The 115,343-nt window shown below is 44.8% G+C and carries 119 protein-coding genes and 1 pseudogene (1 of these 120 running past the window's edge); 51 read left to right on the top strand and 69 right to left on the bottom strand.

Annotated elements, in window-relative coordinates; all coding sequences use genetic code 11:
* From R7Z41_RS10250 to R7Z41_RS10265, 4 genes and pseudogenes are all read right to left on the bottom strand, one after another.
* A pseudogene (locus tag R7Z41_RS10250) lies at nt 1-192 on the bottom strand (hypothetical protein); the annotation flags it as partial.
* Between the two features lie 71 nt (nt 193-263).
* Entirely contained in the window at nt 264-1,403 is a 1,140-nt protein-coding gene (locus R7Z41_RS10255; protein WP_005394321.1) for a flagellin, read from the bottom strand.
* Nucleotides 1,404-1,545: 142 nt separating this feature from the next.
* A complete protein-coding gene (locus R7Z41_RS10260) occupies nt 1,546-2,448 on the bottom strand; it encodes a Dyp-type peroxidase (protein WP_005394322.1) in 903 nt (300 codons plus the stop codon).
* 46 nt (nt 2,449-2,494) lie between these two features.
* On the bottom strand, nt 2,495-2,980 hold the full coding sequence (locus R7Z41_RS10265) for a DUF2919 domain-containing protein (RefSeq protein ID WP_025768263.1): 486 nt from the start codon (nt 2,978-2,980) through the stop codon (nt 2,495-2,497).
* 143 nt (nt 2,981-3,123) lie between these two features.
* Between R7Z41_RS10265 and R7Z41_RS10270 the strand changes: the two genes are divergently transcribed.
* Both R7Z41_RS10270 and R7Z41_RS10275 read left to right on the top strand, forming a co-directional pair.
* Entirely contained in the window at nt 3,124-3,477 is a 354-nt protein-coding gene (locus R7Z41_RS10270; RefSeq protein ID WP_005380437.1) for a DUF2956 domain-containing protein, read from the top strand.
* Nucleotides 3,478-3,480: 3 nt separating this feature from the next.
* Complete coding sequence (locus R7Z41_RS10275; protein ID WP_005380435.1) at nt 3,481-3,813, top strand: DUF4156 domain-containing protein; 333 nt, start codon at nt 3,481-3,483, stop codon at nt 3,811-3,813.
* A gap of 34 nt (nt 3,814-3,847) precedes the next feature.
* Here R7Z41_RS10275 and R7Z41_RS10280 read toward each other — a convergent pair whose 3' ends face one another.
* Nucleotides 3,848-4,135, bottom strand: coding sequence for a helix-turn-helix domain-containing protein (locus R7Z41_RS10280; protein ID WP_005380433.1), 288 nt, complete (start codon nt 4,133-4,135; stop codon nt 3,848-3,850).
* Nucleotides 4,136-4,426: 291 nt separating this feature from the next.
* Here R7Z41_RS10280 and R7Z41_RS10285 point away from each other — a divergent pair, with 291 nt between their 5' ends.
* The 4 genes from R7Z41_RS10285 to R7Z41_RS10300 are packed head-to-tail and all read left to right on the top strand — an operon-like array spanning nt 4,427 to nt 6,845.
* A complete protein-coding gene (locus R7Z41_RS10285; RefSeq protein WP_005380431.1) occupies nt 4,427-4,777 on the top strand; it encodes an ArsC family reductase in 351 nt (116 codons plus the stop codon).
* An 18-nt stretch (nt 4,778-4,795) separates the two neighbouring features.
* Nucleotides 4,796-5,932 carry a succinyl-diaminopimelate desuccinylase gene (dapE, locus tag R7Z41_RS10290; protein ID WP_005394330.1) on the top strand — a complete coding sequence of 379 codons (1,137 nt, stop codon included), beginning with the start codon at nt 4,796-4,798 and terminating at the stop codon, nt 5,930-5,932.
* Between the two features lie 14 nt (nt 5,933-5,946).
* On the top strand, nt 5,947-6,645 hold the full coding sequence (locus R7Z41_RS10295; protein WP_031780393.1) for a M15 family metallopeptidase: 699 nt from the start codon (nt 5,947-5,949) through the stop codon (nt 6,643-6,645).
* Nucleotides 6,642-6,845, top strand: coding sequence for a DUF2897 family protein (locus R7Z41_RS10300; RefSeq protein WP_005380425.1), 204 nt, complete (start codon nt 6,642-6,644; stop codon nt 6,843-6,845). Before R7Z41_RS10295 ends, R7Z41_RS10300 begins: the two co-directional genes overlap by 4 nt.
* 106 nt (nt 6,846-6,951) lie before the next feature.
* On the opposite strand, the gene bamC is transcribed toward R7Z41_RS10300, so the two are convergent.
* Nucleotides 6,952-7,971 (bottom strand): outer membrane protein assembly factor BamC, encoded by a 1,020-nt coding sequence (gene bamC / locus R7Z41_RS10305; RefSeq protein ID WP_005380424.1) that lies wholly within the window; start codon nt 7,969-7,971, stop codon nt 6,952-6,954.
* 80 nt (nt 7,972-8,051) lie between these two features.
* On the bottom strand, nt 8,052-8,930 hold the full coding sequence (dapA, locus tag R7Z41_RS10310; RefSeq protein ID WP_005380422.1) for a 4-hydroxy-tetrahydrodipicolinate synthase: 879 nt from the start codon (nt 8,928-8,930) through the stop codon (nt 8,052-8,054).
* 476 nt (nt 8,931-9,406) lie between these two features.
* Between dapA and R7Z41_RS10315 the strand changes: the two genes are divergently transcribed.
* The gene (locus R7Z41_RS10315; protein ID WP_005380420.1) at nt 9,407-9,949 is read left to right on the top strand and encodes a glycine cleavage system protein R; all 543 of its coding nucleotides are present in this window, start codon (nt 9,407-9,409) and stop codon (nt 9,947-9,949) included.
* A 16-nt stretch (nt 9,950-9,965) separates the two neighbouring features.
* Complete coding sequence (gene bcp / locus R7Z41_RS10320; RefSeq protein ID WP_005380418.1) at nt 9,966-10,436, top strand: thioredoxin-dependent thiol peroxidase; 471 nt, start codon at nt 9,966-9,968, stop codon at nt 10,434-10,436.
* Nucleotides 10,437-10,513: 77 nt separating this feature from the next.
* On the opposite strand, the gene R7Z41_RS10325 is transcribed toward bcp, so the two are convergent.
* Both R7Z41_RS10325 and R7Z41_RS10330 read right to left on the bottom strand, forming a co-directional pair.
* Complete coding sequence (locus tag R7Z41_RS10325) at nt 10,514-11,587, bottom strand: AI-2E family transporter (RefSeq protein WP_005394335.1); 1,074 nt, start codon at nt 11,585-11,587, stop codon at nt 10,514-10,516.
* A 1-nt stretch (nt 11,588) separates the two neighbouring features.
* Nucleotides 11,589-11,825 carry a sulfurtransferase TusA family protein gene (locus R7Z41_RS10330; protein ID WP_005380414.1) on the bottom strand — a complete coding sequence of 79 codons (237 nt, stop codon included), beginning with the start codon at nt 11,823-11,825 and terminating at the stop codon, nt 11,589-11,591.
* Between the two features lie 257 nt (nt 11,826-12,082).
* Here R7Z41_RS10330 and R7Z41_RS10335 point away from each other — a divergent pair, with 257 nt between their 5' ends.
* The 4 genes from R7Z41_RS10335 to R7Z41_RS10350 are packed head-to-tail and all read left to right on the top strand — an operon-like array spanning nt 12,083 to nt 14,934.
* Nucleotides 12,083-13,534, top strand: a complete 1,452-nt coding sequence (locus R7Z41_RS10335) for a tetratricopeptide repeat protein (protein WP_225477685.1) — start codon at nt 12,083-12,085, stop codon at nt 13,532-13,534.
* A gap of 16 nt (nt 13,535-13,550) precedes the next feature.
* Complete coding sequence (gene arsC, locus R7Z41_RS10340; protein WP_005380410.1) at nt 13,551-13,901, top strand: arsenate reductase (glutaredoxin); 351 nt, start codon at nt 13,551-13,553, stop codon at nt 13,899-13,901.
* Complete coding sequence (gene wrbA / locus R7Z41_RS10345) at nt 13,902-14,471, top strand: NAD(P)H:quinone oxidoreductase (protein WP_005380409.1); 570 nt, start codon at nt 13,902-13,904, stop codon at nt 14,469-14,471.
* Nucleotides 14,472-14,493: 22 nt separating this feature from the next.
* Nucleotides 14,494-14,934, top strand: coding sequence for a DUF2069 domain-containing protein (locus tag R7Z41_RS10350; protein WP_005380407.1), 441 nt, complete (start codon nt 14,494-14,496; stop codon nt 14,932-14,934).
* Nucleotides 14,935-15,074: 140 nt separating this feature from the next.
* On the opposite strand, the gene R7Z41_RS10355 is transcribed toward R7Z41_RS10350, so the two are convergent.
* On the bottom strand, nt 15,075-16,283 hold the full coding sequence (locus R7Z41_RS10355; RefSeq protein WP_005380405.1) for a DUF2066 domain-containing protein: 1,209 nt from the start codon (nt 16,281-16,283) through the stop codon (nt 15,075-15,077).
* A 365-nt stretch (nt 16,284-16,648) separates the two neighbouring features.
* Here R7Z41_RS10355 and R7Z41_RS10360 point away from each other — a divergent pair, with 365 nt between their 5' ends.
* Nucleotides 16,649-17,902 carry a uracil-xanthine permease family protein gene (locus tag R7Z41_RS10360; RefSeq protein ID WP_005394341.1) on the top strand — a complete coding sequence of 418 codons (1,254 nt, stop codon included), beginning with the start codon at nt 16,649-16,651 and terminating at the stop codon, nt 17,900-17,902.
* A gap of 116 nt (nt 17,903-18,018) precedes the next feature.
* Here R7Z41_RS10360 and upp read toward each other — a convergent pair whose 3' ends face one another.
* The gene (gene upp, locus R7Z41_RS10365; protein ID WP_005380401.1) at nt 18,019-18,645 is read right to left on the bottom strand and encodes a uracil phosphoribosyltransferase; all 627 of its coding nucleotides are present in this window, start codon (nt 18,643-18,645) and stop codon (nt 18,019-18,021) included.
* Between the two features lie 179 nt (nt 18,646-18,824).
* Here upp and purM point away from each other — a divergent pair, with 179 nt between their 5' ends.
* Nucleotides 18,825-19,865: a phosphoribosylformylglycinamidine cyclo-ligase gene (gene purM, locus R7Z41_RS10370; protein ID WP_005394345.1), complete on the top strand. Its 1,041-nt coding sequence runs from the start codon at nt 18,825-18,827 to the stop codon at nt 19,863-19,865.
* Between the two features lie 151 nt (nt 19,866-20,016).
* On the top strand, nt 20,017-20,673 hold the full coding sequence (gene purN, locus R7Z41_RS10375) for a phosphoribosylglycinamide formyltransferase (protein ID WP_005394347.1): 657 nt from the start codon (nt 20,017-20,019) through the stop codon (nt 20,671-20,673).
* Between the two features lie 389 nt (nt 20,674-21,062).
* Here purN and R7Z41_RS10380 read toward each other — a convergent pair whose 3' ends face one another.
* Complete coding sequence (locus R7Z41_RS10380) at nt 21,063-21,908, bottom strand: class II glutamine amidotransferase (protein WP_005380394.1); 846 nt, start codon at nt 21,906-21,908, stop codon at nt 21,063-21,065.
* Nucleotides 21,909-21,958: 50 nt separating this feature from the next.
* The gene (gene lpcA / locus R7Z41_RS10385) at nt 21,959-22,534 is read right to left on the bottom strand and encodes a D-sedoheptulose 7-phosphate isomerase (RefSeq protein ID WP_005380392.1); all 576 of its coding nucleotides are present in this window, start codon (nt 22,532-22,534) and stop codon (nt 21,959-21,961) included.
* A 376-nt stretch (nt 22,535-22,910) separates the two neighbouring features.
* Between lpcA and fadE the strand changes: the two genes are divergently transcribed.
* Entirely contained in the window at nt 22,911-25,355 is a 2,445-nt protein-coding gene (fadE, locus tag R7Z41_RS10390; RefSeq protein ID WP_005385392.1) for an acyl-CoA dehydrogenase FadE, read from the top strand.
* 202 nt (nt 25,356-25,557) lie between these two features.
* Nucleotides 25,558-27,333: a SulP family inorganic anion transporter gene (locus tag R7Z41_RS10395; protein WP_005391826.1), complete on the top strand. Its 1,776-nt coding sequence runs from the start codon at nt 25,558-25,560 to the stop codon at nt 27,331-27,333.
* Between the two features lie 73 nt (nt 27,334-27,406).
* On the opposite strand, the gene R7Z41_RS10400 is transcribed toward R7Z41_RS10395, so the two are convergent.
* From R7Z41_RS10400 to dnaQ, 5 genes are all read right to left on the bottom strand, one after another.
* Nucleotides 27,407-27,817: a GNAT family N-acetyltransferase gene (locus R7Z41_RS10400; RefSeq protein WP_005391824.1), complete on the bottom strand. Its 411-nt coding sequence runs from the start codon at nt 27,815-27,817 to the stop codon at nt 27,407-27,409.
* 84 nt (nt 27,818-27,901) lie between these two features.
* On the bottom strand, nt 27,902-28,294 hold the full coding sequence (locus R7Z41_RS10405; RefSeq protein ID WP_031780223.1) for a DUF1353 domain-containing protein: 393 nt from the start codon (nt 28,292-28,294) through the stop codon (nt 27,902-27,904).
* Between the two features lie 191 nt (nt 28,295-28,485).
* Complete coding sequence (locus R7Z41_RS10410; protein WP_031780222.1) at nt 28,486-29,016, bottom strand: hypothetical protein; 531 nt, start codon at nt 29,014-29,016, stop codon at nt 28,486-28,488.
* 223 nt (nt 29,017-29,239) lie between these two features.
* Complete coding sequence (locus tag R7Z41_RS10415; protein ID WP_005391822.1) at nt 29,240-30,490, bottom strand: TIGR03503 family protein; 1,251 nt, start codon at nt 30,488-30,490, stop codon at nt 29,240-29,242.
* Between the two features lie 8 nt (nt 30,491-30,498).
* The gene (gene dnaQ / locus R7Z41_RS10420) at nt 30,499-31,221 is read right to left on the bottom strand and encodes a DNA polymerase III subunit epsilon (RefSeq protein ID WP_005391821.1); all 723 of its coding nucleotides are present in this window, start codon (nt 31,219-31,221) and stop codon (nt 30,499-30,501) included.
* A gap of 59 nt (nt 31,222-31,280) precedes the next feature.
* On the opposite strand from dnaQ, the gene rnhA reads away from it, so the two are divergent.
* Nucleotides 31,281-31,745 (top strand): ribonuclease HI, encoded by a 465-nt coding sequence (rnhA, locus tag R7Z41_RS10425; RefSeq protein ID WP_005380384.1) that lies wholly within the window; start codon nt 31,281-31,283, stop codon nt 31,743-31,745.
* Here rnhA and R7Z41_RS10430 read toward each other — a convergent pair.
* Complete coding sequence (locus tag R7Z41_RS10430; protein WP_005391820.1) at nt 31,742-32,488, bottom strand: class I SAM-dependent methyltransferase; 747 nt, start codon at nt 32,486-32,488, stop codon at nt 31,742-31,744. The two genes, rnhA and R7Z41_RS10430, sit on opposite strands and share 4 nt — an antisense overlap.
* A 37-nt stretch (nt 32,489-32,525) precedes the next feature.
* Between R7Z41_RS10430 and gloB the strand changes: the two genes are divergently transcribed.
* The 3 genes from gloB to R7Z41_RS10445 all read left to right on the top strand — a co-directional run bounded on the left by gloB (nt 32,526) and on the right by R7Z41_RS10445 (nt 35,805).
* Nucleotides 32,526-33,284 (top strand): hydroxyacylglutathione hydrolase, encoded by a 759-nt coding sequence (gene gloB / locus R7Z41_RS10435; protein ID WP_005380380.1) that lies wholly within the window; start codon nt 32,526-32,528, stop codon nt 33,282-33,284.
* A gap of 254 nt (nt 33,285-33,538) precedes the next feature.
* Complete coding sequence (locus R7Z41_RS10440) at nt 33,539-35,122, top strand: LysM peptidoglycan-binding domain-containing protein (protein ID WP_005391819.1); 1,584 nt, start codon at nt 33,539-33,541, stop codon at nt 35,120-35,122.
* Nucleotides 35,119-35,805 carry a YIP1 family protein gene (locus R7Z41_RS10445; protein WP_005380375.1) on the top strand — a complete coding sequence of 229 codons (687 nt, stop codon included), beginning with the start codon at nt 35,119-35,121 and terminating at the stop codon, nt 35,803-35,805. The genes R7Z41_RS10440 and R7Z41_RS10445 overlap by 4 nt, the downstream gene beginning before the upstream one ends.
* 1 nt (nt 35,806) lies before the next feature.
* Here R7Z41_RS10445 and R7Z41_RS10450 read toward each other — a convergent pair whose 3' ends face one another.
* The 21 genes from R7Z41_RS10450 to rpsB all read right to left on the bottom strand — a co-directional run bounded on the left by R7Z41_RS10450 (nt 35,807) and on the right by rpsB (nt 58,646).
* Nucleotides 35,807-36,652 (bottom strand): endonuclease/exonuclease/phosphatase family protein, encoded by an 846-nt coding sequence (locus R7Z41_RS10450; protein ID WP_005391818.1) that lies wholly within the window; start codon nt 36,650-36,652, stop codon nt 35,807-35,809.
* 140 nt (nt 36,653-36,792) lie between these two features.
* Nucleotides 36,793-37,131, bottom strand: coding sequence for a nitrogen regulatory protein P-II (glnB, locus tag R7Z41_RS10455; RefSeq protein ID WP_005380372.1), 339 nt, complete (start codon nt 37,129-37,131; stop codon nt 36,793-36,795).
* Between the two features lie 187 nt (nt 37,132-37,318).
* Nucleotides 37,319-37,633, bottom strand: a complete 315-nt coding sequence (locus R7Z41_RS10460) for a c-type cytochrome (protein WP_005391816.1) — start codon at nt 37,631-37,633, stop codon at nt 37,319-37,321.
* Nucleotides 37,634-37,703: 70 nt separating this feature from the next.
* Complete coding sequence (gene tilS, locus R7Z41_RS10465; protein ID WP_005391814.1) at nt 37,704-39,014, bottom strand: tRNA lysidine(34) synthetase TilS; 1,311 nt, start codon at nt 39,012-39,014, stop codon at nt 37,704-37,706.
* A 107-nt stretch (nt 39,015-39,121) separates the two neighbouring features.
* Nucleotides 39,122-40,081, bottom strand: coding sequence for an acetyl-CoA carboxylase carboxyl transferase subunit alpha (gene accA, locus R7Z41_RS10470; RefSeq protein WP_005380365.1), 960 nt, complete (start codon nt 40,079-40,081; stop codon nt 39,122-39,124).
* 46 nt (nt 40,082-40,127) lie between these two features.
* Nucleotides 40,128-43,607, bottom strand: a complete 3,480-nt coding sequence (dnaE, locus tag R7Z41_RS10475) for a DNA polymerase III subunit alpha (protein WP_005391811.1) — start codon at nt 43,605-43,607, stop codon at nt 40,128-40,130.
* A gap of 81 nt (nt 43,608-43,688) precedes the next feature.
* Complete coding sequence (gene rnhB / locus R7Z41_RS10480; protein ID WP_005380361.1) at nt 43,689-44,324, bottom strand: ribonuclease HII; 636 nt, start codon at nt 44,322-44,324, stop codon at nt 43,689-43,691.
* 9 nt (nt 44,325-44,333) lie between these two features.
* Nucleotides 44,334-45,473, bottom strand: a complete 1,140-nt coding sequence (gene lpxB / locus R7Z41_RS10485) for a lipid-A-disaccharide synthase (RefSeq protein ID WP_005391809.1) — start codon at nt 45,471-45,473, stop codon at nt 44,334-44,336.
* A gap of 119 nt (nt 45,474-45,592) precedes the next feature.
* Entirely contained in the window at nt 45,593-46,381 is a 789-nt protein-coding gene (gene lpxA, locus R7Z41_RS10490) for an acyl-ACP--UDP-N-acetylglucosamine O-acyltransferase (RefSeq protein WP_005380357.1), read from the bottom strand.
* Nucleotide 46,382: 1 nt separating this feature from the next.
* On the bottom strand, nt 46,383-46,835 hold the full coding sequence (fabZ, locus tag R7Z41_RS10495) for a 3-hydroxyacyl-ACP dehydratase FabZ (protein ID WP_005380349.1): 453 nt from the start codon (nt 46,833-46,835) through the stop codon (nt 46,383-46,385).
* Nucleotides 46,836-47,067: 232 nt separating this feature from the next.
* Nucleotides 47,068-48,099: a UDP-3-O-(3-hydroxymyristoyl)glucosamine N-acyltransferase gene (lpxD, locus tag R7Z41_RS10500; RefSeq protein ID WP_005380347.1), complete on the bottom strand. Its 1,032-nt coding sequence runs from the start codon at nt 48,097-48,099 to the stop codon at nt 47,068-47,070.
* A gap of 6 nt (nt 48,100-48,105) precedes the next feature.
* Nucleotides 48,106-48,615, bottom strand: coding sequence for an OmpH family outer membrane protein (locus R7Z41_RS10505; protein WP_005391804.1), 510 nt, complete (start codon nt 48,613-48,615; stop codon nt 48,106-48,108).
* A 13-nt stretch (nt 48,616-48,628) separates the two neighbouring features.
* Complete coding sequence (gene bamA / locus R7Z41_RS10510) at nt 48,629-51,043, bottom strand: outer membrane protein assembly factor BamA (RefSeq protein WP_005380335.1); 2,415 nt, start codon at nt 51,041-51,043, stop codon at nt 48,629-48,631.
* Nucleotides 51,044-51,087: 44 nt separating this feature from the next.
* Nucleotides 51,088-52,446 (bottom strand): sigma E protease regulator RseP, encoded by a 1,359-nt coding sequence (rseP, locus tag R7Z41_RS10515; RefSeq protein WP_005380334.1) that lies wholly within the window; start codon nt 52,444-52,446, stop codon nt 51,088-51,090.
* On the bottom strand, nt 52,446-53,651 hold the full coding sequence (gene ispC / locus R7Z41_RS10520) for a 1-deoxy-D-xylulose-5-phosphate reductoisomerase (protein ID WP_005380333.1): 1,206 nt from the start codon (nt 53,649-53,651) through the stop codon (nt 52,446-52,448). The genes rseP and ispC overlap by 1 nt, the downstream gene beginning before the upstream one ends.
* 50 nt (nt 53,652-53,701) lie before the next feature.
* A complete protein-coding gene (locus R7Z41_RS10525) occupies nt 53,702-54,544 on the bottom strand; it encodes a phosphatidate cytidylyltransferase (protein WP_031779042.1) in 843 nt (280 codons plus the stop codon).
* 12 nt (nt 54,545-54,556) lie between these two features.
* On the bottom strand, nt 54,557-55,312 hold the full coding sequence (locus R7Z41_RS10530; protein WP_005380331.1) for an isoprenyl transferase: 756 nt from the start codon (nt 55,310-55,312) through the stop codon (nt 54,557-54,559).
* A gap of 96 nt (nt 55,313-55,408) precedes the next feature.
* A complete protein-coding gene (frr, locus tag R7Z41_RS10535) occupies nt 55,409-55,966 on the bottom strand; it encodes a ribosome recycling factor (protein ID WP_005380330.1) in 558 nt (185 codons plus the stop codon).
* 100 nt (nt 55,967-56,066) lie between these two features.
* Nucleotides 56,067-56,792, bottom strand: coding sequence for a UMP kinase (gene pyrH / locus R7Z41_RS10540; RefSeq protein WP_005380329.1), 726 nt, complete (start codon nt 56,790-56,792; stop codon nt 56,067-56,069).
* Between the two features lie 147 nt (nt 56,793-56,939).
* A complete protein-coding gene (tsf, locus tag R7Z41_RS10545) occupies nt 56,940-57,785 on the bottom strand; it encodes a translation elongation factor Ts (RefSeq protein ID WP_005380328.1) in 846 nt (281 codons plus the stop codon).
* 132 nt (nt 57,786-57,917) lie between these two features.
* Complete coding sequence (gene rpsB / locus R7Z41_RS10550) at nt 57,918-58,646, bottom strand: 30S ribosomal protein S2 (protein WP_005380327.1); 729 nt, start codon at nt 58,644-58,646, stop codon at nt 57,918-57,920.
* Nucleotides 58,647-59,030: 384 nt separating this feature from the next.
* On the opposite strand from rpsB, the gene map reads away from it, so the two are divergent.
* The 3 genes from map to R7Z41_RS10565 all read left to right on the top strand — a co-directional run bounded on the left by map (nt 59,031) and on the right by R7Z41_RS10565 (nt 63,168).
* Nucleotides 59,031-59,909 carry a type I methionyl aminopeptidase gene (gene map, locus R7Z41_RS10555; protein WP_005380326.1) on the top strand — a complete coding sequence of 293 codons (879 nt, stop codon included), beginning with the start codon at nt 59,031-59,033 and terminating at the stop codon, nt 59,907-59,909.
* Nucleotides 59,910-60,017: 108 nt separating this feature from the next.
* Nucleotides 60,018-62,642: a bifunctional uridylyltransferase/uridylyl-removing protein GlnD gene (gene glnD / locus R7Z41_RS10560; RefSeq protein WP_005391794.1), complete on the top strand. Its 2,625-nt coding sequence runs from the start codon at nt 60,018-60,020 to the stop codon at nt 62,640-62,642.
* A 142-nt stretch (nt 62,643-62,784) separates the two neighbouring features.
* On the top strand, nt 62,785-63,168 hold the full coding sequence (locus R7Z41_RS10565) for a DUF3461 family protein (RefSeq protein ID WP_005380322.1): 384 nt from the start codon (nt 62,785-62,787) through the stop codon (nt 63,166-63,168).
* Between the two features lie 67 nt (nt 63,169-63,235).
* Here R7Z41_RS10565 and truC read toward each other — a convergent pair whose 3' ends face one another.
* Both truC and R7Z41_RS10575 read right to left on the bottom strand, forming a co-directional pair.
* A complete protein-coding gene (gene truC, locus R7Z41_RS10570) occupies nt 63,236-64,018 on the bottom strand; it encodes a tRNA pseudouridine(65) synthase TruC (RefSeq protein WP_005391793.1) in 783 nt (260 codons plus the stop codon).
* Nucleotides 64,019-64,022: 4 nt separating this feature from the next.
* A complete protein-coding gene (locus R7Z41_RS10575; protein WP_005391784.1) occupies nt 64,023-64,337 on the bottom strand; it encodes a YqcC family protein in 315 nt (104 codons plus the stop codon).
* 76 nt (nt 64,338-64,413) lie between these two features.
* On the opposite strand from R7Z41_RS10575, the gene R7Z41_RS10580 reads away from it, so the two are divergent.
* Nucleotides 64,414-65,451 carry a DUF3549 family protein gene (locus R7Z41_RS10580; protein ID WP_005391782.1) on the top strand — a complete coding sequence of 346 codons (1,038 nt, stop codon included), beginning with the start codon at nt 64,414-64,416 and terminating at the stop codon, nt 65,449-65,451.
* 13 nt (nt 65,452-65,464) lie between these two features.
* The gene (locus R7Z41_RS10585) at nt 65,465-65,764 is read left to right on the top strand and encodes a DUF3301 domain-containing protein (protein ID WP_005380315.1); all 300 of its coding nucleotides are present in this window, start codon (nt 65,465-65,467) and stop codon (nt 65,762-65,764) included.
* Here R7Z41_RS10585 and R7Z41_RS10590 read toward each other — a convergent pair.
* Complete coding sequence (locus tag R7Z41_RS10590) at nt 65,724-66,209, bottom strand: GNAT family N-acetyltransferase (RefSeq protein ID WP_005385338.1); 486 nt, start codon at nt 66,207-66,209, stop codon at nt 65,724-65,726. The two genes, R7Z41_RS10585 and R7Z41_RS10590, sit on opposite strands and share 41 nt — an antisense overlap.
* A 956-nt stretch (nt 66,210-67,165) precedes the next feature.
* On the opposite strand from R7Z41_RS10590, the gene R7Z41_RS10595 reads away from it, so the two are divergent.
* From R7Z41_RS10595 to R7Z41_RS10630, 8 genes are all read left to right on the top strand, one after another.
* On the top strand, nt 67,166-67,459 hold the full coding sequence (locus tag R7Z41_RS10595; protein ID WP_005391777.1) for a hypothetical protein: 294 nt from the start codon (nt 67,166-67,168) through the stop codon (nt 67,457-67,459).
* Nucleotides 67,456-67,905 (top strand): YaiI/YqxD family protein, encoded by a 450-nt coding sequence (locus R7Z41_RS10600; protein WP_005380310.1) that lies wholly within the window; start codon nt 67,456-67,458, stop codon nt 67,903-67,905. The genes R7Z41_RS10595 and R7Z41_RS10600 overlap by 4 nt, the downstream gene beginning before the upstream one ends.
* A gap of 194 nt (nt 67,906-68,099) precedes the next feature.
* Nucleotides 68,100-69,089: a ketoacyl-ACP synthase III gene (locus tag R7Z41_RS10605; RefSeq protein WP_005391775.1), complete on the top strand. Its 990-nt coding sequence runs from the start codon at nt 68,100-68,102 to the stop codon at nt 69,087-69,089.
* Entirely contained in the window at nt 69,086-70,072 is a 987-nt protein-coding gene (locus tag R7Z41_RS10610) for an NAD-dependent epimerase/dehydratase family protein (protein WP_005391773.1), read from the top strand. Before R7Z41_RS10605 ends, R7Z41_RS10610 begins: the two co-directional genes overlap by 4 nt.
* Complete coding sequence (locus R7Z41_RS10615) at nt 70,041-70,904, top strand: MBL fold metallo-hydrolase (RefSeq protein ID WP_005391771.1); 864 nt, start codon at nt 70,041-70,043, stop codon at nt 70,902-70,904. The genes R7Z41_RS10610 and R7Z41_RS10615 overlap by 32 nt, the downstream gene beginning before the upstream one ends.
* Nucleotides 70,892-72,160 carry a F390 synthetase-related protein gene (locus R7Z41_RS10620; protein WP_005385329.1) on the top strand — a complete coding sequence of 423 codons (1,269 nt, stop codon included), beginning with the start codon at nt 70,892-70,894 and terminating at the stop codon, nt 72,158-72,160. The genes R7Z41_RS10615 and R7Z41_RS10620 overlap by 13 nt, the downstream gene beginning before the upstream one ends.
* Nucleotides 72,148-73,260: an ATP-grasp domain-containing protein gene (locus tag R7Z41_RS10625; protein ID WP_005391767.1), complete on the top strand. Its 1,113-nt coding sequence runs from the start codon at nt 72,148-72,150 to the stop codon at nt 73,258-73,260. The genes R7Z41_RS10620 and R7Z41_RS10625 overlap by 13 nt, the downstream gene beginning before the upstream one ends.
* Nucleotides 73,257-74,330 carry a hypothetical protein gene (locus R7Z41_RS10630; protein WP_005391766.1) on the top strand — a complete coding sequence of 358 codons (1,074 nt, stop codon included), beginning with the start codon at nt 73,257-73,259 and terminating at the stop codon, nt 74,328-74,330. Before R7Z41_RS10625 ends, R7Z41_RS10630 begins: the two co-directional genes overlap by 4 nt.
* Before the next feature lie 104 nt (nt 74,331-74,434).
* Here the strand turns inward: R7Z41_RS10630 and R7Z41_RS10635 are convergent, their stop codons facing one another.
* From R7Z41_RS10635 to R7Z41_RS10645, 3 genes are all read right to left on the bottom strand, one after another.
* Nucleotides 74,435-76,021 (bottom strand): AbgT family transporter, encoded by a 1,587-nt coding sequence (locus R7Z41_RS10635; protein ID WP_005380301.1) that lies wholly within the window; start codon nt 76,019-76,021, stop codon nt 74,435-74,437.
* Between the two features lie 229 nt (nt 76,022-76,250).
* Nucleotides 76,251-76,376 (bottom strand): type B 50S ribosomal protein L36, encoded by a 126-nt coding sequence (gene ykgO / locus R7Z41_RS10640; RefSeq protein WP_005380299.1) that lies wholly within the window; start codon nt 76,374-76,376, stop codon nt 76,251-76,253.
* A gap of 3 nt (nt 76,377-76,379) precedes the next feature.
* Nucleotides 76,380-76,640: a type B 50S ribosomal protein L31 gene (locus R7Z41_RS10645; protein ID WP_005380295.1), complete on the bottom strand. Its 261-nt coding sequence runs from the start codon at nt 76,638-76,640 to the stop codon at nt 76,380-76,382.
* 123 nt (nt 76,641-76,763) lie between these two features.
* Here R7Z41_RS10645 and tsaA point away from each other — a divergent pair, with 123 nt between their 5' ends.
* From tsaA to R7Z41_RS10670, 5 genes are all read left to right on the top strand, one after another.
* On the top strand, nt 76,764-77,459 hold the full coding sequence (gene tsaA / locus R7Z41_RS10650; protein ID WP_005380294.1) for a tRNA (N6-threonylcarbamoyladenosine(37)-N6)-methyltransferase TrmO: 696 nt from the start codon (nt 76,764-76,766) through the stop codon (nt 77,457-77,459).
* Nucleotides 77,460-77,570: 111 nt separating this feature from the next.
* Nucleotides 77,571-79,286 (top strand): proline--tRNA ligase, encoded by a 1,716-nt coding sequence (locus R7Z41_RS10655; protein ID WP_170890493.1) that lies wholly within the window; start codon nt 77,571-77,573, stop codon nt 79,284-79,286.
* Between the two features lie 178 nt (nt 79,287-79,464).
* Nucleotides 79,465-80,133 carry a tellurite resistance TerB family protein gene (locus tag R7Z41_RS10660; protein ID WP_017820764.1) on the top strand — a complete coding sequence of 223 codons (669 nt, stop codon included), beginning with the start codon at nt 79,465-79,467 and terminating at the stop codon, nt 80,131-80,133.
* A gap of 111 nt (nt 80,134-80,244) precedes the next feature.
* On the top strand, nt 80,245-80,451 hold the full coding sequence (locus tag R7Z41_RS10665; RefSeq protein ID WP_005391765.1) for a YaeP family protein: 207 nt from the start codon (nt 80,245-80,247) through the stop codon (nt 80,449-80,451).
* Nucleotides 80,451-80,642: a DUF4250 domain-containing protein gene (locus R7Z41_RS10670; RefSeq protein ID WP_005380289.1), complete on the top strand. Its 192-nt coding sequence runs from the start codon at nt 80,451-80,453 to the stop codon at nt 80,640-80,642. Before R7Z41_RS10665 ends, R7Z41_RS10670 begins: the two co-directional genes overlap by 1 nt.
* A gap of 104 nt (nt 80,643-80,746) precedes the next feature.
* Here R7Z41_RS10670 and R7Z41_RS10675 read toward each other — a convergent pair whose 3' ends face one another.
* Nucleotides 80,747-82,111 carry a sodium-dependent transporter gene (locus R7Z41_RS10675; protein WP_033905531.1) on the bottom strand — a complete coding sequence of 455 codons (1,365 nt, stop codon included), beginning with the start codon at nt 82,109-82,111 and terminating at the stop codon, nt 80,747-80,749.
* A 378-nt stretch (nt 82,112-82,489) separates the two neighbouring features.
* On the opposite strand from R7Z41_RS10675, the gene R7Z41_RS10680 reads away from it, so the two are divergent.
* The gene (locus R7Z41_RS10680) at nt 82,490-85,036 is read left to right on the top strand and encodes an Ig-like domain-containing protein (protein WP_053304077.1); all 2,547 of its coding nucleotides are present in this window, start codon (nt 82,490-82,492) and stop codon (nt 85,034-85,036) included.
* A 90-nt stretch (nt 85,037-85,126) separates the two neighbouring features.
* Here the strand turns inward: R7Z41_RS10680 and R7Z41_RS10685 are convergent, their stop codons facing one another.
* Together R7Z41_RS10685 and R7Z41_RS10690 are read right to left on the bottom strand one after the other, a co-directional pair.
* Nucleotides 85,127-85,870, bottom strand: coding sequence for a YggN family protein (locus tag R7Z41_RS10685; protein WP_005380283.1), 744 nt, complete (start codon nt 85,868-85,870; stop codon nt 85,127-85,129).
* Nucleotides 85,871-85,931: 61 nt separating this feature from the next.
* A complete protein-coding gene (locus R7Z41_RS10690; RefSeq protein ID WP_005380280.1) occupies nt 85,932-86,411 on the bottom strand; it encodes a GreA/GreB family elongation factor in 480 nt (159 codons plus the stop codon).
* Between the two features lie 76 nt (nt 86,412-86,487).
* Here R7Z41_RS10690 and R7Z41_RS10695 point away from each other — a divergent pair, with 76 nt between their 5' ends.
* On the top strand, nt 86,488-88,413 hold the full coding sequence (locus tag R7Z41_RS10695; RefSeq protein ID WP_225477688.1) for an ATP-dependent DNA helicase RecQ: 1,926 nt from the start codon (nt 86,488-86,490) through the stop codon (nt 88,411-88,413).
* Here the strand turns inward: R7Z41_RS10695 and dinB are convergent.
* Together dinB and R7Z41_RS10705 are read right to left on the bottom strand one after the other, a co-directional pair.
* Nucleotides 88,410-89,474, bottom strand: a complete 1,065-nt coding sequence (dinB, locus tag R7Z41_RS10700; protein WP_025768236.1) for a DNA polymerase IV — start codon at nt 89,472-89,474, stop codon at nt 88,410-88,412. The two genes, R7Z41_RS10695 and dinB, sit on opposite strands and share 4 nt — an antisense overlap.
* Nucleotides 89,475-89,550: 76 nt before the next feature.
* On the bottom strand, nt 89,551-89,784 hold the full coding sequence (locus R7Z41_RS10705; protein ID WP_005380277.1) for a DUF2789 domain-containing protein: 234 nt from the start codon (nt 89,782-89,784) through the stop codon (nt 89,551-89,553).
* Nucleotides 89,785-89,971: 187 nt separating this feature from the next.
* Here R7Z41_RS10705 and R7Z41_RS10710 point away from each other — a divergent pair, with 187 nt between their 5' ends.
* The gene (locus tag R7Z41_RS10710; protein WP_005380276.1) at nt 89,972-91,189 is read left to right on the top strand and encodes a response regulator; all 1,218 of its coding nucleotides are present in this window, start codon (nt 89,972-89,974) and stop codon (nt 91,187-91,189) included.
* A 158-nt stretch (nt 91,190-91,347) separates the two neighbouring features.
* Here R7Z41_RS10710 and nqrM read toward each other — a convergent pair whose 3' ends face one another.
* The 9 genes from nqrM to bolA all read right to left on the bottom strand — a co-directional run bounded on the left by nqrM (nt 91,348) and on the right by bolA (nt 99,389).
* Nucleotides 91,348-91,581 carry a (Na+)-NQR maturation NqrM gene (gene nqrM, locus R7Z41_RS10715; protein WP_005380273.1) on the bottom strand — a complete coding sequence of 78 codons (234 nt, stop codon included), beginning with the start codon at nt 91,579-91,581 and terminating at the stop codon, nt 91,348-91,350.
* 22 nt (nt 91,582-91,603) lie between these two features.
* Nucleotides 91,604-92,608 carry an FAD:protein FMN transferase gene (locus R7Z41_RS10720; protein ID WP_005380272.1) on the bottom strand — a complete coding sequence of 335 codons (1,005 nt, stop codon included), beginning with the start codon at nt 92,606-92,608 and terminating at the stop codon, nt 91,604-91,606.
* 155 nt (nt 92,609-92,763) lie between these two features.
* On the bottom strand, nt 92,764-93,987 hold the full coding sequence (gene nqrF / locus R7Z41_RS10725; RefSeq protein ID WP_005380271.1) for an NADH:ubiquinone reductase (Na(+)-transporting) subunit F: 1,224 nt from the start codon (nt 93,985-93,987) through the stop codon (nt 92,764-92,766).
* A gap of 33 nt (nt 93,988-94,020) precedes the next feature.
* Complete coding sequence (nqrE, locus tag R7Z41_RS10730) at nt 94,021-94,617, bottom strand: NADH:ubiquinone reductase (Na(+)-transporting) subunit E (RefSeq protein WP_005380270.1); 597 nt, start codon at nt 94,615-94,617, stop codon at nt 94,021-94,023.
* A gap of 7 nt (nt 94,618-94,624) precedes the next feature.
* Nucleotides 94,625-95,257 carry an NADH:ubiquinone reductase (Na(+)-transporting) subunit D gene (locus R7Z41_RS10735; RefSeq protein ID WP_005380269.1) on the bottom strand — a complete coding sequence of 211 codons (633 nt, stop codon included), beginning with the start codon at nt 95,255-95,257 and terminating at the stop codon, nt 94,625-94,627.
* A complete protein-coding gene (locus R7Z41_RS10740) occupies nt 95,257-96,027 on the bottom strand; it encodes a Na(+)-translocating NADH-quinone reductase subunit C (RefSeq protein WP_005380267.1) in 771 nt (256 codons plus the stop codon). The genes R7Z41_RS10735 and R7Z41_RS10740 overlap by 1 nt, the downstream gene beginning before the upstream one ends.
* Nucleotides 96,017-97,261 carry an NADH:ubiquinone reductase (Na(+)-transporting) subunit B gene (locus R7Z41_RS10745; RefSeq protein ID WP_005380265.1) on the bottom strand — a complete coding sequence of 415 codons (1,245 nt, stop codon included), beginning with the start codon at nt 97,259-97,261 and terminating at the stop codon, nt 96,017-96,019. The genes R7Z41_RS10740 and R7Z41_RS10745 overlap by 11 nt, the downstream gene beginning before the upstream one ends.
* A 5-nt stretch (nt 97,262-97,266) precedes the next feature.
* Nucleotides 97,267-98,607: a Na(+)-translocating NADH-quinone reductase subunit A gene (locus R7Z41_RS10750; RefSeq protein ID WP_005380264.1), complete on the bottom strand. Its 1,341-nt coding sequence runs from the start codon at nt 98,605-98,607 to the stop codon at nt 97,267-97,269.
* Nucleotides 98,608-99,080: 473 nt separating this feature from the next.
* Nucleotides 99,081-99,389: a transcriptional regulator BolA gene (gene bolA, locus R7Z41_RS10755; protein ID WP_005380262.1), complete on the bottom strand. Its 309-nt coding sequence runs from the start codon at nt 99,387-99,389 to the stop codon at nt 99,081-99,083.
* 243 nt (nt 99,390-99,632) lie between these two features.
* Between bolA and R7Z41_RS10760 the strand changes: the two genes are divergently transcribed.
* The 4 genes from R7Z41_RS10760 (at nt 99,633) to R7Z41_RS10775 (ending at nt 103,358) form a co-directional block, all read left to right on the top strand.
* Nucleotides 99,633-100,787 carry a methyltransferase gene (locus R7Z41_RS10760; RefSeq protein WP_158156795.1) on the top strand — a complete coding sequence of 385 codons (1,155 nt, stop codon included), beginning with the start codon at nt 99,633-99,635 and terminating at the stop codon, nt 100,785-100,787.
* A gap of 32 nt (nt 100,788-100,819) precedes the next feature.
* Complete coding sequence (locus tag R7Z41_RS10765) at nt 100,820-101,389, top strand: YajG family lipoprotein (protein ID WP_005380259.1); 570 nt, start codon at nt 100,820-100,822, stop codon at nt 101,387-101,389.
* Nucleotides 101,389-101,934: a peptidylprolyl isomerase gene (locus tag R7Z41_RS10770; RefSeq protein ID WP_005380258.1), complete on the top strand. Its 546-nt coding sequence runs from the start codon at nt 101,389-101,391 to the stop codon at nt 101,932-101,934. Before R7Z41_RS10765 ends, R7Z41_RS10770 begins: the two co-directional genes overlap by 1 nt.
* Before the next feature lie 71 nt (nt 101,935-102,005).
* Nucleotides 102,006-103,358 carry an AmpG family muropeptide MFS transporter gene (locus tag R7Z41_RS10775; RefSeq protein WP_005380257.1) on the top strand — a complete coding sequence of 451 codons (1,353 nt, stop codon included), beginning with the start codon at nt 102,006-102,008 and terminating at the stop codon, nt 103,356-103,358.
* A gap of 63 nt (nt 103,359-103,421) precedes the next feature.
* On the opposite strand, the gene R7Z41_RS10780 is transcribed toward R7Z41_RS10775, so the two are convergent.
* Genes R7Z41_RS10780 through R7Z41_RS10795 form a run of 4 tightly spaced genes read right to left on the bottom strand, consistent with a single transcriptional unit; the run spans nt 103,422 to nt 106,658 of the window.
* Entirely contained in the window at nt 103,422-104,081 is a 660-nt protein-coding gene (locus R7Z41_RS10780; protein ID WP_005380256.1) for a ChrR family anti-sigma-E factor, read from the bottom strand.
* Nucleotides 104,078-104,662, bottom strand: coding sequence for an RNA polymerase sigma factor (locus R7Z41_RS10785; RefSeq protein WP_017636022.1), 585 nt, complete (start codon nt 104,660-104,662; stop codon nt 104,078-104,080). Before R7Z41_RS10785 ends, R7Z41_RS10780 begins: the two co-directional genes overlap by 4 nt.
* 44 nt (nt 104,663-104,706) lie before the next feature.
* Complete coding sequence (locus R7Z41_RS10790; RefSeq protein WP_225477690.1) at nt 104,707-106,065, bottom strand: DUF4397 domain-containing protein; 1,359 nt, start codon at nt 106,063-106,065, stop codon at nt 104,707-104,709.
* Nucleotides 106,062-106,658 (bottom strand): LON peptidase substrate-binding domain-containing protein, encoded by a 597-nt coding sequence (locus R7Z41_RS10795; RefSeq protein ID WP_017636020.1) that lies wholly within the window; start codon nt 106,656-106,658, stop codon nt 106,062-106,064. Before R7Z41_RS10795 ends, R7Z41_RS10790 begins: the two co-directional genes overlap by 4 nt.
* A gap of 323 nt (nt 106,659-106,981) precedes the next feature.
* Between R7Z41_RS10795 and R7Z41_RS10800 the strand changes: the two genes are divergently transcribed.
* The 4 genes from R7Z41_RS10800 (at nt 106,982) to csdA (ending at nt 110,633) form a co-directional block, all read left to right on the top strand.
* Nucleotides 106,982-107,827: an outer membrane protein OmpK gene (locus tag R7Z41_RS10800; RefSeq protein WP_005391741.1), complete on the top strand. Its 846-nt coding sequence runs from the start codon at nt 106,982-106,984 to the stop codon at nt 107,825-107,827.
* Nucleotides 107,828-107,935: 108 nt separating this feature from the next.
* Complete coding sequence (panE, locus tag R7Z41_RS10805; RefSeq protein WP_054865702.1) at nt 107,936-108,826, top strand: 2-dehydropantoate 2-reductase; 891 nt, start codon at nt 107,936-107,938, stop codon at nt 108,824-108,826.
* Nucleotides 108,823-109,422 (top strand): DJ-1 family glyoxalase III, encoded by a 600-nt coding sequence (locus R7Z41_RS10810; RefSeq protein ID WP_170890494.1) that lies wholly within the window; start codon nt 108,823-108,825, stop codon nt 109,420-109,422. Before panE ends, R7Z41_RS10810 begins: the two co-directional genes overlap by 4 nt.
* A complete protein-coding gene (csdA, locus tag R7Z41_RS10815) occupies nt 109,422-110,633 on the top strand; it encodes a cysteine desulfurase CsdA (RefSeq protein WP_170890495.1) in 1,212 nt (403 codons plus the stop codon). Before R7Z41_RS10810 ends, csdA begins: the two co-directional genes overlap by 1 nt.
* A gap of 33 nt (nt 110,634-110,666) precedes the next feature.
* Here the strand turns inward: csdA and R7Z41_RS10820 are convergent, their stop codons facing one another.
* The 5 genes from R7Z41_RS10820 to R7Z41_RS10840 all read right to left on the bottom strand — a co-directional run bounded on the left by R7Z41_RS10820 (nt 110,667) and on the right by R7Z41_RS10840 (nt 115,086).
* Nucleotides 110,667-111,587, bottom strand: coding sequence for a GGDEF domain-containing protein (locus R7Z41_RS10820; RefSeq protein WP_318136362.1), 921 nt, complete (start codon nt 111,585-111,587; stop codon nt 110,667-110,669).
* A gap of 309 nt (nt 111,588-111,896) precedes the next feature.
* Nucleotides 111,897-112,325: a cysteine desulfurase sulfur acceptor subunit CsdE gene (gene csdE / locus R7Z41_RS10825; protein ID WP_005391725.1), complete on the bottom strand. Its 429-nt coding sequence runs from the start codon at nt 112,323-112,325 to the stop codon at nt 111,897-111,899.
* Between the two features lie 19 nt (nt 112,326-112,344).
* On the bottom strand, nt 112,345-113,154 hold the full coding sequence (tcdA, locus tag R7Z41_RS10830; protein WP_225477692.1) for a tRNA cyclic N6-threonylcarbamoyladenosine(37) synthase TcdA: 810 nt from the start codon (nt 113,152-113,154) through the stop codon (nt 112,345-112,347).
* 99 nt (nt 113,155-113,253) lie between these two features.
* Nucleotides 113,254-114,357: a murein transglycosylase A gene (mltA, locus tag R7Z41_RS10835; RefSeq protein WP_005391723.1), complete on the bottom strand. Its 1,104-nt coding sequence runs from the start codon at nt 114,355-114,357 to the stop codon at nt 113,254-113,256.
* A 273-nt stretch (nt 114,358-114,630) separates the two neighbouring features.
* Entirely contained in the window at nt 114,631-115,086 is a 456-nt protein-coding gene (locus R7Z41_RS10840; RefSeq protein ID WP_005380234.1) for a DUF2850 domain-containing protein, read from the bottom strand.
* Between the two features lie 162 nt (nt 115,087-115,248).
* Here R7Z41_RS10840 and argA point away from each other — a divergent pair, with 162 nt between their 5' ends.
* Nucleotides 115,249-115,343, top strand: the start of a protein-coding gene (argA, locus tag R7Z41_RS10845; RefSeq protein WP_005391719.1) for an amino-acid N-acetyltransferase. 1,243 nt of this gene lie beyond the right edge of the window; 95 of the gene's 1,338 nt are visible here — the first part of the coding sequence; the start codon lies at nt 115,249-115,251; the stop codon falls past the right edge of the window.

The following is a 115,343-nucleotide window of genomic DNA, read 5'->3' on the forward strand; positions in this document are numbered from 1 at the left end:
TGGTGATTTCTCCAATTGATTTTCCGGTGTAGCGGTTTCCGACGTCTCGGAAAACCAAGTAGTTCTCTCAAAGTTACTTTTATTAACGGCGCATGCCCTGTTTTCTTTAGAGAAAATTTTGGATTTTTTTGAAAATAATTCGTTTGGAGGGGTAATCGTGACAAAGCGGATAAAAAAGCAAAAAACTTTCATTTTTCGCTAAAGCTTCTTTTCGAATTGTCGATACAGACAGGTTTTACGTTAAATTCGGGCAAGGCCGTTCATCAGCCAAGTAAAGTTAATGCTAGGTTGGGCGCTTGTTTTGCTTGTGCAAGAATAGAAGTACTGACCTGCTGCAAAATCTGCTGCTTCACCATTTGCGTGGTTTCTTTCGCGTAGTCAGTGTCTTGGATACGACTGTTGGAAGCGGCTAAGTTTTCGTGGATGTTATCGAGATTATTGATCGCGTGATTAAAGCGGTTTTGATACGCGCCTAACTCCGCACGACTGCCATCTACCGTTTTCAAAGCATCATCTAAAATTCCGACCGCCATCTGAGCGCCACCGACCGTGCTAATATCAATACTATCTACCGTTCTATTTACGGTGACATACTTGCCAAGTTCTAACTCATCAGCCAGGCCACCACTGAAGGTTGGTCCAGGGTATTTTATGGCGTCCTTGTGGGACATGAGTAACTGCAGTTGCCCCTCCTCATTAACAGACGCTTTCACTTTATCGGTTTGCCCATTAATGTAAGTCGCGAGTTCTTCTATATCGTCGCCAGCTTTAGCTTCAATACGGATCTCCTGCTCTTCAAAATTGTTATCACGGTAGCTGATAACAATTTCATTATTTCCGTTTTGAACCGTCCAATCTGAACTGACTCTTTGATATGAGCTCATTGAAAAGCTACCTAAAGATTCCGGCTGCATGGTCCGCAGGCCAATTTGTACCGCTTCACCAGCCGTTGCTCCGATTTGAAAAGACGATGTACCGAATGTGCCATTCAGCAATTTACGTCCACCAAAAGATGTGGTTTCTGCAATACGACTTAACTCATCATTTAAAGCAGACACTTCTTCTTGCAGTGCAGTGCGCTCCGCTTTGCTGTTTGAACCATTGGCTGACTGTAGCGACAAATCACGCATACGTTGCATGATATTGGTCACCTCATTCATCGCGCCTTCCGCAGTTTGCATGATGGAAATGCCGTCATTCGCGTTGCGAACCGCAACATCTAAACCACGCATTTGCGATTGCAAGCGCTTGGAGATTTGCAGACCCGCAGCGTCATCCTTTGCGCTGTTAATACGCTTCCCTGAAGACAAACGCTCCATGGATTGGTTCAGCATGTCAGTTGCACTGGTCAAGTGACGCTGTGCGACAAGTGCTGCAACATTGGTATTAACGGTGATCGCCACGAATAAAGAGTCCTAAAATTAAGGCTTTGAGTACTTATCGACCAAGTAACAGAAAAGTTTAGTGTTTTTTGAAAAGAGATTGGAATAGAAATAGAAAACAAAAGCCCTCCATTGGAGGGCTTAAGAAATAAAGTCTGACAACTTACTTGATGGCTAGCTCTGCGAGCATTTCTTGCGAAGGCGCGAAGAAGTACGCACCAGTTACCGCTGTTGTGAAACGAAGCATTTGGTCTGTTTTACCATCTGTCACGCCGTACATACTTTCTAGCATCACTTTAATGTTATGAAGTGTATTGCAGTAAGAAATAAACAGCAGGCCATGAGGCCCTGTCACCGTCCCGTATGGTAAGCTGTGGCGAACAATCTTCAAACCTTTACCTTCTTCTTTGATATCAACTCGACCAACGTGTGATGCAGCAGGAACGTCTTCTAGCTCGATAGAGTCTGGCTTGGTACGACCAATCACTTTTTCTTGCGCTTTGACATTCAATCGATTCCAAGCGGCAAGGTTATGTTCAAAGCGCTGAGCCATAACATAACTGCCTCCAGCAAATGGGCCCTCTTTTACTAGAGCCACATCAGCGCGAGCCTCCCCTTTCGGGTTTTCTGTGCCATCAATGAAGTCTGTCATATCACGAGCATCAAGGTAACGGTACCCATATGTTTCGTCCACAATGGTGACATCTTGTGCCGTCTCTTCTAGGAACTTACGCAACACGTAAAAATGCAAGTCGTGACGAGTCGAGTGACAGTGAATCAGTACATCGACATCCGATGCAGGCGCTACGATGTCCCCTTCGCCAAGTTGAGTAAAATCAATAAGCTCTTCTGGCGCGTCTACATTAAGGTGTTCCCAAAACGATTTTGTGAATGCGATAGAAAGCGTCAGCGCTGCACCCGGCTGGGTAATGTTTAACTCTTCCACCAACTTTGGCAGTGCTTTCAGTTTTTCTAATACGTTTTCACGGTTTTGGTTCACTTTGAGTTGAGTGTACAGTGCAAATGGCCCGGCTTCTGGCACGATCGCCGTTTGAGCTTGTGACATTGAGGTTTCCTCTATTACTTTGCCCCAGAGTGGGAAGTTATTGTTTTTAATTCTTTGAATGCTGCTGTTCATCGTGCGCCAATTGTGGCACATGAAAACAGTCTTTTACCCATCTTCCATTTAGAAGATAGATCATAAACCAAGCTAATAAGGTAATGGTAAGGGCGTTTGCCCAATTAAACACTCCATGTTCTAGGTACACATGATACATGGTCTGAGCAAGTTGAATACCGCACAAGATCAAAGTGATCTCGCGACCATAGCGAGTAATTCTGTTTACCCATCCTCTGTCGGGATGACGAAGCCCCATTAACCACATAAGAAGCAAACTTGGAATGCCCATCGCCAAACCTAAATACAACGTACTTGAATCTGGGTAAACAATAGCGAGTAGCTTGCTGCCACTATCACGACTTACACCAGCCATGGCAAACACCACCCATGAACGCACAAGAAACATCCATCCCACCCATAAAATGATCGGCGCCTTTAAAAATCCATGAGCGTCATATTGGTCAAACGAATAGCGCACAACATCTTCTTCTTTATGTGATAAAACGCCACTTTAACCTATCGTTTCAGAGTTGCAAGCCAACAAAGATGAGAACTGAAGTTCATTTCAGCACCTTACACAGGTAAACTAAACAAAGATTTACAGCGACGTTGATGAGAAACATGAAAAAAAGAACTCCAGCCACCCCTGTGCCTTCTCAAGAAACACAAGCCGAAGCGATGAGAATTGCTAAATCCACGCAAAAGCCCGGCCAAACCAAAGAGCAAACCAAGCTCATCGCTCAAGGTATCGAAAAAGGCATCGCGCAATATAAGAAACAACAAAAAGAGCGCAACCGCCAAGCCGATAAAGCGAAGAAAAAACAGCAACGTGAAAAACAACGTCAGCATGAAGAGATTATCGAACAAGACAATATCACCGACGATGCGCCAAACCATTCATCAAGCAAACTGCCTTGGACACTACTTGTCCTGAGCTGGATTGGCTTTGCTGCTTACATAGTATTGGGGAAATAACTAATGAAACGCCTGTTACTTGGACTTTTTGTCGTGCTTCTAACGGGTTGCACGATGCCTTCTCACCTTACTCATGCTCAAAGTCAAGATGTTCATATTCGCATTGACGCGCAATTCGACCCTGAGCGATGCGAATACAAAGGCGAAGTCACCGGAAGTGAAGGCCATTGGTATAACTACATTTTCATGACTAATGACGCGATGATGCAAGGCGCGATGAACGATTTAAAAAACAATGCAGCGGCTATCGATGCGGACACCGTTTTTATGGTTTCCCCACAAGATTTTATCACTTCATTTAGCGTGCTGGGTTCCGCCTACCGCTGCAATGGATGAGGCCTGAATATGAAAAAAGCCAGCAATTGCTGGCTTATGCACGAAATCCAAGACTGCTAGCGATATCTCTCTCCCGCTCTAGAACCCATTGGCTATCAAAAGGCCCCCAATCTGAAAGTTGATAATAGCCGTCATTATGACGTCGGCCATCTTGAACGAATATGAGTTCAATGCCGATCCCAGGTAACGCCTTGAGTACATCTTGAATAGTACGACGAGGCCACCCCGTTTTTTCGATCAACTTTGGCACATTCGGCCTTTCTAGGTTTTCCACCAACAAGGCCAAATATAGCCGCCTTGCAAAAACAGGACTCAATTCCATTGACACCTCCTAAAATTGTGCTGATTCATTATTTCGTTTTTGCTCAGCGAGGTGTTGCGTTTGATCAATAACTCGACTTTTCCATTTGATTTAGACGAATTTTTATTCGATTTATAGCGCATTCATCGTAAATAAGTTATGTGACATTAGTTATCTCAATCTATCTGAAAATATTTTCCACCGCATTTTGTCAGTTTGATTGCTTCTTGATAGGATGCTTTAACAGCCCAATTCACTTAAGTGCGTCTTAACCGCGCCAGTGAAAAATAGAACAAAGAAAAAGGAAACACTATGTCGATTACCATGTTTGGTATTCCCAACTGCGATACGATCAAAAAAGCCAAGAAATGGTTAGAAGCCGAGGATATAGCTTACGACTTCCATGACTACCGTAAGCAAGGCATTGATGCAGAAATGGTAAGTGAATTTTGTCGCGCTTTAGGTTGGGAACAGGTGCTCAATAAACGTGGCACAACCTACCGCCAATTAGCGCAAGAGCAGAAAGACACACTTAACGAGGAAAACGCCATCGCTCTTTTGGTAGAAAACCCTGCGATGATTAAACGCCCAATTTTAAAAGTGAATGATCAACTTCATATCGGTTTTAAAGCTGATCAATACGCTAGCATTTTCAACTCTTAAATAAAGGAATACTCAAGGATGACAGACAGTCCAGTATTGGCACTTGCTAAAGATCTGATCAGTAGACAGTCCGAAACGCCGGAAGACGCAGGTTGTCAGGATTTGATGATCGAGCGCTTAAAAGCACTCGGGTTTGAAATTGAAGTGATGGTATTTGAAGACACCACGAACTTCTGGGCTCGACGTGGTTCAGAAGCGCCGCTATTTGCGTTTGCTGGCCACACCGATGTGGTACCAGCTGGCAAATTGGAACACTGGAATACACATCCGTTTGAACCGACCATTATTGATGGTTACTTGCATGGCCGCGGCGCAGCTGACATGAAAGGGTCGCTAGCTGCTATGGTCGTTGCTGTCGAACGCTTCATTGAAGAAAACCCAGACCACAAAGGCTCAATTGGCTTTTTGATTACGTCAGATGAAGAAGGGCCATTTATCAATGGTACCGTTCGCGTTGTAGAAACGTTGATGGAACGTGGTGAGAACATCGATATGTGTATTGTTGGTGAACCATCCAGCACCGACGTGGTTGGCGATGTAGTGAAAAATGGACGCCGTGGATCCATCACTGGTGATTTAACGGTAAAAGGAACACAAGGTCACGTGGCCTACCCTCACCTAGCCAGCAATCCAGTGCACGAGTCTCTACTCGCGATTCATGAACTCGCGACGACAGAATGGGATAAAGGGAATGATTACTTCCCACCGACTAGTTTCCAGATCCCGAATGTATCGGCTGGCACTGGTGCGTCTAACGTTATTCCTGGCGAGTTCCATGTTCAGTTCAACCTACGTTTTAGTACTGAGCTTAACAATGACGCAATTGTTCAGCGTGTTACCGAAACATTGGACAAGCATGAGCTGGACTACGACCTAAAATGGACATTCAACGGAGACCCATTCCTGACCGATACAGGCGCACTGCTAGACGCGGTTGTAGCTGCTGTGGCCGAAGTCAATGATACGAAGCCAGAGCTACTTACAACTGGCGGTACTTCTGATGGTCGTTTTATTGCTCGAATGGGAGGTCAAGTCGTAGAGTTAGGCCCTGTTAACGCTACGATTCATAAAGTGAACGAGTGTGTGAAAGTCGACGATCTTGAAAAGTTGACGGACATGTACGAAAACACGTTGAAACACCTATTGGCGAAGTAATCAGCGAGAACACAATGACATCAGAGCAACTCACCGGAATCACTGATTCCCATCTTCAATCCACACTAGTGGGGCAAAAGGCATTTATGCTTCACCCTAAAGTAGTCAATGACTTATTGAAGATGATTAATGCCGCAACCGAAGCAGGTTTCAAAATGGAAATCGCCAGTGGTTTTCGTGACTTTAATCGCCAAAAAGCCATCTGGAACGGGAAGTTTTCTGGTGAGTTGCCAATTCTCGACATCAACTCCCGCCCTTTGAATAAAGCAGAGTTAAATGACGAAGAGAAATTGATGGCCATTTTGCGCTGGTCGGCATTGCCCGGAGGAAGTCGTCATCATTGGGGTTGTGATTTTGATGTCTATGCGCGCAATTTATTGCCTGCTGACACCAAACTCAAGTTGGAACCTTGGGAGTATCTTGAAGGCCACCAGCAGGCGTTCTACCAATGGTTAAAAGCCAACCTTGGTCGGTTCGGTTTCTTCTTTCCTTATCAGCATGATTTAGGTGGCGTTTCGATTGAGCCTTGGCACATTAGTCACCGCGCTGTCGGGCAGCAATGCCTCGAGCAGTTGACGCTTGATGTACTCAGAAGCCAGTTGATTAAACAAAATCAGACCGACAACATTGCAGGGATTGACGTCATACTGAATAATTTGGATAACGTCGTTGCCAAATTTATTCACAATATCACGCCGCCGGAGGCTCTATGATAGAAATACTAACCAATCCTTGGGTCATTATTATTGTAGTGCTGAGCGTGGTCATTGGTAATATTGCCGCACTCAAATATACCGCAAAAATGAAGTTTGGTCAGATGGATAAAAGCCGTAAGAACGATTTAGATAAGCTGAACACATTGGATAAACAGCGCTACGCTGAAGAAGATAAAAACAAAAACGAGCCTCGTTAGTTACTCACCAGCTTCATCTCGACACATTTAATCTAAACATCAAAAAAGGGACCACTAGGTCCCTTTTCTATCATTAAGTAAACACGCCGCGTTAAGCTCGCTTTGTTTACTGCTTCACTGTTGCAGCCAATACAGGCGCTAGTGATTTCAAAAACTCTTCTTCTACTGGCTTGCCAGAGGAGTCGGTGATATTGATAGACGTACGGTTGCCTAAATCACCAAGTAAGAATGTGTACTTACCAGCGGCTAACTCCACTGGTTTAACGCCGATATCGTTCCAGAATTCATCATCCGGAGACGCATATTTCGCAGTGATTGTGCCCTGAGACTGGCTACGCTCTTCAATCTTAAAGCCCATCTTAGGTAGAATATTAGGCAGACGCTGCCAAAGCATGTTGTATTGCGCACGCGCGATAATCACTGGAAGTCCGCTGCGGTCTTTACCCATTGTGATTGGGATCTGTTTAACCAACTCTTGCGCTTTACGCTGTGCTTCTTCACGCACTTCTTGATCGTAGCGAGCGGTGACCAAGTTCGTCATGAACACATTGTAGCGCTCACGGTTGGTCGCCGTTACTTCTTTCACTTGATTGCCTTCACGCCAGTCAATAAGGCTAACCTTAAAGCCGTGTCGACCATTTGCTTCAGCGCGTACGATTTCATATCGGCTGCCAATTTCTAGCTCTTCATCTGGCGAATCCCAAGTCACCCATCCTGTCTCGATGCGAGAGTCTGTTTGGCTTTCAACTGGAATCTCGTTAGCCGCGACCATGTTTTGCACCGTTTGCCAAACTTTATCTAGTTCATCTTTACGAAGTAGCCAAAGTGTCACTTCACCATCACTACTGCGGTCTAGACGTGCACCGGGAATAAGCTCTAGGACTTGTTGAGGTGGACGAATGTCGACATCTTTACCTACACCACCAGCGTAGTTACCCTGAGGGATCTCGTAGTTAGGGTAAAACTGAGGCTGTGCACCCTGTGGGACATTCCACTCACCCAAATTTGGGGAGTTCAAATACTCGAAGTCATCTTTTGCTTGACGACGTTGATTGGCACCACCTGAACAGGCAGTCAATACGAATACAGCTAATGAACTTAACACTAACTGGCTTGAAAGCTTCATCTATACTCCTAAAACACCGAGGGCGCTTTGGCCCCCAGTATGAACTTCAATCCTAGTAACTCAATCTTAATAGCTCAATCTTAATAAATATGGGCGTCTGTTAGCGCCTGCTCGACGATCGGCTGCGATTTTTCAGAAAGCGTAGTTAAAGGAAGACGCAAACCACCTTCTTCAATCAAACCAAGCTTTTGCGCTGCCCATTTTACTGGGATAGGGCTTGCTTCGATGAAAAGGTTTTTGTGTAGAGTCATCAAGCGTTGGTTAATCGCTTCTGCTTCTTCGTACTTACCTTCACTTGCCAAATGGAACATGTCTGCCATGTCTTTAGCTGCAATATTGTTCGTTACCGAGATAACACCATTGCCGCCAAGTTTCACAAAATCCAGCCCTGTCGCATCATCGCCACTTAGTAAGATAAAATCTTCGCCACAAAGTTCACGATGAATTGCAATTCGTTCCAAATCGCCCGTTGCATCTTTTAGAGCCACGATATTATCAAGCTTTGACAAGCGTGCCACTGTTTCTGGCTGCATATCAACAGCAGTACGGCCTGGTACGTTGTACAAAATTAGAGGCACATCACTCGCTTCGGCAATTGCCTTGTAATGTAAAAACAAACCCTCTTGAGTTGGTTTGTTGTAATACGGTGTCACACTCAGGAAGCCAGCAATACCAGAATCAGCCAGTAATTTGCTAAATGTTACTGCCTCATGGGTTGCATTTGCACCCGTGCCAGCAATCACAGGGATGCGACCGTCGGCAAACTCAACAGTTTTATTAACGACCTTCACATGCTCTTCAATGGTCAGTGTCGCTGACTCACCTGTTGTGCCTACTGCCACAATACCGTCTGTACCCGCTTCAACGTGGTACTCTACTAGCTTTTGCAGACCGTCAAAGTCTACTTCGCCATCTGCTTTGAATGGCGTAATCAGCGCTACGATACTTCCTGAAAACATGTTTATCTCCCTCATTTAACTCTTTCTGCATGGTACTGTAATGCGATTGAAAAACACAAGAGCGTAAACTCGCTTACAAAGTACAAATGAATGAATAATTATCAGTTGTTAGAGGTCTAGCAACTTAATTGCTCTATTTGGTTTGATTAACGGCAATATTGATAATCGTGTTGGGCTTTCGAGTGACTTTAGAATCTATCAGTGATTTGGAAAATACTGAAGAGCACAAGCAAGGAAAATATACTCTTTGGTCTTGTTAGCCGAGTCAGATCTAAGTGAATAAAACGGCCAGACAATAGGCAAGCACATCATGCAAACGTTTTGTTTATCCTATAGCCTGCATTTACTGTTTATTTCCCACCACTCCCCTCAAGCTCCGACTGCTTTTTTATGGACTAAAAAAGAACTGGCTCGATATTTCTTCGCAATATCTGTGCTAACATCTCTCTATTGAAGAAAGGACAAGAAGCTCATTTATGAAGCAACATCTGGTACTTACAGCAGTTGGAACGGACCGTCCAGGCATTTGTAACCAAGTCGTACAGCTCGTTACTCAAGCTGGTTGTAACATAGTCGATAGCCGTATCGCTATCTTTGGCAGCGAATTTACGCTGATCATGCTCCTGACTGGGAACGCCAGCAGCGTGACTCGAGTTGAAACGCAATTGCCCCTGCTTGGCCAAGAACATGACCTTATTACGATCATGAAACGCACAGCGGCGCACGAACTGCTCGATAACAGCTACACCATGGAAGTGTTTATTGAGTCTGAAGACCGCCCTGGGTTAACTGAAAAATTTACTAAGTTCTTCGCTGATCAGCAGATTGGTTTAGACTCTCTTAGCGCGCAAACCATCAGCAAGTCGAAAATTCAACTCGATTCTGACCAGTTTCATATTGCGATTACTGCATCTGTAAGCGCGGATTTTAATTTGATGCAGTTACAAGAAGACTTCGATGAACTTTGTAAGTCGCTCAACGTACAAGGTTCTCTGAATTTCATTAAAAACACACTATAAAGTAAAGGAAATCAAAATGAATACGCTGACAGCAGGCTCGCCAGCGCCAGCCTTCTCTTTGCTCGACCAAGACGGAAATACCGTTTCTCTTGAGGACTTTAAAGGCAAGAAAGTACTTTTCTACTTTTACCCTAAGGCGATGACGCCGGGTTGTACTACACAAGCAAAAGGCCTTCGTGACATCAAAGCTGAACTCGATGCACATAACGTGGTAGTACTCGGCGTAAGCATCGACCCTGTAAAGCGCCTAGGCAAGTTCATCGAGCGCGATGATTTAAACTTCACTCTGCTTTCAGATGAAGACCATGCCGTTGCAGACCAGTTCGGCGTTTGGGGCGAAAAGAAATTCATGGGCAAAGTATACGACGGTCTTCACCGCATTAGCTTTCTGATCAATGAAGAAGGCGTGATCGAACACGTGTTTAACAAGTTCAAAACCAAAGATCACCACGAAGTCGTATTAAACTACTTAAACGAAAACGCTTAAACGCTATTGTTTTTCTACAAACAAAAAGCCCAGCAAACTGCTGGGCTTTCTTTTAACTATCGTACCTTTGGTAACAACTACTCTTGTTCGATAGGTTCGTTTTCTTCCGTGCTTGGTAATGCATGCCATACGGCTTTGACTAATGTCGCTAAAGGAATGGCAAAGAACACCCCCCAAAAACCCCAGAGCCCACCAAAGACTAATACAGCCACAATGATAGCAACTGGGTGTAAGTTTACTGCCTCGGAAAACAGAACAGGAACCAAGACGTTACCATCAAGCGCCTGGATAATACCGTAAGCAAGCAACAACCAATAAAACGGAGGCGTTAAACCCCATTGGAACAAACCAACGATAGCAACAGGTACAGTAACAGCCGCCGCACCGATATAAGGAATCAAAACCGATAGACCAACGGCTACGGCAAGCAACGCCGAGTAACGAAGATCTAAAAGGGCAAAAGTTACGTAGCTCACACCGCCCACGATTAAAATCTCTAACACTTTACCGCGAATGTAATTTGATATCTGCTCGTTCATTTCATGCCAAACTTTATTCGCCAATTTACGGTTTTTCGGCAGAATACCGCTTGCGATTCGCAGCATTTCTTCTTTGTCTTTAAGCAAAAAGAAGATAAGGAGTGGCACTAAGATCAAATATACCGCTAGCGTTGCGATGCTAACTAATGAAGCAAGCGACCCTTTGACGACACTTTCACCCAGCCCCAATGCTTGGTTTTTGGCGTTCGTCACCACGGTTTCTACTATTTCTAAATTGGCTAGTTCAGGATGGCGCTCTGGCAATGTGACAATAAACTTTTGTAGCCCGTTGTACATGTTCGGAATATCGTTAATTAGATTACCGACCTGAGTCCAAATCGTCGGAACCAAGCCAAACAACGCAATTAACATCAACCCGACAAAGACCAAGATAACGATAATAACCGACAAGGTGCGCGGCACGCCTATACGACACATTTTGACAACTGGCCATTCAAGTAGATAAGCCAAAACGATCGCGACAAGTAATGGCGCAATCAAGTGTCCAAAGAAGTAAATGGTGATAAAGCCAAACAGCAAGATCGCGACGAGACTTACTGCGTGAGGGTCAGAGAAACGTCGTTTATACCAACGACTAACCATTTCAAACATCTTATGCGGATTCCTTATTGAAGACAGTCAATGTGTAGTGCTCTGATGTAGATTGGCAATCAACTGAGTACCCTTGGGCACTAAGATAGTTCACAATGTCTCGTTTAGAGCTGTTGTCCACCACTTGAATGACAAGTTGATGATACTGCTTTGCTTCTCCTTGAAAGACCTCAGCAGCATGACGCTTTGCAAGTAACAGTGCCATAGGACAACGTTGCTCACGCAAATCAAGTAACATGGATTCCATTGTATTGCTCTGCACTTATGATAGGGTTGTATTGTAACGGCTTTTTGAGCTGGTGCTAGCACTTCTGACATGATTTAACCACATGCTGAAATAGCTCGGATATAAAATAATTTACGAAACCAATTCATTTATTTCCGGTCTTACTGTTAGCTTATATCCTCACGGATAACCAAAACGTATGTGGTGCTGTTAATAGGCTCTCGACCTGTAACCACATGCTTATGTATTTTGGAGAACCTTGTAAACGTATGTTAAAACGCACTCGCTCGCTAGTTTGCTTATGTCTTGCTGCTGCCATCAGTTCGCCGACAACTTATGCCAATAGCATTGACTTGCCAGACATTGGCACAGCTGCTGGTGGCACGCTTTCAATAGACCAAGAGTTGATTTATGGCGACGCCTATATGCGTATGCTCAGAGCCAGTAAACCTATCGTTAATGACCCTGTCATCAATGAATATATTGACTCTCTTGGGCACAAATTAGTGGCCAATGCGAATGATGTAAAAACGCCGTTCCACTTCTTTATGATTCGCGACCGTAATATCAACGCATTCGCGTTTTTTGGTGGCTATGTAGCGCTGCATTCTGGGGTGTTTCTTCATGCTCGTTCAGAAAGTGAGCTGGCCTCTGTTGTCGCTCACGAGATAGCGCACGTCACACAACGTCACCTTGCTCGGAGTATGGAAGAACAAGCGCGTCGCTCTCCGGCCACATTAGCCGCACTTGCGGGGGCACTACTACTTTCAATTGCCTCACCCGAAGCGGGGATGGCTGCAATTACAGCAGCAACCGCGGGCAACATGCAAAGTCAAATCAACTACACTCGTGCAAACGAAAAAGAAGCGGATCGCTTTGGTATTTCGACACTAGCAAAAGCCGGCTTTGATGTTCAAGCAATGCCAAGGTTTTTTGGCCGTCTTGCTGATGAGTATCGTTATGCGAGTAAACCGCCACCAATGCTCCTGACTCACCCTTTGCCTGAAGATCGAATTACCGATAGCCGTGCGCGAGCAAGAACCTATCCTCCAATGCGTGTTGTGCCTTCAATAGACTATCATCTAGCTCGCGCGCGCATTGTGGCTCGTTACGCTGGCATTGATGGACAAGCCGCCCTGAGCTGGTTTGAGAGAACCCAAAAGAAAGCCTCTGCGGACATTACACCTGCTTTTGATTATGGTCGAGCTCTCGTGCATTTAGACAATAAACGCTTATCTCAAGCGGAACCAATTTTGAAAAAGTTACTGGAACAAGACCCAAGTAACCCGTTTTACTTGGACGCTATGACGGATTTATACATCGAGAAGAAGCAGCCAGAAAAAGCAACCGAGATGCTCCGCAAAGCGTTATCTCGTAACCCTCAAAATAAAGTATTGACCATTAACTACGCCAATGCGCTACTTGAGGACAATAAAAACGATCAAGCCACGCGAGTTCTTCAAAGATACACTCATGACTATCCTGAAGATACAAATGGCTGGCACCTAATATCGAAGAGCTACCACGCGCTGGGGCGTAGCGATGAAGAGTTGGCTGCTCGAGCAGAAATTTTGGCATTGCGAGCAAATTGGAATAAAGCGATTCAATATTATAGTGAAGCAAGTAAAATGGCCAAGTTGGGCAGCTTAGAGCAAGCACGATACGATGCCCGTATCGACCAACTCATGATCCAAAGAGATCGATTCATGGCATTACAATAACGAAATGGAGAAAACCATGTCAGTCGTGATTTATCACAACCCTCGTTGCTCAAAGAGCCGTCAAACACTTGAACTGCTTGAGCAAAATGGTGTTACACCGGAAGTCGTCAAATACCTAGACACACCACTTAACGTGGATGAACTAAAAGCGCTGTACGCCCAGCTTGGCTTTTCATCTGTACGTGAAATGATGCGCACTAAAGAAAGTGAATATAAAGAGCTTGGCTTAGGCGAAGACTCCGTCAGCGATGAGCAATTATTCGAAGCAATGGCGAAGAATCCAAAGTTGTTTGAGCGTCCGGTTGTCGTTGCTAACGGCAAAGCAAAAATTGGTCGCCCACCAGAGCAAGTGTTGGATATTTTATAAATGGATTGCCAGATCCTTATTTTGTATTTCAGCCGTCATGGCTCGACAAAACAGCTGGCAAGACAAATAGCAAGAGGAGTCGAATCGACTCCTCAATGCCAAGCAATTTTGCGTACAGTTGAAGAATTGTCACCTCACTCACACTCCCCTTCTGATCCAATTGTTACTCTAGAGGAACTAAAAACGTGCGACGGTCTAGCGTTTGGCAGTCCCGTCTGGTTTGGCAACATGGCTGCGCCTTTAAAGCACTTCTGGGATCAGACTACATCTTTATGGGTCAGTGGTGACTTAATCGATAAGCCTGCTTGTGTCTTTACCTCTTCGTCCTCGATGCATGGTGGTCAAGAAACAACGTTACAAAGCATGATGACCCCTTTATTGCATCACGGGATGATGGTTTTGGGCATTCCTTATTCCGAGCCAGAGTTACACACTACGCAGTCCGGAGGCACTCCGTATGGCGCCAGCAGTGTAGGCCATGAGGCAACCCTAAGCAGTGAAGAGATTCGCCTGGCACAACAATTAGGCAAAAGGCTGGCAACTGCAGCGTTAAAACTAAAAGTCTGTTAGTAAAATCAAGGATAGTTAATCGATGTCTGACTCTTTAGACCAAACACCACTCGGTACACAGGCTAAAACGTATCGTTACCTGGCTTTATTTGGCAACTTAGCCTTATTAGCCTGGGTCGCTATTTGGCAGCTTGCGTTATCCCCTCATCCCCACCTCAGCAGCACAACACTTGCTATTGCTTGGTGTATTCCGCTACTACTTCCGTTGCCTGGTATTTTAGCTGGTAAGCCTTACACTCATGCTTGGGCTAACTTTGTTCTTATGCTGTATTTCTTGCATGCGCTGACCATCCTTTATGTGGATGGGGGTGAACGCTGGCTTGCGGCAGTGGAACTGATACTGACTTCACTCGGTTTCGCTGGCAATATTTTGTTTGCTAGAGCGAGAGGCAAAGAGCTAGGTCTTAAGTTGAAACGCCTCTCTCAAGTAGAAAAAGAAGAAAAAGCGAAATTCAATAAATAACGCCAATTGCAGTCAATCACTGATCATTGGTTCGAATACGAATTTAGAAAACAAAAAGAGTCGCTATTGCGACTCTTTTTTATGCTTACCACATTGGTCTTTGATCCTTGCGTTTCACGCCTGGAACGCTACCAAGGAGATTACGATGCCGAGCGCCACTCGTAGATCAAGTCATACTGTTCTCGGGCAGGCTCCACAATCATTGGCTGAGTTGGCTGTGTTTCGTCACTTGCTTCTGCCACAATATCTACTGGTACTTCAGGCTGCGCTTCTTTTGGCGTCGCGGCGTCTTTTGCTTCATTACTCTGAACCAATGGCTCTTCTTCTTGAGTTGAAGCTGGGGCATCAACTTCACCTAAAGGATCTTCAAAAACCATTAATTGAGAAATAGAAGAAGCTTCTTTCTCAAAAGCTTGTTGTGATGCCAAAAGGTGGATGTTGAGCGTTAACTCGTCCCCTTGAACACGCTTAATCTCTGTACCCGCAACCGAATTAAGTTGTTTTAACGCATTCTCTAAACGGAAGAAGTCCGTGGCAGAGGTTACATTAAGGACTTTCACTGCTAGCGCTTTTGAAGACTTTCCTGAAACCACAACTGCACTCTTACTTGCATAGTAGTCTGCGATGCCATCCACCATTTCTGCAATAGCATTAGCACCTGATACAGACCCGCTACGCGGAGAACGTTGCGCTTCTACAATTCTCGTTGGCGACTGGTCGTAGAGTGTCCAACGAATTTGTTCACCTTGAGCCCGTACAACCAAAACGGCGTCAGCTGGGTAGCGCTGGCTGGCTTGACCAATTGGCTCAATAAAGCCGCCCCAAAGATCAGAGACATTAACACCGGTTACATCATCAAAATCCCCAACCGGGATAGTGATTGGTAGGCCTCTTAATTTCGCTGCGCTACGAAGTGCTGCAACATTTGAAGATTCAGAATGCTCCCACGCAATGTTACGATCGTAACCCTGTTCTTCAACCATCCAAACTAAAATATTGGCACGATTTGGCGACCAAGATGGCAATTGTGCTTGTGTTAAAAGAGAGCTGATTTGGTCGTTGTTAAACAACATTTTTAAGCTCGCTTTTCCATCAACCTGCCCATAGCTTAGTTGAGAAATGTAACGCGCACTTGAGCTAAGTGCCTTTTTAATCACTGGATTGCTTAAAGAGGATTGAGAACCGGTCGCTCGAACAATCACATCCTGCATACCTTGTTGACGAGCCAAAGACTCACCGTCGTTCTGCTCACTGTCGATAACCACTTCGGCACGATAGATATCCACCTGAGTTAATGCATATACTGGTAGGGACAACCAACCTATCAGTAAGAGAGCTAAATAGCGCATAGTTTTTATAATCCTCTGAACAAGAACCCGAATAATAAGCAACTATCAAATCTTGAGCAAGGCAAGTACTGAGTAAATTGTCTGTATTATGACCAGCTTTGTTAACTCGGGCCTCAACCAGCACTTCAGTGCTATTTTTTATAATAAACTCATTGCTTATTAAGCTATCTCAACAAGTTAGGCTGTCCATTTTTCATCTTCACGCAAGGCACGTAAAAGAGGACAATTTGCAAGCAAGCAACTCTCAAAAGTGCTATTTATGGGAAAAATTCAATCGAAAGTTTGATCTATGCAACATTGCAAACGATTGCAGGATGATAGTATTCGCCGGATTTGTCTGCGTATCTTGAAAATAGGGAATTATTATGAAAAACGCGTTACAAGGCGCTCAAATGCTCTTTGTCGCTTTTGGTGCTTTGGTGCTTGTGCCGCTCCTAACTGGCCTTGATCCAAACGTAGCCCTCTTTGGTGCCGGTGTCGGTACCCTCCTCTTCCAATTAATGACTAAACGTTCTGTTCCCATCTTCCTTGCCTCTTCTTTTGCGTTTATTGCTCCTATTATGTTCGGTATCCAAACTTGGGGTATCGGTGCAACGATGGGCGGCTTGATGGCAGCTGGCTTAGTTTATGTGGCTCTAGGGGCGATGATCAAAGTGCGTGGTGTTGGATTTATCCATAAAATTCTCCCGCCCGTTGTCGTTGGCCCTGTGATCATGGTTATCGGCCTTGGCCTTGCCCCAACAGCAGTGAACATGGCGGTAGGTAAAACTGGTGATGGAGCTGCACAGCTAGTTAATGGTGATGCTGCGATCATTATCTCGGCGGTCTCACTGCTCACAACCATTGTACTCAGCGTTTTTGCAAAAGGCTTTTTGAAGCTCGTTCCTATTGTTGGTGGTATTCTTGCTGGTTACTCTGTTTCTCTATTCTACGGGGTGGTTGATTTCACTCCCGTAGAACAAGCGGCTTGGCTAGCCATGCCAAACTTCACCGCGCCAGAGTTCAATATCAACGCAATTTTGTTCATGATTCCTGTCGCTATCGCACCTGCGGTTGAGCACGTAGGTGACATGCTTGCCATCTCAAACGTTACAGGTAAAAACTACCTGAAAAAACCAGGCCTTCATCGCACAATCGCAGGTGACGGGGTGGCAACTATCGCAGCTTCGATGGTGGGTGCTCCACCAAACACCACTTACAGTGAAGTAACAGGAGCGGTAATGCTAACCAAAGCATTTAACCCTGTGATCATGACTTGGGCAGCAATCACCGCAATCGTACTTGCATTGGTAGGTAAGCTAGGTGCGGTTCTTCAAACGATTCCAGTACCTGTCATGGGCGGTATCATGATTCTGCTGTTCGGCTCTATCGCAACGGTAGGCCTCAACACACTGATCAAGAATAACGTTGATTTACATAAGTCTCGTAATCTAGTGATTGTTGCCGTAACCCTTGTGTTTGGCATTGGTGGTATGGCCTTCGGTATTGGTGAGTTCAGTCTACAAGGTGTGAGCCTATGCGGTATCGTGGCAATTATTCTTAACCTTGTGCTACCAAACGATTTAGGTGAAAACCACCTTGTGGATAACGCACAAATGGAAGAAGAAAGCGCGAAATAGTTCGTTTGCGCCGCTTTATTAGTTGGCGTGTCTTACTCTTCTCCTCTTGTAGATACAAAAAAGGCTTGGTTTTCACCAAGCCTTTTTCTGTTCAGTCATAGTAATACATCAAAGAATTACTTAGTACCGAAGATCTTATCACCTGCATCGCCTAGACCCGGAACGATGTAGCCTTTGTCATTAAGCTTCTCATCGATTGCCGCAGTGTATAGCTCAACATCTGGGTGTGCTTTTTCTAGCGCTTCAATACCTTCTGGTGCAGCAACAAGTACTAGCACTTTGATTTGGTTACAACCTTTCTCTTTTAGGAGATCGATCGTAGCAATCATAGAACCACCTGTTGCAAGCATTGGGTCAACAACAAGCGCAATACGCTCCTCGATGTTTGAAGCAAGCTTGTTGAAGTAAGGAACTGGCTCAAGCGTTTCTTCATCACGGTAAATACCCACAACACTGATACGTGCGCTTGGCATGTGCTCAAGAACTCCATCCATCATGCCTAGACCTGCACGTAGGATTGGCACTACGGTTACTTTTTTACCTTTAATCTGGTCTACTTCTACCGGACCGTTCCAACCATCAATGGTCACTTTTTCTGTTTCAAAGTCTGACGTTGCTTCGTAAGTAAGTAGGCTACCGACCTCAGTCGCTAACTCACGAAAACGTTTTGTGCTGATGTCACCTTCTCTCATTAGACCAATTTTATGTTTTACTAGAGGGTGCTTTACTTCAACAACTTTCATGTCCATCTCCGGCTATAGTTGGCAATATTTAAACAAACCTTCAGATTATACATGATTTTCACAGGGATATCAGGATAAATCACTAAAGAAAAAAACAGACGCAAACGTTTGCTATCTATGTTTAAGCACTGTTAGAATAGCGCCGTTTTCATATCCAACTTAATACCGAGGACTTCCCTGTGAGTGGTAACAACTCTTCTCTTAGCTATAAAGACGCTGGTGTAGATATTGATGCAGGCAACGCGCTTGTGGATCGTATTAAGGGTGCGGTAAAACGCACTCGTCGCCCTGAAGTTATGGGTGGTATCGGTGGTTTTGGCGCGCTATGCGAATTGCCAACTAAATACAAACAACCTGTACTGGTTTCTGGTACTGATGGCGTTGGCACAAAACTTCGCCTAGCACTGGATATGAACAAGCACGACACGATTGGCATCGACCTAGTGGCAATGTGTGTAAATGATCTTATCGTGCAAGGCGCAGAGCCACTGTTTTTCCTAGATTACTACGCAACAGGCAAACTAGACGTTGATACCGCAGCGGATGTTATTTCAGGTATCGCAGAAGGGTGTGTTCAAGCAGGTTGTGCCCTAATTGGTGGCGAAACTGCGGAGATGCCGGGCATGTATGAAGGCGAAGACTACGACGTAGCTGGTTTCTGTGTTGGCGTAGTAGAAAAAGAAGACGTGATTGACGGCACGAAAGTCGCTGCTGGTGATGCACTTATCGCTGTTGGCTCAAGCGGCCCACACTCAAACGGTTACTCCCTTATCCGTAAGATCCTAGAAGTATCTGGTGCAGATAAGAGCGAAGAGCTAGCAGGCCGCACTATTGGTGAGCACCTACTAGAACCAACAAAAATTTACATCAAGTCAGCACTTAAGATGATTGAGAAACACGACATCCATGCGATTTCTCATATCACTGGTGGTGGTTTCTGGGAAAACATCCCACGCGTACTGCCTGAAGGCACGAAAGCAGTTATCGATGGTAACAGTTGGGAATGGCCAGTTATCTTCAAGTGGCTACAAGAGAAAGGCAACGTCGACACACACGAAATGTACCGCACATTCAACTGTGGTGTAGGTCTAATCGTCGCACTACCGAAAGACCAGGCAGACGCAGCAGTTGCTCTTCTTAAAGAAGAAGGCGAAAACGCGTGGGTGATTGGTCAAATCGCACAAGCAGACGCGAACGAAGAGCAAGTTGAAATCCAATAATTTGCAAATCGAGCTCAAAAGATAAGAAGAATGAGGACACTAGATGACTAGGTCCTCATTTTGCTATCTAGAACACTAAAAACCATTCTATTAGTAGGTAGTTTAGAAGCTACATAACTCCAACCTACAATACCAAGGCGCTCTCGACATCATGAAAAACCATACCCTAAAAAACATTGTGGTCCTCATCTCGGGTAACGGAAGTAACCTGCAAGCTATCTTGGAAGCTTGCGAAGACAGCATGCCAAACGCACGAGTGGCAGCCGTGTTCTCTAACAAAGCAGATGCTTTTGGTTTAGAACGTGCAAAAAAGTTTGATGTGGACGGTCACTTTGTCGACCCTAAAGCATTCAGCTCGCGTGAAAGCTTTGATGCAGAGCTAATGAGTCAAATAGATGAATACCAACCAGACGTGATTATTCTTGCTGGTTACATGCGCATTCTGAGCAGCGCATTTGTTTCTCATTACATGGGTAAGATGATCAATATCCACCCTTCTCTTCTACCAAAATATCCTGGGCTACACACACACCAGAGAGCAATTGATGCTGGCGATAAAGAACATGGTACGAGTGTGCACTTTGTAACGGAAGAGCTTGATGGTGGCCCTGTCATACTGCAAGCAAAAGTTCCTGTGTTCGAAGACGATGATGCTAGTGTACTTGCGGCACGTGTTCAGGCGCAGGAGCACCGAATCTACCCTATGGTGGCTAAGTGGCTGGTAGACGAGCGGTTGATCATGAAGGATGGTAAAGCCTATTTAGATGGCGCAGAGCTTGGCGTACATGGGTACGCCTCAGATGAGTAGCCCTGAATAATAAACTCCAAGCACAAAAGAGCAGCCTGAGGGCTGCTCTTGGTTGTTTTAATACTTATAAACTTGATTCAAGAAAGCCGTAGTGAGACTAGAAACCTAAAACCCAACATTCTAAAAAATCCCATAACCACTTGAGTAACATAACACTCGGAAAGTAGATTCTGAATCTGGTTCGTTCTTCACCGTTCAGACTGACGAGGTGTTTTATGAGAAATTTCTATCAGTTACGTCTTTACAGCAAGCCTTAGCGAGACTAGGACTCTACTACCAGCACTCTAGAAAGTAAGAATGCTCATCCGTATCCGCCCTCGGTTTAAAACGCATAAAAATAAAGCTCGCGATTAAGCGAGCTTTATTTTTATATTCAGAGTAAGAGACCATCACTCTAACGGTTCGGTTGGCGCTTGATTGCCCGGCTTAGCCGCCGCAAACGGCACATTTACCAGTTCAGAGGCATTATTTTTGACTAGTTCACCTAGGTGAAACAAGCCGTATTCGCCAGGTTTCATACGCTGCCAAGCTTCGTTGCCCGTCAAAGGTTGAGTTGCAATCACAGAAACGATGTCGTGTGGCGTTGTTTCTTCTTGGAAGTTAATTTCCACATCTTCATCAAGCAACGCGGCTTTTCCAAACGGTGCGCGTCTTGTGATCCAATACAAATGATTGGTGCAATACGTCATTACATACTCACCATCACTCAGAAGCATGTTAAATACACCCTTCTCTCTTAGCTCATCACAACATTTAGCAACATATAAGAATACCGACTCCATATCCTTTGGTGGCTCAGGATATCGATCTTCCATTTGCTTCAATAACCAGCAAAATGCCAGTTCACTATCTGTTTCACCGACAGGTCGATGTCGACCTGTATGCAAGTCTTGATAGCCAGAGAGCTGACCGTTATGCGCAAACGTCCAATACCTACCCCACAGCTCACGTGTAAAGGGATGAGTATTTTCTAAATTAACACCACCACGATTCGCCTGTCGGATATGACTAACGACCGCACGACTTTTGATGGGATAATTTTGTACCAACTCTGCTATTTTAGACTCACAACTTGGCTTGGGATCTTTGAAGGTTCGAAAGCCCTTCCCTTCGTAGAAGGTGATCCCCCATCCGTCACGGTGTGGGCCGGTTCGGCCTCCACGCTGCATGAGCCCAGTAAAACTGAAACAAATATCCGTTGGAACATTAGCGCTCATACCGAGCAATTCACACATGGTTTAAAAAACTCCCTAACAACACAGCTCGAAACGGTGGCCGTAAACGATTATTCCATCTCTTTTTCGATCAACTGAATGATGATATGAATAATCTTAATATGAATTTCCTGAATGCGGTCTGCATAACCAAAGTGTGGCACGCGGATTTCAATATCTGCAAGGCCTGCCATTTTGCCGCCATCTTTACCTGTTAGCGCAATCGTCTTCATGCCTTTCGCTTGTGCTGCTTCAATCGCTTTCAGGATGTTACCTGAGTTACCTGAAGTCGACAGACCAAACAGTACGTCACCTTTTCGACCAACCGCTTCTACATAACGTGAAAACACGAAGTCATAACCAAAGTCATTACTCACACAAGAAAGGTGGCTTGGATCTGAAATAGCAATACCAGCATAGCCAGGACGATTTTCTCGGTAACGGCCTGTTAGCTCTTCGGCAAAGTGCATTGAATCACAGTGAGAACCACCGTTACCACATGACAATACTTTACCATCTTGTTTGAATGAGTCAGCAATCATTTTCGCCGCTGCTTCGATTTGCGCAATGTTATGGTCATCGCTTAAAAATTTGTTGAGCACTTCAGCAGCTTCGTTTAATTCACTTCTAATCAGATCATGGTACATAAGACGTTCTCTTTATTATTTCGGCTTCAGTCAGCTCTTGACTCACTGAGCAAATTGTTCTGATACCAATTTGGTATCGGACATTTCATAAACCTGAACTCGGGTTTGATTACTCTGAGTTTACCCACAAACGAGAATTAGTGTCGATAGTGAACCAACAGATTTAGATTAGTGATGGTAATAAACTTGTCAACTTGCTCATGAAACCATCACTCAAATCTCAACTTTAGAATTTTAACTCTACTTAGATCACTTTTTATCCAATCTTATGTTTTACATTTCCTTAATATTTTGATTACACTTAAACCAACTGGTTAGACCTCTTACCTAACATACAGACGTACAAAACTTATAAAGTCTGAAAAGGAAAATACATATGGACATCTTGCTCTCAATCATCACGATGGCGATCGTGCTAGGCATTACGCTCTACCACCGCATGTCTCTCGTGAAATCTATTAGCTTACTCACCGCAGCCATGCTGGCTCTTACAGTAGCTGGTACTGTCGGCGTTATTGGTTGGGCGATTTACGTTCTCGCCGCAGCTGTGCTAGCGGTTCCTGGCGTACGTCAGTCTTTAATTAGCCGCAAAGCGTTAGTGCTTTTCAAGAAAGTGCTGCCAGCTATGTCTCAAACCGAAAAAGAAGCGTTAGACGCAGGTACCGTCTGGTGGGAAGCCGAACTATTTAAAGGCAAACCAGAGTGGCAAAAGCTACACGCGATTCAAGCACCTAAGTTAAGTGCGGAAGAACAAGCCTTTTTAGACGGCCCTGTGAATGAAGTGTGCGCCATGGTGAGTGATTTCCAAGTGACCCATGAACTCGCGGACTTACCGCCAGAAGTTTGGCAATACCTGAAAGATCATAAGTTCTTCGCCATGATCATTAAGAAAAAGTACGGTGGTCTGGAATTCTCAGCATACGCGCAATCTTTGGTACTACAAAAATTAACGGGTGTTTCTGGCGTTCTATCGTCTACCGTTGGTGTTCCTAACTCTTTGGGCCCAGGTGAGCTACTGCAACACTACGGTACTGAAGATCAGAAAAATCATTACTTACCGCGTCTAGCTGAAGGTAAGGAAATCCCTTGTTTCGCCCTAACAAGTCCAGAAGCGGGTTCTGACGCTGGATCTATTCCAGATTACGGTGTGGTCTGTAAAGGCGAATGGGAAGGAAAAGAAGTACTGGGTATGCGCCTGACTTGGAACAAGCGCTACATCACCCTAGCGCCAGTCGCAACGGTACTAGGCTTAGCATTTAAACTTCGCGATCCTGAAGGTTTGCTAGGCGACAAAGAAGATCTTGGCATCACTTGTGCGCTTATCCCAACTGATGTCAAAGGTGTTGAGATTGGTAACCGACACTTCCCACTCAATGTGCCATTCCAAAATGGTCCAACGCGCGGTAAAGACATCTTTGTTCCTATCGATTTCATTATCGGTGGCGAAAAAATGGCGGGCCAAGGTTGGCGTATGCTGGTTGAGTGTCTGTCGGTTGGACGTGGTATCACGCTACCTTCAAACTCAACAGGTGGCATCAAAACTGCGGCAATGGCAACCGGTGCTTACTCACGTATTCGCCGTCAGTTCAAACAGCCGATCGGCCATATGGAAGGAGTTGAAGAACCATTAGCACGCTTGGGTGGTAATGCTTACGTGATGGATGCAGCAAGCAACTTAACCGTTGCGGGTATCGACTTAGGTGAAAAGCCATCAGTAATCTCAGCTATCGTGAAGTATCACTGTACGCACCGCGGCCAGCAAAGCATCATCGATGCAATGGACATCGTAGGCGGTAAAGGTATCTGTATGGGACCTTCTAACTTCCTAGCTCGTGGTTACCAAGGTGCGCCAATCGCAGTAACGGTTGAGGGTGCTAACATTCTAACACGCTCAATGATCATCTTTGGCCAAGGCGCAATCCGTTGCCATCCGTACGTTCTTGAAGAAATGAACGCGGCGTATTCTGAAGCAAGTAATGCTGTCGAGAAATTTGATAAAGCGCTTGCTGGTCACGTGAGCTTTACAATGAGTAACCTAGTGCGCAGTATCTGGTTTGGTTTGAGCGACGGTCTGGGCTCTTCATCACCAACCAAAGATGCAACCAAGCGTTACTATCAACAATTGAACCGTTACAGTGCAAACCTTGCTCTGCTATCGGATATCTCAATGGCAGTGCTAGGTGGCTCTTTGAAGCGTAAAGAGCGTCTATCAGCACGTCTTGGTGACATTCTAAGCCAGCTATATTTGAGCTCTGCGACGTTGAAACGTTTTGAGCAAGATGGCCGTCCAGTCGAAGATTTACCATTAGTACACTGGGGTCTACAAGACAGTTTGAAACAAGCGGAAGTGGCAGTAGATGAATTCTTAGCAAACTTCCCGAACAAAGTAATTGGCCGTGCGCTACGCGTATTAATCATGCCATTTGGTCGCGTACGCAAAGCACCAAGCGATAAACTAGACAGTAAAGTGGCGCGCATTCTACAAACGCCAAGTGCAACGCGCTCACGCATTGGTCGCGGTCAATACCTTGAACCAACCGAGCACAACGCAGCAGGTAAGATTGAGCTTGCGCTGTCAGTCATTCTTCAAGCTGAACCTGTGTTTGACAAAGTATGTAAAGCGCAAGGTAAGCGTCGCCCATTCTTACGTTTGGATATGATTGCTCAGGAAGGGCTAGAGCAAGGCTTTATCACGCAAGAAGAAGCCGATCTACTCAGAGAAGCGGAGCAGCATCGTCTAGATACAATCAACGTTGACGATTTTGAGCCGGAACTGCTTGCCGCAAAGCCGCTATACCCTCAGATGGATAGTGTCGCGTAACTCTAGAATCTGAGACCACAAACGGGAGTATCAGCTCCCGTTTTTTATTGCTTCCAGAATCGGATTCATAACACCTCACACTACAAAGCCCCCCTGCGCAATAAAATCCTCGCACTCCAATCTTTCTCCCGATTTCCAGTGATAACTAACTCACAGACGTTCCAACTAAGCGGTGTATACTTTAAGTAACTCACTCACATATATGGTAAATCCGTTGGCTAAAATATTACTCGCACAGTGGTTCCCAGGGCTTGTTCAGCTTAAGCATTATCAAAAAGAATGGTTTGTTAACGACTTTAGAGCCGCCTTTTCTGTTGTCGCGGTTGCACTGCCAGTTGCCATAGCTTACGCACAGTTAACTGGTGTATCCGCAATTGTCGGTCTGTATTCGTGTGTACTGCCAATGTTGGTTTACGCCATGATGGGCACATCTCGACAACTCATTGTCGGACCCGATGCAGCAACCTGTGCAGTGATTGCTGCTGTTGTGACACCACTTGCCGCAGGTGACCCCACAAAACATTGGCAGTTGGTTATGACCATGACAGCGATGACGGGGATTTGGTGTGTACTGGCAAGTCGTTTCAAGCTAGGGGTATTTGCAGATTTCCTTTCTCGTCCGATTCTTTTGGGTCTACTCAACGGTGTTGCTCTCACAATTATCGTTGGTCAGTTTGCGAAAGTAGTCGGTTTGAAATACGAGCAACGTTATTTACTGGAACGTTTATGGGAAGCTCCACAACGATTAACCGATCTTCATTGGCCTACTGTAACTCTGAGTATCGTGACAGTTGTCGTTTATTTGCTCACCAAACGCTACCGACCAACTTGGCCTGCTGCCATGCTGGCGATCCTCGTAACTACTGCGTCAGTTTGGTTTTTCCATTTACAAGAGATGGGCGTATCGGTTGTCGGACTCACTCAAGGTGGCTTCCCTCAGTTTCAAACACCGGAGTTTGAGCTAGGTGAAGTTCGTGAACTAGTGGTCCCGGCTCTCAACCTTGCGATTGTCAGTTTTGTTAGCATGATGCTCACCGCCCGCAGTTTCGCTGCTAAAAACGGTTATGATATTGATGCTAATAAAGAGTTTCAGGCGTTGGGTTTTGCCAACATTGCCTCAGCGTTTTCGCAAGGTTTCGCGATAAGCGGCGCTGACTCACGCACAGCCGTCAATGATGCAAATGGCGGTAAATCTCAATTAGTTTCGATTGTCGCCGCAATCACCATTGCCATTATTGCGGTATTTATTTACGAGCCTTTGCAGTTCATCCCTATCTCTTCACTTGGTGTTGTATTGATCATTGCGTCCCTATCGCTGCTCGATCTTAAAGCAATTTGGAAATTAAAATCTCGTGACAAAGATGCATTTTATCTGGCCATCATTACTTTTATTTCTGTGTTGATCGTGGGTGTAATACCGGGGATCACTTTGGCGGTATTGCTAGGGCTGTTTCAATTTTTACGGATTGTCATGCGACCGAGTGATCAGCTACTTGGCTTGGATGAAAAAGGTACCATTCGGACCATCGACGACTCAGGAAAAGCTTCGCCTATTCCTGGAATGGTGATTTACCGCTTTAACTCACCGCTAACTTACTTCAATGCTCCTTACTTTAAACGTAGAGTGTTAGAGCAGGCAGAGCATCACAAAGACGCAAGTTGCGTTGTCATCGACGCCGTATCGAGCTTTACTCACTTGGATCTCAGTGTGATGGCAACACTGGCAGATATTCACAATACTTTGAAAAAGAGAGGTGTACGCTTAATCCTCGCAGGAAGGAAACGACGTCTTCGTCAATGGTGTGAGCTTACTGGTATCAGCACCAGTGAAGGAGGCATCTTACTGCGAGCTGATATGTACCTTGCCATTAAACTTAGTGGCTGTTACATCAGTGCTGTGGGTGAGGGACAAATTCCTACTGTTCAAAAAGAGCCTGATTTAGAGCAGCCACCCAAACCAATTCCAGAAGTGGCTTAAATACAAATTTAATATAGAAAACAGGAAATTAAACTCCTGTTTTCTAGTGCTTATCTTCACAGCTGAATACGTGTTACGCCTTTGGCTTAAACTTTTTTGTCATCCCTTGGCTTTTAGGAGCCACCAGCCTATAACCAAGCTTTTCGTAAAAGACCGGTTCATCAGCAATCATAGAAACGTAAGAGCCTTCAAGTGCAACAGATGAAAGATAACCGTCGATGTATTCCATGACTTTTCTACCTAAACCGTTGCCTTGATAATCAGAATCAACGGCAACGTCGACAATTTCGAAGTTACACGCCCCGTCACCAACAACCCGACCCATTGCAATGAGCTTTCCTTCATCCCGAACAGATACGCCATATAACGAATTGGGTAGACCAATTTCAGCAGCTTTCAACGATTTGGGTGATAGCCCGGCTTTGATACGCATATCACAGTATTCTTTCGGGCTTGGCACATGCTCTTCATATCTTATTGTCATTATGTACTACTCCTTTGTATCACCTTGGAGCTTACATAACTAAACTGTATGAATAAACAGTTAAACGTTGGAAAGATGTTCCCATTAAGCACACAAAGTATCAGGTCTAGAAAAGAAGCTACCGACAACTCTGACGCCATAATAGATATAAGTTGCTCTGAAGCTAGACATTCCTTTTTCTAAACATGTTTCTCTCAACAACGTATCCGCATGCTTTCGAGCACTTTGTGGCAACACCTCTTCCCTCATGAGTTGGTAAAGAGCATCATGCACTAAAGAAGCTTTCATAATGTTTTTTGTGTCTAACGCTGGCCCACTCGCTCCATCCCATGCATAGCCCTTTTTAATCGTTAACACGCCTTGTTTGGACAAACTAAGAAAAGGGCTGTCATACGCGTTACTCACTGAAATGTGAGTCTCAATCTTTTCTTCAGAATGGAGAGTGTATTTATACTTCTGACGCTTTTTGTATTTCATCAGAGACCTCGCGTTTACTTATTCTTATTTATCACGCACAGCTGAATATTTATCCAGAAACCCTACAAGATCGGCTCTTGTTATTATGGCGTACTACCTATTACAAAGCCCAAATCAATATAAATAGAACTCCATGCAATCAATAAAGCCAGAATCCCTGACTTTATTGATCAAAATTCAACCAGCAATCCTTATTCTGAAGGAAGTCTACTCAATTTTTTATGGATATCTTCTACAAAATTGGCTTGTTCACTTGGAGAAACCTCTAGAACATAATGAAAAAACGGACTTGTATGCTCAGTAATTTTATACTCTTCACTTAACAGCTTAATTACTTGTTCATGATTAAATCGTGCGGAGACTAAGCCACTCTCGGTTTCTTGAGTTATAACTATATAGTGAGCGGTTGGAAAAACCGTAAACCTTCCTTCGACAGGAAACCAGGGAGCAAAAGAAATAATCTCGTCATCAATTATGTATGCTTGAGGTTTACTGACATAAGTGTAAGGGTACTTTTCATCTAAATAGGGTCTTGCTGTATCAAACAAGCCATCATAATAAGTTGGTATTTCTACTTTTTGGATTTTACTTAAGGGATCAAAAGTGAAGGTATCAAGTGATTTTAAATTATTACTTCCCGCATCTGGATTATTAATACCATTATCAATAGAAGAGCAACCTACAATTATCACTGCACAAAAAAAAGCTAAAATTTTATTCATTATTTCTTTATCTTTAATTGATTATTTTGAAAGTTAGTCACATTAAAAATGCAACCAATTTAGAAAGTAAAAATGATATATTATTTATATAAAATCCCAAACATATATTTGAGTACAGTAAACTTAAATATTCATAATTTATCCATTTTTCTTCTTCCAATTTGGTAACTTGAAAAAAACGGAGCCGATTGGCTCCGTTTCTCGCTTTATGTGTGTGTTACTACTATTTCTTTGGTACTTCTAATTGCATCTCTGGCATGGCATCGCGCTTCGCTTTAATTTTGCGCCAGACTATCCATCCAATGATCACAATCAGCAGCATTATCACGTTACCCACCGCGATAATAATCATGCTGCGCTTACGCTCAGCCTCCCGCTCAGCGATAATTTGCTTTTCCATTTCAATACGGCGCTGCTCGGCTAATTCAGCTTCTTTTGCAATTCGAGCAGCTTCTAGATCAACTTCATCAACAACACTGAAGGTTTGCTCTGGAATAGGAAACACCAACGGACGCTGGGTTGCAAAATCAGTGGCAAAGATCTCGCCGCGCCATGCGTACTTACCAAGCTCAGCATCGTTATTGAGGTTCAACGTAACTCTCATTCCATCTTTAGAGACCTGTCCTTGGCGGTAACTAATGAAACCATCGGGAGCGTCCTTTTTCACTGTGACTGCAATAGAGCCTGGTGCAATCATACCTTGCTCGCCACTCACCACTAATTGGTGTGGCTTATCGGGATTACGAGCCTGAATAAAAGTACGAGAGATTGGGTTCGGATAAACCAAGATGACTTGTTCTTGCGCTCGTAAGAATACGCCATTGCCAGACGTGATGCGCGCGCGGTACTTACCAGGCTCAACGTCTATTGGGAGCTGAACCGTAAACACACCATCCCCTGCTTTTTCATCCAAGCCTCGGCCGTCATCAGAAAACTCACCCACAACCATCGGCACTGGACGTGCTTCTTTGATCAGCTCATCTTCATTTTCGACAAACTTGGTAAATGTCACGCGCAGATTCACGCGATCAAGGAAGTCGCGCAGTACAAGAGGTTTGCCGTCGGAGGTCAGGCGAGCTGTAAACTTAAGCGCTTCCCCATTATATAATCGGTTTGGGAACAGATCCGTACTGAGCTTTAGGTGAGAAATTAAGCGGATGTTATTTTTAGGCGTAACTTTCCCCACAGCCTGCCATGGACCTGGCATAGGGTTATCAACGGAAATAATATCGAGTGAGGCTTCTTGATACCAACGTACATTGTCGTAAGAGCCCCAAGCATAGTATTTTTTACCGTCAGGACGGACTAAAACAACTGGCTGAGAACTTTGCTCACGATAAACCAAAAACGTGATCTGCTCGATGGTTGGATCAACTCGAAAGCGATTGTCTAACAAAGACATTGTAGATTCACTCGCAGCACTCGAGAGACTACTCCATATCGCTAAAAACGCGACCAACAAAGCCCTCAACATAGCTTCTCCTATTGATGCCAAATACAGTCGTTCACCAACTCTAATCTTTTTTGGTGAGCTTCTAGTTCATCGGCACTTGCGCGCAAAACCTTTAGCGCTTTTCTTCCTTCAATACGACGAATGGTTTCTACTCCACCCTCTTGTTTATTCGCGTTAAATTCTAGACTCGTTTGACCACCCGTCATAAAGAGGTAAACGTCGGCTAGAATCTCCGCATCGAGCAAAGCTCCGTGGAGTGTACGGTGCGAGTTATCAATACCGTAACGTTCACATAAGATATCAAGGTTGTTTCGCTTGCCAGGGAAGATTTTCTTCGCCATTGCAAGGGTGTCGGTCACCTTGCAGTAGTCGTCCGTTTTGCCGATGTTAGAATCGAGCATGCCAAACTCGTAATCCATAAATCCGGTATCGAAGGGCGCGTTGTGGGCAACAAGTTCTGCGCCTTTAATAAACTCAAGAAACTCTTGGTGCACGCTCGCGTATTCCGGTTTATCAACCAAGAATTCATCCGTAATACCGTGAACTTCAACCGCTTCTGGTTGGATTTCACGATCGGGTTTTAAATAAACGTGGAAGTGACGACCAGTCAGCTTACGGTTGATGATCTCCACGGCACCGATTTCAATAATGCGGTGTCCCATGTAGTGAGGACCACCCTCGCGGTTCATACCTGTGGTTTCGGTATCGAGAACGACAATGCGGTTATATTCAGAATTGCTGCTGGTATTCATAAGGTTATGTATGTCAGACTATGCTTTATTAAATGTTTCGGCTAATAGTACCAAAAAATATGACCAAACACGTTGAGATTTTCACTGACGGTTCTTGTTTAGGTAACCCAGGACCAGGTGGTTACGGCATAGTATTGCGTTACAAAGACGTAGAAAAGACACTTTCCAAAGGCTATACGTTAACTACCAACAACCGCATGGAAATGTTGGCGGCTGTCGTCGCGCTACAGACGTTAAAACAACCTTGTAAAGTCACTTTAACGACTGACAGCCAATATGTGCGCCAAGGTATTACTCAGTGGATCCATAACTGGAAGAAGCGTGGTTGGAAAACAGCGGATAAAAAACCCGTGAAGAATGCCGATTTATGGCAAGCTCTAGACAAAGAAACCGCACGCCATCAAGTTGAATGGCATTGGGTAAAAGGCCACGCAGGCCATCGTGAGAACGAAATGTGTGATGAGCTAGCCCGTACTGCTGCAGAAAACCCAACTGAGGAAGATACAGGTTACCAACCCTCTTAGCGAGATTCTTTCCTCATAGTGTTACCCTCTCGATTCATCACCCCAAGTGGTGTGAGCTTTTTCTTCAAGCGCCAATGCGGTTTGATAGGCTTGAGAGGGTATGTCCGTTTCCGCGCGACTATGTAATACAAACTCCCAGCGGGTGATGCCCAATCACCAAGACTATTTTCCAACCATGTCCACATCGTACGGTAACGTTTCATCGGAAACAGCGCATAACGATCACAATGAATCACTTGATAATTAAGTAACCCTAACCAATCTTTGATGCGGCTCGACGTAAACATTCGTCCACTCCAAGGCAAATTATGTTTACGCCATGGAAGCAAACTCGCTAATCCAGTCAAGCTTAATGGGTTGAATCCAGTAATAATTACATAGCCATCATCCATCATCACTCTATCGACTTCACGCAACAAACGGTGTGGATCGCTTGCATAGTCGAGCTGATGAGCGAGTATCACAACATCAAAGCTTTTTTCCAAAAAGGGTAATTCGTAACCATCTGCAATCACATTATGCAACGGGTTCTGGATATCTACGTTGACTTGGTGTTGAATGTTACAATTACAGCTGGTTAGCTCACAGCTCAACCCGCCCAGTTTGAGCATATGGTAGCCGAAGAGTTTCGGGCACCATTCATCAAGTCGGGTCTGGATTGACTCAAGCACCCACGGACCGTTGTTCATTGCTGACCAAGTCGACGGGTGTGGTATAGTTTTGTTGCTGAGTGCTGGTTTCATTAACCACCTGACTAAAATGGGTGACGGAGAACGAATCGTGTTAGAGATCAAAAGCATACCCGCATTTAATGATAATTACATCTGGCTGATACAAAATAGCGATAAGCGCTGCGCAGTCGTTGATCCGGGCGATGCGAAGCCAGTATTAGAATTTCTGCAGGCTAACGAATTAACTTTAGAAGCGATTTTAATTACGCACCACCACAACGATCACATTGGTGGCGTTCCAGACTTAGTGCGTGCATTTCCTAACGTCGCCGTTGTGGGCCCAAAATCAGAGCCAATTCCAACCCTAACGACACCAATGGAAGAAGGCGACAAGCTAGAGTTGTTTGGTGAGATTTTCTTAGTACTTGGGTTACCCGGTCATACTTTGGGCCATATCGGTTACGTTGGGGACGGAAAACTGTTTTGCGGTGATGTGCTCTTTTCTGCTGGCTGCGGTCGTATTTTTGAAGGTACGCCTGAGCAAATGTTTGAATCACTGAGCAAACTAACGTCTCTACCAGAAGAAACTCAAGTCTTCTGCGCACATGAATACACGGCGAGTAACGTGGCGTTTGCTCTAGCGGTTGAACCTGACAATGAGCAACTTCGCCAATATCGCGACGATGTAAACCGACTGCGAGCACTCAACATTCCGACACTTCCAACAACAATACGCAAAGAAAAGTGGATTAATCCGTTCTTGCGTACCTCTAACCCTGACGTGGTTCAATCTGTTGCTAGTCGCATTAAAAATAGCGATCCATGCTCGGTTTTTACTGCTTTACGCGAGTGGAAGAACGAATTTTAACCATTTTCTGCTTGTAAGTTTGCAAGACCCCAGTATTATCAGGGACTGATTTTTCGAGAAGCGCCACTGGCGCTTCTCTTACGTTTGGGGTTGATATAAATCTATTTGAATTTCTCCCCATTGCATAATTAGAAGCTCTTTGCCTCTATAAATTAGTTAGTGTTTAAAAGATGTCTATTATCTTGCGACTGCCACGCACATTACGTTGCGCGACAGGCAGGTGAAGATAAACAGGCCCTAAATAGGCTGAATCCATGCGTTTGAAGTATACTTGGGCGTTGGCGTTGTTATTATCTGGCTGTCAATTGACTCAGTCAGATTCAACGTCTTCTACACCAGAAACCAATAAATCTGAGCAGACTGCAAAGCAAAATGCAGTAAAAGCTCAACCGGGCAATAAATCGTCACTAGCAAAAAAATCCGCTAACGACGCGCCTAAAGTTCTCTCCCCCCAAGAACAAGAAGATGTGTGGCAACGTATCGCCATGCAGCTGGACATGGATATCCCAAACCACAAGAAAGTGGACTACTACCGTACGTGGTATTTAAAGCACCCAAATCACCTTTACACGGTATCTAAGCGTGCTACCCCTTTTCTATACATGATCACAAAACGTATCGAAGAGCGCGGACTCCCAATGGAGCTTGCATTACTTCCTGTAGTGGAAAGTTCATTCGATGCCTTTGCCTACTCACATGGTAGCGCGGCTGGGTTGTGGCAATTTGTCCCTGGCACCGGAAAAATGATGGGACTAGAGCAAAACTACTGGTATGACGGTCGCAGAGATGTGGCAGCAGCAACGGATGCAGCGCTGGACTACCTAGTACAACTAAACGAGCGTTTTGATGGTAACTGGGAACATGCAATCGCCGCTTATAACAGCGGTGGTGGCCGTGTTTCTAGCGCAATTCGTAAGAATAAAAAGCTCGGTAAACCTATCGATTTCTTCTCATTAGACTTACCAAAAGAGACCAGTAGTTACGTTCCTAAGCTATTGGCCTTGGCTGACGTTATCGCAAACCAAGACAAGTACGGACTTAATATTCCTGCAATTCCAAACAAGCCTGTTCTAACGCTTGTTGATCCAGAAGAGCAGTTAGATCTGGCTATTGCCGCAGATTATGCCGGCATTAGCGTAAAAGAGTTGCAGAGTTACAACCCAGCATACAACCAGTGGTCGACAGCGCCTGAGGGGCCGCACCAACTTTTGATTCCCGTAGAGAAAAAAGAGACTTTTCTCACCAAGGTGGAGAAAAATCGCGGTAAAGGGATGAAGGTCGCTCGCTACAAGGTGAAATCTGGCGACTCTTTAAGCGTGCTAGCTAATAAATACGGCACAACCACGAAAGTCATTCGACGTGCCAACGGCCTATCGAATAACAATATTCGTATTGGTCAATACCTGTTGATTCCGACATCAACAAAAGACGATGCAAAATACGCATTAACGGCACAAAACCGATTAAACAAGACTCAATCTCGTGCTCGTGGTCAACTCAAGCTCACCCATGTCGTTCAGTCTGGAGAAAGTTTGTGGTCAATCGCACGTAACAATAAAGTGTCGTATAAATCGTTAGCTAAATGGAATGGTATGAGCCCTAAAGATCCATTGCGTGTGGGTCAAAAGCTAGTGATATGGAAGGACTCAGACAAAGGTTCTGTGATCCGTACCGTTTTCTACAACGTTCGCTCTGGCGACACCATTAGCGGCATTGCAAGCAAGTTCAAAGTAAAAACGAACGACATCGTGAAATGGAACTCGCTACACAAGAAAAAATACTTACAACCAGGTCAAAAGCTTAAGTTGTACGTTGACGTAACGAAGGTAAGTGTATGAACCCATCAAGCAATCCACTTGTGATGCTGTTGGACATTTTTCGTTCTCCAACATCTTGTTTTCTCGCGCTTTATCAACGCGGTGGATGGGGATGGCAACCGTTCATCTTCCTGATGCTTAGTCCGTTTTTATTCTGGGGTGCTTACTTTTCGAATGTCGATTTCACGTGGCTCAGTGACCAACTTGCTGCGCAATTTCAGCAAATCGACCCGAAGCAGATTGAGCTATTAGAACCAAACACGCTAATGGCAAGCGCGATCATCAATGATGTATTCAACCGCTTTGCCACCTTACTATTGCTCGCGCTTTGGTTCTTTCTTGCAACAAAGGCAAGCAAACAACAATACGGTTACTGGAAATGGTTTGCCGCATCGTGTGCTATCTTATTCCCAGCAGTATTGGGCGATGTAGCAAGTTACGCGAGCTTGCTACTCAAGCATGGTCAGGTAATGACTTACGCTGCCGATTTAAATAGCCTCAATGGTCTATTAAAGCTGCCTCTTACTAACGAATGGTCTCATTTCGCTAGCTCGTTACCTTTGCTTCTGCCTTGGTACATTGTGCTCGGCTACGGCGTTGTACTGACGTGGACGGAGTTTGAACGTGGCCAAGCTTTGGTGATTGCAAGCCTGCCATGGGTATTCTTCTACGTTATTTGGGCACTTTATATTGTGGTAACCTAAGCTAGTCATTTAACGTAAATGACAATAACAATGGGTTATGATCGGAAGCGTCGCTCTGCGGCGCTTTTGCGTACTTAAGCGTCAGACCTCGGTAAAACACATGGTCCAGTGGTAACCCTGTTATAAATTGGACTCGATGATCCGGCAAGAACGTCACCTCTTGTAAGTCCGCAGCCTTTAAGGCCTGCCTCATCGCATTAACGCGAGATTTACTCCAGCTATTGAAGTCTCCAGCAAATAGAATTGGCCCCACATGATGCTTTAAAAGCATTTCAAGCGCCGTTAACTGAGATATATACTCTTTTGTACCTACGGTGAAGTTAATCGCATGTACATTCACCACTGCGAGTTTCTCGCCATTACTCAAGTGATACTGGCTATATAATGCAGACTTAGGTAAGCGAAGCCACGGCTCTTTAGAGGTGTAAGCGCAGGCTTTTTCTGGTTGCCCTTGAGCAATACTAATTACACCGGCACCGCTACCCAGCGCCTTAAAAGCACTCACTTGATTACTAACCCAGCGACCATCCACCAACCACTGTTTAAATGATGGTGTCATGCTGGCTTCTTGCAATAACAGCAGCTGCTTATCAGCAGAGAATTCATTGAGTGCACTTTGCCAATTCGTTCGGTTCTGTTTGTAGATATTCCAGACAAGTACATTGATTTCACCGCCCTGATCCAGAGCTTTTGAGCCGCTAAATTCGATACACCTAATATCCTGCGTCAACTCTGAGCCTCTTTGAGTAATGATTTGCGGCTGATCTGGTACGGTGAAAATAACCTGGAAGCCGACCAATACCGCCATAATAAGAAAAGCTAACGCCAGAAAAAAACGCTTGAACATACGACAAACCTGAATGTAGGCACCCGAAATCTAGAACAACCAATCTCGGGTTAAATGATTTCACTAATAAGCAAACAACAAAAAAGGAGCCACTTGGCTCCCTTTTAGCATAATAAATACGAAACAGGTGACAAGAAACCTTAGATCGCGTCTTCGTCTTCTTCACCAGTACGAATACGAACCACACGCTCAATATCAGTGACGAATATTTTACCATCACCAATCTTACCAGTTTGCGCGGTTTCAATGATTGTCTCTACGCATTTATCAGCCACATCTTCCGTTACAACGATTTCGAGCTTCACTTTAGGTAGAAAGTCCACCATATACTCTGCACCACGGTAAAGCTCTGTGTGACCTTTTTGGCGACCAAAACCTTTCACTTCAGAGACGGTCATCCCTGTAATGCCAACTTCAGCTAGCGCTTCTCGAACATCATCCAGTTTAAATGGCTTGATAATCGCTTCAATTTTTTTCATGTTCATCCCTTAAGCTTCAATCGATTGCGCTTATTATCGTTTAGCGTTTCGCAACATTCAATGTTTGTCTCTGATCCACCAGCGAAAATCCAGATTGAGCAAATTAACATAGCGAATATCGTGAGTTGATAAAACCCCAGTGAGGACTGCTCAATGCCCAATCGTCCAAGCTTTTTCAGACTCGCGTTTACTTCAAACTTGCGTAGTAAGCCGCTAGGTTAGCGATATCTTCATCAGACAACAATGAAGCTTGAGCTTGCATCACAGCAGCAAGCCCACCTGTTCGCTCTTTATTTTTATAAGCTTTAATTGAACTGATAATATATTGCTCATTTTGCCCTTTCAGATTTGGGTAACCCGGAATGACAGCAATACCATCAGCGCCATGACACGCCGCGCATACTCCCGACTTTGCTTGACCTGCTGTAGCATCTCCCGCAGCTAGAGCTTGCCCACTAAACATGGTTAACGCCACCATTGCACCCATGATTGTTTTCTTCATTGCTTCACCTAATCAATTATTATTTAAGGATTTTTATATTTTATAATCGACATTGTGGCATGAATTTTCATTACCTGCGCCAAATAAGTTCACAATCTTGACCATTAAACGCCTGATCAACGAACAGATCTGCCACAGCAACGACTCGGTCTTGGCACATTAAAATCGGAATTTGACGACGCAGCCAGCTTGGCACATTGTATTCTTGGAATAACTTCTTCAGTTTTCGACTGTGATTACGCGTGGTTGGATGCGCTGATAAGCCTTCCGGATTGAAGGTCACGCGAAGCAACTCTGGCTGACTCGGTAGCGCAATCGTTGCGTTGCTAGAACTCGTCGTTAAGATCAGCTCCCCTAGCCGCTCAGGCAGCGACAAAGTCGCATCAACTTGAATCGTACTTTGCCACTCAGTGACATCAGCCATTTCCGTTACCCAATAGAGACGATTTCGAAAACGGCGCACTTCACCTTGTTTAAGTTGTAGTTTGGGGTTGGCATCTTGCTGAGCTAATGCGACTTCATTCCAGATAAGATTGAGTTGTACCTGAGTCGGCATACTAGTATTAAGCTTAGCCAGCCACATACGAATCAAGCGCGCACGCGCTAATCCACTGTGCTTAGCCAGTTCTTCAATACTCAAACTAAGATCCGTTTGTAAAGCGCGTTCAAACACCGCGCTCAATAGTTCATCCAATAGCGCTTCTTGTTGAGCACATAAACTTGCACTGCGCTGAACCGCTTGATGGATACTCGGCCAGCGACCAGACAATTCAGGAATAACACAATGACGAAGAAAGTTACGATCATAACGGGTATCTTGATTGCTTTCGTCTTCCACCCACTCCAAGCCTAATTTAGTAGCGGCTTCTTCGATGGTCTTCCGCTTGATAGTAAGCAATGGTCGAACTAGAGATCCGCAAGAAAACGGCATACTCTCCGCCATCGAAGATAACCCTTTAGGCCCGCTGCCGCGCTTAAGCGCAAGGAGAAAAGTCTCTATTTGATCGTCGGCATGTTGACCAGTCAACAGTATATCGCCTTCTTGAATGTACTTAGTTAAGGCTTGGTAGCGAGCTTCACGAGCAAGAAGTTCAATACTTTCACCATTGCTGATGTCTAAGCTCACTCGCTCGATCGAGCACGATATCCCCACTTGTTGTGCCCAAAGTAAGCATTTATCGGCCCAATTATCGGCATTCGAGCTTAAACCATGGTGCACATACACAGCGTGACACTCTACAGAGTGCGCTTGTTGGTAGCGACTGAGTAATTCGAGTAAAAGACGTGAATCCACTCCTCCGCTAAACGCCAAGACAACCTTAGTGCCTAATTGATAGTAGCGGCCGAGAACTTGAGCAAAATGCGGGTAAAGCGATTCCATAAGCGATCCGATAGGTACAAAAAAAGGGCTGGACTCTCATCCAACCCTTTCTATTTTAACTGTTATCACTTGAGATATCAGCTAACGCTTAATAGCAATCACCGAAATTAACAGTAACCGTAGCTCATTAGACGCTGGTAACGACGCTCACGTAGCGTCTCTTCATCCAATTGTTCTAGATCTTCTAGCTGACGAAGTAGTGTCGCTTTCATATTCGCTGCCATTTGAACATGATCGCGATGAGCGCCGCCTAGTGGCTCTTCAATGATTTCGTCGATCAGTTCAAGCTCTTTAAGACGCGGAGCAGTTAGACCCATTGCCTCTGCCGCTTGTGGCGCTTTGTCTGAATCACGCCATAAGATTGAAGCACAACCCTCAGGAGAAATTACTGAGTACGTAGAGTACTGAAGCATGTTCACGTAGTCGCCTACACCGATTGCTAGTGCACCACCAGAACCGCCTTCACCAACAACGTTACAGATTACTGGCACTTTAAGACCAGACATCACTTTTAGGTTTTTCGCGATAGCTTCAGATTGACCACGCTCTTCTGCGCCCACACCTGGATACGCGCCAGCCGTGTCGATAAATGTGATAATCGGCATGTTGAAACGCTCTGCCATTTCCATCAAACGTAGCGCTTTACGGTAACCTTCTGGTTTCGGCATACCAAAGTTACGTTTCACCTTTTCTTTGGTCTCACGACCTTTTTGGTGACCAATGATCATCACAGGGCGGCCTTCAAGGCGAGCCATGCCACCCACAATCGCTTTGTCGTCTGCAAACGCGCGGTCACCCGCTAATTCATCAAACTCCTCAAAAGCGTGTTGGATGTAATCCAGCGTGTAAGGACGTAGTGGGTGACGAGCCAGTTGAGCTGTTTCCCATGCACCTAGGTCACTGAAGGTTTTTTTCTTCAGCTCTAAGCTTTTCTTCTCAAGCTGTTCGATTTCTTTATCCAGGTCAATCGCAGAATCACCACCGTGACGAGAGACATCACGTAATGCTTCAATTTTCGCTTCTAGTTCTGCAATTGGCTTTTCAAATTCAAGAAAGTTTAGGCTCATCTATGAATCCTTGTTTACTCAGCGTCTAACATATTGCGCTGAATTTTTAGTTAAATTCGAGTTCTACCTGGCTTTTGCCAAGCAACTGTTTTAAATCGTCGAGTAATGTATCACTTGGCGTAACTCGCCACTCGGTGCCCAATGTTAACCGCGCTCTGGCGTCGGCACGCTGGTAGTATACATTGACGGGTACGGTTCCGGCTTTGTGCGGTTCTAAAATACGGCTGAACTGCTCAAAAAACTGATCGTTGATCTGATTTGCATCTATCGATACCGACAAACCACGAGCGTATTTCTCGCGCGCACTGCCGAGATCCATAACTTCACGCGCCGACATTTTAAGGCCACCGTTGAAGTCATCAAAGCTGACCTGTCCAGAAACGACCAAAATTCTGTCTTTTTCGAGAAGTTCAGCGTATCGATCCAGCGCATCTGAGAACAACATCACTTCCATGCGACCACTTCGGTCATCCAGTGTCATAATACCAATTCGTGTACCACGTTTGGTCGTCATTACACGAGCGGCAATAACCAGGCCGGCTACCGTGACAGATTGATCGCGGCGAGTGGGCGTTGCGTCTTTTAGTCGACAACTGGTGTATTTGTTTAGTTCCTTTACGTAGGCGTTAATTGGGTGCCCTGTCAAATATAGACCTAGGGTATCACGCTCGCCCTCTAACCACACTTTTTCTGGCCAAGGCGGAACCTGCGTATACTTATGCTCTACTTCTTCAGGTGCATCCGTTAGCACACCAAACATATCCGTTTGACCAAACGCCTCAGCTTGGTGATGTTGACTTGCTGCTTTTACCGCATCATTGAGTGACGCCATCATCGCCGCGCGGTGTGGGCCTAGTCGATCCAACGCACCCGCGTAAATCAGCTTCTCTATCACTCGTTTATTGACGCGTTTTAGATCAACTCGAGCACAGAAATCAAATAGGTCTTTAAAGTGACCACCTTTATTTCTCGCCTCAAGAATCGCATCGATAGGGCCCTCACCAACCCCTTTTATCGCACCAATACCGTAAACAATTGCGCCATTTTCATCAACATTAAAGCGATATAGGCCAGAGTTGATGTCTGGTGGCAGCACGGTAAGCTTCATACGGAAACACTCATCGACCAAGCCAACGACTTTTTCCGTGTTATCCATATCGGCTGTCATTACCGCAGCCATAAATTCGGCAGGATAATGTGTTTTCAGCCAAAGAGTTTGATAAGAAACCAATGCATAAGCAGCAGAGTGCGATTTGTTAAAACCATAACCGGCGAACTTCTCTACCAAGTCGAAGATTTTCATCGCCAACTCGCCATCGATACCGTTCTTTATCGCACCTTCTTCAAAGATAGCACGTTGTTTTGCCATCTCTTCTGGCTTTTTCTTACCCATTGCACGACGGAGCATGTCCGCACCACCTAGCGTATAACCCGCTAAGATCTGCGCAATCTGCATTACCTGCTCTTGGTACAGGATGATGCCGTAGGTTGGATCAAGCGTCTCTTTTAGCGACTCGTGTTGCCACTTTTCATCTGGATAAGAGATCGCTTCTCGACCATGTTTACGGTCGATAAAGTTATCTACCATGCCCGATTGCAAAGGACCCGGACGGAAGAGTGCTACCAATGCGATAATGTCTTCGAAACAGTCTGGCTGAAGTCGTTTGATCAGCTCTTTCATGCCTCGAGATTCAAGCTGGAATACTGCTGTCGTTTCAGAGTTTTGCAACAAACGGAAAGAGGCAGGGTCTTCTAACGGTATGGATTCAATTTGAACCGGTTCTTTCCCTTCTCGCTCTAGGCGTGGGTTAATCAGTCCTAACGCCCAGTCAATAATGGTTAAGGTACGTAAACCCAAGAAGTCAAACTTAACTAGGCCAGCGGTCTCAACATCGTTTTTATCAAATTGAGTAACCGGAAAGTGACCTTCAGCGTCTGCATAAATTGGCGCAAAATCGGTAATTGTTGTAGGTGAAATTACAACACCACCAGCGTGTTTACCGGCGTTTCGCGTACAGCCTTCCAAAATATGACACATGTCGATGAGTTCTTTAACTTCCTCATCGGCCTCATACAATTCAGGTAGTGCAGGTTCAGCTTTAAACGCTTTATCTAGCGTCATGCCTGGATCGGGCGGGATCAGCTTTGAAATACGATCAACAAAACCAAATGGGTGGCCCAATACGCGGCCAACGTCACGGATTACCGCTTTTGCCGCCATGGTACCAAACGTGATGATCTGAGACACCGCGTCGCGACCGTACATTTCCGCAACGTGGTCAATAACCTGGTCACGTTTATCCATACAGAAATCGACGTCGAAATCGGGCATCGAAACACGTTCTGGGTTCAAGAAACGTTCGAACAGCAAGTCGTATTCTAGTGGATCCAGATCGGTGATTTTTAGTGCGTAAGCCACCAAAGAACCAGCACCGGAACCACGTCCAGGACCGACAGGAATTCCATTATCTTTTGACCACTGGATGAACTCCATTACGATCAAGAAGTAACCAGGAAATCCCATTTGGTTGATAACATCTAGCTCTATCTGAAGACGTTCATCATATTCAGGGCGGCGACGTTTTCTCTCTTCCTCATCTGGAAATAGAAACTCTAAACGCTCTTCCAACCCCTCTCGGGATTTCATGACTAGGAACTCAGTCTCTTTCATCCCTTCGGTTGGGAAGGCTGGTAGGAAGTACTCCCCTAAGCGCACAGTCACGTTACAACGCTTCGCTATCTCGACACTGTTTTCTAACGCTTCAGGAATATCAGCAAACAGCTCGCACATTTCTTCTTCTGTACGAAGATATTGCTGCGGACTGTAGTTTTTTGGCCTGCGCGGATCTTCTAATGTGTAACCATCGTGAATCGCTACGCGTATTTCATGAGCATCAAATAGGTCTGGACTCAGGAATACAACTTCATTGGTCGCCACTACTGGCAAGTCTTGCTGCTCTGCCAATTCAACCGCAAAGTGAAGATAAGTTTCTTCATCTGGACGACCGGTACGAAGTAGCTCAAGATAAAAGCGATCTGGAAAATGCTGTTTATAGAAATCAACACACCCTTGCACCATTTGACGGTTGCCTTTCAAAAGGCCGCGACCAATTTCTCCGCTTTTACCGCCGGATAATACAATCAAGCCTTCAGACATTTCAGCCAACCAGGCTTTATCAATCACTGGGTGGTGTTGAACATGTCCACGTAAGTACGCTTTTGATATCAATAACGTCAGGTTCTTATAACCTACATTATCCGCCGCAAGCAAAGTCACTTGTGTCAGCTCTTCACCAAACTCGTCCGACTGCATTTTAAAGTCAGCACCAATGATCGGTTTAACACCACTGCCATGCGCCGTACCGTAAAACTTCACCAAACCACATAGGTTGGTAAAGTCGGTCAACGCCATTGCGGGCATACCGAGCTCAGCAACTTTCTTTACGATTGGCGGAACTTTGTTGAGGCCATCCACCATCGAGAAGTCACTATGAACACGCAGGTGGATGAATTTGGGATCTGACATTAACAGGTACCGTGTAACTCTATTTTGTTGGGGATTCTAACCTAAAGAGGTTGGGTTTATAACACCAATTAGATCGTTTGATTATTCTATGCCTAACGCTTTTTTTACTGGCTTGAAACTCTTGCGGTGTTCACTGATCACTCCGTGTTGCTCAATCGCTTCAAAGTGCGCTTTAGTTGGGTAACCTTTGTGCTTCGCGAAGCCAAATTGTGGATGAAGTTTATCCAACTCTTCCATCTCTTGGTCACGCACGACTTTGGCAATAATTGAAGCCGCACTGATTTCGGCAACACGTAGATCGCCTTTTACTACAGCTTGAGCATCCATTGGCAGCTCCGGACAACGGTTACCATCAATCAACACCAAATCAGGTTGAACCTGTAACCCCGCCACTGCACGCTGCATCGCAACCATAGTCGCCTGCAAAATATTCAGTTGATCGATTTCTTCAGGAGAGCAACGCCCGACCGCCCACGCCAATGCTTTTTCTTTGATTTCAGGAAGCAACGCCATGCGTTTCTTTTCGGTCAATTTTTTCGAATCGTTCAACCCTTCAATAGGATTGTTAGGATCAAGGATAACCGCAGCGGTGACGACGTCTCCCACCAAAGGACCACGTCCTACCTCGTCGACTCCGGCCACAAGCTGGTAACCTTGCGGATATTCAAACGGAGGGAGTTCAACTTTGGTTTTGGTCGCTTTTGGTTTAACAGCCATGATAAATCTCTATTTTTCAATCAGTTTTAGAACCGCGTTTGCGGCTTGTTGGTCCGCATCTTTACGAATCCAATGATGCATTTCCGTAAACTTATCTAACATCAGTTTATTGTCGCTTTCCAATAAGCGAGAAACCTCAGTAAACAAATTGTCTGGTGTGCATTCATCTTGTAGATATTCTTTGACAAGCTCATCATCCGCCAAGATATTCGGCAATGACACATACTTCGTTTTCAATAAACGTTTAGCCAAGAAAGCGGTAAATGCATTCACACGATAACCCACCACCATTGGACGCTTGAGAAGCATACACTCCAACGCTACAGTACCAGAGGCCAGCATCACGGCATCGGATGCGGTGATGACGTTGCGTGCAGTGTCATCAACTAACTTGAAGTCTAATTCTGGTGCGAGCACTTTCCATGCTTGTTCAAACTGCTCACGGCGTTTTTGATTAACAAGCGCGACAACAAACCCCAGTTCTGGAAATTTTTTATGAAGTAACTTGCAGGTTTCAATAAATGGCTCTGAGAGCATTTTTAACTCGCTACCACGACTGCCTGGCAGGACAGCAAGCCACTTTTTATCTTGTTCTAAACCAAGCAACTCACGTGCAGGCGCTTGTTCTGATTCTAGTGGGATGGCATCAGCCAAGGTATGACCAATGAACTCACAAGGTACATTAAATTTGTCGTAAAACGCTTTCTCAAACGGAAGAAATGCTAGCACCAAGTTCGTTGCCGCTTCTATTTTAAAGATGCGCTTCTGACGCCAAGCCCAAACAGACGGACTCACGTAATGAACGGTTTTAATGCCCGCTTGCTTGAGGTCAAGCTCCAAGCGTAAGTTGAAGTCAGGAGCATCGATCCCGATGAAAACATCAGGCGGATTCTGAGTAAAATACTGAACGAGCTCAGCTTTCACTTTAAGAAGTCTCGGTAAGCGGCCTAAAACCTCGACTAATCCCATCACCGCAAGCTCTTCCATATCAAACAGAGACTCGCAACCTTGGGCTATCATTTTCGGACCGCCAATGCCTACGAACTCTGCGTCTGGATATTGCTGCTTTACTGCTTTGATAAAGCCTTCACCTAGCGTATCGCCAGACAATTCTCCGGCAATGATGCCAATACGTAATGGTCTTTCCATATCTACTTCGCTATTTTTCCTGTGCGCTATGGATAACGGTTTGCCTTATCCATAAAACACAAAAAGATCGTAACCTCAAATTTGGTCACGATCTTTTTATTTATTGGTTCATTCGCCAATTAACGAATAATGCCACGTTCCGTCGTTTCCAGAATATCTGAGAAACGCTTCACAGCCGGCCACTCTTGAGCCATTTCAGCCAGAATAGGCTTCACTTCTTCTAGCGTCTTACCTGAACGGTAGATTTCTTTATACGCTTTTTGTAGCGCACGAATCTCTGGTTTCTCAAAGCCATTACGCTTCAAGCCAACAAGGTTCAAGCCGAATGGAGTAGCGTGGTTACCTTGCGCGAGTACATAAGCTGGGACATCTTGCACCACAGCTGAACAGCCGCCAATGTATGCGTAAGCGCCCACTGTACAAAACGGATGAATCGCAGACAGTGCCATCACACCGGCATAATCATCAACAGTAACGTGACCACCAAGAATCGAGTTATTACCGATATGAGTGTGGTTACCAATAACAACATCATGCGCAACGTGTGCATTCACACACAATAAGTTGTCATCACCAATGATCGTGGTTGCTTTGTCTTGCACTGTGCCGCGGTGAACTTGGACCGCTTCACGAATGACGTTACGGTCACCGATAACCACAGTTGTGTCTTCACCACCGTATTTTTTGTCTTGGTTTTCTTCACCAATGACAGCATGTGGGAAAATACGGTTATCTTTGCCAATAGTTGTGTGACCTTTGATCACAACGTGAGACATCACTTCTGTGCCTTCACCAATTTCAACCGTAGAGGTGATGTACGTAAAAGGACCTACTGTTACGTTAGCACCAATTTTGGCGCCCTCTTCTACCACCGCTGCCGGGTGGATTTTAGCGGTTTCATGAATCATATTAAAACTCTCGACGAGCACACTTCAGTTCTGCAGAACATACCACTTCGCCGTCAACTTTTGCTACACCGCTAAATGCAGCAATGCCGCGACGTTCTTTCAGAAATTCTACCTCAATAACCAATTGGTCGCCCGGAACCACTGGTTTACGGAATTTCGCGCCGTCTACGCTTGCAAAGTAGTACAGTTCATTTTCTGTTGGTGCACCAAATGATTTAAATGCAAGTAAGCCTGTTGCCTGAGCCATTGCTTCTAAAATCAAAACACCTGGGAATACTGGTAGTTGAGGAAAGTGACCTGTGAACTGAGGTTCGTTAACCGACACGTTTTTAATCGCGTGAAGGTACTTCTCTTCTTGGAAGTCTATCACTCGGTCGATCAATAAGAATGGGTAGCGATGAGGTAGTAGCTCTTGAATTTCAGAGATGTTCATCGTTTTCTTTTCAGTAGTCAAAGTCGTCTTCCTATATCAATTTTTTGCCGCCAAGATGGCAAACGTGGCAACAGGTCGTAAAGCCGAATCGCTTTGCAATATACTAGCAAAATACGCACCATCTTGGAGTTAAATCTACTTAGAGCGCGTCATTATAGAAGAAAAAGACCCGCATTTCGCGAGTCTTCGTACAGAATATGGAACTAGAGCCTGTTAGCTTTCACGTTAAATACAGAGCGAAAGATAACTTGTTCTAAATTTCTTCTTTCTGTTCCAGCTGTTTTTCAACCGCTTTCAGGCGCTTATTCATCTCATCAATACGGTGAACTCGAGTTGCAGTTTTACGCCACTCTCTGTTCGTTTGTAGTGGAATACCTGATGAGTAAAGGCCTTTTTCTTCGATACTGCGCATTACCATGCCCATACCTGTAATCGCCACACCATCTGCGATAGTGATATGGCCATTCAGAACAGACGCGCCGCCAATCTGGCAGTACTTACCAATTTTTGTACTGCCCGCGACAATAGTACCACCAGGCATCACGGTACCATATCCGATCTGCACGTTGTGCGCGATTTGAAGTTGGTTATCCAGAATGACATTGTCTTCAATGATAGTATCTTCGAGTGCACCGCGGTCAATCGTAGTACAAGCACCAATCTCAACGCGGTTACCGATACGCACTGAACCAAGCTGAGGAATTTTAATCCACTCGCCTTTGTCATTCGCGTAACCGAAGCCATCAGAGCCAATGACGGTACCCGATTGAACGAGACAGTCATCACCCAATGACACTTCATGGTAGATAGTGACATTAGCCCAAAGCTTGGTGTTATTCCCTAGCTTGGCGTTCTTACCGATAAAACAACCAGCACCAACACTTACGTTGTCGCCGAGTTCCACGCCCGTTTCAATCACAGCGTTAGCGCCGATTGTAACGTTCTCACCCATCTTAACGTCAGCGGCAATCACAGCACTTGGTGCAATATCGTCTGCCGGTTTTGGTGTGGTATCCATCGCTTGGACCACACGAGCAAATGCGACATAAGGGTCTGAAACCACTAGCGCATTTCCAACGCATTGATCTTTATGCTCAGCCTTTACCATAACAACGGTAGCTTGGCACTCAGAAAGGTGTTTTGCGTATTTTGGGTTAGACAAGAAGGTTACGTCACCTTCTTGTGCTTTATCCATTGGAGCAACACGGCTTACAACGAGAGACTCGTCACCAAACAGCTCACCCCCGGTAATTGTCGCCAATTCGGCTAATGTTAATGTCTTCATAACTTCTTATTTTAGAGCTTTAATTACGTCTTCAGAGATATTGTATTCTGGCTTGCCGTACTGCAAAGCAGAGATGTCAATCACAAGATCGTAACCATTTTTGTCTGCGACTTTCTTAACTGCATCTTGAATCGTTTTGAAAAGCTTCGCTTTTTCTTCAGCTTCACGACGCGCACTTGCTTTTTCAAGTGCTTGTGCTTTCACTTTGTACTCGCTGTCTAGCTTCGCGATATCGATACGTAGCTTTTCAACTTCGTCTTGACCCAAAAGCTCGCCGTCACGTTGTAGCTTCTCAATCTTTGTTTTAGCTTGTGCTTGGATTGACTTCAGTTCATCAGCTTTGCTTTTGAAGTCTTTCTGCATTTTTTGTAGTACAACTTCACGTTGAGGAAGAGCTTGAAAAACTTGAGCTGTATTTACGTAAGCAATTTTCTGTGCAGCTTCTGCCGCATTTGCAAACATTGAAGAGCTCAGTACAAGAAGGCCAATCCCAGCCGCTTTGATCATTTTATTCAAAATATTTTCCTCTTTAGAAAGTTCTACCGATAGTGAATGTGAAGAACTCTTCATCATCGCCATCAAATTTCTTAATTGGTTTCGCTAGTGAGAATACTAGTGGCCCCATTGGAGACATCCACTGCAACGCCGCACCGTAAGAAGAGCGGTAGTTGGTTGGATCTGAGTAATCGTAGTAGTAGTTAGCACCCGAAATGTTGCTATTTTCTCGATAATCAAACTCGGTATCCCAAACACTTGCCATATCAAAGAAGATACTGGTACGAATTTGGTTTTGTACTTCCTCTGATGCGAACGGCGTTGGAACGATCAACTCAATACTTGCTAATGCGACTGCGTTACCACCCACTGAATCATCTGTCGCAATATCTGTACCATTGTTAGAGCCGGATGTATCGCGGTAAACCGCTTTAGGGCCAACAGAGTTTGAGCCAAAGCCACGAAGCGATGTAAAGCCACCGGCGTAGTAGTTTTCGTAGAATGGGAACAAGTTATCGTTACCATCCGTTTGACCGTAACCATTACCGTAACCTAAGCGGCCACGGAACAAGAGGGTAAACTCGTGCTTTTTAGTCAATGGCACATACTGGCGAACATCGTACTGCATTTTGAAGTATTGAACGTCAGAGCCAGGTACGGTCATTTTATAGAATGCACGCTGATGGTTACCTGCCGTAGGGAAATAGCCACGGTTTAAGTTATTACGTGTCCAAGAGATATTGAAGTCGAAGTCGTTCGTATTCAATGCCCCACTTGAATCTATATTATCTTTTTGCGCTTCTAAGAACTGCTCTACCTGCAAGTAAGGCGATAAGTTACCGATCTTGTTGTGCGTATAACCGACACCGAATTCAAAACGGTTCAACTCATCGAATGGGAAGCCCCACGTTAAGCTCGCGCCATAGCTTTCGTTGGTATAGTCAACGATATTGGCTTCTTTAGCTTCAAATTCGTTATAGAAAACCTTACCACCTAAGCTTACACCGTCTAAGTTCCAGTACGGATCACGGTAATCAAGACTGATGTTTTTCTGGTAGTCATTCATCATCGCGTTGATACCAACACGGTTACCGCTACCAATAAAGTTATCTTGTTGCAGGCCAACCTGGAAGCTCACACCCGATTCTGTACCGTAGCCAACACCGAAGTTAACGCTACCAGAGTTCGCTTCTTTGACAGAGTAAACTAGGTCAACTTGATCATCACTACCAGGAACTCGAACCGTCTGTACTTCAACATTTTCAAAGTAGCCCAAACGATTTAGACGAGTTTTACCCGTTTCAATCGATTTCGAGTTCAACCAACTGCCTTCCATCTGACGCATTTCACGACGAAGGACTTCATCTTTGGTTGAGTTATTACCCGTGAAGCGAATATCACGAACATAAATTCGGTTACCCGGGTCTACGTTAACGACCAAAGAAACTTCTTGATTCTCGTCGTCAAACTCTGGAATGGTATTCACTTGAGGATAAGCATAACCGGACTCACCAAGCACACGCTTAATCCCTTCTTCCATTGAAGTCACCAACGAGCCGTTGTATGTCTCATTGTCTTCAAATGGCACAAGTCTTTCGAACGTCGCTTCCTCACCAATCAAATCACCACGGAACTTCACGTCCTTAACGGTGTAAACCTCGCCCTCTTCTAGACCAAGAGTAATGTATACCCCTTTCTTGTCAGGAGAGATTGCAACTTGTGTCGAATCAACGTTAAATTTTAAGTAACCACGATCCAGGTAGAATGATTTGAGTGCTTCAATATCACCTGCAAGAACTTGCTTTTGATACTTTTCATCAGAAAGGAAATTCCACCACGGCACATCAACATTTAAGTTAAAGCGCGAAAGCAGTTCTTCATCACTGAACACTTCATTACCGATAAAGTTGATTTGCTGAATTTTTGCCGACACACCTTCAGTAAAGACAAACTTAAGATCAGAACGATTACGTGGTAGTGGAGTCACCACCGCTTTTACTGTTGCGTTGTATTTACCTACGCTGTAGTAAAAGTCTTCTAAGCCTTTTTCAATGTTGCTTAGCGTGGTGCGGTCAAGCGCTTCACCTTCACGAACGCCAGACGCGTTCAGGTTTTCTTGTAGCTGCTCGTCCTTGATTGCTTTGTTACCTGAAAAAGAGATGCTTGCAATGGTAGGACGTTCTTTGACTTGAACCATCAGAACACCACCGTCACGCAACACTTTCACATCTTCAAAGTTACCAGATGCATACAGGGCGCGGATAATTTCTGCAACATCGCCTTGGCCAATGGTATCACCGACACGTACAGGCATTTTCAACAATGCAGCACCCAGTGCTACACGCTGCAATCCATCGATTTCAATATCTTGAACTACGAAGTTCTCTGCTCCATTTGCAGATACACTGGTCGCCAGTAAACTTGCAAATAGAATTCGCTTAATCGCCATACTTGTTCTAATTATTCCTTGCTACTGCTTTTGTCTCTGAACTATCACAGACGAGTAAAATCATTAAATAGCGCTAACGCCATGAGCGAGAAGATGATCGCACCACCAATTCTAAAACCCATTTCCTGCACTTTCTCAGGAACAGGACGTCGAATGACAGCTTCAATTGCAAAAAACAACAAATGACCGCCATCCAACATTGGTAAAGGAACGAGATTAATAATACCTAGGTTAACACTAATTAGAGCGAGAAAACCTAAAAAGTAGACCAAACCATAATCTGCTGTCGCGCCTGCGCCTTTGGCTATTGATATTGGTCCACTCAGATTATTCAGACCAACGTCTCCAACAATCAGCTTCTTAAGCATGCTGATTGTCAAACCAATGACTTGGCCAGTTTTGTCTACTGCTTTACCTATTGACTCGAATACACCAAACTGAAGATCGAAGCGATAACTTTCTGGCCATTCTGCGACTTTAGGTGCAATACCTGCAAAACCAACGACTTCTTTGTTAGCTAGCTCACGGCTACCGGGCGTCAGCGTCAATGTTTGCTCATAACCCTGACGCAACACCGTCAATTCAAGCGGTGTATCAGGATTAGAACGAACCGCTTCAACCACTTGCTTCCATTCGGTTACGCGTTGTTGACCAATTGCGACAACCTCATCACCTGGAAGCACACCGGCTTTTTCCGCCGCTCCACCTTGCGAGACCTGCTCGATAACTCGATACACCTCCGGTGTATACGGAGCAAAACCTAACGACTGCATCGCTGACTGAGTTTCTGGGTCGAACTTCCACTCACGTAAATCGAGCGTTTTCGTTACTTCTGAACCAACTTCATTCGCTGACGTTAGTGTTACCGTCATCAAATCATCGCCAATATGAGAAATCAATCCCATATTTACTGATTCCCAATCCGGAGTTTTGATACCAGATATCGATTTAAGTTCCATTCCAGATTCAATTCCAGCTTCCGCAACAATCGAATTGGGCGTAACTTCACCAATTACAGGCTTAACAGCTGGGATACCAATTAGAAATACCAGCCAATAGGCAAAAATTGCGAAAAGAAAATTAAAGATGGGGCCAGCCGCAACAATAGAGGTTCGCTTCCATAACGGCTTCTTATCAAACGCTAGGTGCTTCTCATGCTCTGGCACCTCATCGACACGGCTATCAACCATTTTCACATAGCCGCCGAGAGGGATCATTGAGATGCTGTACTCCGTTCCGTCTTTGCCTACTTTACTCCAAATAGACTTGCCGAAACCGATTGAAAACTTTTCAACTTTAACGCCGCAACGGCGAGCAACCCAAAAATGCCCAAATTCGTGCACGGCAACAAGAATGCCCAGTGCGACGATAAAAGAAATGAGATTCCACAATATACCAGTCATCAGCTACGCTCGCGTATGGTTTCTAGGGCAATAGTTCGTGCCATTCTATCTAGCTCGAGCAAGCTTTCCAAGCTATTCGCATTCTCAGCTTTGCAGCTTGCGTTGATTTTATTCAACACAGACTCATTGATGCGAGCAATATCGGTAAAACCTAGTCTGTTATTTAAAAATGCATCAACAGCGACTTCATTAGCTGCATTCAATGCTGTTGTTGCGTGTTGACCTTCATAACAGGCATCAATTGCGAGTTTTAAACATGGGTAACGAGCAAAATCAGGCTGCAAAAACGTCAGCTCACCAACTTTCGTGAAGTCTAGCGGCTTAACCCCAGCTTCCACTCTTGACGGGTATGACATGGTGAGCGCAATTGGCGTCGCCATATCCGCTTCTCCCATTTGTGCCAAGACCGAACCATCACGATACTGAACCATAGAATGAATTACCGATTGAGGATGAATAACCACCTTCAGTTGTTCGCGATCAGCATTAAATAGCCACTTAGCTTCGATATACTCAAGGCCTTTATTCATCATCGTGGCAGAGTCAACAGAAATTTTTGGCCCCATCGACCAGTTTGGATGAGCAATCGCCTGCGCGGGTGTCACCTGCTCCAGTTCTGCGATGTCAGTGTAACGGAAAGGACCACCAGATCCAGTCAACAAAATATGAGAAATGCCATGTTCTTGTAAATTGCAACGACCTAGACTGGTTTGTACTTGCTGTGGTAAACATTGGAAAATGGCGTTGTGTTCACTATCGACGGGAAGTAGCTCTGCGCCAAATTCTTCAACGGCATCAATAAATAGCTGGCCTGACATTACAAGTGCTTCTTTATTTGCCAACAAGACTCGCTTACCTGCTTTCACGGCAGCCATGGTAGGCAATAAGCCAGCGGCTCCTACAATAGCAGCCATTACACTGTCGACCTCGTCCAGCGAAGCAATATGGCATAGCGCATCAACACCACCTAGCACTTCGGTACCTGGCGAAACTGAGTGTAGCTCAGCTTGAAGTTGAGACGCCGCAGCTTTATCTGCCATGACCGCATACTTAGGTTGCCACTGACGACATAAACCGATCATCTTTTCAACGTTAGTGCTTGCCGCTAAGGCAACGACAGAAAACAGATCTGGGTTTTGTTCGACCACTTTAAGCGTGCTTGCACCAATTGATCCAGTAGCACCAAGAATCGTTAACTTTTGCATGTTGTAAGACCGTTAGAAAGCTCAGGAGCGACGACGCCGCTCCTGATAAATTAGAATACGTAGTAAAGAAGAGCAAAAACTGGGAATGCTGCGGTTAGGCTGTCGATACGATCTAGCACACCACCGTGCCCTGGGATAATGTTACTGCTGTCTTTAATGCCTGAGACACGTTTGAACATACTTTCAACCAGATCACCAAGCACTGAAACAACGACAGTAACCAGCGTAATCAGCACCATATGGACAGGGCTAGTGAACTGGATATCGAACCAATCAGCAAATGCCCACGCTACGATTAATGCCGTGATAATGCCACCAATTAACCCTTCAATGGTTTTATTGGGGCTTACATGAGGAGCCATCTTACGTTTGCCTAAGCTTTTGCCTGCAAAGTAGGCGCCGCTATCTGCAGCCCATACCAAGAAACAAACGTACAACACAAGCTTTGCGCCGTGGTATGGATCTACAGTGATGTCATACGCTCTGAGAATAATCACACTCCAAAGGAATGGGATTAATGTCAGAAAACCAAATACATGACGTAAAACAAAATTACTTTGCCAAGATTTCGTCGTTTTGGGGTAAGTAATCGCCATTAAGCTAGCAATAATCCACCAAACAAAACCAATACCCAAGACGACATAATGAGGTGTCGTTAAGTGATTGAGGCTATATGCATCAGGCGAGATGTATAGAAAACTAAGTCCGGTAATAATGATTGCCGGCACAAGGGCAGCAATGCGAGAGTTGCTTCCTGTAAACTGAGTCCACTCCCAAAAACCTAATAGCGTTATTGCAGTTAAAGCGGCAATAAAGCCCATTAGCGGTAATTTAAAAATGCCTAAAATAACCAGGGGAGCTAAAATTAGTGCTGTTATTATTCTCTGTTTCAAACTAACTAGTCCTTATTGAGCTGCCATCAATGCCTTTATTTGTTCACCTGTACAGCCAAAACGACGTTCTCGGTTGATAAACCAAGTCACAGCTTCTACCAAACTGTCTTCATCGAATTCTGGCCAGTACTCTGGTGTAAAGTACATTTCTGCATAAGCCATTTGCCACAACATAAAGTTGCTGATGCGGCACTCTCCACTGGTGCGAATTAAAAGATCCACTTCCGGTAGGTCTGCCATGGTCAAATGCTCAGTGATTAGCTGCTCATTGATATCCTCTACACGAATTTCACCGTTACGTGCTTTTAGCGCTAACGTTTTAGCAGCTTCTGTGATGTCCCATTTACCGCCATAGTTGGCTGCAATGTTGATCACCATACCCGTGTTATCTGCCGTTAGGTTTTCTGCTTCTACAATTTTCTTTTGTAGACGCTCACTAAATCGACTGGTATCACCGATCACGCGCAACCGTAAGTTATTTTTGTGTAGTTTTTTTACTTCACTAGACAGGACCGTGATAAACAGTTCCATCAAAAGACCCACTTCTTCCTCCGGACGACGCCAGTTTTCACTACTAAAAGCAAACAGCGTCATGGCTCTAATGCCTAGTTTTGAAGCAGCAGCCACGGTCTTACGAACGGCACTAACGCCTTTTTTATGACCAAATACGCGAGGTTTTCCTTTGGACTTAGCCCAACGGCCATTACCGTCCATAATGATGGCAATATGCTTAGGAAGGGAATCAGAGAAGGCTTGAGAATTTTGCATAGGGAGTTAATTGAGTTCCATCAGTTGGATAGACTAACATAAAAAAACGCTGAGCTGTGAGCACAGCGTTTTCCAACAGTGATGTGTGTGGGAGTATTAAACTTCCATCAACTCTTTTTCTTTTGCAGCAAGAACTTCATCGATCTTCTTAACTGCAACGTCAGTTAGCTTTTGAATTTCGTCTTGTGCTTTACGGTCTTCATCTTCAGAGATTTCTTTATCTTTTAGAAGCGCTTTAAGATCGTTGTTTGCGTCACGACGGATGTTACGAACAGCAACACGACCACCTTCAGCTTCACCACGGACGATCTTAACTAGGTCTTTACGACGTTCTTCCGTTAGCGGTGGAAGTGGAACGCGGATGATAGTGCCAGCTGACATAGGGTTTAGACCAAGGTCAGACGTCATGATCGCTTTTTCTACTTTCGGCGTCAGCTCTTTATCAAAAACCGTGATTGCAAGTGTGCGTGCATCTTCAGCAATAACGTTTGCTACTTGGTTTAGAGGTGTTGCTGCACCGTAGTATTCTACAGAAATACCAGATAGTAGGCTTGGGTGTGCACGACCTGTACGAATTTTAGAAAGGTTGTTCTTAAGCGCTTCAACGCTTTTATCCATGCGCTCTTGCGCGTCTTTTTTGATTTCGTTAATCACAGTTTCACCTTAAAAATGTCATCTTTCCTGAAGAAAGCCTAAAACGGTTGAGCAAAGCAAGCACCACCCTAACGCTTTGGAGTGGCACCTTAAGCCAAGCTTATTCGTTGATGAGCGTGCCTTCTGCTTCGCCCATAACCACGCGACGTAGTGCGCCTGGCTTGTTCATATTAAATACGCGGATTGGCATTTTGTGGTCACGAGCTAGCGTAAACGCCGCCAAGTCCATAACTTTCAGCTCTTTATCCAGAACTTCCGCATAAGATAGCTTATCATACAGCTCTGCGTCTGGGTTTGCTACAGGGTCAGCAGTAAATACACCATCAACTTTCGTCGCTTTTAGTACGACATCCGCTTCAATTTCGATACCACGTAAACAAGCAGCAGAATCCGTTGTAAAGAACGGGTTACCAGTACCAGCAGAGAAGATGACAACTCGGCCTTGGCGAAGCTCACGGATCGCATCAGCCCAATTATAGTCGTCACATACGCCTTTTAGAGGGATTGCAGACATAACGCGCGCATTTACGTATGCACGGTGAAGAGCATCACGCATCGCTAGGCCATTCATTACTGTAGCAAGCATACCCATGTGGTCACCAACTACGCGGTTCATACCAGCTTCAGCTAGGCCTGCACCACGGAACAAGTTACCGCCACCGATAACTACACCAACCTGAACACCCAGTTCAACCAGTTCTTTAACTTCTTGTGCCATACGATCAAGGACCGCAGGATCAATACCAAAACCGTCTTCACCTTGAAGAGCTTCACCACTCAGTTTTAATAGAATACGTTGATACGCTGGTTTAGGGTTCGTAGTCATGGAGTTTACCTTCCAAAGAGAGTTGTTGATTAACAGTCATGAATAGACACAACTTCAGTTATGGCTATTCATCACGGCTAATCGTTCACTGCTCATAAAAAGACCGCAGCCTTGGCTACGGTCTAATCTTTATACAGTCTCTAAGGATTAACCTTTTTGAGCTGCTGCAACTTCTTCAGCGAAGCTCATTTCTTCTTTCTTCTCGATACCTTCACCTACTTCTAGGCGAACGAACGTAGAAACTGAAGCACCTTTTTCTTTCAGCATTTCGCCTACAGTTTTCTTAGGCTCCATGATGAAAGCTTGACCTGTTAGAGAGATCTCGCCAGTGAATTTCTTCATGCGGCCAACAACCATCTTCTCAGCGATTTCAGCAGGCTTGCCTTCGTTCATTGCGATTTCAACTTGAACCGCTTTCTCTTTTTCTACTACGTCAGCTGGTACGTCTTCTGGGTTAACGAACTCAGGCTTAGAAGCAGCAACGTGCATTGCAACGTGCTTAAGAGTTTCTGCGTCGCCTTCACCAGCAACAACAACACCGATTTTCTCACCGTGACGGTAAGAAGCGATTGCAGTGCCTTGAACGTATTCTACGCGACGGATAGTGATGTTTTCACCGATTTTAGCTACTAGAGCTACACGTGCGTCTTCGAATTGTGCTTGTAGTTCTTCAACAGAAGCTTTTGAAGCTAGAGCTGCAGCTGCAACTTCTTCTGCGAATGCAGTGAAGTTACCGTCTTTAGCAACGAAGTCAGTTTGGCAGTTAACTTCAAGAAGAACAGCAACGCCGTTTTCTTCTTTGATGATGATTGCGCCTTCAGCTGCAACGTTACCAGCTTTCTTAGCTGCTTTCGCTGCGCCAGATTTACGCATGTTTTCAATTGCTAGTTCGATGTCAGCGTTTGCTTCTACAAGCGCTTTCTTACATTCCATCATGCCAGCGCCAGTACGCTCGCGAAGTTCTTTAACTAGAGCAGCAGTTACAGTTGCCATTCTGTCTTCCTCGTTTGATTCGAAATAAGGTAAAAAACAGGGGCCTAACATTGTCGGCCCCCATTGCTAACTATAACTTAGTTTATGCTACACAAAGGTTTCACATAGACCAAGTGTGACACAGAGCCGCTATTATTCAGCTTCTACGAAACCGTCTTTTTCAGCAACTGCAGCTACGTCTTTGTTACGACCTTCAGATACTGCTGAAGCAGCAGCGTTCAGGTATAGCTGTACAGCGCGGATCGCGTCGTCGTTACCTGGGATTACGTAGTCAACGCCGTCTGGGTTAGAGTTAGTATCTACCACAGCGTATACTGGAATACCTAGGTTGTTAGCTTCTTTAATTGCAATGTGTTCGTGATCAGCGTCGATTACGAATAGAGCGTCTGGTAGGCCGCCCATGTCTTTGATACCACCAAGAGATTTCTCTAGCTTCTCCATTTCGCGAGTACGCATTAGAGCTTCTTTCTTAGTTAGTTTGTCAAAAGTACCGTCTTGAGATTGAGTCTCTAGTTCTTTTAGACGCTTGATAGACTGACGAACTGTTTTGTAGTTTGTAAGCATACCGCCTAACCAGCGGTTGTTTACGTAAAACTGGTTGCTTGCGATTGCAGCTTCTTTAACAGCTTCAGATGCAGCGCGCTTAGTACCTACGAATAGAACCTTACCTTTCTTCTCGCCAACTTTAGCTAGTTCAGCTAGAGCGTCGTTGAACATTGGTACAGTTTTTTCTAGGTTGATGATATGAACTTTGTTACGAGCGCCAAAGATGAATGGCTTCATTTTTGGGTTCCAGTAACGAGTCTGGTGACCGAAGTGAACACCAGCTTTTAGCATATCGCGCATTGATACAGTTGCCATTTTAAAATCCTCTATGGGGTTAGGCCTCCACATTCCCCATAACTCCGACCAAGCTTCTGCTCAGCACCCCGGAATATGTGACGGAATGTGTGTGATTTAAAGATAAAAGGTTATTCGGATGAAGCTTGCTTCGCCGCTTAACTTTGCTAAACGAAGAGAACAGTCCTCTATTCCGGCGCGCTTTATACCATATTTTAGCTCACTGTGGCTAGTAAAAATTATTTCTTCACCGAGCCACTTTCTCCTATTTATAAGCAAAACTTTAAACATATGATCGAATTAAGAATGATGCATATTCCTATCTAACTTGGGTTAACGCCCCGATGTCTGATAGAATGCAGCCATTCGCACGTTTACGTGCTTAGGAATAAGTAGAGAAAGCCAATGTCAATCAAGATTAAAACTGCTGAAGAAATAGAACGCATGCGCATTGCGGGCAAGCTAGCCGCAGAGATTCTAGAAATGATCGAACCACACATCAAAGTTGGTGTGACGACAGAAGAGTTAAACAAAATCTGTCATGAGTACGCTCTAGAAAAAGGCGCATACTCTGCTCCGCTTGATTACCATGGTTTCCCTAAGTCGATCTGTACTTCAATCAACCATATCGTATGCCACGGTATTCCAGCGGAAAAAGACGAAATCGGTAGCAACGGCCAAATGAAGCCGGCGGTACTAAAAGATGGTGACATCTTAAACGTTGATATTACCGTAATCGTTCCAAATGATGAGAATGCCGATCTGAGCGTGCGTCCTCAGGGTTACCATGGTGACACTTCTAAGATGTTCCTAGTCGGTGATGTTTCGCCTGCAAACAAACGTCTGTGCATGGTAGCTCAAGAAGCACTGTATGTTGGTATGCGCACCGTTAAGCCAGGTTCAACGGTTGGTGACATCGGTACAGCTATCGAGAAGTACATCAAAGAGAACAACAAGAACAATCCTCGCAACAAGTTTTCTATTGTGAAAGACTTCTGTGGTCACGGTATCGGCGATGAGTTCCATGAAGAACCACAAGTGGTTCATTACAAGAACAAAGACCGCCGCGTATTAAAAGAAGGCATGTGCTTTACTATTGAGCCGATGATTAACGCAGGTAAATTTGGTTGCTCTGTTGATGCACAAGATGACTGGACTGTTTACACGGGCGACGGCAAGAACTCTGCGCAATGGGAACATACCATTGTAGTAACAAAAGAAGGTTGTGAAGTACTGACGCTTCGTAGCGACGATACGATTCCTCGCCTAATGAAAAACGCGTAAAGCTGACGACCACTCGTTGTTTACTATATCCCTGCTTCGGCGGGGATATTTTTTATCTGCCGCAAATTTGTTAGATTGTTATTAGATTAGCTTGCACGGATGGCAAATATGACACTTCAGTCCCCTCTTACCTTTTCCGATGAACAAATCAATATCGGTGAACTCAAACAAGAATTAGAGAAGTTTAGCTCTAATCAAAACCAAGAGTTTCTCAATCATCATCCGGTAACAAGCTTGGTTTTAGCCAGAGCTGAATATATGGATCTGCTTCTCAATCGTTTGTGGCAACATTTTGGCTTCAAGGATATTTACAACATTTCTCTGGTTGCCGTTGGTGGCTACGGACGCGGCGAGCTGCATCCGCTCTCCGATATCGATATTTTGATTCTGTCGAACAATAAACTGCCAACCGCGTTAGAAGCAAAAATCAGCGAGTTCATTACGCTGTTGTGGGATTTAAAACTCGAGGTCGGACACGCTGTTCGCACCGTTACTGAATGTGCTGAAATTGGTAAAGCCGATCTAACGGTCGCGACAAACCTGCAAGAAGCGCGACTGCTGTGTGGAAGCGAGGACACCTTTCAGGCACTGAAGAAAGTCGTGTTATCAGACTCCTTCTGGCCAAGTGAGACGTTTTACCGCGCTAAAATTCAAGAGCAGCGCGAACGCCATGCACGTTACCACGACACGACCTACAACTTAGAACCGGACATTAAATCAACCCCTGGCGGGCTGCGCGATATTCATACATTGAGCTGGGTCGCTCGACGTCACTTTGGTGCTACTTCATTGTTGGAAATGAGCCGATACGGATTTTTAACTGACGCAGAATACCGAGAATTGGTTGAATGTCAGGACTTCCTTTGGCGAGTACGTTTCGCTCTGCACATGGAGCTTCGCCGCTATGACAACCGCTTGACCTTTGCTCATCAAGCACAAGTTGCGGAAAATCTAGGCTACGTCGGAGAAGGCAACCGAGGCGTAGAAATGATGATGAAAGAGTTCTACCGCACGCTTCGTCGTGTGGCAGAGCTCAATAAAATGCTACTCAAACTCTTTGACCAAGCGATCATTAATGGTGGGGCGACAGAAAGTGCCGAGATTCTCGATACGGACTTTCAACGTCGCGGTTCTTTAATTGAAGCGCGGAAACCCGCATTGTTCCAAGCTCGCCCAGAAACTATTCTGGATATGTTCTTACATATTGCTAACGACTCAACTATTGAAGGGGTGAGCCCACCAACGCTGCGTCAACTGCGCACCGCTCGGCGTCGGCTCAACAAGTTTTTGCACACCATTCCTGCTGCGCGTGAAAAGTTCATGGCGTTATGTCGTCACCCTAATGCTCTTCACAAAGCATTCAGCCTCATGCACCGATTAGGGGTTATGGCGGCCTATTTACCGCAATGGAGTCAGATTGTTGGTCAAATGCAGTTTGACTTATTCCATGCCTACACCGTTGATGAACACAGTATTCGCTTACTTAAACACATCAACACTTTTAGTGACCCAGAAAATCATGCGAAGCACCCTATTTGCTGTGACGTCTACCCTCGGATGCAAAAGAAAGAGCTGCTGATTATTGCCGCTATTTTCCACGATATCGGGAAAGGTCGTGGCGGCGATCACTCGATTATCGGTGAAGGAGAAGCGTACGACTTCTGCATTGAGCATGGTTTATCGAAGCCCGAAGCGAAACTTGTCGCTTGGTTGGTAAGACATCATCTATTAATGTCTGTCACCGCACAGCGCCGAGATATTTATGATCCTGATGTCATTACCGAGTTTGCCAAAAAAGTCAGAGACGAAGAATCTCTCGATTATCTTGTATGCCTGACAGTTGCAGATATTTGTGCAACCAACCCAGAACTTTGGAATGCTTGGAAACGAACTTTACTTGCGGAGCTGTATTACTCCACACAACGTGCTTTACGTAGAGGCCTAGAGAACCCTGTCGATGTGCGTGAGCGAATTCGCCACAATCAACAAATGGCCTCCGCAATGCTGCGCAAAGAGGGGTTTGCCTCGCGCGAAATTGAAGTATTGTGGCAACGCTTCAAAGCTGACTACTTCCTTCGTCATACCCATACGCAAATCGCGTGGCACTGCGAACACTTACTTCGCATGGAAGATCCGACTAAGCCTTTGGTGTTGATCAGTAAAAAAGCCACTCGTGGCGGCACTGAGGTGTTTGTATATACGAAAGACCAGCCTGCTTTATTTGCGACAGTCGTGGCGGAGTTAGATAGGCGTAATTTTAATGTACACGACGCGCAAATCATGACCAGCAAAGATGGGCACGTGATTGATACCTTTATGGTACTCGATCAACATGGCGAAGCGATCGATGAGTCTCGTCACGCCGCGGTGATTAAACACCTCACTCATGTACTGGAGGCAGGCCGACCAACCAAAATTAAAACGCGCCGTACTCCGAACAAACTTCAGCACTTTAACGTGAAAACCAAAGTCGACTTCTTACCAACCAAAGGTAAAAAACACACTTTAATGGAGTTTGTCGCGCTAGACACACCAGGGCTGTTGGCCAAAGTAGGCCGTACGTTTGCTGATTTAAATATCAACCTTCATGGTGCAAAAATCACCACCATTGGTGAGCGAGCAGAAGACTTGTTTATTTTAACCAGTGATGCAGGGGGAAGATTAAGTGAAGAACAACAGGATGAGCTAAGAGAGAGATTGATCGAAAAGTTATCTGATGAGGTCGCAGCTTAGATCAAACCTGCCAATCTTTTCGGTTCAGGGCGAGAGCGATCTTGCCCACAAGTTAAGCATTTTGGCTAAATATCAGCTATCTAGCTCATACATAGGCTGCTACAGTTATATCAATATCAATTCGATGTAATAGAGGTAGCCTATGTATCCCCACCTCACTGGTTTGGGTATTCACGACCCTAAGCAGATTGAACGTTATTCCCTACGCCAAGAAGCACACAAAGACGTACTCAAGATCTATTTCCACAAGCAAAAAGGCGAACTGTTCGCTAAAAGCGTTAAATTCAAATACCCGCGCCAAATCAAAAATGTTCTTGTGGACAGTGGCAGTCACAAATATAAAGAAGTAACGGAAATCAACCGTAACCTCACATTAGTCATTGATGAACTGAATAAAATCACTAAGCCAACGAAACAACCTGAGGTTGATGTAAAAGAGAAAATTCTTTCAGACCTTCGTCATTTAGAAAAAGTCGTTTCGAGCAAGATCGCAGAGATCGAAGCGGATCTTGAAAAACTAAAGTAAAACGTTAAGTCTTAAATATTAAAAAGGGTTAGCATTGATGCTAACCCTTTTTATTTGTACTCAATCATTATCTAGATCTAACTGCGCCGATTATCGGTTCATCCCACTCAAATCGAGTAAACAATTGCTGCCAAGTTTCATCAAGATTGGCCGTCATGACAATCTCTTGATCGGTAAATGGATGGACAAACCGTAACTCTGAAGCATGCAGTAGCAAACGATGAGAATCAAACTCTGTGCGATACAGCTTGTTGTGCTTTCCATCCCCGTGCGTTGTATCACCCACGATCGGATGGCGTAGATGTGCCATATGACGACGAAGTTGGTGCTTACGCCCCGTTTTAGGTTTCATCTCAACTAAGCAATAACGCGTTGTAGGAAATTTACCCGTCGAATAGGGAACCTCCACTTTAGCCAACGGCTTATATTCCGTCACCGCTTCTTGCGCTTCTTTTTCTTGTGAAGCGAACTTATCAGCAATCTTGTCTAACTCCACTTTGAGTGCGTAATCCAAGACGCCCTCTTCCTCAATCCAACCGCGTACTATCGCGTGGTATGTCTTTTCCATTTTATGTTCAGCAAACATCGGCATGACTTGTGATGCGACTTCACTCGACAAAGCAAACACGAGCACACCAGATGTTGGACGATCCAGACGATGCAATGGGAACACATGCTGACCAATTTGGTCGCGCAAAGTTTGCATGACAAATTGAGTTTCGTGTTTATCTAACCAACTGCGATGCACTAACATGCCGGCAGGCTTGTTGACCGCTACAAAATATTCATCCTGATAAACGATCTCCAGCTCAACTGGTTCTGAAGATCGCGCTATTTTTTGTTCTAGCATTAGTTTACTTACACAGTTCGTCAATGGTTCGGATTGTAACAAGCAGCTCTGCGAACTGCGGTTCCTGCTTCCACGCTTCTGAAAAATAGGGCTCGAGAGAAAACCCTCTTGGCAATGGTTGGTTGTTTTCCACTAGCACGTGCATTCTGTCTATAAAGATCCACTGCAACCACTCATGAGGATGCAATGTATCAATCGCAAATGGCTCCACGCTTTGTAAGGCTTGCTCTGAAGGCCTAGTGTGTTGCCACAACTTATGTTCTTTAAGCTGCGTTTCAAGTTGGTGAAGTAAGTCGACCAATTGAGTATTTGTTACCATTAATTCTATCTCGAACCTTGAATTAGCCGAGAATGATACCATTTCTTGTGAAAAGAACGTTAGGACGTCGTATTTAATGGAAAACATTCAAACCCTCACTCAACTGTTGAACAACAGCCGCTGTGATTATCAAATCTTCGATCTTGGTCGTCGTATAAAAACCATCGCTAAGAAAGAGTTTGCCGATGTAGAAAAAGGTCAAGCACCGTACCCATTCCCAATGCAGCGTAAAGCACACCTTGCCATCGCTTATTGGAATGAACAAAAGCAACCTTGGATTTGGTTTCTAAAGTTTGAATTGGACGAGCGCGGTTTGTTAAAGCAAGCGGATATCGGCAATTTCATTAAATACGTAGTGGAAGCCATGGGAACACGCCTCAATGGTGATATCTCTGAAGAGCAACAGCAAAAGCTGTCTAATAACCCATATACGTTCAAACCTTCCGAAGACAAAATGGCCGTGTTTCATAGCCAGGTCCGCGCGAACCTCGATCTTCCTACCAGCCAATATTATGAGCACACTCAGCATTACTTTTCAGGTGGTTTAGGCTGGGATAATTGGCAAACCGTAGGTCTGCAAGGGATCACCGACATGGCCGCTCGTTTGGACAAAGAGCAAAACGGGGTAATGATACGCAAAGCGTTGAACCACCTACCAAATGAGCCACTTTATGCCCTATTAGGTGCGCTTGAGCATGTAGAGCTTCAAGAGCGTTTAGCAGAACGTATTGCGGAAAAGGCACAGCAAGAAATCGCAAGTAGCGAACCTGATCTCTTCCTACTTTCAGCACTTATCCGAGCCCTTGCTGGTGCACCAACAGAAGTCGCCTCTCCAGTATTAGATGCGATATTGCATAGCCCTCGTTTAAGCCATCAGGAGGTTTTGATTGGTGTGGCGGGTCGCGCTTGGCACTTACTCGCCAATGAAAAGGTAGCAGAACAGTTTTTGCTGCGTTTAGCTCAAACCGGTAATCAAGCCCTATTTAATCAGTTATTTGCCGATTTAGTGATGCTGCCAGAGTTAAGAATGGTGTTATTGCCTTTGCTGCATTCAAACCCATCAGAGGAACTAGCAAATGCGCTAGTAAGCTTACAACAAGCAACAAAAAGCTAAGAAAGGTTCAGGAATGATTGGTGATCTTTTAGCAATTTTAGGGCTCTGCTTTTTCTGTTACCTGTTTTGGCAACAGCGTCGCCAAGCCGAACTCGCAAAAGCGGCCATCACGCGTAAATGTGAGCAATTGGATCTCCAATTAATCAGCATCGCCTTTGGTGCCCATAAACTAAAAACGCCAGACGGAGTCTGGCGTTGGCATACGGTGTATCAATTTGAGTTTTCATCTCTTGGTGACGATTGCTACCAAGGAGAGTTAACCATGGTCGGTTTCAGGCCGCAGAACTTTCACCTACCACCGCATCGCTTGTAAATTCCATTTCAAAGTAAGGACCATATATATCCTTACTTTCTTTTGTTTTAACAAATCCCAGCTTTTTCAGTACCGCCATAGAAGCTTGATGATTGCTATTCACGTTAGCTTTCACCTTATTCAAGCCCAACTCACGGCACGCTTTGGGGAAAAATGCTTTTAGTGCTTCTGTTGCTAACCCTTTACCCCAATATGATTTATCAAAAATAAACCCTAATTCAGGTTCGGAATCGAGATTAGCAATAAACACGTGCCCCATATAGTCACGACTGGTGCTCTCTAGCACTGCCATACTATAAATGTTCTCATCATCCAGTATTTTCTCAAACATCTGTTTGGCAGACGCAACTGTATACGGACCATTCAATTCAGCACGGTTTTTCGCACAGCAATTCAGCATGACGAATTCTAGTTGCAACGACTCATTGTAGGGTAGAAGAAGCATTCTTCTGGTTACTATGGCCACATCTGTTCCTTGATTACAACAAACTTAATCTATCCGCAGATCACAAACTCGATGAGCTGAACATGCTCAATGATTGCGGGCATAACACCTTGTAGAGAAGCCGAAAGTTAAACCAACTGGTTGGAAAGGATATTGATCTGAGTTGTTTTTTATTAAGTGTTATTAGGAATTTATATATTTTGTGATATTGATATCCCCAAGTAACATCGAGATGCTTAATTCAATGAGAACACTGGATATCGTTTTTATATAAGAAAGACCCCGACACATAAGTATCGGGGTCATGGTCTTACTCGCAGCAGTCCGGCTACTAAAAGTGCTCCATGCATCATCCATAATAGTGGCTGATTCCGTCAGCTTATTCCTTACGTCGCCGTCCTAGCGGTGTCCTTATCATCCTGACTGCTAACATTCCTCGTTAGCACACGTCACTTGTTCCTTGAGCGGTGTCCCTTGCATCTTCCTGATGCTGTCCATAGCCTCAATCCTAGAGGGGTCCATTGTCTATCCTTAGTCATCAACATCCTATTGATGATCGTATCCTTACAATGTCCTACGCTCCATGCTTGATTAATCATCCTGACCAACCAAATCGTCATCATCCTGACCAACCAAATCGTCTTCCTGACGATAACCAAATCCTTGGTGCTTTCCTGTTCCATGTCTGCTTCCTGCTGACAACTCTCAATTTACGCCTTTTCCAAAAATAGACAATCTATCTAAGATAAATATTTGGCTCTCACATTGGTTAACAAGTTGTTAAATCATTATTTATCAGAAACTTAAGCTCTTCAGCTTCTCTTTTTCCGCTTACGAAATCGTTTTCTCTCACAACCTATGTAAGAGATCTCTCACACTACACTCTCCAAAATGCCATTCGCCAAATTAGCGCACTCAACGTATGATGATAGATATATCGTTGTTAAGGATTAAAAATGTTAACTCAAGACGTTACTAAAGAATTAGAAGCGGCAATGGAACAGTTGCAACAACAAGGAAAAGAGCCAACCGTAGCGTTAGTGAAAGCACGCTTGAAAACGCCAGTTCCAATGCCAGCATTAATCACCGCAATAAAAAGTTGGAAGAGTGCTCAACGCGTACCCAAGGTTGAAATCGCAGCACAACACCACACCGATAATGATCGTCTTGAAGCCCTAGAGCGCACCGTAAAAATGCTAGCCATTCGTATTGAAGAGTTAGAAGCGAAACTCAGTGAGAAATCATCATGAAGTTATGGGTAGATGCAGACGCGTGTCCGAAAGTTATTCGCGAAACCATTGTGCGTGCCGCCGAGCGTACGGGGATTGAATGTACGTTTGTCGCTAACCACGTTGTCCCTGTGCCGAAAAGAGACAACATCCACTCGCTGCAAGTCCCTGCGGGATTTGACATCGCAGACAACGAAATCGTCAAGCGTGTAGAAGCCAACGATTTGGTGATCACGTCAGATATTCCGCTTGCAGATGAGGTTATCTCTAAAGGCGCTCAAGCCCTCAGTTCACGTGGCGAGCTTTATACGAAAGACACCATCAAAGCACGTCTAAATATCCGCGACTTCATGGAAACCATGCGTTCAAGCGGAATTCAGACTGGTGGTCCCGCTGCGCTTTCCCAAACCGATCGACGCGAATTTGCAAACCATTTGGATCGTATTTTGGCGAAATTTAAGAAGTAACCCTCACTCTATTCAAATTGAGCCAGCAAATAAAAGCCTGGCTCATTCCTGAAAATTCATTCTCAGCATTGCACCCAAAGCGTGCTCTTACTCCCATTTGTTTTGTTCTGTTTATTTTTCATCTCGCTCGCCATAGCTTCAATATGCAACGTGGTTTATTTTGAACGACGTTTTTAATAAGTGTATAGAGAATAATGGGCTTTAACATCGTTTCCAGTGGAAGCTACCTGCCAACGAATCAATGGTCTGATCGAGAGATGGATCACTTCCTAAAATTAGCGCCAGGGACCTGCCGAAATAAATTCGACGTTGAATATCGTCATGTAGCCAATACAAAAGAGACCGCTATTTACATGGCGGTGCAGGCAATAGAGCAGTGTTTAGGAAACACACATACCTTAAGCTCCGTTGATCTCCTTATCTACGCTAGCGGCACACACCACCAGTCTCTACCCTACGACGCCTCAGCGGTTCTCGCCGCGTTAGACGCTCCAACATGGCTAGAAAGCTTTGATTTGAACAGCACTTGTTTATCCTTTCTCTCTGCGCTTGATCTTGCTCAGAGTCTATTCTTAGCAAAACGGTACCGTCGGATTCTTATTGTCACCAGCGAACTCGCCACTGGCATCACACTGAATCGAAATTTTACGCTCAAACCAGAAGTTGCAACGCTATTCGCAGACGGTGCCGCCGCATTTTTGCTCGAAGAACGCAACGATGATGGATTGCTCACCAGTCACTTTGAAACGCATCATACCGGGTATTCATTTTGTCAAATTAAGGGCGGAGGTAGTCATATCAATCCGCATACCTCCGAGCATCAAGCCTATTTAAAAAGTTGCCAGTTTGAGATGGAGGGCAAAGCACTCTTTAAACATGTGCGTAAAGCCTTACCAGCGTTTCTAAAAAAAGGGTTTGACGCCTCTCCGGTAACATTCAGCGATATTGATTATTTTCTTCCTCATCAAGCCAGCGCGCATGGATTAAAAAAACTGCCTTCACTCACCGGGCTACCAACAGAGAAAACCGTTAATCACTTTTCGACTTTGGGAAACCAAGTTGCCGCCTCACTCCCAATTAACTTACACTGGCTGCGTAATCAGCCAGAAGCCGCAGGAAAACATGTGTTATTAGCTGGCACCGCCGCAGGGTTGTCACTAGGGATGGGAGTGCTAAAACTATGAAGATATTGGTCACTGGTGGCAGCGGGATGTTGGGTAGCGCAATTCTGAGAATGTTTCACCAGCAGCATGAACTGCACTTTACAGCACGAAACACAGTCATCGCTAAACAACTCGCCGAGCAATTCGATGTTATCCCACATATAGTCGATTTAAGAGACCACTCAGCAGTTCATGCGGTATGCCAAGGTATGGATGCAATCATCCATTGTGCCGCTCTCTCAAGCCCATGGGGAAAGTGGCAGGCGTTTTATCAAGCCAATGTAGATGCCACCAAAAACCTCGTCAATGCGGCTAATACCTATCAAATCTCGCGTTTTATCCATATTTCCTCCACCAGCGTCTACTTTGACCATCAAGACCGTTGGAATATTCGAGAAACCGACGCCATAGCTTCATACTGGTGTAATGATTACGCACACACAAAATACCTATCGGAAATTGAAGCCGTAAAAGGCCAAAGCAAAGCGATCATTTTAAGACCGCGTGGCATTTTTGGACCCAATGATCGCGCGATTATCCCAAGAGTGCTTAAGGCGATAAAAAACAACACTCTGCTTCTACCATCGGGTAGAAATCCTGTGGTTGATCTGGCCTATGTCGACAACGTTGCCCATGCAGCGATGCTCGCTTGCACTCAGGCAGACCGACTTCAGCATGGTGATGTGTTCAACATTTCCAACAACGAACCAATGCCAATTGAGACTGTTCTGCAAGCTTTATGTGAGGGGTTAAACCTAAAAGTAACGTTACAATCATTACCATACGGTGTGGTATCACCATTGTTAAAGCTCAGTGAGCAAATACGAAGGCACTTACCACATCAGCCAGAACCAAGGCTCACCTCATACAGCGCAGGATTGTTTAACTATCATCAAACTCTGGATATCAGCAAGGCTAAACAAACACTGAATTACCAACCGCTTTTTTCAATTCAAGAAGGAATACAGCAGTATGCAAACTGGTCTAAAAATAAAAATCTTTGAGGCTGGACACTGCGTACACCCAGGCTTTATTGTCAAACCAGGTTCTGGTATCAAGCCTAGAGCATTTCCGGCAGCCGTTGCGTTAATTCATCACCCAACACAAGGCAACATCCTGTTTGACACGGGATATCACGAGCATTTTTTTAGCGCGACTCGCCCCTTCCCTGAACGTTTTTATGCTTGGACAACACCTTGTCGCTATAAAAAAGAACACGGAATTGTTGCGCAGTTAGCAAAAGAAAGTCTCAAACCTCATGATATTGAACACTTAGTGCTCTCCCACTTCCATGCTGATCACATTGCTGCCGTGTCTGAGTTTTCCCACTCTCAATTGCATTGCCAACAAAAAGGGGTAGATGCAATTACTAAAAGTGGTCGAATTGGAGGCGTAAGAAAAGGATACCTAAAAGCTCTACTTCCTCCACAGCTTGAACCTAACTTATTCATTCATAGTGATTTTTCTGTACCAATCAGCCAAATTCTTCCTCAGTGCCAAGGTGTTAATTTGCTCTGTAAAGACATGTTCGACGATGGATTTATTTATATGGTTAGCTTGCCAGGCCATGCAGCTGGCCAAGTGGGCTTGCTAGTTAAAAGAGACCAAAGTTGGCTGTTCTTACTCGCCGATGCATGCTGGTTAATCGAGAGCTTGAGTGAAAATATCGATCAACATTGGCTGGCGAACATGCTTTGCGATGATACAAAAGCCTATAAAAACACCCTCTCCGAGTTGAGAAGTTGCTACCAACAAACCCACCACTTTGTTCGCTTCGTGCCTTCACATTGTCAGGAAACTATCCAGCAGCTAATCAAAGAAGGATGGATGAAGTGAGAACGCTTATCTCAGAATTCTGGCGAACCCGCTACCGCCCCTTCGGCTCAAGGGAACAAGTCGAAACATGGCAGCAACAACACTTAACGCAACACTTGGATTGGGTATGCCGTCATTCACCGTATTACCGCTCACTTCAAGGTGCACCACTCAGTGATTTCCCTATCATGAATAAGCAAACCATGATGGAGAACCTCTCGGAGTTGAATACGAAAGGCTTAGATGCTGAACAGCTAATGCAACAAGCACTCGACGCAGAACAGTCACGCAACTTCGCCGCTTCGAAAGTTGGCGATGTTACTGTTGGGCTTTCTTCGGGCACATCAGGCATGCGCGGGTTGTTTCTTGCTGACAAACAGGAAACACAACTATGGGCTGGCAATATATTGGCTCGCCTGTTGCCCAACCTATGGCAAAAACACCGAATTGCTCTAGCCTTGCGCGCCAACAGCCCACTGTATAAATCCGTCGCGAAAGGGCCTGTAACATTTTTTTATGCCGATTTAACCAAACCTTACCAAGAATGGATAAAAGAGCTGGATGAGTTCCAACCCACGCTTTTGGTTGGTAGTGCGCAAGCTCTTCAGCTCTGCGCCCAGTTCAGCGGTCAATTTGGTCAACCCGCAATTCAACCACAGCGGATCATTTCTGGTGCAGAAGTCCTAACCGAGAGTGACCGTCACTTTATTTCTCAACGGTTCGACAGCGAACTCTATGAAGTCTATCAATGTACTGAAGGTTTTCTTGCATGTACGGATCAGCATGGACAAATGCGCTGGAATCAAGATGTTGTTTACATCGAAAAACATTGGCTGAATACCGAACGTACTCATTACAGCCCAATCATTACCGATTTTCGTCGTAAAACTCAGCCAATTATTCGTTATCAGCTCGACGATATTATTGAGAATAAACAGGATAATGGCGTATTTGAACCTCTTGGCGCAATTGCCGGACGATGTGGTGATCGCCTCACGCTAAACGCAAACCACGTCCCAGTGACGGTGTTACCAGATCTCATCTATCGCGCTATAACACTATCCGCCCAAAGTCGCGTGGATTACCGAATCACCCAAACAGGGTCACAAGCCATTCAAATTGAAGCGGATGTTCACCACCATCGGGTTATACATCAAGCCTTGATAAAGTTGTTTGACCAATTGCGGCTTGATCCTGTCAGATTTAGTTACCGCCCTGCGCCTATTTGGACGCCAATGAATAAACAACGACGTGTGGTGAACATATGCGGGTCTTAATCACCGGAGCCCGATCACCAGTTGCACTAGAGTGGGCAACCATGTGTATGCATCATGGACATGACGTAACTCTCACCGATTCGCTAAAAAAACCTCTAGGATCGTTTTTGCGAGGCATCGAGTCTTATATCCCCACCGCTTCGCCTCGATTTGCGTTTCCCACCTATCAACAGCAGATCCTAAAAATCATTACTCAGATGCGTATTGATATGGTGATACCCACTTGTGAAGAAGTGTATTACTTGGCTCATGTTGCCAAACAATGCCCAGAAGTAGATTTTTTTCTGCCCAATGTGGGACTACTCAATGCCCTGCACAACAAGTTGACCGTCTTTGAACAGCTTCAAAGTTTGCCAGAAATCACACTTCCAAAAACTCGTTTGGTCGCTGATAAAAGTGAGATTGAAATTAATAAGAGAACCGTTCTAAAGCCCGTTTACTCTCGGTTTGGCGGGCAAGTAATAAGAGATGTGACAACTCAGTCTATTTCTGCCGCCACGATATCGCCCCTTTACCCTTGGGTTCAGCAACAAAAAATCCATGGGACTCCGGTGTGTAACTATGCCATTTTTGAACATGGTGACCTTAAAGCACACCAAGCTTATGTGCCGAAATACTGTGTAAACGGCTCGGCCGCCAGTGCTTTTCAGCCGATCTCGTGCGAACGACTAGATACATTTATCGCCGCTTTTGGTAAACGTCATACTTATCATGGGCAAGTGTCGTTTGACTTCATCAAATCACAAGATGAACTCTACGTGATTGAATGTAACCCAAGAGCCACCAGTGGTTTGCACCTACTCTCGTCTAGATGCAGTCAACTGCTCCCTAATATGGCATTTACTGCCCCTTCCAAACAGCGACTGCATCATTTAGGGCCAATAACACTCATCGCTGAAGGTGGGTTATCCCTGTTCAAGGCTCGAACTTGGCAAGATTGGTGGTCTGGAGTGAATGTGATGCAACAGCATAACTTACCGGTCGGGAGCCAAATCCGGAGTATGTTTGAATTACTCCGGTTAGCTAGGCAGAACAAGACGAAGTGGAGCGACGCTTCTACCGTTGATATTGAGTGGAATGGAGAGGCATTGAACTCATGACACTTTCCTCTCAAGAATGGCATCAAACCTTTATCACTCTTATGCAGTCGAATCCCATTGATGAATGCACAGCAAGCTTTGGTTGCTACTATATCGATGATGTTGCCATTCCCTACTCCGTAACACCAAAAATACCAAACAACTGTTATGCAGTCTCCCCTATGACACTACTTAGTGGCTACGCCGAAGAAGAGCTTCACAAAGTCAAAAATGTGGCTGTTCGATGGGTATGTAAGTTACTTATTAATATGACTAAACCAATCTTATCATTGGCTGGATTGGATCAAGTCCAAACGCTCAACAATCAGTGCTTGTCCACCAATATGTATAGCGAACAATGGGCAGCCTTAAATCTCGATGAACTGCGTCGCGTCGCACTCGATCAATACCCCACCTTTCCCTTGGTGCTTCGATCCCTCAACCAGCGTCAGCATTCACACTTAATTCAGCGATTGAAGCAGCCAAAATGGCAAAGCTTGGTAACACGACAAGTGTATTTACTTGATGATTGGCAAGCGTTCAGCTTCAACCGAGATTTAACGAAAGACTTCAAACTGCTTAATGATAAAGATTGGCAGTTTAGGCCACTGACCACTGATGAAGAGTTTCAGCGTGCCAAAGAGTTATATGACATGCTTTACCTTGATAAATACAGTCTCAATAACATCCAGTTTTCAAGCCAATATTTAAAACAGGCGAGCCAGAACAAATTAGTACATTTAGTGGGACTGTTTTATCAAGAAGAGATGCTGGCTACGTTAGGCATTGTAGAAATTGATAATGATATGACTTGCCCAATTTTTGGCTACGATACCAATAAGCCACAACGCCTCGCATTGTATCGTCGAATATCGGCCTATACCATCCGCCATGCAATGATATACCAGCGTCGCTTTAATATGAGCTCAGGCGCTCCGGCTTTTAAACGCAACAGAAAAGCCCGGCCAGAAATTGAATTTAGCTATGTGTATATTGCGCACTTACCTTGGTATAAACGCATAATTTGGAAAAGCTTATGCTGGCTCACTCAGCACTTTTATCGCCCTTTGTTGATGCGTTTTCAGCTATAAATCGACATCTATAATCAGGTAAGCGCGTACACAGTCTCAATCGACAAAAAAGCCTGCGACGTTCGCAGGCTTTTTATAATGGAGCTGTGTGAGGAAACCGTTTTCTACGGTGTGTAGTATGTTGCTGCGCCAGGGCCTACTGGTAAACCAAATACGAATACCCATAGGTAGAACAGCACACTCCAACCTACAATGAAGCAGATTGAGTAAGGTAGCATGGTCGCGATCAGCGTACCGATACCTAAGTTCTTCATGTAACGAGTCGCTACGGCAAGAATCAAACCAAAGTAGCTCATCATTGGAGTAATGATGTTTGTCGTCGAGTCACCAATTCGGTAAGCAGCCTGAATCGTTTCCGGTGCATAACCAACAAGCATCAACATAGGAACAAAAATCGGAGCCGTTACTGCCCACTGTGCCGATGCCGAACCAATCATTAGGTTGATAAAGCCACACATCAGGATGAAGGCAAAGAACAACATTGGACCAGTTAAGCCAATTTCTTGCAGGAAGCTAGCGCCAGCAACCGCGAATACCTGACCGAAGTTAGTCCATTTAAAGAAAGCAACGAACTGAGCCGCAAAGAAAACTAATACAATGTACATGCCCATAGAAGACATAGATTTCGCCATTGCATCAATTACATCGCGATCCGTCTTCATCGTGCCAACAACTTTACCAAACACAAAGCCTGGAATAGCAAAGAACACAAAGATGAATGCCACGATACTTTTCAGGAATGGTGAACCTGCAATTGTACCTGCATCAGAACGTAGAATGCCGTCTTCTGGAACAACCGTCCAAGCAAGCAGCGCTGAAACAACCAGTACAGCAACACCTGCTAGTTTTAGGCCTTTCTTCTCAATGTCTGTTAAGCCACCCATTTTGTCATTCGACAAATCTTCTGAGGCTTCTTCTTCACTGTATTTGCCAAGCTTTGGCTCAACAATTTTTTCAGTAACAAACGCACCTGTGATTGCAATGAAGAATGTCGACACAAACATGAAGTACCAGTTAACTTCTGGACCAACAGTGTAAGTTGGGTCAATCATTTGCGCCGCCGTTTCAGTAATGCCTGACAACAGCGGGTCAACCGTACCAATAAGTAGGTTTGCTGAGTAACCACCAGATACACCAGCGAACGCCGCAGCAAGACCGGCAAGTGGATGACGACCTAAAGAATGGAACAGCATTGCAGCCAGTGGAATAAGTACCACATAGCCAAGCTCTGATGCCGTATTTGAAATGATACCCGCGAAAACGACCGTCACTGTTACCATGCGTTGAGATGCACCCATGACTAAGCCACGCATTGCTGCAGATAGCAAGCCTGAGTATTCAGCAATAGCAACACCCAACATCGCAACCAATACCGTACCCAAAGGTGCAAAGCCGACAAAGTTTTTCACTAGATTGGTAACGATTAGTTCAAGGCCATCAGCGTTAAGCAAGCTAACGACATGAATCATGCCATCCGCGGCACGACCTTTTGCACCCTCAGGACGAGGGTCAACTACGGAAACTTCGAAGTATCCTGCAATACCCGACATCACCAGAATGGCTAAACAGAAAATGGCAAATAGTGTGATCGGGTGGGGTAATAAGTTCCCCAAATATTCGACAGTATCCAAAAAGCGCGTAAACAGCGGCTTCTTAGGCGAGTTTTGTTTAATTGAATCAGATGAACTCATCTGTTCCCTCCTTGTTTTTATTCCTATGCAAATGTGACAAAAATGTCAAAAAGCGTGCGAAGGGTACTTGAGTAGAAGGTCAAATAAAAGCCCTAAATGTTACAAACTGTGACGAACAGAGGCATTTATAACCAACATTGAATAAAAATGTAGATATTTCATCCATGTAAAATAATTAACTCAACATTATCAATTAAACAAAACCATAAGTTAGATATATGCAGGTTGATTACTTTTGCACAGCTTTGAATCTCGGGTTCGTTTTACAAATGACATAAAGACGCCCTCTCCGTTTTACAATCTGACAATCCGGATGACGACTTTTTGCACTTTTTAATGATTTTACTACCTTCATGATTTATTCCTTTTCGCTCTTAAATTGACCAAAACGACGGTTGAAGTTCGCAATGCGACCTTCGGTTTGTACAACGCGCTGTTTACCGGTGTAGTACGGGTGAGAAGCTGACGACACATCTAACGTAAAGTAAGGGTAAGTTTTGCCATCTTTCCATTCGATGGTTCTCTCCGTTTTCAACGTAGAACCAACGACAAAGTACTTATCTACACTGGTGTCGTGGAACACCACAGGACGATATTCAGGGTGGATTCCTGGTTTCATAATACTTTTCCTTTCAATTAAATTGTTATGTTATAACATTTTAATTAATAATCATTATCAACAAGAAAAGCAAGAGAAATTTGTGATACTTTTCATCTCAATGAATTCTTAAAGATGTCCATCATGTATTCCATCGAACCCATCGGCGTCATTGAGACACCGTACAAAGAAAAGTTTGCAGTTCCGCGCCAACCACGCTTAGTACCAGAGGCTAAAGCACGCGTAAAACTGTTAGGTGCAGCAAATAGCCCTGAAGCAGTGCGTGGGCTAGAACAGTTCTCTCACGTTTGGTTGTTGTTTCTATTTGATCAGAACCTGGAAGCTGGTTGGAAACCAACTGTACGTCCGCCACGATTAGGCGGCAATGAACGAATTGGTGTCTTTGCCTCGCGCTCGACTTTCCGTCCAAACGGAATCGGAATGTCAGCCGTTGAAGTGAAAGGAGTCACTAAGCAAGGCGATCAAATCTATCTTGATTTAGGCAGTGTAGATCTCGTGGATGGGACACCGATTGTGGATATTAAGCCTTATATCCCCTATTCGGATTCTATTTCGGAAGCACAAGGCGGATACGCAGACCAAGAGCCAGAAAAGTCACAAGTCACCTTTTCTGCTCAAGCATTAGCAACGATAGAAAATCGATCCGATACTGACTATGTAAGATCAGTCATTGAACAAGTTCTGGCACAAGATCCTCGCCCTGCATATAAGAAAAACAAGCCGGACGACAAAGAATATGCGGTAAATTTGTTCGACTTGAACGTAAAGTTCACAGCAACAAGCAACTTAATAACGGTTACCGCTATTGAAAGCTTTTGACAAACGCAATTGGCTGATATTATAGACGGCTAACAAATTTCCCTTTAGGGAACTCCCATACTCCTGCTTATTCAAGCTTGAGTATCTAACTTAAATAAACGGATAAATTTAATGCGTACCAGTAATTATCTTCTTTCTACTCTGAAGGAGACTCCAAACGACGCAGAAGTAGTGAGCCACCAGCTCATGCTACGTGCAGGTATGATCCGTAAGCTGGCTTCAGGTTTATACACCTGGCTACCTACTGGTCTACGTGTACTGCGTAAAGTCGAAAACATCGTTCGTCAAGAAATCGACAATGCAGGCGCAGTCGAAACTTTGATGCCCGTTGTTCAGCCGTTTGAACTATGGGAAGAGACAGGCCGCAGCGAAAAGATGGGCCCTGAGCTACTTCGCTTTACTGACCGTCATGTTCGTCCGTTTGTACTTAGCCCAACCGCTGAAGAAGTGATCACTAGCCTTGTTCGCAATGAAGTGAGCTCTTACAAACAGCTTCCGCTAAACCTGTACCAAATCCAAACTAAATTTCGTGACGAACGACGCCCACGTTTTGGCGTAATGCGTTCACGTGAATTCTCAATGATGGATGCGTACAGCTTTGACATTGATAAAGACGGACTACAAAAGTCATACGACGCAATGCATGATGCTTACTGTAAAGCATTCGATCGCATGGGTCTGGATTACCGTCCTGTACTTGCAGATAGCGGTGCTATCGGTGGTAGCGGCTCTCAAGAGTTCCACGTACTGGCTGAAAGCGGCGAAGATATCATCGCATTTTCTAGCGAGTCAGATTACGCGGCAAACATTGAAAAAGCAGAAGCACTAGCTCCAGCCTCTGAGGCTGCGGCACCAACACAAGAAATGACGTTGGTTGATACGCCAAACGCGAAAACAATCGCTGAATTGGTTGAGCAGTTCGACCTACCAATTGAAAAAACAGTGAAAACACTGTTTGTGAAAGCATCTGACGAAGTTGATGCGCCAATCATCGCGCTTATTATTCGTGGTGATCATGAACTGAACGAAGTGAAAGCAGAAAACCTTCCTCAGGTTGCAGCTCCACTGGAAATGGCATCTGAAGAAGAAATTCGTGCGCTTATCGGTGCAGGCCCAGGTTCACTTGGCCCTGTTGGCCTTAAACTGCCGTTCATTGTTGACCGCAGCGTTGCGGTAATGAGCGACTTCGGTGCGGGCGCGAACATCGATGGCAAACACTACTTCGGTATTAACTGGGGTCGTGATGTAGAGCTTGGCCAAGTTGAAGACCTACGTAACGTTGTGGAAGGTGACCCAAGCCCATGTGGCAAGGGCATTATCCAGCTTAAGCGTGGTATCGAAGTTGGCCATATTTTCCAACTAGGTAACGCTTACTCCGCAGCGATGAACTGTGGTGTACTGGGTCCTGATGGTAAGAACGTCATCCTAGAAATGGGTTGTTACGGTATCGGTATCACTCGCGTAGTAGCGGCTGCTATTGAACAAAACCACGACAAATACGGCATCATCTGGCCAGATGCAATCGCACCATTCCAGGTAGCGATCGTTCCAATGAACATGCACAAGTCAGAAGAAGTGAAAGAAGCCGCTGAGAAATTGTACGCTGAGCTAACGGCAATGGGCATCGAAGTGCTATTTGACGACCGTAAAGAACGCCCAGGCGTAATGTTCTCTGACATGGAGCTTATTGGTGTACCGCATACAATTATTATCGGTGACCGCTCAATGAAAGAAGGCAACTTCGAATACAAGAACCGTGCTACTGGTGAGAAAACAGCAGTCGCAATGACTGACATTGTTGAGCACGTAAAAGCTCAACTAAAGTAAGCACTCGACGAGTTCGCATTTGAAGTAGTTTCAAATAGTTAAAAAGGGTTGGCTTCGGTCAGCCCTTTTTATTACAGCTCAACGCCCCCCCTCCACCTTTTTCGAACTATTCACTTTGTTAATCTTTGGTTCAGCTTCTTGCTATTAAACTGATTTCATCATCTAAAGGAGGTCAGTTATGGATTTAAAAAGTCTTCTAAACCAAGCACTCAAATCAGACTTACTTAAGCAAGGTGCAGATGCATTGGGCAAACAAACCAACAACATCAAATCCTCATCAAATTCAAGTAGCCTAAAAACGCTAGGAGCAGGTGCTGTAGGCGGAGGCCTCATCGGTATGCTGATGGGCTCAAAGAAAAGTAAAAAAATGACTAAAAAAGTAGGGTCAAGCGCATTAAAAGTCGGTGGCGCAGCTGCGCTTGGAGCCTTGGCCTACAAAGTGTATAACGACTGGCAAGCCAAGCAATCCGGTCAAGGTGTTCAAGAAACCTTTGATCCCGATGACAGTAAACACAGTGTCTTAATTTTAAAAGCAATGATTGGAGCTGCAAAAGCTGATGGTCACGTTGATGAAGAGGAAATGGCTCGCATTGAACAAGCTCTCGCGGATATGGGCGCAGATGAGCACGTTCGTCACCTCGTTCAGCAAGAGTTAAACAAACCGCTTGATCCTGCTGAAATTGCTAATCAGGCGACCTCTCCTCAACAAGCGTCAGAAATTTACCTAGCGTCTTTGATCGTCGCTGATGAACAAAACTTTATGGAAAAAGCGTATCTGCAAGAACTAGCAAAACAACTTCAACTTTCACCAGAAGTCACTCAGCAGTTAGAAGCACAAATGCAGTGATTAAATCTCGCTCAAGCAAACCTTCAACTTGAGCCAAAACAACTCTGTACTTTGAGTTTCAAATCCGCTGTGTGTATATTGAGATAAGTTATCATTTAGTGGAAAGAAAACATGCAAGTATACGGCTGTTGTGAACTGGTTCGTGAGCTTTATGCTCAGATTGGTAGTGGCGATCAAGCTTATATTCCCCAAGCAATTTCATGTGCAGTTAAAGCACTGAACGATGTTGCAGCGGATGAATCGCTACCAAAAGAAGTGCGTGAAAAAGCGGCATTTGCTGCGGCAAACCTACTGATTTCAGATTTTGAGGATAAGTAATGAATCTAGCGAACTTTGAATCCATGGACCCTGTCATGCTGATGAGCATTGTGAATATGAAGCTACGCGATGACTTCGGAGGTGATCTGGACAAACTGGTGGCTTTCTTCGATATCGAGCGCACAGCACTGGAGACAAAACTGGCTTCTGCTGGTTTTGACTTTCTTCCAGAAGCAGGACAATTCCGTTAATCCACACCATGCTTGGTGGATAACCGAAACGAGAATAACCAATATGAAAAAGGGCTTGATGAGTTACCATCAAGCCCTTTTCTTTTATTCGATAGACGTCTCGGTTAGCCAAATGAAGCCCAGATGACTGTCGCCACAAGAATTGGACATACAAACTTCACATACGCAGGCCATAACTTACCAAACCAACCTTGCGTAAACTCCGGGCAACCTTGCTCAAGCTCTTTGATTTTTGAGTTGCGATTCCATACCCAACCACCAAATAAGCAGAATAAGAGCGCAGCGGTTGGTTGTAGATACTGAGTAGCAACCGTCGCGACCATACCAAACAGAGCGCCAAAGTTATAAACAATCACCACACTGAACAAGGCAATGAGACCACCTAAAACCCAGCTCGTTGCGCTGCGCTTAGTATTGAAGCGCTCACTCACTAAAGCCACTGGACACTCTAACATTGAAATGGAGGACGTTAGCGCCGCAATCGTCAGTAATAAGAAGAACACAATAGAGAACAATTGACCAAGCAAACCTAAGCTATCAAACATCAATGGCAATACGGTAAATACCAACGTATCAGAGCTTAATAGAGAGCCATCTTCTGCATAGATCTGAACGCCCTTTTGCATTGCCACAAACATCGCTGGCATCACCACTAATCCTGCAATGAAAGCAACGGCAGTATCTACCATGGTCACGTTCATCGCCATCTTTGGTAGGTTTTCTTTCTTACTCAAGTAAGACCCGTAAATCAACATTGAGCAGCCACCGATCGTAAGCGAGAAGAAGCCCTGTCCCATTGCAGCAAGAATCAACTTGCGGTCCCATACCTTTTCAAAATCCGGCACTAGGTAATGTTTCAGACCTTCCATCGCACCGTTTTGCGTCATGATGTAAGCAAATAGCAGAGCAAACAGAACAAACAATGCTGGCATCAAACGTGTGGACCACTTCTCAATACCTTGTTTTACGCCACCTTGTACGATGAGAATCGTCAGTACATAAAAAGTAATGGTTCCGAACAAGTTACGTTCAACACTAAAGCCCTTTAGCCATTGAGTTGCAGCTTCTAACCCCATTAGATCTGTGATTGCACCCAGTAAAAAGCAGATCAACCAACCACCAACAATTGAATAAAACGCTAAGACAGCGCTTGGTACGCTTAAACCAATCCAACCCACAATGCCGCCGAGTTTTTTACCGGTAGGGTTATCTGTGATTGCACGCATACTGTCTACAGGGTTGGCTTGACCATGGCGACCAATCGCCATTTCAACCACCAGCATCGGAAATGCGACGATAAGAATCATCACCAAATAAACTAACAGGAAAGCACCGCCACCATTACTGGCTGCTTGAGTTGGGAAGCCCCAAATATTGCCAAGGCCAACTGCGGCACCTGCGGCAGCTAAGATGAACCCGAGACGAGAGCCAAAATGCTCGCGAGGCTGAGAAGAGGTTTGCTGTGTCATACTACTCACACAAAAATATCATTGAACTAGCTAACTAGTACACTATAGCAATATTCACTATTCAACAAGAGCACCTCGGTTAAATCCTCGACAGTTGAAACAATTTGTAGTCATTCAGCTTGTAAATTTTAACGTACATCTCATATTCATCGCTCAAAAGCCTCGCGACTGTTGTTCGTTTTACGTGGCTGAATTTTACCAATCCTTCTGCCGTGAAGTGAGCCGAAAAATAATGAGCTCTGGTGTAAGGGACGAACTGTTCCTCGTGATACTGTGTCGAAAAGCAGAATATTGTGCTTCGCTTTTTCCCCCTAATGTCTATTTATCAGCTAGTTATTACTCTGTTCTCATTTATACCCATGATTCAAGGAGAGGAAAATGAAGGTCACCCTACTTCACGGAGCGATGGTTGTAGCACTCAGCGCCAGCTACCAAGCTCAAGCCTATAACTGTCAAAGTTTACCCGACTGGGACAGCACTGCGACTTATACATCGGGCGCTTTAGTAAAAACGCAAGGAGCCGCTTATGAGGCTGCATATTGGACGCAAGGCAATGATCCCGTGACCAACTCAGGATCTTGGGAAGCATGGAAAGCGTTAGGGCAATGTGATGGTGGAAGCAACAATTTATCACCAACGGTGTCGTTCTCCTCTCCAATAAACAACGCACAAATTCCCGAAGGCAGTGCGATCACTTTGTTAGCCAACGCAACTGACGAAGATGGCCAAATCACACAAATTGAGTTTGTTGCAGGCAACCAAACCGTTGCTGTGGTAACTCAAGCACCATTCGAAGCTTCTTGGACAGCTATTGAAGGGATCTCGCAATTGACCGCAATTGCGACAGATAATGAGGGAGCTGTTAGCACCACGACGATTTCTATCCAAGTTCAACCACAAGTCGAATTACCGCCACCAAGCATTTCATTGACAAGCCCAGTAGGCACAGAAGTGCTTAATGTAGGCGATAACCTAACCGTAGCCGCTCAAGCTGACGATATTGATGGTGTGGTCACACAAGTTGAGTTCTTCGTAAACAATCAATCTGTCGCCATTGATACTAGCGCACCTTACGAATATCAATGGACCGCTAGTCCAGGTACATACTCGTTCAAAGCACAAGCGACTGATGATACAAACCTCGCAACGATGAGCCAAGAAGTAGCGCTGGTTATTAGTAATTCAGAAACCGGAACGGGCGGATGTGCAGATGCAGTACCTTATGTGGCAGGCACAAGTTATCAAGCTGGCGACCTGATTTCTCACTTCAACCAAAAATATCGTTGTGATGTTGCTGGTTGGTGCTCCTCGGATGCGACATGGGCTTACGAGCCTGGTGAAGGGCTATACTGGCAAGATGCTTGGAGTGGCCTAGGTGCTTGTTCGACACCACCGCAAGTTACCATTACGGCACCAACGGATGGACAAGTCGTGCTCGCTGGCAGCAATAACGAAATCACGGCAAACGCAAGCGATGCTGATGGCACAGTCACGCAAGTTGAGTTTTTTGCGAACAACACCAGCTTAGGGGTCACCACTCAAGCGCCATATTCCGTTACTTGGAACGCCACACTTATTGGCGCTAACCAGCTTAAAGCCGTCGCAACCGATAATGATAACAACACGTCAGAGTCCCTGGTTGGTGTGGAAGTCAGCGATAAAGATTTGGTCGTCTCTCTGACTTCACCAAGCAGCGGTCAAACCGTCGGATTAGGCAAAAGTCTCGCATTAAGCGCCGATGCAACGTCTTTAACTTCAGGCATTAAACACGTTGATTTCATGATCAACGGCTCTATTGTTGCAACCGATACCACAGCACCTTACACAGCCAACTGGACACCAACTGCACTTGGTAACTTTACAGTTAGCGCCCAAGCTGTGGATTTGTCAGGAAGCAATGCACTGTCTGACGCCGCAGCAATAACGGTGGTTGAGCAAGTAGAGAAACGCCATAAACTCATCGGTTACTGGCACAATTTTGTAAATGGTGCGGGCTGTCCAATTCGTCTAGCAGATATGGCAGATGCTTGGGATGTGATTGATATTGCCTTTGCTGAAAATGATCGCAACAGTGATGGCACTGTGCACTTTAATCTATATTCAGGCGATATTTACAGCGATTGTCCAGCACTCGATCCAACACAATTCAAGCAGGACATGGCAGCGCTTCAAGCTAAAGGTAAGAAGTTTGTTCTCTCTCTTGGCGGCGCAGAAGGCACGATTACGCTGAATACCGACCAAGATGAAGCCAACTTTGTCTCTAGCCTAACAGGTCTTATCGCTGAGTGGGGCTTTGATGGTCTAGATGTGGATTTAGAGAGTGGTTCTAACTTAGTTCATGGCTCGCAAATTCAAGCTCGCCTTGGTCGTGCTTTGCTTCAAATAGAGCAAAACATGGGTGGAGATATGTACCTAACCATGGCGCCTGAGCACCCTTATGTTCAAGGCGGCTATGTGGCTTACAGCGGTATTTGGGGAGCTTACATTCCTGTGATAAACGAGACACGCAGCACGCTCGACTTGCTTCACGTCCAGTTATATAACAACGGCGGTTTGCCAAACCCATACCTGCCAGGCAGTGCACCAGAAGGCTCTGTGGATATGATGGTAGCGCAATCTAAAATGCTTATCGAAGGTTTTGAGTTGGCCGACGGCACTCAATTTGCACCATTGCGCGATGATCAAGTCGCAATCGGTTTACCTTCAGGTCCTAGCTCGGCAAATTCAGGGCAGGCTCCAACACAGAATATTATCAACGCACTAGATTGTTTAACCAAAGGCACTTCATGTGGCACCGTTAAACCAGCGTACCATTACCCGAATTATGCAGGAGTAATGACATGGTCTATCAACTGGGATCAGCATGATGGCTTTAACTTCTCAAAACCTGTCGGCGATAAACTCACCGAGATGAATGCGCAATAAGCTATCAAAGAATAAGCGAGTAAAACGCAAAGAGAGCACAATAGTGCTCTCTTTCTTTATCTCATCGAGTTTTTGCTTTTTAATGAGTAATTAAATCGTAAATACTCGGTAATCTTTTAGCTCAGGGATTTTCTTCAACAGATCGTTTTCTTGCCCTGCCATGTCATCCAGCGAATCGCACAAGTCTTCTGCTTGTTGTTCTACCTCTTTCGAATGCTCGGCTAAACGCTCTTCTACTTTCGCGCTGAGTTCAGCCATACTCTCTGATAATGCAGTGAGGTTTATCCCTCCCTCTTCCTTCATTTTTTTCGATAAAGCATCCAACGAACTGGCTAAAAACTCTTTATTGAAGATCTCTTGTGCTTTTGCAAAGTCTTCAGTCCACCCTTGTGTCATAGACTCAAAACTCTCCGCAGGCAGGATGAAATCACCATCTTTGTAGTAACGTGATTCAACATCAGCGAAAAAGTCCTTTACTGCGACTTTTACATTATCAAACGCACCAGGTGCATCGAGGCTTTCCGCAACATCATCAATAATATCATTCGCAAGCGCTAAACCATCACTCGCCAATTGCTTTGCTTGTGGAATATACGCGTTCATTTTTTCGCGATAGTCTTCAATTGCCGCTTTTTGGTCGGCATTGAGTTCAATTAGCTCACCTTTGATGAAGAGGTTGTTATCCTCATCCACGACAGCTTTATCACCTGTCGTTTGGCGAATTTCCAAGCTTTGCCCATCCATACGGACTTCATTATTGATGTCCACACGACACTGCGCTGCATAACCAGTAGCACTGACCATCAGCAATGAGAGTGTAAAAAGCTTTTTCATGTCATTCTCTTTTATTTAACATTACTCGTGTTAAACATAACACTGAGTGATACATGAGATGTCAGCAAATCGTCACGACTTCGTAACAAGTTGTTTTATCTCCTATTTTCACGTCAACCTCATCACCCTCTTCTTTCCCGAACAACGCTCGACCCAGAGGAGATTTGGCTGTTAAGACAAAGACTTCCAGAGTCTGATATTGAACAGTCAAACCACCAGAGCAAGGGCCTACAAAGAAGTGCTTTTCGATCAAATTCTCATCTGCGAGAACAACGTAAGCACCAACACCAACAGGCGCATTCTTAAAGTTACGAGTCACTAAAGAACGATATTGACGCAACTCCTCTTCACTATCTTGAATTCGCATGGCTTGTCCATGAGCAAGATACGCGGCTTCAAGTGCCAATGTATCGTACTTGTGCTCGGGAACAGTTTCTTCATCTGTGGCGGCATCGATAGCTCGCTGAGCCGATGAATGGGCAACTTGAAGTTTTTCTTCCAGATGTTGGATGATAATTTGGACTAAGTCAGCTTTGTTCATACTTTTAGGACGCGCGTTTAGTATTCGGGGTGTGTTAATGTAGCCAAGTTTACCATCAAAGAAAGGTTTCCCTATTATGCAAAGTGACTCGCTGCATCAAACACTTCAATCTGTATTTGGTTTTGACTCATTACGCCAAGGTCAGCAACCCGTTATTGAAGCCGTTATGAATGGTTACTCTGCTGCGGCAATCTTTCCTACAGGCTCGGGGAAGTCACTCTGTTATCAACTACCTGCAACCATATTACCCAACCTTACGTTGGTGATCTCTCCGTTGTTGGCGTTAATGAAGGATCAACTGAGCTTTTTACAAAGTAAAGGAATCGCGGCCGCTTCTATCGATAGCAGTCAAAGTAGAGAAGAAGCACAACAGGTCATGGCTGGCGTGAAGAATGGACAAATCAAAATCTTGATGATTTCTGTTGAGCGACTAAAAAATGAGCGTTTTCGTGAATTCATTCGCCAAGTACCGATTTCTTTGATGGTCATTGATGAAGCGCACTGTATTTCCGAATGGGGGCATAACTTTCGTCCAGATTATCTCAAACTACCGCAATATCAACGTGAACTGAACATCCCACAGTCTTTACTTCTCACCGCAACGGCAACGCCTGCAGTTATTGAAGACATGCAAAAAAAGTTCGATATTTCCAGTGAACATATTACCGTTACAGGCTTCTACCGCTCTAATCTGGATATCTCGGTGATCCCGTGTGAGGAAACAAAGAAACAAGAACAGCTCAGTGAGATCATCGCCTCTTCACCTAAGCTTCCGACCATCGTATACGTGACGCAGCAGCAAACAGCAGAACGAGTAGCAAAGTCATTAATCCATATTGGCATTAACGCTCACGCATACCACGCTGGCATGAAAAGCGACGTTCGTGAACAAATCCAACAGCAGTTCATGGATGGCCAAATTGACTGTATTGTTGCAACGATTGCATTTGGTATGGGGGTCGATAAATCTGATATTCGACGCGTCATTCACTTCGACTTACCCAAATCAATCGAGAACTACGCACAAGAGATTGGACGTGCAGGCAGGGACGGGCAACGCTCGGAGTGCATTCTGCTAGGCAATACGTCCGGCCTAACGGTGTTGGAGAATTTTGTCTATGGTGACACACCAGAATTTACGTCAATTAACTATGTAGTCGAGCAAGCGAAAGAACATGCTCCACAATGGGAGGTAGTGCCACTGCGTTTGTCGCGTGAAAGTAATATCCGCCAATTGCCACTCAAAACCTTGTTGGTTTATTTGGAGCTACATAACGTCATTGAAGCAAAGTACAGTTACTTTGCGGAATATCGGTTTAAGTTTTTGCACGATCAGCAATTTATTGTGAATCAATTTCAAGGCGAGCGACGTCAATTTGTGGAGGCTATTTTTTCCTGCTCACAAAAAGCCAAAGTGTGGTGCCAAGTTGATCTAGAAGCGCTATGGATGAACTATCAATCGGAACGCAGCCGAGTTGTCGCAGCGCTCGACTATTTTCACCAGAACGGCTGGATAGAACTAGAGAGCAAACAACTGACGGACGTGTACTCAGTTATGCCAACCAAACAGAGCTCGGATGTTTTAATCCAACAACTGTATGAACTGTTCCAATCCAAAGAAAGCAAAGATATCGAAAGAATCCACACCATGCTGCACTTGTTCCAGTCCGAGCACTGTTTGAGCTCACAATTGGCGAACTACTTTGCGGATCACGATGCACCAAAGCAATGTGGTCACTGCTCCGTGTGTCGTGGTCACGTCGCCACATTCACAGCACCAGAACCTGAAGATATTGAACAATCTCAAGTATCGATATGGGCGCGGGAGTTTATTCAGCTTTCCCCATCGGCCATCAGTAATGATGCCGTTGCTCGCTTCTTGTGCGGAATCAGCACTCCTTTGATTAGCCAGCTAAAAGCCTCAAAGCTAGCAGGTTATGGTGCAATGGCAAATGTAAGTTTTGAGCAGGTATTAACGCAGGTAGAAAAGGTAAGGGCCTAAAAAAAGCTCAATTGACGCGCTTGGTCTTCGGGCTTGAGCATCACGTTCAAGCCTAAAAGGCGAATTTCCCGTCCATTTTGGCGTTTAAGAATATCTCTTAGCAAGATCTTGAAGTCCTCAAGCTCTAATTGCGGATGGATGTGCTCAATTGTTGTCAGTTGAAAGTCGGCAAATTTGACTTTAATACCTTGTTTAATAATCGACTTATCTGGGCTTGCACGCTCTAAACGTTTCTCGAGTTCAGGATAAAGTTTCTCCTCAATCACTTGCCAACATTCATCATAGGTTGCGATGTTCTGGCTGAATGTCCTTTCCACACCGACGGACTTTCTCTCGCGCTCAACAACGACTTCTCGATTATCAATTCCATGGCTTCGCTGCCATAAGGAGGCACCCTGACGACCAAACTGCCTCAACAACTCTCGATAGTCACTGTTTTTAATGTCCTCACATCGATAAAAACCGGCTTGGTGGAGCTTCTCAAGACTCACCTTCCCCACACCAGGAATGTTCTCTAGCGGAAGACTATCGATAACCTCTTGGACTTTCTCTGGCGGAATCACAAACTGACCGTTGGGCTTGTTCATGTCTGACGCGACCTTGGCAAGAAACTTTATCGGAGCAATGCCCGCCGATGCCGTCAACCCAAGTTCACTCCAGATATCGCGGCGAATTGACTCTGCGATCAACGTAGCGGAGCCACGGCAAGCTGTCGAGTCCGTGACATCGAGGTATGCTTCATCCAATGAGAGAGGTTCAATGATAGGCGTATAACGCTCAAAAATAGCACGAATCTGCTGAGAGACTTGCTTATATACATGCATTCTACCGGGCACAACCAACAAATGAGGACAGAGTTGCAGCGCGCGCGCCGTTGACATTGCACTGCGAACACCATATTTACGCGCATCATAATTACAGGTGCTAATCACTCCACGCTGCTTTTCATGTCCGCCAACAGCGAGTGCAATGCCACGGTAACTGGGGTTATCTCTCATCTCTACGGCAGCATAAAAACAATCCATATCGACATGAATAATTTTTCTAATTCGATCTGACATAGCCATCAAAGCACTGTTCAAAAAAACAGTATAAATCAAATCTACCTGAAGAGAAATGGGCGTGTTTAAGCGAACGTCAATCTCGAAGCATTACGTCCAATTGATCGACTAATTCGGCCCAATCTGCATCTTCTTCGATGGCTTGTTTTAGAAAGTTCGCCTGTGACATCGTCCAAAAGCTAGCTTCATGTAAAGGCGCAGAATCTCTTTTGTGTCGATGTTGATTAATAAAATCTTTCATTTCTTGAGGAGAGCTACCGAGGCCCAGTTGTTGAAATAGCTCAGCCATACCATGTTGATGCATTTCCATACTACTTTCTCCCTACGTTAGCTAAACATAATTATATAACTAAGACAGGAATAATGATGTGATGTTAACGGATGCGTGTCAAACATTTGAGTAGTTGTTCTACTTTTGGTTGACATGTGTTTTTTGATGGCGATAAGTTTAATTTTAGTTATCATTGATTTTAAACAATTAATTTTGGGGACTGCGCTTGAGTAATAAGATTCTGGTTGTTGAAGATAGTCGTGCATTTAAAAACTTTCTTTGCCAAACAATAAGCCAAGCTGGTTATGAGGTCATCGCAGCGGAAAGCTACGCGGAGGCAAAGAACTTGTTATCTTCAGCACAGGACCTCTTCTGTGCGGTTTTAGACTATTGTTTACCGGATGCTCAAGATGGCGAGATTATTGACCTCGTTTTGGAACATGGTCATCGTGTCATTGTTTTAACGGCTCGATTTCAAGAAGACACTCGCGAAAAGATGCTTGCAAAAGGTGTCCTCGACTATATTTTGAAAGACAGCATGGCGTCCGTTTCCTATCTATTACCACTCCTCAAGCGACTAACCAACAATCAACAACACAAATGTTTAGTCGTTGATGATTCACACACCGTAAGAAGACACATTGCCCAACTTTTGGAGCATCAATATATTCAGACGTTGGAAGCTGACAATGGGCAAAAAGCCCTAGAGCTTGTCGAGCAAAATCCAGATATCACTCTCGTTTTAACCGACCATGATATGCCCGTTAAAGATGGCATTACTATGGTGCGTGAATTACGTCGGAAGTGGGATAAAAATCAATTAGCCATTCTCGGCTTGTCGGGTAGTAACTCTAAGACCATGACGGCTAGGTTTCTAAAAGCAGGGGCCAATGACTTTTTATACAAGCCATTTAATCAAGAAGAATTTTTTTGCCGTATTCACCAACTGTTAGATATCAAAGACGCAACATCTGAACTGTTTAAAATGGCAAATCAAGATGCGCTAACGGGCTTATGGAACCGCCGCTTTCTGTTTGAGCAACCCCATGTAGAAAACGCTCAAAGAAACATCGCGATGCTTGATATCGATTTCTTTAAGCAAGTAAATGATACACACGGACATGAGGGCGGCGATGCAGTGTTAGTCATGATAGCGAATATTCTAAAAATCTATTTTCCAAATGATATTGTCGCTAGGCTTGGTGGCGAGGAGTTTTGTATTCAAGCCAGTGGCGACTATGACGGCTTTCTAACACGCTTAGAACAAATGAGACAGCGCATAGAAAAAACGCCAATAACTTATTTGGACAAAAACATTCTTGTGACCGCGAGTATTGGTGTAAGCAACATCGAGGGGGAGCTGGAACAACAAATAAAAGTGGCGGATGAGCGACTTTACATGGCCAAAGAGAACGGACGTAACCAAATCATTTCTTCGTCCTAATGACTATCAGTGTGGTCTTGCTCTGTAACATGAGAGAAAGAAACAACAAAACACGGTATTGGGCTCTTTCTCGGACATCTGAGCTTTGGTTAGCTGCCTAAAAATAAAGCTCAGCAGAACGCTGAGCTTTATCACTTTCTTAGTACGATTAACCAATACTAAGCAATTCTATCTTTTTCCCACGCCGCCAATTTCTCAGCACGCGCAGCCTCGCGCGCTTCACGTTTTTTACGCGCATCGCAGGGTTCTGGACAATTACACACTTTTTCGATGCCAACTGCCCCTAAGCCACCACAGCTACCTTTCACGACTTTCTTTTGGAAAATGTATCCGACAGCCATTGCAGTGATTACCGCGACAAACACAGCAAAGGTAATTAGAAATGTATTCATAAAAACATGCTCACTTCTGTTGTTATTTCTTCATGAATGGCTTGTATGCTTCCGAAGCCAACTCTTTAAAACCATCTTCCGTTTTCACAATCATGAAAACAGGAATATTATTTTCGTTCGCAATTGCCATGCCTTTGTCTTCACCTAGCACCATAAGACCAGTTGCAAGACCATCAGCAGTCATCGACGATTTATCTAATACCGTTACAGACACCACTTTATGATGAATTGGTTTGCCTGTTCGTGGATTAATAATATGAGAGTATCTCACACCATTACTCTCAAAGTAATTACGATAGTCACCACTTGTTGCAATTGCCATGTCGCCTGGTTCAATAATTTCTTGAATTGAACGTTCATCAACGGTCGGTTTTTCAATTGCGATACGCCAAGGCACACCTTCACGATTGACACCTTTGAGACGCATTTCACCGCCAACTTCGACCATAAAGTTCTGTACCCCTTCAGATTGAAGGTAGTCAGCAACCACGTCAACCCCCCAACCTTTCGCAATCGTCGATAGGTCGACGTACAAGTTAGGAAGGTCTTTGGACAGTGTATTACCATCAACAGATAGGTGGTGAATACCGGTATTTGCTTTGCGAGCAGCGAGTTCTTCATCGGTTGGAACTACATCTGGACGAGCTTCTGGACCAAACCCCCACAGGTTAACTAGAGGGCCGACCGTCACATCCAATGCACCTAAAGTAAGACCGTTAAGGCGAATTGCTTCTTTCACTACCGTTGCAGTTTGTGTCGAAACTGTAAATGGCTCGCTCGTTTGATGCTGATTAAAACGACTTAACTCTGAGTCGTCACGATAGGTCGACATTTGGTCATTAACCTCTTCCAATAAGCGATCAATTTCTGTCTGCATCGCTTTTGGCGTTGGAATACCATCTTGCTCGATATACTTGATGTTGTAAGAAGTCCCCATGGTAGGGCCACTTAAATGAATTTGATCGGCAGGCTGCTCACAGCCAGCCAAAATCAATAGAGAAGCAAATGCAACAAGCCACTTTTTCACTTGTTAACTCCCAATGTTGTTGAATTGATATGGGAAATAGGACCAATCCTTTCAATCCGATTACCTATATCAACTGTTGAGTATCAGTTTTATGTCTATAAAAAATAATGGCTAGCTCTTGGAGAGCTAGCCATAGATTCAATCACTTGGAGGAATTAACCACCGAAGTCATCTAGTAGGATGTTTTCATCCTCTACACCTAGATCTTTTAGCATGCCGATTACAGCAGCGTTCATCATAGGTGGACCACACATGTAGTATTCACAGTCTTCTGGCGCTTCGTGATCACGTAGGTAGTTCTCGTAAAGAACGTTGTGAATAAAGCCAGTGTAACCATCCCAGTTATCTTCTGGAAGTGGATCAGACAGTGCACAGTGCCATACGAAGTTGTCATTCTCAGCTTGTAGCATATCGAAATCTTCTACGTAGAACATTTCACGCTTAGAACGTGCGCCGTACCAGAAAGACATCTTACGCTTAGAGTGCAGACGCTTAAGTTGGTCGAAGATGTGTGAGCGCATTGGAGCCATACCAGCACCACCACCAACGAATACCATTTCTGCATCTGTATCTTTCGCAAAGAACTCACCAAATGGACCAGAAATAGTACACTTGTCGCCTTCTTTTAGAGACCAGATGTACGAAGACATGATGCCTGGTGGTACGTCTGGGTTGTTCGGCGGCGGAGTTGCGATACGAACGTTAAGCATGATGATACCGTGCTCTTCTGGGTAGTTAGCCATAGAGTATGCACGAATGGTCTCTTCATTAACTTTAGACTCGTAACGGAAAAGGTTGAACTTCTCCCAGTCTTCACGGTATTCCTCAGGAATATCGTAGTCTGCGTATTTCACGTGGTGAGCAGGAGCTTCAATCTGGATGTAACCACCAGCACGGAAAGGTACTGATTCGCCATCTGGAATTTGTAGCTTAAGCTCTTTGATGAATGTCGCTTTGTTATCGTTAGAGATAACAGTACATTCCCACTTCTTAACGCCGAAGATTTCTTCAGGAAGCTCGATATCCATGTCAGTTTTCATTGCAACCTGACACGCTAGACGCTCACCTTCACGCGCTTCACCTTTAGTAATATGGTCAAGCTCGGTTGGTAGGATGTCGCCACCACCTGATTTAACTTTTACGCGACACTGACCACATGAGCCACCGCCACCACAAGCAGAAGATACGAATACGCCAGCACCTGCTAGAGCACTCAGTAGCTTACCACCTGGTTGTGTAACGATCGCCAGAGAAGGGTCATCGTTCACAGAAATTGTAATGTCACCTGTTGGTACAAGCTTAGACTTAGCGAAAAGAATCACTAGTACTAGTGCAAGTACGATCAGAGTAAACATCACTACACCAAGAATAATGTCCATTGACTATTCCTTAATTGTTGCGGTTTACCCGACTTACAGTTGAACACCAGAGAAAGACATAAAGCCTAACGCCATAAGACCTACAGTGATAAATGTGATACCAAGACCACGTAGACCTGGAGGTACGTCAGAGTACTTCATCTTCTCACGGATACCTGCAAGAGCAACGATTGCTAGCATCCAGCCCACACCAGAGCCGAAACCGTAAACGATCGATTCAGCAAAGTTGTAGTCACGTTGTACCATGAAAGATACACCACCGAAGATTGCACAGTTTACTGTGATCAGCGGTAGGAAGATGCCTAGCGCGTTGTACAAAGGTGGGAAGAAACGGTCTAGGACCATCTCTAGAATCTGTACAAGTGCTGCAATTACACCGATAAAGGTGATGAAGTTTAGGAAGCTAAGGTCCACGCCCTCAACTAACGCGTTCTCTCTCAGAACTAGGTTGTATACTAGGTTGTTCACAGGAACAGCGATAGTCAGAACTACCACAACTGCAACACCTAGGCCGAAAGAGGTCTTAACCTTCTTAGATACGGCAAGGAAAGTACACATACCTAGGAAGAAAGACAGAGCCATGTTTTCGATGAAAATCGATTTAACTAACAGACTAATGTAATGTTCCATGACGTCCTTACTCCTTCGCTTCTACTTGTTCTGGTTTCAGAATACGGATTACCCAGATAAGGAAGCCGATTAGGAAGAATGCTGATGGTGCTAGTAGCATTAGGCCGTTAGGCTGGTACCAACCACCGTTGCTCACTAGAGGTAGAACTTCTAGACCAAATAGTTTGCCTGAGCCAAATAGCTCACGGAAGAAACCTACAGTGATAAGAACGAAGCCGTAACCTAGACCGTTACCAATACCGTCAATAAGAGATGGTACTGGCGCAGACTTCATTGCGAATGCTTCAGCACGACCCATTACGATACAGTTAGTGATAATCAGACCAACGAATACAGATAGCTGTTTAGAGATATCGTATAGGTAAGCTTTTAGCACTTGGTCTACCACGATTACTAACGATGCGATGATTGCCATCTGAACGATGATACGCACACTGTTAGGAATGTGGTTACGGATCAATGAAACAGAGAAGTTAGACAACGCAGTTACAAATGTTACCGCTAGTGTCATTACAAAAGCTGTTTCTAGTTTAGTTGTTACTGCAAGAGCAGAACATACACCAAGAACTTGTAGCGCGATTGGGTTGTTATCCAATACTGGCGCTAGAATGCTCTTTTTAACGTTTTGTGCACTAGACATTAGTTAAGTTCTCCGTCACGAACTTTTGCTAGGAAAGGACCAAAGCCCATATCACCTAACCAGAAGTCAAATGTGTGTTGAACACCATTACTAGTGAGCGTCGCTCCTGATAGGCCATCAACACCGTGCTCAGAACCTTGCGGTGCGCCGCCTTTCACGACCTTAATCGCTGGCTGGTGATCTTCATTGTACAATTTCTTGCCAATGAATTGATCGCGCCATGAAGGGTTCTCTACTTCACCACCAAGTCCAGGAGTTTCACCTTGCTCGTAGTAAGTAATAGCAGACACAGTGTTACCATCAGTTTCAACGGCTACAAAGGCATACATCATCGACCATAGTCCTTTACCGTGCATAGGCAGGATAACTTTTTGGACTTCATCTTGATCTTTTACAAGGTACACCACTGCTGTATTCGCGCGACGACGGATATCAGCTACGTCTTCTTCTGGTGTCAATGCGATTGAACGTTCTGCATCTTTTGATGCTTCACGTTGATCGTACGTAGATGCATTACCCTCAGTAAAGTTACCTGTTTCAAGGTCTACTAGACGAGGTTCGATGTACTCAGCAAATAGCTCTGGTACTTTCTTACCGTTTGCGTCAATGCCTGCAACTTCAACGATCTTTGATTGCTTATCTAGGACAGCGTTAGCTTTTTGCTTATCACGCAGACCTACTGCTGCTGTTGATACGATGATTGAACAAACAAGGCTCAACCCGATAACAACACCCAGCGTCTTTTTAATGCTGTCGTTATTACTTGCCATAGCGTGCTAGTCTCCGCTTGATGTTCTTCTCAATCACTACATGGTCGAACAGAGGTGCGAATAGGTTCGCGAATAGAATCGCCAGCATCATACCTTCTGGATACGCTGGGTTAACTACACGGATCATCACACACATTGCACCAATTAGGATGCCGTACCACCATTTACCTTTGCTAGTAAATGACGCTGATACTGGGTCCGTTGCCATGAAGAACATACCGAATGCAAAACCACCTAGAACTAGGTGCCAATGCCATGGCATATTAAACATTGGATTAGTGTCAGAACCGATCACGTTAAACAGAGTCGATACTGCGATCATACCGATCATTACACCCGCAATGATGCGCCATGAAGCTATTCGCATGTAAACGATCATCGCTGCACCGATCATTAGAGCTAGAGTCGATACTTCACCAATAGAGCCAGGGATGTTACCGATGAACGCGTCCATCCAAGTGATAGGAGCGCCAGTTACTGTGTTAACTAGAGCACCGTTACCACCTTGAGCCCATTGGCTAAGAGCAGTAGCACCAGAGAAGCCGTCAGCTGCAGTCCATACTACGTCACCCGAAATTTGCGCTGGGTAAGCGAAGAATAGAAATGCACGACCTGCAAGTGCAGGGTTAAGGAAGTTACGACCTGTACCACCGAAGATCTCTTTTGCTACAACAACACCAAATGTGATACCTAGCGCCGCTTGCCATAGAGGTAGCGTTGGTGGAACGATAAGTGCGAATAAGATAGAAGTTACAAAGAAACCTTCGTTAACTTCGTGCTTACGCACCATACAGAACAACACTTCCCAGAAACCACCAACAATAAATACTGTTGCGTAGATTGGCAGGAAGTAAGTCGCACCTAGTAGCATCTTACTGCCAACACCCGCTTCCGCACCGATAGTGCCGCCAAGCATTTCTGTTAGCCAGTAGTGCCAGTTACCTGCGATAACTGTCGCTAGTTGGTCACCAGCGTACATGTGGTTAAGTGCTGCAATAGCTTGGCCACCTGCGTTGTACATACCCCAGAACATTGCTGGGAACACCGCAAACCAAACCATGATCATGATACGTTTTAGGTCAACGCTATCACGAACGTGCGAGCTTTTATTTGTTACGATACCTGGCGTGTAAAAAACTGTTGCTACAGCTTCGTACAGGGCAAACCATTTTTCGTGTTTGCCACCAGGCTCAAAATGATGCTCGATGTCTTCAAGAAACTTTTTAAGAGCCATGAAAATTACCCTTCCTTCTCGATAGTATCTAGGCATTCACGAAGTAACGTACCGTACTCGTACTTACCTGGACATACAAAGGTACACAATGCTAGATCTTCTTCATCCAGTTCAAGCGCACCCAGTGCTTGAGCACTGTCTGTGTCGCCGGCACATAGATCACGAAGCAGCAAAGTAGGCTCCATATCTAGAGGCATTACGCGTTCGTAGTTGCCAATTGGAACCATTGAACGATCACTACCATTGGTCGTCGTTGTCATATTGAACAACTGACCTTTGAATACGTGACCAAGGAAAGAGCGAGTTACCGAGAACTTATTCTTACCAGGCATTGCCCAGCCAAATAGTTCTTTTTCACGGCCTTCACGTAATACAGAAACCTGTTGATGGTAACGGCCAAGGTATGCGTGTGGACCAGTTGCATGTGTACCTGTTAGTACTGAACCAGAGATCACACGAACTTCGCCAGGCATCAGCTCGTTATCTGTTAGGTCATCTAAGCTTGCACCCATTACGGTACGAACTAGACGAGGGTTATTCACAACTGGGCCAGCTAGAGACACAACACGATCTGTGCATAGCTCACCAGTTAGGAACAGCTTACCGAACGCGATAACGTCTTGGTAGTTGATGCTCCATGCCACATTCTCTGCATTTACTGGGTATAGGAAATGCATGTGGGTGCCAGCAAGACCTGCTGGGTGAGGGCCATCGAAGACGTGTTCTTCTACGTTAGACTGTGAAGAGCGTGGCAAGCTAGTGCCAGATTTACATACGTAAACCTTGCCTTCTGTCAGGGCTGAAAGAATGTCTAGACCAGCAATGAATGCTTCTTGTTGCTCATTAATGATCAACTCAGGCTTAGCTGCTAGTGGATTAGTATCCATTGCAGTTACGAAAATAGCCTTAGTAGAAGACTCGATTGCAGGAACCTTGCTAAACGGACGAGTACGTAAAGCGGTCCATAAGCCAGAGTCAACCAACTGAGTCTTGATCACTTCACGATCTAGACCTGAAAGTTGAGCGGCTTCGAACTTATCAAATGTCACCTGCTCTTCACCTGCCACTTCAATCACTACAGATTGAAGGACACGTTTAGCGCCACGGTTAACTTCGATCACTTTACCGGCTGCTGGTGCAGTAAATTTCACGCCTGGGTTCTTTTTATCTTCAAAAAGAACTTGCGCTTTTTTCACTTCATCACCAACGCGGACATGCATGGTAGGTCGCATGCCAACGTACTCTTCGCCAAGCAAGGCGACTTTTTTGATGGTCTTACCATCATTAATCACCTGGGATGGAGTTCCTGCGATAGGAAGATCCAAGCCCTTCTTTATTGTAATCATACGCACTTGCACTACTTTTATCGGGAAAAAGATTCTTTTGATTGCGTAACTTTTAGACACGACATCAGTGTCCGGTTTTGATGTTGTTTTAAACATCAAAATCGCAACATCCTATTAAAAATCTCGTCACAAGGAATACGCGAGATTTATCAGGTGCCGTAGTCTAGCATTTTTTAGGAACTTGATGCCATGATCAATCATTAGAATAGAGGGGTTATTTCGGTAGAATCAGGTCTAAAAGGTCAAAGAATAGTCATAACTTTGACCCATCGCACAAATGCCATATTCCATACATATCTTATGGAAAAGTGATATTCATCGCCTGAAATATTCTGCAATTTCCATTCATTTGTTGAAACACTGTTAACACATTTTTTAACCAGAATTTGTGCCACGTTAACGTCCCTAAAGAATGTAAAACGAAAAAAGATGGCCTTAAGCCACCTTTCTCTGCACCTTTATATCTTGCGTTTTTAGTGACCACCACCCATACACATCGGGCTATCAGGGGCGCCATCTTGTTCACGCTTCCACTCTTCATCAGTATATGTATGAATAGCTAATGCATGAATGTGGTTGTCCAGTTCATCTGCCAAAATTTGATGAACTTGACGATGGCGCCCAATCAAACGCTGTCCCGCGAACGAATCACTCACAACAATCACTTTGAAATGACTCTCTGAGCCTGGTGGCACATTATGCATGTAGCTCTCATTAATGACTTTGAGATAGCTGGGTTGCAGCTCACTGTGTAGTTTCTTCTCTATGATTTCTTGGATCATATTCGTTCCTCATTGATGCGAATTCCATAAGTATATACCTAAGTAAAGCAGACATGCATCACTCAAACGTCACTCTCATTATTGACGCACTTTGTAGACATATTGTCTCAAGGCGCTTGACTCCACGAACATGTCTAAAGAGCAGCCATCACTGAACTCGTAAAATTTGACAGCTTTTTGTATCTCGACACGTCATCATTTGCGACAATAACACTTAATTTCTAAATCAACTTACATTTAGCTATGAAAACCGAACTGAACCTTCACGAGCGAAGCTTAACACTTCATCGTTTCCCAAAACTTAGTAACGAAACGCTACAAGCGTGGGATGCCGGTGATGAGTATCTTATTAATCATGTTGAAGAGCTTGCTTTGCCAGACAATCAAAACATCCTCGTGATTAATGACAGCTTTGGTGCCCTCTCCTGCTGGTTTTCGGAAAAGCACCATGTAACGCTAATGAGTGATTCATTCATCTCACATAAAGGTGCACAGCAAAATCTCGAGCAAAACCAGTGCAATAAAGTAGCATTTGCCACCACGATGGACCTCGTTCCTGCCAATATTGATCTCGTCTTGCTGCAACTGCCCAAAAGTAACCGCCATCTAGTGTGGATACTAAGCCAATTAAGAAAGGCGCTACCGGCTTCCTGCCCCGTCATTGCAGTCAATAAAGCGAAAGACATTCATACTTCGACGCTAAAACTGTTTGAAAAATACTTAGGCGAAACAAAAACATCTTTGGCCTGGAAAAAGCACAGATTGGTGTTTTCTCAAGCAACAGTTGAGCCTCCGATTGAAGTAATGCCTTTCACGACTTGGCGCGTTGATGGCGAAGATATCGAACTCAAGAACATGCCAAATGTCTATTCAGGAGAAAGTTTAGATTTAGGTGCACGCTTTATGCTGCAGCACCTGCCTCAAGACCCTTCGATAGACAATGTCATCGACCTTGGCTGCGGCAATGGTGTTCTGTCTGTTAAATTTGGTCAGTTGAATCCAAATGCTCGGCTAACATGTGTTGATGAAAGTTTTATGGCGCTTGAATCAGCAAAACAGAACCTACGCGACAACCTTGGTGAAAATAGAGACATACAGTGCATAGCGAACAATTGCTTGGACGGTTTTAAACACAGCAGCAGCTCTATGGTTATGTGTAATCCACCGTTTCATCAACAACAGGCAATCACCGATCATATTGCTTGGCAAATGTTCTGCGATGCTAAACAAGTATTAAGTGAAAATGGCCGTTTACTGGTTATCGGAAATCGTCACCTCGGGTACGACGCAAAACTCAAACGTCTGTTTGGAGATAAAAATGTGAAACTTATCGCTTCCAACAATAAGTTTGTGATTTTACAGGCTACAAAAAATCCTGCTAAATTAAGCGCAAAATAAGCTTTAGCAAAATAGTTAAAAGGAATAATAAAATGAGAAAATTGGTACTTGCGGCTTCGGTTGCGTTGCTTGCTGCGTGTTCAGCCCCTCAACAACCTCAGCTGAACCTGATGCCAGAAAGCACATTGAGCACCAATCCAATTGTTCAAGGCAAGACTTACAGTTTGACCAGCAAAGATGTACGTGCAGCGCAGTACGTGGCGTTGGTGGATAACGGCCGTTCGAACATTCTTCCTCTTCATGCTAAACAGAATTTACGTATTGCGTTAGAAGAAGCATTAGAGAAGCAATTCTCATCTCAAGGTTTCCATGCGGATCTAAACAGCAACAACGCGATTGAATTGAGCGTTCAAGAAGCGTTGGTCAACGTGAAGCATTCGGTGATGGAAAATGAGATGGATGCTAAAGTTGTGCTGGAAATCACAGCAGAGACACCTGAGGGCAAGCTAGTCAAAACTTATACAGGTACAGCAAAGCGATCTGGCACATTGAGTGCTTCTGATGCCGATATTGAAGAGACATTGAATGATGTGGTGACATTGACGCTTAAAGAGATTGCCAATGACCCTGAGCTTCGTCAATACATGCAGGAGCGTTTCTAATGTTACGCAAAGCGATTCTGTCCTTAGCACTACTCAGCTGCAGCGTTTGGGCTGGACCAAAAGTAGCGTTTGAAACGACACTTGGTTCATTTACGGTTGAGTTAAACGAAGAGAAAGCACCTATCACTGTCGCTAATTTTCTAAAATATGTAGAAGATGGGAGCTACGAGGGTACTATTTTTCATCGTATTATCCCAGGCTTCATGGCACAAGGTGGCGGCTTTAACCAAGATATGCAGATGGTGAAAACATACGCGCCAATCAAAAACGAAGGAAATAATGGTCTAAACAATGACCGTGCTACCATCGCCATGGCACGAACCAATGCACCAAACTCTGCAACTCGTCAGTTTTTCGTCAACTTAGTCGACAATGACTTTCTCAACTATGGCGCTCGACCACCAGGTTATGCTGTATTTGGTGAGGTTACTGAGGGGTTCGACGTTATCCAGAAAATGGCTCAGCAGCCGACCACGACGGTAGGCCGAATGCGTGATGTACCAGAGACGCAAATCGTCATCACCAAAGCTACACTACTTAAATAGCCAAAACGATAAGCCCTTTGAATAATCGAAGGGCTTTCTCTTTCAACGGCTTCATTTTATTGGATTGATTTATGTCTTCATTACCTTCCATCACTTGGTTGGAAACGGTAAAAAGTTACCTCGATAAACGACTCATGTGGGTTTTCATGCTGGGCTGCTCTAGCGGCTTTCCGTGGGTTCTTATCGGTTCAAACATGTCAGGTTGGCTAAAAGATGCCGGCTTGACCCTCTCCGCAATTGGCTATTTTGGTAGCGTTTTTGCGGTCTATGCGATCAACTTTCTGTGGGCACCTCTGGTTGACCGCGTGAAGCTGCCAGTCCTCTTTAGACTGCTGGGGCAAAGACGTAGCTGGATTTTCTTTTGTCAAAGTATCGTACTCGTCGCTACCCTATTTATTGCCGGTGTTAATCCAGCGGAAAACTTGGTGTTTGCGTCACTACTCGCCTTGTGTATTGCAACGGCTTCAGCGACACAAGACATCGCAATTGATGCTTTTCGTATTGATACTTTCCCAAAGTCAGAAGAGTCTAAACTGCCTCAAGCTTCTGCAATGGCGGTCATTGGCTGGTGGACAGGTTATTCACTACCGGGTTATTTAGCGTTTGTTAATGCTGACAGTGTCGGTTGGAATGGTGTGTATTACGGGATGGCGGTGATAGTCGGCATTCTAATGGTCTTTACGATTTTAGTCGGTGAACCTAAGACTCAACGCGAACAACTTCAGTCTGCCGCTGAACAACGCCACAAAGAAGTGGTTGGTTCGAAAGTCGTAGCTTGGTTTACCGTGACTGTTGTGGAACCTTTCCTTGATTTCTTTAATCGCAATGGTGTCCGTGTCGCGATTACTCTGTTGCTGTTCGTTTTCCTATTTAAAATTGGCGAAGCGTTTTTGGGCAGGATGTCGATCGCGTTCTACAAAGATATTGGTTTTAGCAATGAACAAATTGGCTATTACTCCAAACTGATTGGTTGGGGAGCCACCATCTTCTTTACTTTTGTCGGAAGCATGTTCAACGTTAGGTTTGGTATTGTACGTGGATTAATGATCGGTGGTATTGCTATGTCTGCCAGTAACTTGATGTTTGCTTGGATTGCTTCGGTAGGCCCAAACGAGCACTTGTACTTAGCCACGATTATTGTCGATAACTTTACGACTGCTTTCTCAACTGTCGCTTTTGTTTCATTTTTGACGATTCTAACCGGACAAGCATTTTCGGCAACTCAGTATGCGTTGCTTGCTTCTCTAGGAAACTTCGGACGGACGACTCTTGCTTCTTTCAGTGGCGAGCTAGTGGATTATCTTAATGATTGGAGCACATTCTTCGTGCTTACCGCTGTCATGGTCGTGCCAAGCTTGATTATGTTGTACTCGCTACGACATTACTTTGATGCTCTATTGGAAAAAGCACGTCACAAGCATTAACGAAACATATAAAAAACCACCGAATTCGGTGGTTTTTGTTTTGCGAGATATAAGATAAGAGGTCTATGGGTATAACCCTTTACCAAACATATTAAATATACGTGCCACGCCTTGAGTAAAGATCATCGGCTCAGTCAATACGGTTAAACACAAGCAGTCTTCTCCGGCCTTAGTGTAAGGGCTGTGCTTCACTGATGCGTCTCTAATCATCAAATCGCCCTCTTCATATTGGCCATCCTCGTCACTAAATCCGCCATGCAGGATCAATGTAGACTCCAGGCCTTTGTGCGTATGTTGAGGAATTTGCACATCTTCCCCGATGTACATTAAGCTGACACGAGCGTCTTCCCCTAGGTCAATCTGAGCACTGAAAACCTTGCCTCCGTAACTTCTCCATGACCCTACGAGGTCAGAGAAACGCGCTAAGGTTTTAGGAAGAGCGAAGCTTTTTCCTGCCACATTAACAGCAGCAGAGTCGCGGATCACGATGTTATCAGTCGCTGGCTCCGCGTTGATGATGTCATTGAACATGTCGTCAAATTCAGAAACATACTCAGAAGGTATGTCACTTACGATGTTCGCTTGACTTGCTTCGACTTGGTTCACATAAGCTCGGCACTTGGTGCATGTTTCTAAATGGGTTGCGACCACAAGACCAGAAACTGCATCAATGCTTCCCGAAGCGTATGCTTCTAACAAGCTGTTATCTGGGTGTTTGTTCATAGTTGCTCCGTATGCATTGAATGCCTTAGCTTTTCTACTGCAAGCCTCAGCCTGGATTTTACGGTACCGAGGGGTATATCAAATAATTCCGCGACCTGTTGATGAGGTAACTCTTCAAGATATACCGCTTGTAAAACATCTCTCTGGTTTTTCGGTAATATATCTAAAAACTTAACCACCTGTTCTTTCAACATATCTTGTTCTGGTGAATAGTGATCAACAAGATCTGGTGGATAATACTCTGACGGCCAAATGTCATCAGAATGAATGTGTAATTCCTTACCTTTCTGTTTTCTCAGCAGATCAAAACAAAGGTTTCGGATTATGGTATATATCCAAGTCGATAACGCGCTCTTTTCACCATCATAGAGGTGCGCTTTCTGCCAAACTGTCGCCATGGTCTCTTGCACCATCTCCATAGCAACTTGCTCATTACCAACATGTTTGTAAGCGAATTGCTTCAGCTTGGGTGCGTAAAAACGGAATACAAAAGCGAACGCATCTTTGTCTCGATCCTTCACTTTATCCATGTAATCGTTCCAATCACTGCGCCCCAGTTTTTTCGGGCTATCACTCATCATAATCGGCCTTAATTTGTGGGAGGAGTCTCCTCCTCCCATTCGTCCTAATCGGTCACGTCATCGACCAACAAGTTGAAACCACCGTTGTTCCCATCATCAATGGCAACGACTTGGTACACAACACCGTTCATTACATTGACTGGTGCTGAGTCAACCGCAACAATACTTGGGTTACCAGCCACTGTTACCGTTACATAATAGGTACCTTCAGCGACATATAATCCTTGTACGCTATTTTTATACGCAAAATTAGCAATAGTTGGATCACTTCCATCTATTCCTGCACTCGTAGTGAGGTAAATATCCACCATTTCCGCTATAGGATTAGCCGCCGCGTGTGTCACATTCAATGTCGCGCTAGTCGCCACAGCGCGTCTCATATCTTCAACAACCAGAGCTTCGATATCAATCGCTGGGCTAACAACACCGACTGCATAAACACTGTAATCCATTCCACCTGCAACCATTAACCCGTCAACATCTATGATCGGATTGGTTGTTGTGCCATCCACGTAAACGTCAATATCGTAAGCGCCAGCAGCAAGATCCAAATAACCACGAATCTCTTTGAACGCTAAGTCGGCAAGAGGAGCGAAGGCCGCCCCGTTAACGTTAACATCGACGACTGGCGCTCCATCGACAAGGTGTCCGACTCTTACTTCAGCTTGGCTGCCCATATCTTCAATTATAGAAGAGCCAGAACCGTCCAACACCAAGAGTTTGACAGGTGACGTGCTATTCGAATCTCCTGTGCCGATAGCGGCAATCGTCAAGTTGGAGTTAGCCGCAAGAGATACTGTGCCCGAGTCAAAAGCAACGCTGTCTCCTACGGCAAGTCGAACTTGATACTCACCAGCTGGGATGTTCAATACGTCGGTAGAAGCTCTGTAAGCAAGGTTAGTTATTGGAGTCGCGCTAGCAAGAGCAGCACCTGGCTCAGTGACATAAAGATCAACAGCAGGAACGCCTGAAGCTGCATGAACAACTTGAACATCTAGACTATTGGCATCAGCCATTGAATCGGAGCTGCGAGTCACAACTAAAGGCTCAACTGGGTTTGGCGAACCATCGGCATCGCCAACAACGAACACGTTATAATTGAGGTCGGAATCAAGATCTAGTTCTGTTTTAGGTATTACGGTCGCGGTTTGATTACCTGGGAGCTGAACATCGACCTGAATCGAATTCATCCCCTCTCGCAATTTAACGTAGCCAGATCCCACACCATAATCAACATTCGTTAATGATGGTTTATCGTTGATCCACACATTTGCAAGCGGCGCATCAGAAGAAGCGTGCACTGCTTGTAAATTGGAATACTCGATAGTGTCACTGTCGGAGCCACACGCCGCCAGTCCTAATGTCGCAACAATAGTTAGCGCAGCTTTATTAAATCCTTTCATATCCTTGCCTCTTTGTTAGTCGGGGCTTCTATGGCTTCTGTCAGAAATTGCAACGCAGGAATACAGTCCTCTGCGCCGACTAGCTGTTCGAACAGATTGCAGTCTAGGGGTAGTAACTCAAGCCAACGCTGAGTAACCCAAGCAGAGTCATCGTAAAAACGATGCTGGTAGAGGCTTCCAAGTTGAGGAAACTCTTCATAAACATGGGATAACTGCTGGCTTAAAAAGAAGAAATCTGGTGAGTTGTCTAGATGTTGCCAATTGTCTAACCATTCAACCTCTGCATGACGTAAGCCATCCGCATCTGCACGGACGCGTTTGACAACAAAGCGTTGCTCACCAGCAACTGTAATACCAAGAAGGCCATCACTGAGTGTTTCAAAATCAACGATCCTGACCAAAGTTCCGATAGATGAAACGTTACCCACGTCTTTAGGGTCACCTTCACTTCCTACCAGGCAAACTCCAAAGCCCACATTTTGTAGGCTGCATTCCTTTACCATTCGCTTATATCGTGGCTCAAAAATGCGCAGATTCATTTTACCCTCAGGGAGTACAACTGAAGTGAGTGGGAATAACATGACTTCTTTCATTCAAACGTCCTCTTTGATTCACGGATACATACGAATCCCTTATCACTCCGATCACTAACGATTTATGTTGGTTAATCGACTGGCTTAAAAAGTCATAAAATCGCTTACGCAAACGATCCAAATCACACATTTATTGCAATCAAATGCAACAAACAAAAAGTTCCGTAAATAAAGATAATTTCGTGACACAACTCACCAAAAACGTTCAGTTTTGCACCCTTTATCACTTTCATTTGGGATTTTTATCGCTATTATTCCCGCCAATTGGAAAGCGCAGCATAGATTGCGTGTTCTGAATCATTACAAACATAGAGAGTCCCCTTATGCGTAAATCACTTTTAGCTCTTAGCCTTCTAGCGGCTACTTCAGCTCCAGTTATGGCGGCAGATTACTCTGACGGCGATATCCACAAAAACGATTACAAGTGGATGCAGTTCAACTACATGTACTCAATTGATGAAATGCCACGAGTTAAAGGCGCTGACGACAACGCTCACGATTACCTAGAAATGGAATTTGGCGGTCGCTCTGGTATTTTCGACCTATACGGTTACGTAGACGTATTTAACCTAGCGACTAAAGATAACCAAGATAAGTCAATTGAGAACGGCGCTCCTGACAAGATGTTCATGAAATTTGCACCACGTATGTCTCTAGATGCCGTAACTGGTAAAGACCTATCTTTCGGTCCAGTTCAAGAGCTATACATTGCATCTCTAATGGAATGGGGCGGTAACAACGGTGGTGTAAACAACCAGAAAATCGGTTTAGGTTCTGATGTAATGGTTCCTTGGTTAGGTAAAATCGGCCTAAACCTGTACAGCACTTACGATGGCAACAACAAAGGTTGGAACGGTTTCCAAATCTCGACTAACTGGTTCAAACCATTCTACTTCTTCGACAATGGTTCATTCATTTCTTACCAAGGTTACATTGATTACCAATTCGGTATGGATGATGATGCTGGTAACAAATTTGGTACTACCGCGTCAAACGGTGGTGCAATGTTCAACGGCATTTACTGGCACTCAGATCGCTTCGCGGTTGGTTACGGCCTGAAAGCATACAAAGAAGTATATGGCGTAAAAGACGGTCTACAAGTTGCTCCAGGTGTTGAGCTAGAATCGACTGGTGTAAGCCACTACCTAGCTGTAACTTACAAGTTCTAATTGAACCACTAAGTTTGCTCAAAAATGGCGCCTTTCGGCGCCATTTTTATTTGCTTTCCTTTTTTCCCTCATTATCCTTGCAGCAAACCTTTTTAATGAGAGCGTTTGGTGAATATCCTTATCCTCGGTCCAGGTGCGGTGGGCTCACTCTGGGCAACAAAATTTAAGCTTGCCGGGCACAATGTTTCATTGTGGGGAAGAAGTTCAGAGAGACAACAATCACTTCAGTTGGATGACACACCCGCAATCGTATTCAGTAATCAAGATATTTCCTCCGTAAATAAAGCAGATCTAATTTTGATCACGGTAAAAGCTTGGCAAATGGAAGACGCCATTCAGCCTTTACTGCCTCATACCAACGCAGACACGATTATCATGCTGATGCACAATGGTATGGGTACCGCCTCTGGCGTGGAGAAGGCTCTGCCAAACAATCCTATCGTGCTCGCCACAACGACGCACGGCGCATACAAACCAGATAACCAACACGTACTGCATACCGGTCACGGAACAACGCAAGTGGGTGGTTATAATGACAAAGGAATGCAGTGCGCTTTTCTGCAAGATGTTATGCATCATGCTCTTCCAGAGGCCATTTGGAATCCACACATCCAATCTGCGTTATGGACTAAGTTAGCAATTAACTGCGCGATTAACCCACTGACTGCGATTCAGCAGTGTAAGAATGGTGAACTTGCGAAGCCCGAGTTTAAGATACAACTCGAAAGCATCACTCAAGAACTGGTTGAAGTAATGAGTAAAGAAGGTATTGCTATCGAGTTTCGCTCTCTTTTCGATACGGTACTGCAAGTGGTGAACGCCACAGCTGAGAACTATTCTTCAATGAGACAAGACGTATTCCATCAGCGTCGAACGGAAATTGATTTTATAACCGGATACTTGTTAAAGGCTGCCGAGAAACATCGCATCAATACGCCTGAGAATTTAAAACTTTACCAACGTATCAAACAAATAGAACAAAGCTGGACAGAACAATGAGTAAGAAAATCTTAGTGCCAATCGCTCCGGGCACCGAAGAAATGGAAGCCGTCACCGTTATCGACATGATGGTTCGCGCGGGTTATGACGTTACGGTAGCGAGTGCTGCTTTTGATGGCTCATTGACGATGAAAGCTTCTCGCGGAGTCACACTAACAGCCGATTGTAAACTGGTCGATATCGCTGATAATGAGTTTGACGCCATAGCGCTTTCTGGTGGTGTTGGTGGTGCAGAAATTTTTCGTGATAGCACGGTGATGATAGAAATCCTTAAGCAGCACATCTACGAGGGAAAATTGGTCGCTGCTATCTGCGCAGCACCAGCGTTGGTATTGCAACACCATGATCTTTTCCCACAATCACTGATGACCTGTCACCCGAGCTTTCAGTCACATATCCCGGAAGAGAAGTGGCGCAGCAAACGCGTGACCTTTGATATCAACCACAACCTGATCACTAGTCAAGGTCCGGGTACAGCTTTAGAGTTCGCGATGGAAGTAATCATTCAACTCTCAGGTAAAAAACACGCATGGTCAGTTGCTGAACCAATGATCCCTCTGCCTACTCTGCACTACCACAAGCTTGGTGAAGAATAATGTTTGACGTAAATGCTGTACGTGAGCAATTTCCCGCTCTAAATCAATCCGTCAACGATACGCCCTTAGTTTATCTAGATAGCGCAGCGACAACGCAAAAACCGCAATGTGTGATTGATGTCATCAGTCATTACTACAGTGCGCAAAATGCCAATGTTCACCGTGGCAGCCACAGTTTAACGGCTAATGCCACCAGCCAATTTGAAGCGGCACGAGAACGAGTGGCAAGCTTTATTGGTGCAAACAGCTCTAAAGAGATCATTTGGACACGGGGCGCAACCGAAGCACTGAACTTAATTGCTCAAACCTACGCCCGTAGCACGTTACAACCAGGTGATGAGATCTTGATTAGCGAGATGGAGCACCACGCCAACATCGTGCCCTGGCAAATCGTGGCAGAACAAACGGGTGCTAAAGTCATTAAAGTTCCGATGACATCAGATTGCCAGTTCGACATCAGTGCATTTGAGGCGCTTCTGTCTGACCGCTGTAAAATTGTTGCTTGCGCACAAATAACCAACGTAACAGGCACACGCCAACCTATCGAAAAAATCACTGAACTGGCGCACAACGTTGGCGCGGTTGTTGTAGTTGATGGCGCGCAAGGCATCGTACATGAGCAACTTGATTTATCGACATCAGATATCGATTTCTACGTTTTCTCAGGTCACAAACTTTATGCACCAGCAGGCATTGGGGTTTTATACGGCAAGCTTGAACTTTTGGAAGCCATGCCACCATGGCACGGCGGCGGTAAAATGGTTGAACGCGTTTCTTTCGAAAAAACGACGTTTTCTGCACTTCCTGGAAAATTTGAAGCGGGCACACCAAACGTTGCGGGCGCGATTGCTCTAGCGAAAGCCATTGAGTGGTACCAAGGTTTTGACCATCACGAAGTAGAGACTCATCTCCATGCGCTTCAGGATAAGGCCTACCAAGCACTAAGCGCTTTGGATGACATTCATATTCTAGGCTATCAACCGAATGCCTCTGTACTGACGTTCGTCATGGACGGCGTTCATCACCAAGATATTGCGACGCTGCTCGATCAACAAGGCATTGCGATACGAGCAGGACACCACTGCGCTCACCCATTGATGGATGCGCTAAATGTGAAAGGCACGGTACGCGTCTCTTTTGGTATTTATAACACGACGAACGATGTGGAAAGACTCATCGCCGCCGTAGAAAAAGCCGTCGACATGCTATAACGCCAACGGTTTGATTTGGAGTAACCAACAAGGTTACTCCATCTGCCTATCCAGAGTCGCCACGCAATTTCTGCCATTTCTTTTCGCAGCATAAAGCGCTTTATCTGCATGCGCATACAAACGTTTGGTGGTTTCATTTCTGCCTATTTCCACCACGCCTACACTCACCGTGACCGGAATTTCAATCTTTTCAAATTCGAACTGACAATTTTGAATGTGGGAACGTACTTCCTCTCCTACCTCTTTCGCCGCCGACAGAGAAGTTTCTGGCAAAATAATCGCAAACTCCTCCCCTCCGACTCTTGCAAAAATTTCGTCTTTGACGAGTAAGTGAGAAACCAAATCAGCTAACGTCTCTAAGACATAATCCCCCGCATCATGACCACGTTTATCATTGATGACTTTAAAAAAATCCAAATCAAATAATAACAACGCGGAGTGATAATCCGGAGCTTGGGATTTAATAACTTCTTCTGTGAGCTTTTCGAAAAAGACACGTCGGTTGTAGATGTTGGTAAGAGCATCAATTTGGCTTTGATGGCGAAGAAGGGTTTCAACTCGGTGGCGATTGGAGATGTTGCGTGTAAGAATAAGGACAACGCGACGACCTCGGTATTTTATAGCGAGTGGGCAGATCTTGCCTTCGTAGTATAGGTCGCCTCTTGGCCCACTGTTAGCATCTATTCCCTGAATGCTGTCGGCGCACATCTTGTACACGATCGTCACAATACTGTCTTGTTTCAGTGATCGACTGATCTGCTCGATAAACCAGTCGGCTTTATCTTTTTCAAGTACGCCGTGAAGTGTCTTACCTATCAAATTGCTTCCATCGTGATAGGCTTTTTTATCTGTTCCTCCAAAAACATCAATATAGATACCATCTTCACTCAGAATAAAAGTGGGGTCTGGCATTCCGGATAACACGTCTTGCGCATGTTCCAAGGTGAATTGCATATAGGGAGGTTCCTAGCATTTGTATCTAAGTAACCCAATCGCTTCCAAGTGTGTTTCCACATTGGGGAATAGGAGCGAGTGGGGCATATGTCTATTATCTAATATAGACAAATTTTAAATACAATTGAGTTTATAAAAACCAAGTGGGCAATATAATGAACCAGGATCAATAGAATGGTTAATTAACGCTAAAATAGTCGACCATTTGCATATTTTTTATCCATTTGCAAAAAATATCTCAACTCAGATACAAAAAACGCCAAACAGCTAGGCTATTCGGCGTTTTTTAAGAATTGGGAAAATGACTCGTTACACGGCGGTTTGCTTAATCTGCTCTACAATAGCTTTCAAGCCATTACCACGTGACGGGCTTAAATGGGAGACAAGCCCCAGTTGTTCAAAATAAGCATCAATATCAAATGCTTGAATTTGATCGGCCGTTTTACCGTCATAAGCTGCCATCACCAAGGCAATCAATCCACGGACGATACGCGCATCGGAGTCCGCACAAAAATGCCAAACGCCATCTTGCTCTTTGCTCACTAACCACACCAAGCTTTCACAACCCGAAACGGTAACTTGTTCTGATTTCAGCTCTTCTGGCATTTGTGGCAGCTTTTTACCCCACTGAATAACCTGACGGTAACGATCTTCCCAGCCTTTAAATTGCTGCATAGTCGCTACAATGTCTTCGCTGGTGATATCTGTACCAAATGGAGAAACGGGAAAATCTGTCATGATGCGCTCTTCTTCTAGTTTACTGCTTATATTTTGAAATCAACTTCTCAACGATTCGCGATACCGCGACAAAGCCAAACGTTGCAGTTACGACAGTCGCCGCACCAAAACCGCTAGCGCAATCCATACGTTTTGGGCCTTCCGCTGTCGACTTCACACCACACACTGAACCGTCTGCTTGAGGATACTTCAGCTGCTCGGTTGAAAACACGCAATCAATACCAAACTTACGAGCCGGATTCTTAGGGAAGTTATGATGACAACGCAAGGTGTCTTTGATTTTCTTCGCAAGAGGATCTTGGATCGTTTTCGTTAAATCAGCGACCATGATCTGCGTTGGGTCAACCTGACCACCAGCGCCCCCCGTGGTGATCACTTTGATCTTGTTGCTGCGGCAATACGCCAACAAAGACGCCTTCGCTTTTACGCTGTCAATCGCATCTAGCACGTAATCAAACTCTTTGCTTAAGTACTCATGTTGATTGTCTGGCGTGATGAAATCATCAATCAGATTGACTTTACACTCTGGGTTGATCAATTTGACACGCTCGGCCATCACTTCAATTTTGCTTTGGCCAACGGTGCCCGTCATCGCATGAATTTGGCGGTTAATATTCGTGACACAAACATCATCCATATCAATCAGAGTCAACTCACCGATCCCAGTACGGGCCAGCGCTTCGACCGCCCATGAACCCACGCCACCAATACCAATAACACAAACGTGTGCAGCGCGAAGAATGTCCACTTCACTGTTGCCATAAAGACGACGAGTGCCGCCAAAGCGTTGATTGTAGCTGTCAGATGCTGGGGTATCGAGTTCACGCATATTGAAGTCCAGATGATCGATAGAAAAACAAAGAGTGCGATTTATACGCACTCTTTGATGAAATGTCTAGATAAGAGGCGGTTCCTCTTTCTTGGGTCGCTATTGTAGCTTTTCTGGCGGCAAAGCCCAAGGCGCTTGAGTTGGTGAGTTTTCCAGCCCAAGTTTCCAAACTCGACCAAAATGCTTGTAGTGCCCTGCTTCCGTTCCTGCTCTCGCACCAATGCCATGATACAGATCCAAATGGTTCTGTTTTACCGCACCACCAGTGTCTAAAACGATCAGCATTCGCAGTTGATGAGCACCGCTCCACGTACCATCCGCATTCAGCAATGGTACTTCCGCCAAGATTGGTGTGCCCATTGGTAAGATAGAACGGTCACCCGCGACCGCGGCCATTGGTAACAAAGGAATACCAGCCGATCCCGTTACTGGCGCTTCCGCTTTTGGCGCAAAGAAGACGTAAGAAGGGTTTTGCTCCAACAACTCGCGTACTGTTGCGTCGTCGTTGTCCATTACCCACTCTTTAATCGCTTTGAGAGACATTTTTTCACGCGGCACTTCACCACGTTCAATCAAAATGCGGCCAATACTAACGTAAGCTTTATTATTTTTCCCTGCGTACGCGAAGTACTCCAACGTATCATCATCTTCAAAATGCACATAGCCACTGCCCTGCACTTCCATCATAAACGGGTCAATACGGTTAGGCGCATAACCTAGCACTAAACCTTGGCCATCTAATGCCCCGTTGTAGATCTCCGCACGAGTCGGACAATCTGATGAGCAGTTTGGCTTGCCATAAACTGGGTACTTAAAAATGTCGTTTGGTGTATGACGCAGCTCCATCACGGGAGAAAAGTATCCGGTAAACAGCACATTACCTTTTTTATCACCACCACCCAATTGCGCGGCTTGAATGCCAAACGCACTCAACGCACTGGTATCTCCGCTCTGTTGCGCCCACTCACTTAATCGTTGATATAGCGGTTGGTATATCTTCGCCATGGATGGTGACTTTATCACCACTTGCTCAGCTTGCTTGTTAAATTCAGTAAAATCGCGTGGTTTGTTAGACTCAACCACATCCACTTGATTGAGGATCTGAGGAAACTCACCATCAAGATATTGCTGAGCACGATCATTTTGTTGAGCACAGCCAAAGAGTAGGCTCAAAGAGATAATAGGAAGGAGTTTTTTTAACACGTGTCTTTTCCGTAAAAGAGAATAGCAAAAGGATGGCAAACAAATGCATACGGTGCAATTGAAAAGCAACGACAAAATGTTTCAACGCTAAGCCAATCCGTTTACTCGTTGTGAATTCATTCAGTTAATACAACATGATAGCAGCGGAAGAATTACGGAATTGTCCGGATTATGTTTGAAAGTAAGATTTACTGATTGAGAGATGAAATTGTGATCATCCATGTGACTCACAGACGCAAGAGATCTCTGCTTAACAGACAAAGATAAAAACGACTATCTTACCGCAATCCTTGCACGCCCCTCTAAACGGAATACAGGTAGATAATGTGCATTGGCATCCAGCTTCATTTCTGCATGCTGCTTACCCACAAAATTGAAGTGCCGCTCATTTGAACCCACTCGATACGAAAACGAATCCCCATCGAATTCAAAACTGGTCGCCACTGTAGAACCATTTACGGTAACACCGCGCTCACTCAACACAAATTCTTCACGAGCATAAGGCGCAACATCTTGCTCAACCCAGCGACCATAAATTGTCGATTTGGGAATGGGCGGATTAATGGTTCGAGTAATCAAATCACTATACAGCATGCACACGACAACGGTTCCAACTATCGCTATAAGCATGAGAGAACGCTCTAGCCACTTACGAAGCATTGATTTAGATGACGTTTTTGACAGATTTGAAGCAGTGATCGCAGCATTCTTATTAACAGCAGAAGACATGAGGTTCACGTATTGAGGAAAGACGCCACCATTGTAACCTTCCCTCTTAACGGGACCAAGAACCTACCTCAATATGTTTGTGCTTTATTCCAAAATTTCACCTTGCCACCAAGTGAATAAAAAGGCATTATTTTAACATAATTAAACAAAGGAATGGCTGTAGTGAAAATTCGTAGTACTGCTCTCGTAAAAGGATTCCGTCAATCAACACCTTATGTCAATGCTCACCGCGGAAAAACCATGGTGATCATGCTGGG

This window comes from Vibrio sp. 1457, assembly GCF_033340195.1.
Lineage (GTDB): Bacteria > Pseudomonadota > Gammaproteobacteria > Enterobacterales > Vibrionaceae > Vibrio > Vibrio alginolyticus.

Coding starts and splice junctions, on each gene's coding strand:
- tcdA (WP_225477692.1), bottom strand. CDS start 113,154: ATGCGTGAACTCGATACCCCAGCATCTGACAGCTACAATCAACGCTTT.
- pyrH (WP_005380329.1), bottom strand. CDS start 56,792: ATGACTACGAACCCTAAACCAGCGTATCAACGTATTCTATTAAAACTG.
- R7Z41_RS10620 (WP_005385329.1), top strand. CDS start 70,892: ATGGATGAAGTGAGAACGCTTATCTCAGAATTCTGGCGAACCCGCTAC.
- R7Z41_RS10820 (WP_318136362.1), bottom strand. CDS start 111,587: ATGCAATTCACCTTGGAACATGCGCAAGACGTGTTATCCGGAATGCCA.
- R7Z41_RS10430 (WP_005391820.1), bottom strand. CDS start 32,488: ATGAAACCAGCACTCAGCAACAAAACTATACCACACCCGTCGACTTGG.
- fadE (WP_005385392.1), top strand. CDS start 22,911: ATGGACATCTTGCTCTCAATCATCACGATGGCGATCGTGCTAGGCATT.
- R7Z41_RS10680 (WP_053304077.1), top strand. CDS start 82,490: ATGAAGGTCACCCTACTTCACGGAGCGATGGTTGTAGCACTCAGCGCC.
- R7Z41_RS10580 (WP_005391782.1), top strand. CDS start 64,414: ATGGAAAACATTCAAACCCTCACTCAACTGTTGAACAACAGCCGCTGT.
- bolA (WP_005380262.1), bottom strand. CDS start 99,389: ATGATCCAAGAAATCATAGAGAAGAAACTACACAGTGAGCTGCAACCC.
- dapA (WP_005380422.1), bottom strand. CDS start 8,930: ATGTTTTCAGGAAGTATCGTAGCGCTGATTACGCCATTCAAAGCAGAT.
- R7Z41_RS10295 (WP_031780393.1), top strand. CDS start 5,947: ATGACATCAGAGCAACTCACCGGAATCACTGATTCCCATCTTCAATCC.
- ispC (WP_005380333.1), bottom strand. CDS start 53,651: ATGCAAAAGTTAACGATTCTTGGTGCTACTGGATCAATTGGTGCAAGC.
- lpcA (WP_005380392.1), bottom strand. CDS start 22,534: ATGTACCATGATCTGATTAGAAGTGAATTAAACGAAGCTGCTGAAGTG.
- R7Z41_RS10275 (WP_005380435.1), top strand. CDS start 3,481: ATGAAACGCCTGTTACTTGGACTTTTTGTCGTGCTTCTAACGGGTTGC.
- lpxA (WP_005380357.1), bottom strand. CDS start 46,381: ATGATTCATGAAACCGCTAAAATCCACCCGGCAGCGGTGGTAGAAGAG.
- dinB (WP_025768236.1), bottom strand. CDS start 89,474: ATGTCAGATCGAATTAGAAAAATTATTCATGTCGATATGGATTGTTTT.
- nqrM (WP_005380273.1), bottom strand. CDS start 91,581: ATGAATACATTTCTAATTACCTTTGCTGTGTTTGTCGCGGTAATCACT.
- R7Z41_RS10380 (WP_005380394.1), bottom strand. CDS start 21,908: ATGTGTGAATTGCTCGGTATGAGCGCTAATGTTCCAACGGATATTTGT.
- R7Z41_RS10675 (WP_033905531.1), bottom strand. CDS start 82,111: ATGACACAGCAAACCTCTTCTCAGCCTCGCGAGCATTTTGGCTCTCGT.
- R7Z41_RS10670 (WP_005380289.1), top strand. CDS start 80,451: ATGAATCTAGCGAACTTTGAATCCATGGACCCTGTCATGCTGATGAGC.
- truC (WP_005391793.1), bottom strand. CDS start 64,018: ATGCTAGAACAAAAAATAGCGCGATCTTCAGAACCAGTTGAGCTGGAG.
- R7Z41_RS10285 (WP_005380431.1), top strand. CDS start 4,427: ATGTCGATTACCATGTTTGGTATTCCCAACTGCGATACGATCAAAAAA.
- R7Z41_RS10775 (WP_005380257.1), top strand. CDS start 102,006: ATGTCTTCATTACCTTCCATCACTTGGTTGGAAACGGTAAAAAGTTAC.
- lpxB (WP_005391809.1), bottom strand. CDS start 45,473: ATGGAAAGACCATTACGTATTGGCATCATTGCCGGAGAATTGTCTGGC.
- R7Z41_RS10445 (WP_005380375.1), top strand. CDS start 35,119: ATGAACCCATCAAGCAATCCACTTGTGATGCTGTTGGACATTTTTCGT.
- R7Z41_RS10355 (WP_005380405.1), bottom strand. CDS start 16,283: ATGCGCTATTTAGCTCTCTTACTGATAGGTTGGTTGTCCCTACCAGTA.
- R7Z41_RS10630 (WP_005391766.1), top strand. CDS start 73,257: ATGACACTTTCCTCTCAAGAATGGCATCAAACCTTTATCACTCTTATG.
- lpxD (WP_005380347.1), bottom strand. CDS start 48,099: ATGAAGACATTAACATTAGCCGAATTGGCGACAATTACCGGGGGTGAG.
- R7Z41_RS10685 (WP_005380283.1), bottom strand. CDS start 85,870: ATGAAAAAGCTTTTTACACTCTCATTGCTGATGGTCAGTGCTACTGGT.
- bcp (WP_005380418.1), top strand. CDS start 9,966: ATGAATACGCTGACAGCAGGCTCGCCAGCGCCAGCCTTCTCTTTGCTC.
- tsaA (WP_005380294.1), top strand. CDS start 76,764: ATGTATTCCATCGAACCCATCGGCGTCATTGAGACACCGTACAAAGAA.
- R7Z41_RS10575 (WP_005391784.1), bottom strand. CDS start 64,337: ATGGTAACAAATACTCAATTGGTCGACTTACTTCACCAACTTGAAACG.
- csdE (WP_005391725.1), bottom strand. CDS start 112,325: ATGACAGATTTTCCCGTTTCTCCATTTGGTACAGATATCACCAGCGAA.
- bamA (WP_005380335.1), bottom strand. CDS start 51,043: ATGGCGATTAAGCGAATTCTATTTGCAAGTTTACTGGCGACCAGTGTA.
- R7Z41_RS10315 (WP_005380420.1), top strand. CDS start 9,407: ATGAAGCAACATCTGGTACTTACAGCAGTTGGAACGGACCGTCCAGGC.
- R7Z41_RS10770 (WP_005380258.1), top strand. CDS start 101,389: ATGTTACGCAAAGCGATTCTGTCCTTAGCACTACTCAGCTGCAGCGTT.
- R7Z41_RS10325 (WP_005394335.1), bottom strand. CDS start 11,587: ATGTTTGAAATGGTTAGTCGTTGGTATAAACGACGTTTCTCTGACCCT.
- R7Z41_RS10780 (WP_005380256.1), bottom strand. CDS start 104,081: ATGAACAAACACCCAGATAACAGCTTGTTAGAAGCATACGCTTCGGGA.
- tilS (WP_005391814.1), bottom strand. CDS start 39,014: ATGGAATCGCTTTACCCGCATTTTGCTCAAGTTCTCGGCCGCTACTAT.
- R7Z41_RS10410 (WP_031780222.1), bottom strand. CDS start 29,016: ATGAATAAAATTTTAGCTTTTTTTTGTGCAGTGATAATTGTAGGTTGC.
- R7Z41_RS10440 (WP_005391819.1), top strand. CDS start 33,539: ATGCGTTTGAAGTATACTTGGGCGTTGGCGTTGTTATTATCTGGCTGT.
- R7Z41_RS10280 (WP_005380433.1), bottom strand. CDS start 4,135: ATGGAATTGAGTCCTGTTTTTGCAAGGCGGCTATATTTGGCCTTGTTG.
- dnaQ (WP_005391821.1), bottom strand. CDS start 31,221: ATGAATACCAGCAGCAATTCTGAATATAACCGCATTGTCGTTCTCGAT.
- rpsB (WP_005380327.1), bottom strand. CDS start 58,646: ATGGCAACTGTATCAATGCGCGATATGCTAAAAGCTGGTGTTCACTTC.
- dnaE (WP_005391811.1), bottom strand. CDS start 43,607: ATGTCAGATCCCAAATTCATCCACCTGCGTGTTCATAGTGACTTCTCG.
- R7Z41_RS10615 (WP_005391771.1), top strand. CDS start 70,041: ATGCAAACTGGTCTAAAAATAAAAATCTTTGAGGCTGGACACTGCGTA.
- R7Z41_RS10590 (WP_005385338.1), bottom strand. CDS start 66,209: ATGCTTCTTCTACCCTACAATGAGTCGTTGCAACTAGAATTCGTCATG.
- rnhA (WP_005380384.1), top strand. CDS start 31,281: ATGACCAAACACGTTGAGATTTTCACTGACGGTTCTTGTTTAGGTAAC.
- R7Z41_RS10785 (WP_017636022.1), bottom strand. CDS start 104,662: ATGATGAGTGATAGCCCGAAAAAACTGGGGCGCAGTGATTGGAACGAT.
- R7Z41_RS10300 (WP_005380425.1), top strand. CDS start 6,642: ATGATAGAAATACTAACCAATCCTTGGGTCATTATTATTGTAGTGCTG.
- R7Z41_RS10260 (WP_005394322.1), bottom strand. CDS start 2,448: ATGTCACAAGCTCAAACGGCGATCGTGCCAGAAGCCGGGCCATTTGCA.
- R7Z41_RS10395 (WP_005391826.1), top strand. CDS start 25,558: ATGGTAAATCCGTTGGCTAAAATATTACTCGCACAGTGGTTCCCAGGG.
- rnhB (WP_005380361.1), bottom strand. CDS start 44,324: ATGGCTGTTAAACCAAAAGCGACCAAAACCAAAGTTGAACTCCCTCCG.
- R7Z41_RS10795 (WP_017636020.1), bottom strand. CDS start 106,658: ATGAAAGAAGTCATGTTATTCCCACTCACTTCAGTTGTACTCCCTGAG.
- R7Z41_RS10840 (WP_005380234.1), bottom strand. CDS start 115,086: ATGTCTTCTGCTGTTAATAAGAATGCTGCGATCACTGCTTCAAATCTG.
- R7Z41_RS10585 (WP_005380315.1), top strand. CDS start 65,465: ATGATTGGTGATCTTTTAGCAATTTTAGGGCTCTGCTTTTTCTGTTAC.
- R7Z41_RS10740 (WP_005380267.1), bottom strand. CDS start 96,027: ATGGCAAGTAATAACGACAGCATTAAAAAGACGCTGGGTGTTGTTATC.
- R7Z41_RS10610 (WP_005391773.1), top strand. CDS start 69,086: ATGAAGATATTGGTCACTGGTGGCAGCGGGATGTTGGGTAGCGCAATT.
- R7Z41_RS10335 (WP_225477685.1), top strand. CDS start 12,083: ATGTTAAAACGCACTCGCTCGCTAGTTTGCTTATGTCTTGCTGCTGCC.
- R7Z41_RS10660 (WP_017820764.1), top strand. CDS start 79,465: ATGGATTTAAAAAGTCTTCTAAACCAAGCACTCAAATCAGACTTACTT.
- nqrE (WP_005380270.1), bottom strand. CDS start 94,617: ATGGAACATTACATTAGTCTGTTAGTTAAATCGATTTTCATCGAAAAC.
- nqrF (WP_005380271.1), bottom strand. CDS start 93,987: ATGGACATTATTCTTGGTGTAGTGATGTTTACTCTGATCGTACTTGCA.
- accA (WP_005380365.1), bottom strand. CDS start 40,081: ATGAGCCTAAACTTTCTTGAATTTGAAAAGCCAATTGCAGAACTAGAA.
- R7Z41_RS10595 (WP_005391777.1), top strand. CDS start 67,166: ATGTTAACTCAAGACGTTACTAAAGAATTAGAAGCGGCAATGGAACAG.
- R7Z41_RS10735 (WP_005380269.1), bottom strand. CDS start 95,257: ATGTCTAGTGCACAAAACGTTAAAAAGAGCATTCTAGCGCCAGTATTG.
- arsC (WP_005380410.1), top strand. CDS start 13,551: ATGTCAGTCGTGATTTATCACAACCCTCGTTGCTCAAAGAGCCGTCAA.
- upp (WP_005380401.1), bottom strand. CDS start 18,645: ATGAAAGTTGTTGAAGTAAAGCACCCTCTAGTAAAACATAAAATTGGT.
- R7Z41_RS10800 (WP_005391741.1), top strand. CDS start 106,982: ATGCGTAAATCACTTTTAGCTCTTAGCCTTCTAGCGGCTACTTCAGCT.
- R7Z41_RS10645 (WP_005380295.1), bottom strand. CDS start 76,640: ATGAAACCAGGAATCCACCCTGAATATCGTCCTGTGGTGTTCCACGAC.
- glnD (WP_005391794.1), top strand. CDS start 60,018: ATGACACTTCAGTCCCCTCTTACCTTTTCCGATGAACAAATCAATATC.
- R7Z41_RS10530 (WP_005380331.1), bottom strand. CDS start 55,312: ATGCAAAATTCTCAAGCCTTCTCTGATTCCCTTCCTAAGCATATTGCC.
- R7Z41_RS10350 (WP_005380407.1), top strand. CDS start 14,494: ATGTCTGACTCTTTAGACCAAACACCACTCGGTACACAGGCTAAAACG.
- rseP (WP_005380334.1), bottom strand. CDS start 52,446: ATGACTGGTATATTGTGGAATCTCATTTCTTTTATCGTCGCACTGGGC.
- ykgO (WP_005380299.1), bottom strand. CDS start 76,376: ATGAAGGTAGTAAAATCATTAAAAAGTGCAAAAAGTCGTCATCCGGAT.
- wrbA (WP_005380409.1), top strand. CDS start 13,902: ATGGATTGCCAGATCCTTATTTTGTATTTCAGCCGTCATGGCTCGACA.
- csdA (WP_170890495.1), top strand. CDS start 109,422: ATGTTTGACGTAAATGCTGTACGTGAGCAATTTCCCGCTCTAAATCAA.
- R7Z41_RS10760 (WP_158156795.1), top strand. CDS start 99,633: ATGAAAACCGAACTGAACCTTCACGAGCGAAGCTTAACACTTCATCGT.
- R7Z41_RS10605 (WP_005391775.1), top strand. CDS start 68,100: ATGGGCTTTAACATCGTTTCCAGTGGAAGCTACCTGCCAACGAATCAA.
- R7Z41_RS10635 (WP_005380301.1), bottom strand. CDS start 76,021: ATGAGTTCATCTGATTCAATTAAACAAAACTCGCCTAAGAAGCCGCTG.
- R7Z41_RS10405 (WP_031780223.1), bottom strand. CDS start 28,294: ATGAAATACAAAAAGCGTCAGAAGTATAAATACACTCTCCATTCTGAA.
- bamC (WP_005380424.1), bottom strand. CDS start 7,971: ATGAAGCTTTCAAGCCAGTTAGTGTTAAGTTCATTAGCTGTATTCGTA.
- R7Z41_RS10750 (WP_005380264.1), bottom strand. CDS start 98,607: ATGATTACAATAAAGAAGGGCTTGGATCTTCCTATCGCAGGAACTCCA.
- R7Z41_RS10415 (WP_005391822.1), bottom strand. CDS start 30,490: ATGTTGAGGGCTTTGTTGGTCGCGTTTTTAGCGATATGGAGTAGTCTC.
- R7Z41_RS10765 (WP_005380259.1), top strand. CDS start 100,820: ATGAGAAAATTGGTACTTGCGGCTTCGGTTGCGTTGCTTGCTGCGTGT.
- R7Z41_RS10450 (WP_005391818.1), bottom strand. CDS start 36,652: ATGTTCAAGCGTTTTTTTCTGGCGTTAGCTTTTCTTATTATGGCGGTA.
- R7Z41_RS10745 (WP_005380265.1), bottom strand. CDS start 97,261: ATGGCTCTTAAAAAGTTTCTTGAAGACATCGAGCATCATTTTGAGCCT.
- R7Z41_RS10270 (WP_005380437.1), top strand. CDS start 3,124: ATGAAAAAAAGAACTCCAGCCACCCCTGTGCCTTCTCAAGAAACACAA.
- R7Z41_RS10460 (WP_005391816.1), bottom strand. CDS start 37,633: ATGAAGAAAACAATCATGGGTGCAATGGTGGCGTTAACCATGTTTAGT.
- R7Z41_RS10400 (WP_005391824.1), bottom strand. CDS start 27,817: ATGACAATAAGATATGAAGAGCATGTGCCAAGCCCGAAAGAATACTGT.
- R7Z41_RS10625 (WP_005391767.1), top strand. CDS start 72,148: ATGCGGGTCTTAATCACCGGAGCCCGATCACCAGTTGCACTAGAGTGG.
- R7Z41_RS10360 (WP_005394341.1), top strand. CDS start 16,649: ATGAAAAACGCGTTACAAGGCGCTCAAATGCTCTTTGTCGCTTTTGGT.
- glnB (WP_005380372.1), bottom strand. CDS start 37,131: ATGAAAAAAATTGAAGCGATTATCAAGCCATTTAAACTGGATGATGTT.
- purN (WP_005394347.1), top strand. CDS start 20,017: ATGAAAAACCATACCCTAAAAAACATTGTGGTCCTCATCTCGGGTAAC.
- R7Z41_RS10565 (WP_005380322.1), top strand. CDS start 62,785: ATGTATCCCCACCTCACTGGTTTGGGTATTCACGACCCTAAGCAGATT.
- R7Z41_RS10790 (WP_225477690.1), bottom strand. CDS start 106,065: ATGAAAGGATTTAATAAAGCTGCGCTAACTATTGTTGCGACATTAGGA.
- map (WP_005380326.1), top strand. CDS start 59,031: ATGTCAATCAAGATTAAAACTGCTGAAGAAATAGAACGCATGCGCATT.
- R7Z41_RS10665 (WP_005391765.1), top strand. CDS start 80,245: ATGCAAGTATACGGCTGTTGTGAACTGGTTCGTGAGCTTTATGCTCAG.
- dapE (WP_005394330.1), top strand. CDS start 4,796: ATGACAGACAGTCCAGTATTGGCACTTGCTAAAGATCTGATCAGTAGA.
- R7Z41_RS10690 (WP_005380280.1), bottom strand. CDS start 86,411: ATGAACAAAGCTGACTTAGTCCAAATTATCATCCAACATCTGGAAGAA.
- R7Z41_RS10810 (WP_170890494.1), top strand. CDS start 108,823: ATGAGTAAGAAAATCTTAGTGCCAATCGCTCCGGGCACCGAAGAAATG.
- R7Z41_RS10330 (WP_005380414.1), bottom strand. CDS start 11,825: ATGTTACTTGATTTGCGTGAGCAACGTTGTCCTATGGCACTGTTACTT.
- tsf (WP_005380328.1), bottom strand. CDS start 57,785: ATGGCAACTGTAACTGCTGCTCTAGTTAAAGAACTTCGCGAGCGTACT.
- R7Z41_RS10600 (WP_005380310.1), top strand. CDS start 67,456: ATGAAGTTATGGGTAGATGCAGACGCGTGTCCGAAAGTTATTCGCGAA.
- R7Z41_RS10705 (WP_005380277.1), bottom strand. CDS start 89,784: ATGGAAATGCATCAACATGGTATGGCTGAGCTATTTCAACAACTGGGC.
- R7Z41_RS10695 (WP_225477688.1), top strand. CDS start 86,488: ATGCAAAGTGACTCGCTGCATCAAACACTTCAATCTGTATTTGGTTTT.
- R7Z41_RS10655 (WP_170890493.1), top strand. CDS start 77,571: ATGCGTACCAGTAATTATCTTCTTTCTACTCTGAAGGAGACTCCAAAC.